Source organism: Pseudidiomarina gelatinasegens, assembly GCF_004025325.1.
In the GTDB taxonomy this organism is placed as follows: domain Bacteria; phylum Pseudomonadota; class Gammaproteobacteria; order Enterobacterales; family Alteromonadaceae; genus Pseudidiomarina; species Pseudidiomarina gelatinasegens.
This window is the reverse complement of record NZ_RSFE01000002.1, coordinates 1-115,343: the sequence shown is the minus strand read 5'-3', so window position 1 is coordinate 115,343 and position 115,343 is coordinate 1. Positions and strand designations below refer to the sequence as shown.

Genomic DNA, 115,343 nt, shown 5'->3' with positions numbered 1-115,343 from the left:
ACTTTTGTTAAACCGATGCACCTCATCAACAAACAACACTGTGCGCTGTTGATGGCTTGCCGCACGCTGTTTCGCTGCTTCTATCGCCGCACGAATGTCTTTAACGCCTGCCGTAACAGCACTAATTCGATCAAGTACTGCAGACCCGCTCATGGCCACTAATTCTGCTAGCGTGGTCTTGCCTGTTCCTGGCGGCCCCCAGAGAATCATTGAATGCAAAAGCCCCCGGCTAATCGCTTCATACAGCGGTTTGCCAGGGGCCAAAATATGTTGTTGCCCAATATATTTGCTTAATGCTGTCGGCCGCATGCGTGCAGCCAACGGCCTAAAATCAGGCTCCAGCTCAAATTCGCCGTTAGCGTTGGTCATCCAGATCAATCCCTTCCGGCATGTCGAATTTAAAGAGCTTACCGTCAAGTGCTTTATTAAGATGAACCTGCTCTAACTCGATGGTGCTGATCTGGCCTTGTCCATCATCAAGAATAATACGCTGTAGCTGAGCCGGTGCGCCCTGTTCGGCAAACACCAATTGCAAACTCTGTGCGCTGGCTGCGCCTGCTTTAGGCTGCAGCGAAAAGCTGTTAGCTTCGCTCTTTACGTCGTAATCGCGCCAAGCTTGGCTATCACCATCCAGTAGCAGCAGCAAGGGGCTCTGCGCCACTGCATCAGACTGGTTGTATACCGTAACTTGCTCCACAAATGGATTGTAATACCATAAGCTTTGGCCATCGGCGACCATCAAGGTTTCGTCGGGTGCGTCAGTTTGCCAATACAGTAAATTGGGGCGAGCAATCGCCATGCGCCCATGCAACTGCTGCACTAATTCGCCATTTATATCCGTCACCTGCTGACTAAAATCAGCTTCTAGGGTGGTTAAGCCTTCAAGACGTTGCAATAGCGTCTGGCGATCGGCTTCACCGGCTTCGGCCGGGAACCAAGTTGCCGTAACTAGCGTTGTTACAGTAACGCCAACAGCTGCTAACAATTTCAATGCGTTCATGTTGTGTATTCCATTAACTTCAAATTAATCGCGCGGTGGACGCGGCGCGAGTACTTCGCGTTGACCGTTATTACCGGCACTACTAACGACACCACTGGCTTCCATTTGTTCCACAATGCGTGCTGCACGGTTGTAACCAATTCTAAATTTGCGTTGTACACTGGAGACTGAAACGCGACGCGCTTCGGTAATAAAGGCAACGGCCTCGTCGTACAATGGATCGCTTTCTTCGTCGCCCAAATCAAGTTGCTCGCCCGGCAGTAAACTGTCTTCGTCCACCCCGCCTTTAAGAATTTCTTCTAAGTAATTTGGCTTACCACGTTTCTTCCAGTCTGCAACCACCGCATGCACTTCGTGATCATCGACAAAAGCGCCGTGCACACGCGTGGGCACACCGCTTCCCGGCGGTAAGTACAGCATATCACCCTGCCCTAATAACTGGTCAGCGCCCGGCTGATCTAAGATGGTGCGTGAATCAATTTTTGATTGCACCTGAAACGCGATACGCGTTGGAATGTTGGCTTTGATTAACCCTGTAATCACGTCAACTGAAGGCCGCTGCGTAGCCAAAATTAAATGAATACCAGCTGCCCGTGCCTTCTGAGCGATACGTGCTATCAGTTCTTCTACTTTTTTGCCGACAATCATCATCATGTCAGCAAACTCGTCGATAACAACGACAATGCTCGGTAGTTTCTCTAAGTACGGGGGTAACTCGTCCATGGAATCACCCGGCTTCCAGATTGGGTCGCGCAGCGGCTCACCCGCTTCTTTGGCGTCCATAACTTTCTGGTTGTAGCCTTTTAGATTACGAACCCCAAGCGCAGACATGAGTTTATAGCGACGTTCCATTTCGCCAACACACCAACGCAATGCATTGGCCGCGTCCTTCATATCGGTGACTACTTCGGTTAATAGGTGCGGAATACCCTCATAAACAGACAGCTCAAGCATCTTAGGGTCAATCATGATAAGGCGAACATCTTCAGGTGAGCTCTTATAGAGTAAGCTCAAAATCATCACGTTCACGCCCACTGATTTACCTGAACCTGTGGTACCCGCCACCAGTAAGTGCGGCATTTTAGCTAAGTCGACCACTACCGGCGCACCAGAAATGCCCTTCCCTAGTACCATCGTTAATGGTGATTGGCTTTGCTGGAACACGTCACAGGCAATGACCTCACTGAAAAACACGGTTTCACGGGATTTATTCGGCAGCTCAAGGCCCACGTACGACTTACCTGGAATAACTTCAACCACGCGTACCGAGATTGCACTCAGCGAGCGCGCGATGTCTTTGTCTAAGTTCGAAATCTTAGAAACCTTTACACCCGGCGCTAAATCAAGCTCAAAGCGGGTAATAACGGGGCCCGGCTGAACGTTGGCAACCTTCACTTCAACGCCAAAGTCTTGCAAGACGGCCTCAACGGTTTCACTGATTTGCGCAAGTTCTTCCGGTGTCAGCGGATTACCAGTTTTATTTGGACGATCTAACAGCTCAATTGACGGTAATGGGTCAACTGATAATTTGATCGGTCCATCAGTATCTTCGTCGTCATCATCTTTAACATCAGCACTAGGCTTTTTAGCCGCAGCTGGTTTTGGCGCGAAGCGCTCTTCATTTTTGCCCTTGGTCTTTGGCGCAGGCGCATTGTCGACAAAAAACTCTGGGTCATCATCGTCCAGTGCATTAATAGACAAATCTAAATCCAGCTCAGGCTCTTGCCGAATGGTAGTCGCTGGCAAAGTTTTCTGGCTAGGTGACAGTGCTGCTGGCTTTTGCGCTTTAATATCTGGCGAGTGTGTCCGTTCGCGCGAGCTGTTGTACGACTTAATGCGGCTTGCCAAACGTTTGGTTAGTTGAATCAGGCCTAGCGTGCCGGCAATGGTTACTTCGCCAAGTTTATCGGCTAGCCAAATCCAGGAAATGCCAGTAACTAAGGTTAACCCGGTGCACAAAAACGTCAGTAATAATAAGGTTGTTCCAATGACATTAAAGTAAGGCAGCAACGACGTACTAATTACATCGCCAACCACGCCACCAGCAGAGAATGAATAAATGTCATTGAAATTTAGCGAGGCCAGCGCCGAACTGCCAACCAGAGTTAGTACCAAGCCAATAAGGCGCAGCCCCACCGCTAAATAGTCAAGTTCCAGCAACCGATGCGGCTGGCGAAACATCATGTAACCCAAGGCGGCGAGACCAAAAGGAATTAAGTACGCAACAAAACCAAACGCAAACAGCAACGCGTCAGCAAACCACGCGCCAATTGAGCCCGCAGCGTTATGAATGGTGCCTTCGTAGGCCGTTTGCGACCAACTTGGATCAGCTGGATTAAAGCTAGCCAGCGCTAAAAATAGAAAAATTGCAAACGCGCCACATAGAATCAGGCCAACTTCGAGTACCCGTTGGACTCCGCTCATGCGCTTCTCCAGCTTGGTGATTGAATGACCATATGGTTGCGTATTCCCTAATGTTCTGATGTTGCGATAGTTGTTTTTGTTAGTACTAAGCATTGTAACGTGGTTAGCAGGGTTATTCAGCTATTTATACCACCTTTTCTTAACCTTTAATGAGAACCTTATTATCATCTTTTACCTCTTCCATCACCACATATGTGCGCGACTCGTTCACGCCCGGCATGGTTAGAATTGTTTCGCCCAGCAGTTTTCGATAGGCAGGCATATCCGGCACCCGCGCTTTAATGAGAAAGTCAAAATCACCTGCCACTAAGTGGCACTCAAGAATTGCCGGTGTCCGCCGCACTGCTTCACTAAACTCAGCAAATGCGTCCGATGAGGTTCGGGTCAGTGTGATTTCAACAAACACCATCAAATTCGCACCGAGTTTGGCAGGGTTAATTCGTGCATGGTAACTGTCAATCACCCCCTCACGTTCGAGCTTACGCACACGTTCATTGCAAGCCGTTGGACTTAAGCCTACGCGCTGCGCCAAATTGACGTTACTGATACGCCCATCATCCTGCAAAATCCGTAAGATCTTCCGGTCTAATCTGTCAATAGTTATTTCTACGGGTTCTTCGGCATTAAACATTGTTTTTCTCTATTGCGAGGCCTCATGACCTATTTATAGACTATAAATTGATATAAAAAAAGTACGAAACACACCTAGCTTATCATCTATAATTGCCGCCGTTAACTTATCGTGTCTTGCTGGCACGATATCATTTATGACCTTTGTAAAATTGGAGAAGCACAACCATGCTGATTGGTGTACCTAAAGAAATTAAAAACCACGAGTATCGCATCGGCCTAACCCCTGCCGCGGTTCGCGAATACGTTGCACACAGTCACCAAGTCATGATTGAACAAAATGGCGGCCTGGCTATCGGCTTCACCAATGAAGATTATGAGCAAGCTGGCGCAACCATCATTGCTGACGCTAAAGAGATTTTTGCTAAGGCAGAAATGATCATCAAGGTAAAAGAACCGCAACCGCATGAGTGTGAGCAATTGCGCGAAGGTCAAATTCTTTATACCTACCTGCATTTAGCACCAGATCCAGTGCAAACCGAGTTACTCGCTAAAGCTGGCGTAACTGCAATTGCCTATGAAACGGTAACTGACCGTAACGGCGGCTTGCCACTCTTAGCACCTATGAGTGAAGTTGCTGGGCGTATGTCCATTCAAGCCGGCGCGCATCATTTAGAAAAAGCCAATGGCGGCAGCGGTACTTTGCTTGGTGGTGTACCTGGCGTAGCGCCTGCTAAAGTTTTAGTTATTGGCGGCGGTGTTGTAGGTACGCAAGCGGCTAAAATGGCTGTGGGTATGGGTGCTGACGTAACAATTTTAGACCGTTCACTGCCGCGTTTGCGCCAATTGGATGACATCTTTGCAGGCCGCGTAAAAACCATTTACTCCACCGTTGATGCCATTGATGTGTTCTCGCGTGAAGCTGACCTGGTTATCGGTGCCGTACTTATCCCTGGCGCAGCAGCACCAAAATTACTGACCCGTGAACATTTGCAAAACATGAAGCCGGGTTCTGTTGTGGTTGACGTAGCTATCGACCAAGGCGGTTGTTTTGAAACCTCAAAAGCAACCACCCATCAAGATCCAACCTACGTTGTTGAAGATGTTATTCACTACTGTGTTGCGAACATGCCAGGTGGTGTTGCACGTACCTCCACCATTGCGCTTAATAACGCCACGTTGCCATTTGGTCTTGCGTTAGCAAACAAAGGATTAAAAGCGATGGCAGATGACCCGCACCTGTTAAACGGCTTGAACATGCATAAAGGTAAAATTACCTATAAAGCAATTCATGACGATTTAGGCGCGCAGCTTGGGCTTGACTATATTGACCCAATGCAAGCTATCAAAGCCTAATCAGCTTGCGCAATCGTAAGCCGGATTGATTTATTGACAAGACCCGTGGAGGATTTCCTCTGCGGGTCTCTTGTTTCAAGGGCTTGTAATCCATACAATCACCCCCATAGTCAATCTAAGCTAGCGTAAAAATAAAGAACAACGGAGTATTACACTTATGGCTGAAGCCAAACATTGCCGTCTGCTCATCTTGGGTTCAGGTCCGGCCGGATATACCGCAGCCGTTTATGCTGCGCGCGCTAACCTTAATCCTGTCATGGTGACCGGTATGCAACAGGGCGGTCAATTGACCACCACCACTGATGTTGAAAATTGGCCAGGTGACCCTGAAGGTTTAACCGGTCCTGATTTGATGGTTCGCATGCAGAAGCATGCTGAAAAATTTAACACCGAGATGATTTTCGATCACATTAATCGCGTTGATTTTTCCAGCAAACCGCTCAAGCTTTTTGGTGATTCTGGCGAATACACAGCTGATTCAGTGATTATTGCAACCGGAGCGTCAGCAAAATATTTAGGTTTGGATTCAGAAGAAGCATTTATGGGCCGCGGTGTTTCGGCCTGTGCAACCTGCGATGGCTTTTTCTATCGTAATCAGAAAGTGGCTGTTGTCGGTGGCGGTAATACCGCTGTTGAAGAAGCTCTTTATCTTGCTAATATTGCCAGCGAGGTTCACGTCATTCACCGTCGTGATACATTCCGTGCTGAAAAGATTTTGGTTGATCGTTTGCACGACAAAGCGAAAAACGGCAACGTAACATTGCATTTAAATAAGACACTCGACGAAGTGCTCGGCGATGACGCCGGAGTAACTGGCATTCGTATTAAAGATACCCAAAATGGCGCATTATCAGAACTCGATGTGATGGGTTGTTTTATCGCAATTGGGCATCAGCCAAATACTGGCATTTTCGCCGACCAACTTGAAATGCAAGATGGTTATATTGTAGTTAGCTCGGGTTTGCATGGTAATGCCACGGCAACCAGTGTACCCGGTGTATTTGCTGCAGGCGACGTAATGGACCACATTTACCGTCAGGCGATTACATCAGCAGGCACAGGCTGTATGGCCGCGCTTGATGCTGAACGCTATCTTGATGGTTTAACTAAGGCGTAAACCAACGCGCCCAAGGAGCTCTGGTGCTGTTCGAACTGAATCCGGATTCGGTAAAGTTTCCATCACCAGAGCTTGCTCTTGCTGAACCCAATGGGTTGCTCGCCTTTGGTGGTGATTTATCGGTAGCACGTTTGGTTGAAGCCTACCATCAAGGCATTTTCCCTTGGTATGGCGATCAAGATCCTATTCTGTGGTGGAGCCCTAACCCACGCACCGTTATCACCCCATCAAGTTTACATGTCAGCCGTTCAATGCAACGGTTTTTAAAACGCACCCCCTTCACCGTTACTCTTAATCACGCCTTTGAACGGGTGATTCATGCGTGCGCTAAAGTGCATGGTGAGGCTGGACGCGGCATCTGGATTCATCCTGAAATGATGCAAGCTTATCTTAACCTCCACCACCGCAAGCACGCGCACTCGGTAGAAGTTTGGTCTGGCAACGCGCTGGTCGGCGGACTTTATGGGGTGTCTGCAGGATCAATTTTCTGTGCTGAAAGTATGTTTCACACACAAACAAACGCCAGTAAAACCGCACTCATTTGTTTTGCCAGGCACTTTTTTACCGCCGGCGGAGCACTTATCGATGCGCAAATTAGCAATTCACATACGGTAAGCATGGGCGCACATGATTTACCGCGTACCGAGTATTTACGGCGTTTGCAGCAGCAAGAAGGCGCTTTGCGTAAGAATTTGTGGACACCGACAACGCTAAAAGCCTGACGAAAGGTGATAAGCAGTGGCAATTACCTGCAAAAACGGCTAAAATTCTGGCCACTTTTAGCACGGCGCATGTGTTTGATGTGTCGGGCACACTATAAATTTGCGAATTATTCGCACAATCAGAAAATTTATCGAGGACTTGAATGGCAAAAGAAGACAGCATTGAAATGCAAGGCACGGTTTTAGATACCCTGCCAAACACAATGTTTCGCGTTGAACTAGAAAACGGTCACGTGGTGACCGCTCATATTTCTGGCAAAATGCGCAAGCACTATATTCGCATTTTAACTGGTGACACTGTAACTGTGCAGCTCACCCCATACGACCTAACGAAAGGTCGAATCGTCTTCCGCGCGCGTTAATTCAGAACTAAGTTCGCGGTTCAACCTGTTGTTGAACCGCGCACTTCTCTCTCTTCCACTTCCAGCGCCAACTCATCATTTACAACGCTTACGTTCACGGAACCGCCTTGAGCTAACTTGCCAAATAATATCTCATTGGCGAGTGGTTTTTTCAGGTGTTCTTGAATAACCCGCGCCATTGGTCGTGCACCCATGGCTTTGTCATATCCCTTCGCAGCCAACCAACTAATTGCTGCCGGCTCAAGCTCCAGTGACACATGCTTTTTATCCAATTGCGCTTGCAGTTCACAGATGAATTTATCAACCACCTGTTCTATCACGTTTTGATTCAAGTGATTAAACCAAACAATGCTGTCTAAACGATTCCGAAACTCTGGTGAGAAAGTACGGTTAATTTCGACCATTGCATCGGGCGCGTGGTCTTGTTGCTGAAAGCCAATCGACTGCCGCACAGTTTCCTGTACGCCCGCGTTGGTTGTCATCACTAAAATTACATTACGAAAATCAGCTTTACGTCCATTGTTATCCGTTAATGTGCCGTGATCCATCACCTGCAACAGAATGTTATAGATATCGCTATGGGCTTTTTCTATCTCATCCAATAGCAACACACAATGTGGATGTTTGATAATCGCTTCAGTGAGTAAGCCACCTTGCTCAAATCCAACGTATCCTGGGGGCGCACCAATCAGGCGACTCACAGCGTGCCGTTCCATGTATTCAGACATATCGAAACGCTGAAACTCAATACCAAGAACTTTCGCTAACTGCTGTGTTATCTCGGTTTTGCCAACACCCGTTGGGCCTGCAAATAAAAATGAACCAATGGGCTTATGCTCTTGGCTTAATCCTGAACGCGACAAACGAATTGCAGCGGTCAGTTGATCGATTGCTTGATCTTGACCAAACACCACCAGCTTCAGATTACGGTCTAAGTTCTTGAGTATTTGCTGGTCACTGCGCGACACCGACTGCTCAGGGATGCGCGCAATTTTAGCGATGATTGTTTCAATGTCCTGAACACCAATGGTTTTCTTACGCTTTGATGGCGGCAGCAAACGCTGACTTGCGCCCGCCTCGTCCAGCACATCAATGGCTTTGTCCGGCAAATGGCGTTCGTTAATGTAACGCGCAGACAACTCAGCCGCAGCACGAATAGCCGGTTGCGTGTAGCGAATGCCGTGGTGTGCTTCGTAGCGGTCTTTTAGGCCTTGCAGAATACGTGTGGTGTCATCAACCGATGGCTCAGCCACATCAACCTTTTGAAAGCGTCGAACTAAAGCGCGATCTTTTTCAAAAATATTCTTAAATTCGGTGTACGTGGTAGAGCCAATGCATTTCAAGTCGCCATTGCTTAACAATGGTTTAAGGAGATTTGATGCGTCCAGCACCCCACCACTGGCCGCACCCGCGCCAATAATGGTATGAATTTCATCAATAAACAAAATACCGTCAGGTTGCTCTGACAATTCCTTCAGCAATTGCTTAAATCGTTTCTCAAAATCCCCCCGGTATTTGGTCCCCGCCAATAACCCACCCATGTCTAAAGAGTAAATAATGGCATTCTCCATAACTTCGGGTACTTCTTTATGAACGATACGATAGGCTAAACCTTCAGCGATGGCTGTTTTACCCACGCCTGCTTCACCAACTAATAAAGGATTATTCTTCCGCCGACGGCATAATATTTGAATGCAGCGTTCCAATTCACTGTCGCGGCCAATTAACGGGTCAATTCGACCTTCTCGTGCGCGGGCATTTAAATTGGTGCAAAAGCGCTTCAAGAAGCTTTGCTGTTCCTCAGTTTGCGACTCTATCGTTTCCGCGTCACTGCTGTCGGGTTGTGACGATTCATCATCAATTTTGGTCAGCCCATGTGAAAGATAATGCACTACGTCTAACCGAGTAATGTCGTGTTTGTTTAATAAATATACCGCATGTGATTCTTGTTCACCGAAAATGGCAACCAATACATTGGCACCGGTCACCTCACTGTTACCGGACGATTGCACATGGAAAACTGCACGCTGTAAAACCCGTTGAAAACCTAGGGTTGGCTGTGTATCGGTATCAGCGCTTTCATCATCAAAACTTGGGGTACTGCGATCAACGTAGCTCAACAGTTCCTGTTTTAATTGCGTAAATTCGAGCCCACATGCGCGCAGCGCTTTTGCAGCCTCAGGGTTATCCAGTAAAGCTAATAGGAGATGCTCAACAGTCATTAACTCGTGACGGTGATCACGAGCCAGACGGAACGCATCGTTCAATGTTATTTCTAGCGCTTTATTTAACATGAGCTACCTCTTAAATGGCCCAGTTTACAGCTGCAAAGCATTAGGCTTTTTCCATAGAACATAACAATGGATGGTCATGTTCCCTTGCATACTGGTTCACTTGCACAACTTTAGTTTCTGCAACTTCTGCAGAATAGACGCCACAAATCGCGCGCCCCTTGTAATGAATCATCAGCATCGTATCCGTTGCACGCTCTTGATCCATTCGAAAAAATTTAATCAACACTTCAATGACAAAGTCCATTGGCGTGTAGTCATCGTTGTTTAAAATCACCTTATACATTGGCGGCGGCTGTAGCTTTTGCTTTTCAGCTACACGTTCACTGCCTTGTTGGTGACGATCTGTCATGCCCATGATGACCCTTTACTTATATATAGTAGTAATTTAAATATTTGGCTTAAAAATTTGTGAGTTCTGTGAAAAAGCCCTCAAAAAAACTGCAATTTGGTCACAAAACAAACAAAAAACGCCTTGACTCTCACCAGAACTCACCTAGAGTAAAACATGGTGTTAACAAGGCGACATTTCAAGTGTTTAAGCACGCTCGTTTTCGTTAGCAACCATTCTAACAATAACTAAATTTTAAATGCAGAATAAAGGATGTAGAAGTATGGCAACCGGTAAAGTGAAATGGTTCAATAACTCGAAGGGTTTTGGCTTTATCGAGGCAGAAGATCGCGAAGGTGATATTTTTGCACATTACTCAACCATTGATATGGAAGGCTATCGCACATTGAAAGCTGGACAAGATGTTGAGTTTCAACTCGAAGAAGGCCCAAAAGGTCTTCATGCAACCAACATTATTCCGGTGCAAGGTAGTAAGTAAACCTCCCTCCGCACCAAATAAAAACGCCGATTATACCCCAGGGTACAGTCGGCGTTTTTTGTCTCTTAGCTATCAATACCAAAATAACGGCGCAGCTGTTCACGCAAGTTTGGTGGCGTGCCATGCACGGTTAGCTTGTCAGTATGCGGATCATACTCAACCCGACCGCCCAGTAATTCCTGATCAAAACCAACACTTAGCCCACCACCTTGACCTTGAAACTTGACTAACTTCCGTAGCGTGGTTCTATCGGTGCGAATTTCGTCAGGCAAAGGTTGTGCTTGCGCGGCACTGAAGTCAGCAAAGCTGCGCTCCGCTGGCACCGCCTCATGCAATTGTTCAGACAAGTCTTTAACGCGAACTGGCTCATTGTTTTGCCATGAGCTGTCACAGATGTCATACACTGATTTACGCAATGCTGTCGCTTGCTCTGTCGGCATCTCGGCTTCTTTTACGTATTGATGCAGACTATCCACCAGTTGCTGCGATTGTTTCTTGGCATTCAGGCCTTCAGCACAACCAAGAAAATCAAGGAAGAAGTCAGAAACTTTGCGCCCTACCCGGCCCTTGATAAATGAAATGTACGTGGCCGAATCGGGTTCTTCTTTCCACTCGGTCAAATTAATTGTTGCAGCCAGCTGCACTTTACTAATGTCGAGCTGAGAGGAGCGATCAACCGATAAGTCCGGTGCAATTGAAACACCGTCTTTGCTCGGTAAGAATGCAACCACCAAATAATCTTGTCCAAGCTCGGTATAGCTGGCAATAACCAAAAAACCATCTTCTAAAATGCCGTAGTGTTGCAATTGCTGATGCAATATTTTCGCGGCTTGTTGCGAGAATGCGACAAACTCTTCACTGCCAGAACGCCATGCCTGCAAGCAATTGGGAAACTCACTGATTTGATGGCTTTCTGCATCGTCGTTTAGCGGATCAATAAAACGCGCATACCCTTTACTTGGCTTCGCGTTATAAACGTCGGTTAGTTCGCTAAGCAGCAGCCCAACCTCATCGTTAATCGCCAGTGTTGCAGGCGCAACACGCAGTCCAATCTGCCCATCGTTGGTGTAAAATTGGTGAATAATGCTATGTTTCACATCAGCTTGCATGTTATCTCGGTGTCCTCTGTCAATCCCTGTGGTACTATGACGGCTAGTTTAACATGTTGAGAATTAAAACCATGCCGATTGTTTCTAAATACGATGCGAAAACCCAGCAGCAGCTACTTGACGAAGTTATGGACGTATTGAATCAACACAATGCACCAAAAGATTTAGCCTTAATGACCCTCGGTAACGCGGTGACCAATATCATTAGCGCGAACTATCAACCGGAAGACGCTTACAAGGTTGCTGAACAATTTGGTAAAGTGCTGCTACAATCGATGGAAAAACAAGCATAAAGGTTCATACAACGCATGAAACAACGTAAGCAACGCCGCGATAAAATTGCCCGTTTAATCAGTTGGGGACACTGGTTTACGTTTTTTAATATCTTGCTTGTACTGGCCATAGGCACTCTATACATTGAAGCAACTGAGGCTCCCGGTAGCGCATTAGGGGTTATTTACTTAATGCTGAACTGGATTGGCCACTTCGCGTTTCTACCCTTTATTGTTTTCATTATTCTGATTTTTCCATTCTGCCTGATGGTGCCCTTTTCGCGCATACTTCGCGGTATTGCAACACTGGTCGCTTCGTTTGGGCTAATCGCGCTGGTGGCAGATGCACTGTTTTATCGTCAATACGGCTACCATTTAAACACCTACTCCCTGTCGCAACTCGCCACTGACGCCGAAACAGCCTTCGCCGGTGCAAGTTTCCTGATTCTGATTGGCATGCTCCTAATATTTGTGGTGTTGCTGATCTTTGAATTAGGTTTAGCCAATATCGCTTGGAAGCGTCTTGATCGGTTACAAGAAAAGCATTGGGGCAATGCCTTTAGTGCGGTGTTTGTGTTGTGCTTTCTAGCGAGCCATAGCATTCACGTTTGGGCTGATGCGGTGTTCTATACTCCTATCACCAAACAAGACGATATGTTTCCATTGAGCTACCCAACGACAGCTAAAACCTTAATGAGTAAGCATGGTTTGCTGGTTGAGCAGCGGCTTGAAGCCACTGAAAGTCTAATTCGCACCGGCACCTCGATTGACCTGATGTATCCAACACGTGCGTTACAATGTGCGCGCGTGTCCGAAGCACCAAATACTCTTCTGGTAGCCTTACACAAGTTGGACACGAATACGCTGCAGGCGTTACAAACAGAATTCCCGGTTCTGCAAGAATATGCATCCACGGTAATTGGGCATCCAAATAGTCAAAGTGCCTTGTTTGAATTGATTTATGCGCTGCCCGATTTGTACCAACAGCCTATTGATGAAGCAAATAAGCAACCCGTTTACTTCTCTACATTACGTGATTATCGGGTTGAGTTTACCCTTCAAAATTATTCAGAAACTCAACTATTGCCCGCGCCTATCGCTGAGTTCACTGCATTTAACTTGCCTGAACCTGCTGCCTTTATCGGCTTAGCTGTTGACGACACGTTAAGCGAGGATGTTACGCGCGTTATTCGTCGCCAATTACAGCAAAATAGCCAAGTTATTATCGTTGGATTACAGCCTGACATGGCAGCAGAAAAAGAAAGCTTCTCCAGTAACGCTATGAAGGTAACCTTGCTTCACACAGATAATGTAGCGTTACAGGCGCAACCATTGGTATTGCTCACTGACCTCATGCCTACCGTGTTAAGCGGTTACATGAATTGCGTCGATAACGCTGATGCCTATTCAATCGGTATCAACCTGACCGATGAACAACGTCGTATGCCGGTTATGACCAGCTTTGGCCATGATTTGGTGGTTTATGACGAACAAATGACTTCAATTATTAAGGCCGACGCCAGTATCCGTACCTTTGACAACGCCGAGTTAAAATTACTTCCAGGGGTATCACCGGCCACGCCAGTTTTGGTTGACGGAATTCGCAAGCTCAAGCGCTTTAGTCGTGATAAAGACAACGAGTAAACTGCGCAATAAAGCAACAGTCAGTGCAGCGCGGGCTTGCCTATTTGGCATTAATCAGTAATATAGCGGGCTCGGTCGGCGTGTGGCGCAGCTTGGTAGCGCACTGTCATGGGGTGTCAGGGGTCGGAGGTTCAAATCCTCTCACGCCGACCAATTCATACAAAAAAGGGCTTGATACTTAGTATCGAGCCCTTTTTTATATCCGCAAGGTAATTCCCGCTAACTATTCCGCTAAGCAGTATCGATTACGGCCACCCTGCTTGGCTTTATACATAGCTTCGTCCGCAAGCTTTAATAAGCGTTGTGCATTTTTGCCATGCTGAGGAAATATCGCGATTCCAACCGATGCACCAACTGAGATATTCAACTCACTGATGCGAAATGGCTGTTGCATGGACTTGATAATATCACCAGCAATGCGCTCAATATCCGCTTGCTGCTGCACGTTCTCAATGAGAACCACAAACTCATCCCCCCCAAGTCGTCCTACAATATCTGCTGCGCGCAGCTGTTCACTGATGCGTGGCCCAATAGCCTGCAGCAGTGCGTCGCCAAAATCGTGACCGTGGGTATCGTTTACTGGTTTAAACTTATCAAGATCCAAAAATAGCACTGCAAATGGGTGTTTCGAGATGGTGCTGCGTGCAATGGCGTCATCGATATGTTGTAAAATGGCGAACCGGTTCGGTAAATGCGTTAGCAAATCGGTTAACGCCAATTTTCTTAGTCTTTCATGATCGTGCATTTCTGCCGATATATCGTTGAAAATATGGATAATCTGCAGTGCATTCCCGTCATTCTTTCGTACCGGTGAGATAGTTTGTAGGGCAGGAAAACTTTCGCCTGTAGGCTTCTTATACCAAACTTCCCCCTGCCAGCTGTCAAATTTCCTAACATGCTCGCGCACTACATCCTGAATTTCAGTGGTCATTCGCTCTTTGTCCGCGAACAACAATAAGTTCTTGTCGCGAACTAACCCAAGTTCAATTTCAAATAAATCCGCAAATGCTTGATTAGCCCGAAGAATGATTAAATCTTTGTCGGTAATAACAATTGCTTCTTTAGCTTTCTCAAATACCGTGTTGGCTAAACGCAACTTGTGATTTGTTTCATGCAATTGCTTATGTTGCGACAGTTGCGCCCGAATAATAGGTTGCAAGTGCCGGCGTAGTAATAACGTACCAAACATCACAGTCAATAAGATAACGGCCGCTATCCACATGAACTCGGATAAAAGCGCCTTAAACATACTTGGGTTTGTACTCACCGCAACCAGCCCCCAGTCTGAATTCACAAACGGGATAAAATAGTGCTGGCGCTTGGTGTCGTCATCTAAAGTTTCGCTATAGGTAAACGGTACTGAGCCATAGGCCGCGATGTTAAATAATTCGCCGCTGGTAAAAGCTTTTTGCGTAAGTCGACCGCTACGTTGATCAAACTCGATATAGACATTTTCGCGCGTATTAACTAAACGAAATTCCGTGGTTTGCCCCGAGTTGTTCAGTTCAGCTATTATATTTAGAATTTCAATGTTACTAAATAATAGAACATCAACACCAATAACCCGGCCATTGTTGTCATAAATGGGTGCGGCCGCTGTAATTAATACTGTGGTATCGGCTGCGTTATTGCCGTAGCTAAAATAGTACAGCCCCTGCCGCCTCAGTTGGTCGGTATCTATTGCATCTATTGACTCAATAATATCAGCAGCAGGTCCTTCATAAGCTGCAATAACAGTTCCGTTCGACTGAATACGGTACCCAGCAATCAATTCTGGAATAAAAACCGCCGCATCTTTAATACGGTTTGTGGTTTCATGACGTAGCAGTTCCGATGACACATCACCTTGTGTGTATGACTCAAACAAGTTTCGAATTTGTGTGCGGCTGGCAAACTGATTGGCAATAGCTTGATAATGTTGCAGTTGTTGTTGCACAGACAATGCTTGTGCCGATGCGTAAGCCAAGCCCATATTATTGGCCGATTGCTTGATGTAAAACGAAAGTGGGATAAGTGTTGCAACACTGGCAATCACGCCGGTAATCAAAGTTGCCAGCACGACTCGTCGCACCAGCGTTCTATACTTACCTGAAATATTCGTAGAAGAGTCCGTCACCGAGTTTCCTTTTGGTGGTTTAGAGGATTAGTACTCTTTACTCTTTAATATTCACGTTATTGTGCGTTTAGTCCAGTTAAGTATAGCTAAATACTCGCGGTTTCGGGGAGAATTAAAGTAAGGTAGTTTGAATACCCACCTTTGGGTATACCATTTAACTTTGGCTCCAGAAGCCTCGGCATAACTCGGTTACGTCGCTTACACAGGCCTGACGCTGCGCGTCGCGCACGAAGCTACGCTGATTTAAACTCGACCACTGTGGGTTGCGCCTTGCTAACTTTAATCGTGTTGATAAAGCACGTAAAAATTGTTCACGCAATTTTGAGGACTGGGTGACCATTAACAATGCTTGCGAACCATGGCCGCGGGTTGCCAGCTGTTGCAATAAATTCATCTGCCGTAAAGTCAGCAGTTTAAGAATCTCATCGTCAACAATCAGCTCACGTTCACCTTTTAAGTGCCCGACCAGTTTTTTGCCATAGTGCGTCCAACCTTGCCAAGCGCCACCAATAGCGGCACCTATCGCTGTTCCGGCACCTAAGCTTGCACCGCCAACCATTAAGTCAAAGCCAGCGCCTATTGCGGCGCCACTGCCTAACCCAACACCGGCTTTAATGCCGAACTCTTTCAATGTATCTATTTCAAATAAATCGTCTTTCCACTGACCGTCGTTCAGCCGCAGTTGTTGCAGGCGAACGTGTTCAAGTCGAAACGCATAGAGCGCCAGCATTTCGGTTACACAATTGCGCTCCCGTCGTTTCACAAGGTTTTGCATGGATTCAATAATCGGCTTCAGTTGCGCATCTTCAGTGTTCGGTTTTATGTGTTCATGGAAGGCAGCAACATCAACCAAAAGCTCAGCGATTTGTGTCAATCCGGTATCTAAACGTTGCTCACGCTGTTGTTGGCGATATTGCGCTAATTGCTCAAGTTGTTGGTGAAAGCCCGGTACAATGGCGCTTAAACGGTTGAATAAAATCGATTCACCACCATCTGGCGGGCTTACCGCATCAAATTCGATGTGTGCATGCAAGTTTACTTTGGTCAGTGCCAGCTTCCATTGGTTAACATGATTCGGTTTTTGCCCAGTAAAATTTAGAATGGGTAAAATAGGTTTACCGCAACGCGCGAGCACACTTAACTCATCTTGATACTTCGGTAAAACCGGATCGCGCACATCAATAACATAAAGTGCTGCATGACATTTTAATAACTGACGTAGCACTTTAGATTCTTGCTCAAACTCATGCCCAGCGGCCATTGTATTCAGAAAATGACGAACCTGAGCCGGGCCATCGTGGCGGAAGTTTGACTCACTTTGTACCAAGTGTTCGTACAAATCAGAGCCAGCTTCCAATCCTGGCGTGTCAAATAAACGAATCAGGGTTTGCCCATCAGCCTCAACATCAATACTGGTAACTTCACGGGTCGTGCTGGGGCGAGAGTCAACCTCACCGAACTGACTGTCATGCAACAAGGTACGCATTAACGATGTTTTACCCGTATTGGTGTGCCCAACAACGGCAAGCATGAGTGCGTTTATTGATTCCATACAACGCCCTCCTCAGTTAGGCCGTCTTGCCAATGCTTAAGACGCTGTTCATCCGCGCGTTCGGTGGTCACCAACTGCGCTTGCACATCGGTACAATATTGGCGTAGCAAGGTAATAAATCGCAGGGCGGCGCGGTCGGGCGTCAATTGGCCATTCACGCGAACTGTTAACTTTGCAACCGGATGTTCCGAAAGCCGATCAAGCAACCGTTGTTTTTCTTCGGTGCGCGCTATTACCCCACCAAACCAGGATTCAGCCTGATGTTCACGCAACCAGTGTTGATCCGCTTCGTGGTCAAGGCTGATAACAAGCTCACCATGCCCAGGTTCTGGTGTACGCTGCTGCACATTGTACATACCGGAAACATCACTATCGGCATCCACCAGTTCGGTTGCCGCCGAAATGGTGAGTTTTCTTATAATGGGCGCATAACCGGGCAGCGTCAGATCAATTTTCATACGTCGCACACGAGCTAATAGCACGACAATTGCCCCCAGTAAGAAAAGGCCTCGCCACACCACGCCATAAATAATCACACAGCTCAGTAGCCAACGTCCCGCCGAAAGCTGCGCCGAGGCCTCCGGACTATCCCATAAAGCCTCTACCGAGGGAGCATCTATGCCAAATAGAGACGGTAGAAAGCCGATAACACTCACCCAAGTTTGCAAAGTGTCCGCTGGCCAAATTGTAGTGGCCCACGTAAACACATACGCACTGGTGCTAAGGTGGAAAAACAACACGAACCAAACCATTAACATAAACAAAGTCCAGTACCCGTGCGTTAGCGCTGCACCTGCCGGTTTGGTTAATCGATATTGGTTTGCAATAGTCAGCAAGGTGTTGTTGAACTGCTGGTTGTAATCGCGCTGACCAATGTGTTCTAAACCCCACAATGAAATGCGCCCTACCCAGCCAAAGCTATCTTTGATAAACAAAGAAACACACCATAGGAAGAACAAAATCACGTGCAAACCCAATAACATCATTAGGGCGTAACTTAATGAAATGGGTTCGGCGACGGTTAGGGTGCCACGCACCAGTGCAACAGCACCAAGCACTGCCAGTAACGACAATACAATAGCGATAAGGCGGCGGAAATGATCCCAAAGTCGGAGTTGATGGACTAATCCAAGTCGTGCGGCCAATAGTTCAGCGCGTTTAAATACGCGCTGTTCCATGGTTGGAAGCTGCCGCGCTTGCTGTTCTATCGCGTCGGCGCGTTGAAAGCCATTTTGCAATTCATGACGACGGACAAGCTCCGCCATCCAAACTGAACGAAATCGAGAGAATAATTTAAGCATTGAACCGCTGTCTACTTAGCTAATGTATGGTTTTATTAATTATTATATTGTGTTTATTTAACCTGAGAAGCAGCAGTAATACAACGGCTGATTAAGTCTCTTTGTGAACCAAACGATCAAAGTTGCGTGCGCTGACGGCAACTTGCTTCAGACAAGTCATGGTTAACGCTGACATAGTGATCATCAGGACACACGAGTTTCTTGGTCCCCTTCTTCGATGGCGAAGTTTGCGTCAGCTTAACTGCCCAATCTGAGAGATTCACCTCTGGCGTGAGGTCAATATGCTGGTCGCGATTGTAATATTGAAACGCGACACCGGCAAAAATAAGAAGCAACAATAATCTGCGCATGGCTATTTCCACCTATTTACTGAGCTCGAATTCCCTATTTACAGTAACGGGCTTGAGCATCGGGGCTATACAACGGACTAAACGTAGCAATGAGTTTAATTAATTCTCGCAGTTTGCACCGTAAAGTTACCGTAAATTCCGTGTAAATAATCATCATCAAGCCCTTGGCCTGTCGGGTTTCTGGCTATTCAGCCAGGAACCCTCCGGATTGACGCGCCCAAAGTGACGCATACAAGCCACCGGCTGCCAGCAATTCTTCATGGGTACCCTGCTCTACAATGCGCCCCTCGTCCATTACGACCAGTCGGTCCATTGCTGCAATGGTTGATAGCCGATGGGCAATGGCGATAACGGTTTTACCTTCCATAAGCCGATAAAGATTTTCCTGAATCGCTGCTTCCACTTCCGAGTCGAGTGCAGAAGTTGCTTCATCCAAGATTAGAATGGGAGCGTCTTTGAGCATCACTCGGGCAATTGCAATACGTTGGCGCTGCCCGCCAGAAAGTTTAACGCCTCGTTCACCAACATGCGCATCAAAACCATGACGGCCTTGCGAGTCTTCTAAATCGGCAATAAATATATCGGCCTCGGCTTTATGTGCCGCGTGAGCAATCATTTCTTCTGTCGCGTCTGGGCGGCCATACGCTATATTACCGCGCACAGAACGGTGCAGTAGTGATGTGTCTTGTGTCACCATACCAATGTGCTGGCGCAGGCTTTCCTGCGTAACGCTGGCAATGTCTTGGCCATCAATGGTAATTCTGCCGTCATTAACTTCATAGAAACGTAACAGCAGATTAACCAAAGTTGATTTACCGGCGCCTGAGCGCCCTACCAGGCCTATTTTTTCACCGGCACGAATATGCAAATCAAGTTCACGCAATACGGGTTTGTCAGCGCTGTAATAAAAGTTAACGTGTTCAAAGGCAATATGGCCTTCACGCACAACCAGCGGCTTTGCATTCGGCTTGTCTTGAATGTCTTGCGGCACCGACACGGTTTTAATGCCGTCTTGCACCGTACCAATATTTTCAAACAAAGAAGAAATTTCCCACATGATCCATTGGCTCATGCCCCACAATCGCAGCACTAGGCTAAGCGCCACAGCAATTGCACCCACTGTAATCAAGCTTTCTACCCACAAATAAATGGCCAGAAAACCCACGCCAAACAACAGTGCGGAATTCAACAAATACAAGCAGGTATAAAGTTTCGTCACCAAGCGCATTTGGCGGTGCACGGTGCCAAGAAATTCACCCATGCCTTCTTTCGCGAAAGTTAACTCGCGCTGCGCGTGGGAGAATAATTTAACGGTTTGGATATTGGTGTAGCTATCAACAATTCGCCCAGTCATGATAGAGCGCGCATCGGCTTGATCGGCTGCCACCTTACCCAAACGCGGCACAAAATAACGCAGCAACACAACGTAAATTGCCAACCAAACCAACAACGGCAACGCTAAGCGCCAATCAGCTGCACCGACAATAACCACGGTGCCGATGAAGTACACAGTCACGTAGTTCAAAACGTCAAATAGCTTGATGACACATTCACGCACAGCAAGCGCGGTTTGCATAACCTTGGTTGCAATACGCCCGGCAAATTCGTCTTGATAGAACGTGACGGACTGATTCAGTAAATATTTGTGCACCAACCAACGAATGCGCATCGGGTAATTACCCAGCAGCGATTGGTACGTGATCAATGAGTGCAAAATAACCAGCACAGGCAAGCCCACTAGCACCACCACAGCCATGCCGGTTAAGCTCCAGAACTGTTCCTGTACAAAGGTTTCACGGTTTTGTTCAGCGAGCCAGTCAACGATGCTGCCAATAAAACTAAACAGCCACACTTCAGTTACTGCAATTAACATCATCAAAGCGCCGGCAGACAGAATATAGGGCCAAGCACCACGGCTGTAATGCAAGCAAAAGGCCACCAGTGTTTTAGGTGGCTGCTGCGGCGTGCCTTCTGGGAAAGACTCTAAACGTTGTTCAAACCAACGAAACATGAAACATCCTTAATTGCAGGTTAAACGTAAGAAGCTAGACTTTGGTCGTATGTCGGTCTTAACTGACATTGAAGTACCATTATGCAGTTATTGTTGTACCAATAATAAACTAAAAAGGGTAAAGCCATGAATGCAATTATGCTGATGTTACTCGGTTTAGGTGCGATGTTTTTAGGTTATGTATTCTATTCAAAATATGTTGCTGAAAAAATATACAAACTTGACCCGAACTTTCGAACGCCTGCACACGAGTTTGAAGACGGTGTAGATTTTGTTCCGACGAATAAATACGTACTCTGGGGTCATCACTTCACCTCTGTAGCCGGTGCTGCACCGATTATCGGCCCGGCAATTGCGGTCATTTGGGGTTGGGTTCCGGCCTTCTTATGGGTTATTTTCGGTACAATCTTCTTTGCCGGGGTGCACGATGCAGGCGCTATTTGGGCATCAAACCGCAATAAAGCGCGCTCTATCGGTGCATTAACCGGTGACGTGGTCGGCAAGCGCTCACAAAGCTTATTCATGATTGTTATTTTCCTTGTGTTGCTGATGGTAAACGCAGTATTTGCTACCGCAATTTCTGGCTTACTTATTAACTTCCCAAGTTCTGTGGTACCGGTGTGGGGCGCTATTTTTGTCGCCTTAATTATCGGCCAGTTTATTTTCCGCAAATGGATGAATCTAGGCACAGTTTCAATTATCGGCGTTATTGCGTTGTATGCCCTGATTTATGCAGGCCCTGCAATGCCAATTTCACTGCCAGAAACGGTTTTTGGTATTTCTGATAATGCGCAGTGGATTTTGGTTTTGTTCTTTTATGCTGCAATTGCATCGTTACTTCCGGTATGGATGCTACTACAGCCGCGTGACTACATTAATGGTCTGCAGTTATTTATCGGTTTGATTTTGGTTTACGGTGCCGTGTTGTTGAGCGGCCCTGAGCTGGTTGCTCCAGCTTTTAATACCAACACACCAGAAGGCACCCCGAGCTTAGTCCCCTTATTATTCGTGACGATAGCGTGTGGCGCAATTTCAGGTTTCCATGGATTGGTAGCTTCAGGCACCACCTCTAAACAACTTGATAAAGAAACTGACGCACGATTTGTTGGCTACTTTGGCGCTATCGGCGAAGGCTCTCTGTCACTAGCCACCATCATTGCCGCAACCGCTGGTTTTGCAACTCTTGCTGATTGGCAGGCGGTGTATCACAGCTTTGGACAAGGCGGTGTTGCCGCATTTGTGCAAGGTGGTGCAAACATTCTGCAAAACGGTATTGGTCTGGATGTCGATATAGCACAAACATTACTGACGGTAATGGCCGTGTTGTTTGCCGGAACGACCATGGACACCGGGCTGCGTTTACAGCGCTATATTTTCCAAGAATGGGGTAATATCTATAACATTCGCTGGATGGAAAAAGCGGCACCCGCCACTCTTCTTGCCGTTACGTCGTGCCTGCTATTGGCCTTCGGTGCTGGTGGCGCAGATGGTTCTGGAGGCCTGCTGATTTGGCCATTATTCGGCACCACCAATCAACTATTAGCTGGATTGACCTTACTGGTGATAACCACCATGCTGGTGAAGTTGGGTCGCCCAATGTACGTGACGTTATTACCATTGCTATTTTTATTGGTAATGACCATTTACGCGTTGCTAATTCAACTAATGGGCTTTTACCATAAATCTGATTGGTTCTTGTTTAGCCTTGATTTAATTGTGCTGATTGCCGCAATTTGGATTGCACTAGAGGCTGCAAGCACACTCACGCGCTTGCGCCGTGAAAACAAAGCTAACGCTGTTGAAGAGCAATAAGGTAAATTTTGATATGAAGATACGTGCAATTACTGAATGGTTAAAAAAGGCCAATGACTACGCGACCAACGTGTATAACGCGCCCTATCGTTCAGCCATTGCACGCGCCAAGCGGGATGAGGACGACCTATTCATGTTATTGGTTTTTTCCGAACTCATGGGCGTACCGAATCCCGCTTCTTATTACACGCTTGAGCTGCAACCTTTGCTGCTTGAACGCTTTCACGACTGGCATTTACGCATGGGTATGGAACATTCCCCGCTTGATGGCTTTCGCTGCTGCTAAAAGAAGTACGTTTCATGTTTAATTTACAGAGCAAGAATATTGTTTTCGTTGGCGGTAAAGGTGGTGTTGGTAAAACCACAATTTCGTCGGCTATTGCTTTGCAGCAAGCAGACCACGGTAGGCACGTACTGCTTGTGTCGACCGACCCAGCCCATAGCTTAGCTGATGCCTTCGACCAAAAAATTGGCGACACCGTAACCCGTGTCGCTGCGGGCGTCGACGCATTGGAAATTGATCCCGATCGTGAGGTTGAAGCCCACATCTCCCGTGTTATGCGTACCATGAAACGTTTTAGCAAGCCGGATATGTTTCCTGAAATTGAACGCCAAATGCGCCTTACCCAGCAGTCTCCAGGCGCACAAGAAGCTGCGTTATTAGAACGCATTGCACGCCTTATTGATGAAGCGCCTGCAACCTATGACATCGTCATTTTTGATACAGCACCAACTGGGCATACCCTGCGTTTATTAGCACTGCCCGAAGCTATGGCGGCATGGACGCAAGGGCTACTAAGGCAAAGCCAAAAGGCGAAGCAACTTGAAGGAGTACTCGACCATCTATCACCCAAAGCGGGAAAAGATATTACGAACCCAATGGCAGACCCTGCCAAACACGAAACTGCCAACATGGACGACCGCACGGCAGAAATTACTGAAACCTTATTGCAGCGTCAGCGCCTGTTTCATCGTACGCGGCATGTGCTTACCGACACCGAAAAAACTGCACTGGTGTTTGTACTGACCCCAGAAAAATTACCCATTCTTGAGACTGGCCGAGCTGTGACTGCATTAAAAGCAGAGAAATTGCCAATTGCTGGCTTGGTGATTAATCGGAATTTACCGGCTGAAGTCGACAGCGCTTTTTTTGCGCAACGGCGCCAACAAGAAGGTATTTACCGCACCGAAATCGAGCAACAATTTTCCGACTTGCCGCGAGTTTATCTGCCATTGTTCCCTACCGATTTGCATGGCCTTGAAGCCTTGCAAAAAATAGCCGCTGAATTACCTGATGAATAAAAAAAACGCGCTAACCAGAAGTTAGCGCGCTTGTTCATAAAACCGGTTTCTACAAACGATTACTCGCCGAAAGCTCCTGCAGCGCCTGGGTATACTACTGGGCTTTCAAAGCCATCTTGGCTGACGCTCGCCACCCCGAAGAAATAGTTGTCAATCACTACATTCTCTAAGGTGAACTCGGTTACGTCGCCGGCAAAACGGCTAAATTCCCAGTTCGGTGCATCGGTGTGGCGCCAATAGACACGATAGCCTTTAATTAAATCTTTTTCTTCCGCACTCGGTGCCGCCCAACTTAACGTTGTATTCGGGCTTACCGCACCAGCAATTTTAACTTGTGCAGGCGGGCTTGGTGCCCACGCCATACCCGCTAACGAAACAGCGTTTAGCGCGGTTAATTTTGCGGCGTAGTCAAAGTCTACCCCGTCGATGGTGTCGCCATACGCAATACCGTCTTCAACGCGAATATCCTGGTGCTGACGATTGTAGTTTTCATTGGTTTCCATGATCCGCACACCCGGATAGCCCAAGTCGTTGAACGGACGGTGGTGACCGCCACGGGCAAAACGATCAAGGCGGTAAATAACCATGGTATCCAAATTGGGAATATAACGATCTGCCATCCAGTCAATATAACGCGCGACATTGCGGCTAGGCGAATCCACTTCGCCACCCATAAACCGGCGGCGGCGAACATCTTCAGGAGTTTCGTCTTGACGGGTACCCTCGGCAAAAATGCGCGCAGTGGTGTTGTTAATAACACCATTTATTCCTTCAATATTACCAATCATGTCATTGTTTAAGACCGCTTTTATACGCCAGCCGTCTTTTTGTGCCTGTTCGGCCATGATCTTGCCGCCGAATAAACCTTGTTCTTCTCCAGCCAGCGCTGCGTATACGATGCTTCCTGCGAAATCATATTTACTTAATACGCGAGCTGCTTCCAACGTGCCAGCAACGCCTGATGCATTGTCGTTGGCGCCCGGAGCATCAGAGGTATAGTTCATAATGTCGGTAACGCGCGAGTCGATATCACCCGACATGATGACGTAGCGTCCGGGGTCCACTGTGCCCTTCTGCACCGCAATTACGCTAACCACTTCAACAGGGTCAGGAATACGTGGTTCGCCAGAAATTACACGCGACTGATAATACACCTCTAAACAGCCACCACACTCGGCCGAAATTCGCTCAAACTCAGCTTTAATCCAGCGGCGCGCAGCACCAATTCCACGGGTATCTGATTCAGTTTCGGATAATGTATGACGGGTACCGAAACTTACCAGTTTTTCAATATCTTGTTGGATGCGCTGGGCTGAAACAGCCGCTTGAATATCATGTAAAGCTTGTTGATCAACATAATCAACATCGGCCTGAACAGAGCCGATAAATAAGGCTGCTGCTGCCGAAGGCAATAACGCCCATGGAGTGAACTTCATGAATACTTCCTCTAGTTGGTCAAGCCTGAATAACGTACTATACCTTTATACGTCACTCATTCATGAGGAAGCAACCATGAAAGCTGTAGGTTACGAGCACTGTGGGACAATTGACGCAAAAAATGCGTTAGTTGACGCTGTAGTCCCAGACCCGGAAATCGGGCCCAACGATATTTTAGTCGCCGTATATGGTATTGGGGTGAACCCCGTTGATACCAAAATACGTTCGCGCCGCGAGCCAAGCTCGGGACAGCTTGCTATTTTAGGCTGGGATGCAAGCGGAACAGTATTAAGTGTTGGCGAAAATGTTTTCGACTTCAAAGAAGGCGATGATGTTTGGTATGCAGGCGCGTTGACGCGACAAGGCAGCAATGCACAGTATCAAGTTGTTGATGCGCGTATTGTCAGTAAGAAGCCGCAAACCCTTAACTTCGCAGAAGCTGCGGCCATGCCACTAACCTTCTTAACCGCATGGGAACTGCTTTTTGACCGCTTCCGTTTAGACCGCGATAGCTCAGCTACACTGCTGATAACCGGCGCGGCCGGTGGCGTTGGTTCTGCAATGCTGCAATTAACTAAGCTATGCAATAATATCACCGCAATTGCGACAGCTTCACGTGCAGAATCACAACAATGGGCGACCGACATGGGCGCTGACATTGTCATTGATCATACGCAGCCCCTCGCCGATCAACTGCGCAAGCACGGTATTGAACAGGTTACGCATGTAGCAAGTCTGACCCATACCGATCAGCATTTTGCCGCACTGGTTGAGTTACTTGCACCACAAGGTCACTTTGCGCTGATTGATGACCCTGAACAGCCGCTTGATATTAAGCTAATGAAACAAAAGAGTTTGGCGTTACATTGGGAATTCATGTTTACGCGGTCATTGTTTGAAACGCCAGACATGCACCGTCAAGGACAAATTCTGCATGAAGTGGCCGAGCTAACTGATGCCGGTAAGTTAGTTACAACCATGACCTCACATTTTGGCGAGCTCAACGCAGAAAACCTGCTACGCGCTCATCGTCAGCTCGAGTCCCATAGCACTATTGGTAAAATCGTATTAGACGGCTATAACTTGCCCTACGACTAACCAAGTTGGGTTACTTGCAGTCGTCAGCGGTGAAGCGAAGTTCAAATAACTTCGCTTCATTGCGATCTAAATAACGAATCTCTAAAAAATCTGCGTTTTCGCGGTAGTAGCGTAATGAATCGCTGCTACAAAACGCACTTCGCATGGCAGGCTCAAGCTGTTCGCGAACGCTCTCTACGTCATGTTGATAACGATCAACACCGACCAAGCTGTAAACAAAGCGCATTCCGTAATTACTCACCTCAGCCCGCTCGAATCGCGTTTGTCGGTCGAGCAATTTCGGTAAATCACGATTCAACTGACCCGAGCGTTCCAGCAGCTCCTGATACAAATGGTTACGATTCTTCGTTGAACCAACTGCGCCCCACTGCACCGCAATAATTATGGCGATGCTAACGACTATCACCGCTGAAAAACCTATGAGTAACTGGCGTTTAGTCGAGATTGTCATAAACTTATATCCATTATTTGCACCATTTTTATTGATTGCACGTATCGAAAATATCGTTGTTACTCACTTACAAACATACATGAATGTATGTATAATTATCGCCATCAAAAATCATTAACAAAGCACGAGGTATTTCCATGCAACAACGTTTTCGTAAGCCTTTGTTCGTATCTGTTTTAGCAAGTTCTATATTACTTGCTAGTTGTGGCGATGCTGAGCAAGCTGGTTCAGGCGCCGGCCAGCAACAACAAATGACTGTGGGTATAGTGACCATTGCCAGTCGTAGTGTTGATTTAACCACTACTCTTCCTGGGCGCGCAAGTGCGTTCCGTGTGGCGGAAGTACGCCCGCAAGTAAACGGCATCATGAAAGAACGCCTGTTTGAAGAAGGCTCAATGGTCACAGCAGGTCAACAACTGTACCAAATTGACGCCGCCATGTATCAAGCTGAGCTTGCTAGCGCCGAAGCTGAAATTGCCCGTGCCAAAGCCGCCGTTAAAGCCAGCAAGTCGCGTTTTGAGCGTAGCAAAGGCCTTTTGAATGATAAAGCCATTAGCCAACAAGATTTTGATGAGGCCGAAGCGGCCTACTTGCAAGCTGAGGCTCAGTTAAAAGTTGCGGAAGCAAACCTGTCACGCGCCCAACTTAACCTTGAGTATACCCGTGTTAAAGCGCCAATATCAGGGCGTATCGGGCGTTCACAACTTACCGAAGGGGCGTTGCTCAGCGTTGGTCAGGCGCAAGCTTTGACCACCATCACGCAGCTTGACCCTATTTATGTCGACATTGCTCAAAGCACCAGTGATTACCTTAAATTGCAGGCTGCAATAACTGATGGGCGCATTGTTACTGATGATGACAACCGCGCTGAAGTCACAGTTCGCGTTGGTGAAGACGGTAATTATAGTACTACCGGTGAATTACTGTTCAACGAAGTAACCGTTGATCCGCAAACCAGCGCGATTACGCTCCGTGCACGTTTAGAAAACGCCAACCACTCTATCCTACCGGGCATGTATGTGCGTGCAGAAGTTGGCACCGGTGCTCTACAGAATGCTATTTTGGCCCCGCAAACGGGTGTAACCCGTGACCCTCGCGGCCGTGCCATTGCCTTTATCGTTAACGAAAAGGGTGAAGTGGAGCAACGATACTTAACCGTTGAGCGCACAGTCGGCAGTGATTGGGTTGTTACTGACGGTTTAAACGTTGGCGACCAAGTCATTGTCGAGGGCCTGCAGAAAATTCAGCCCGGTATGCCTGTCAAAACTGAAGAAGTGAAGTAAATCATGGCAAAGTTTTTTATTGATCGCCCAATATTTGCTTGGGTAATCGCGATTGTGATCATGCTTGCAGGCGGGCTTGCGGTAACGCAGCTACCTATCGAGCAGTATCCGGAGATCGCGCCACCTTCTGTGCAAATTAACGCCAGTTATCCTGGTGCGACTGCGGCCACCTTGGAAGAAAGTGTTACGCAGGTTATTGAACAGAATATGAATGGTATTGATAACCTGAAATATTTTTCTTCAACCAGTGATTCGGCAGGTAATGCCAGCATCACCTTGACCTTTGAAGCCGGCACCGACGCAGATATCGCGCAAGTTCAGGTGCAGAATAAGCTGCAACTTGCCCTGCCCTTACTACCGCAAGCCGTGCAAGATCAAGGTTTAGTCGTCGCCAAGTCAAACAACTCGTTTTTGCTGGTTGCCGCATTAATATCTGACAACCCGGACATCGACCAGATTGACTTGGGTGATTACATTGCCAGCAATATGCAAGACCCGATTAGCCGTACCAAAGGTGTTGGTAATGTGCGCTTGTTTGGTGCGCCTTATGCAATGCGCATTTGGTTAGACCCGGACAAACTCGTGCGTTACAACATGAGTACCACCGATGTTGTTCTGGCATTACGTGAACAAAACAACCAAGTAGCAGCTGGCCAGATTGGTGGCACCCCGGCGGTTGAGAATCAACGTTTAACGGCGTCAATTATTGCACAAACACGCCTTGAAACCGTGCAGCAGTTCAACGATATTTTATTACGAGTCAACCCTGACGGCTCAAAGGTTACCGTTGCCGATGTAGCTGAAGTTGAACTCGGTGGCCAAAGCTACGGCATTGTCGCGCGCTACAACCGACAACCAGCCAGTGGTCTTGCAGTAAACTTAGCTACCGGCGCGAACGCGCTAGATACCGCTGAAGCGGTGAAAGCAAAGTTGGCTGAACTGCAGCAGTTCTTCCCAGAAGGCGTTGAGTTGGTGATTCCCTATGACACCACGCCCTTCGTAGAGATATCGATTCAGGAAGTGGTCAAGATTCTGTTTGAAGCGGTGATCTTGGTGTTCATCCTGATGTTTATTTTCTTGCAGAATTTACGGGCAACGATTATTCCTTCGTTGGCTATTCCAGTCGTATTGCTCGGTACCTTCGGCATCATGTCGGTGCTCGGGTTTTCCATCAACACTTTGACCATGTTTGGTCTGGTGCTCGCTATCGGCTTGTTGGTGGACGATGCCATTGTTGTGGTTGAAAACGTTGAGCGCTTAATGAGTGAGGAAAAACTCTCGCCGCGCCAAGCCACCATTAAATCAATGCAACAAATAACCGGTGCTTTGGTTGCTATCGGCCTGGTTATGGCAGCTGTATTCGTACCCATGGCGTTCTTCGGTGGCTCAACCGGTGCGGTGTACCGTCAGTTCTCAATCACCATTATCTCAGCCATGTCGCTGTCAGTATTGGTCGCGATAATCTTCACGCCATCACTGTGCGCAACCATTCTTAAGCCTTTAGATCATACCCATGAGCCTAAAGGAATATTAGGTTGGTTTAACCGCATGCTCGACCGCGCAACCAATAAATATACCAACTCGGTGCAGTCAATCATTAAGCGTAGTGTGCGCTTTGTGGTGATTTACCTGGCACTTGTGGTTGTTGTCGGATTCCTGTTTGCGCGTATGCCAAGTTCTTTCATCCCGAATGAAGACCGTGGTGTATTTTTGACGCAAATGCAATTGCCGTCAGGTGCAACGCAAGAACAATCACGCGAAACCATGACCAAAATAGAAGACTACTTCCTTGATCAAGCTGAAGGTATTCGCTCAGTCTTTTCGGTTGTTGGTTTCAGCTTTAGCGGCCAAGGTCAAAACTCAGGATTAGCGTTCGTACGTTTAACCGATTGGGATGAGCGGACCTCCCCTGAGCTACAAATTGACGCAATTATTGGCAGCGCGTTCGGTTACTTTAGTCAGATTCGTGAGGCCATGGTATTTGCCTTTAATTTGCCATCCATTCCGGAGCTCGGCACCGCCAGTGGCTTTAACCTGTATCTTCAGGACCGCGGCGGGCTTGGCCATGAAGGATTATTAGAAGCACGGAACCAATTGCTGGGCATGGCTGCTCAGGAGCCAATGCTAACCGGTGTGCGTCCGAATGGCTTAGAAGACACCGCGCAACTGCGTATTAATGTGGACTATGAAAAAGCCAAAGCGCTTGGCTTGAGCATTAGCGATATCAATGCAACCTTGTCGAACGCCTTTGGTACCACCTACGTGAACGATTTTGTTGACCGTGGCCGGGTTAAAAAGGTTTATATGCAAGGTGTTCCAGAAGCCCGCATGACCCCTGATGATATCGGGAAATGGTATGTCCGCAATGCCAGCGGTGACATGGTGTCGTTTTCATCATTCGCTGATACCGAGTGGGACTTTGGCCCACAGCGCCTTGAGCGCTATAACGGTGTTCCAGCAATGAATATTCAAGGCGAAGCAGCACCAGGCTATTCTTCGGGCGATGCAATGTTGAAAATGGAAGAGCTTATTGGTCAATTACCTACCGGTATCGGGTATGAATGGACTGGTATTTCTGTAGAAGAGCGTACCTCCGGCGATCAAGCGCCATTGTTATATGCGCTGTCATTGCTCATTGTGTTCTTATGCTTGGCAGCACTTTATGAAAGCTGGTCGATTCCATTCGCGGTTATGCTTGTGGTACCACTAGGTATTCTCGGTGCCGTTATCGCAGCCACCCTGCGCGGTTTGGAAAACGACGTGTATTTCCAAGTGGGTCTATTAACCACTGTCGGGGTTTCGGCACGTAACGCGATTCTAATTGTTGAATTTGCGAAAGATTTACAAGCCCAGGGCAAAGAGTTGCTGCAAGCAACCTTGGAGGCAGTACGCCTGCGCTTACGCCCTATTTTGATGACCTCATTAGCCTTCACCTTTGGCGTGTTGCCACTGGCGCTATCTACCGGCGCTGGTGCTGTGAGCCGTCAAGCCATCGGTACTGGTGTCATTGGGGGTATGCTGGGCGGTACAATACTGGCTATCTTCTTCGTACCTCTACTGTTTTATATTGTGCGGCGTAATTTCCCTCCGAAGCCGCCGTACGAAGACTAGCGGCTTTCAATAGGAACGTGCTAAGGTTGAGTGGTGTTTCATCACTCAACCTTTTTTATATGCTGCATCGTTATTTTGTGATTGTGTTGGCGCTAGCAGCTGTGCTGCTTGGTGTGCAACTGCCTAACTTCATTACCCAATATCAACAGCGTTTAGATGCGCAGTTGACTGAAGCTATGGTCTACTACAAAGAATACCAACGCATTGCGGATACCTACCTAGACGGCGATATGAATGCATTGATTAAAATGCATGAGCAGAGTGATAACCCCGTTTTTAAAGAAGAAGCCACCCCAATTCGCGAGCTCATTCGACGCGTTGATCTCTACCGTCACGAGCAGCAACAGCTTTCACAGGGGTATTTAAAGCAGATTTGGTTTATTGCTACGGCTGCGAACCCAAAAATGCGTGACAACACGTGGCGTATGTATAGTTTTAACGTACCGCTAACACGCCAGGCGGTATTGACGGGCATTATTGCTGCACTGCTAGCGGTGTTGTTATTTGATGGCTGCTGGGGCGGTTGTAAGATGGCCTATCGGCGCTGGGCACGGCGACGTGACAAACGCCACCCGCATCGGCACGTCCGTTAACGGCGTGGACGTGTATCGTCGTCTTTAACTTCGTATTCACCTTCGATAACACCGTCGTCTTGACGATTTCTTTGATGCTCACGTTGTTGTTGATACTGCTGCTGAGCTTGTTTTTGGGCTTCGCGGGTCGCTTTGGTGAACTGCCACATTTGCTTCATTTGGCGACGCTTGCGCCACATCAGCGGCAATAATAATATCCAGCCGAACAACAACAGCATTAACCCCATCGCTAAACCGATAAGCAATAACATACCGAACAGCAGCCAGCTGAGAATAACCATGAGCGGATTTGCGCCAGGTTGCGGCTTAACTTTTTGCTGCCATTGTTTAATGTAGATCAACATAGATAACCACTTTGTTCGTTAAAAGACCACGCCTATGAACACTATATTGGGATCATTTAGGCTCAGACAAGCGTTCACTGCGACGATCTTGTAACAATTTAAGAATGATGCTGGTTAGATTGACAATATTGAATACAGTTCCCGAAACACTCCCTACAACTATCGCATAGGCTAAGCCGAGTAGCTCTGCAAGCAAGAACCAGCGGCGAATGCGGGTGGGGTCATTTAATACAATGGAGCCAACCGTAAAGATAATCGAAGATATATAAGCTAACAGTAATGGTATAAGCGGTTCATGATTGCTTAACTCCCAGCCAAAAAAAATGAAATTTATCGCAACGAAACCCCACAACACAATAGGGCCACGCCAACGCAGTGCAATCACGTTACGCACTACCGCCATTGCCGTTACTACGCCGCCTGCTACCGCACCCAGCATAAAGAAATGCACAGACAAAGCGCCTAACGCGCAGGCACTGACGATGCGATATCGATTCGCGGTGGTCTGCCGGTAGGCGATAAAATTAGCGATTAACGCAAGTAATCCAAAAAATTCAGCAACAGATATCACAATTCACCCGAAAAAAAACGGTAATGAAAGCACGCTGCCTTCATTACCGTTTGTATGAAACCTACAATTACTTACGGTCCGCTGCACTTGCGTCACGAATACCGCGAAACTCGTTGCCCGAATACCAATTAGGCCAGTCGTCGCTATTCGCTAATTCTTGCCCTACCCAGTAATAAAGCCACAAATCTTGCTGAACACCGCGCAAGTCCCACTCGGGGTCGAACTCATCCGCTGGTTTGTGATAGGCCACTTGCACGTATTCAGCGCGCTTCTGCTTACCATATTCTTCACCAAACTCAATGTGGTCGTTGCCGCCTTTGGCATACAGCATAGGTACACCGCGCTTAGCTAGATTAAAGTGATCTGAGCGATAGAATGAACCAGCCTCTGGAGTTGGCTCAGGCGCAATATAACGATCCTGATGCTCAACATACTTGGCCAGGTACTCTTCCATTTCAGAATTGCCATGCCCGACTACAACCATGTCTTTCATTGGGCCGTATACGTTCAGCACATCAGTATTAATACCACCAACCGCTTTGCTTAGTGGCAACATTGGGTTGTCCGCGTACCAATCCGAACCTAATAAGCCACGTTCTTCGGCAGTTACCAACACAAACACCACTGAACGTTCAGGTTGCGGCTGGCTTGCAAAAAATTCAGCTAACGCCATAACCCCAGCAGTTCCGCTGGCGTTATCTTGTGCACCATTAAAAATGCCGTCATCAGGGTTCACCGGGTCAACGCCCATATGGTCCCAATGTGCCATATAAATAACGTGTTCTTCCGGTTTTGATTTACCTTCAATGTAACCAATTAAATTCGGTGAATCGAGGTAATCAAATTTAGTCGTAACACTTAACGACATACCCGTTTCTAACGGCACTGGCGTAAAGTCAGCTTGTTGAGCTGCGGTACGCATTTCAGCGTAGCTGCTGCCGATGCGCGCAAACAATGCGTCAGCGCTTTCCTCGGTGATCCAACCCTCAATCGCAACGCGGTCCATGTTTTTGTTGTCACGCGCTAAATCGAATCGCATTGGTGAACCACCGGCAATAACGCCCCAGCCGTAACCTGCCGGACCTGTTTCATGAATCACAATTGCGCCAGCGGCACCTTGACGGGCGGCCTCTTCAAACTTGTACGTCCAACGTCCGTAATAGGTCATGGCATTGCCGTTAAATACTTCAGGATCTTGCGTGTCATAGCCAGGATCGTTTACCAGCATCACTACAGTTTTGCCTTCAACATCAAGGCCTTCATAGTCATTCCAGCCAAACTCTGGTGCCACAATACCGTAACCAACAAAAACCATTTCGCTATCGGTGAGTTCAATCTCTTCTTGAACACGAGGGCTCCATGCCATCATTTCTGTGCGATAATCAAAGGCTTCTAAATCATCGGTATTAAAGTTCATTGCCGACACTTGCGTTGGCAACATGCGTACCAAAGGTACCGGTTGCTGGTACGAATCATTTTCAGCATCGTAGGGTTTTAGGCCCCACTCGCGGAATTTCCCTTCCACAAATGCAACGGTTTTCTTCTCGCCTTCTGAAGCGGGCGCCCGCCCCTCAAATTCGTCAGAACTTAGGGTTTGTAGATAGTCCGTATAGTTTTCATTAAAGCTATACGGATCGACATTTGCATGCGGCTGCTCGGTTGTCTGATTTGTTTGTTCTGCTGGGCTGCACGCAGCGAGCACAAGCCCTGCTGCAGCGAACACCGAAAGGTGTTTCATCATGTTATTCCCCTTATTCACAGCGTTTAAATTTACGCCCTAGATTTATGTTATAGCGTTCAAAATAGCCTTTGTTTAATTCAACCGCACTGTAATACGGCACGCCCGGGCGGTAGGCTGGGCACAAGTTTGGGTCAATACTCGGGCAAGGCTCCATAGTAATAATAGAGACAATTTCCATATCTTTGTTTAAATATGCGATATCTAACGGAATCCGAGTATTGTACATCCAGAAGCCAGCGCTGCCTGGGCGCTCATCTTGGTAACGAAACCACATACCGGCGTGGGCCGCTAACTCATCTCGCGCCATTAACCCACGTGCGCGACTTTCAAATGTGTCAGCAATTTCAACCTGAATACGATGATCATGCCCTTCAATACACAGCTCGGTCGCTGCCGCTGCGTGAGCAAACCAAGGTAACAGCAGTATTCCTATCCAAAATGGTTTCATAGGTCACCTATGTAATGACTATCTTATTGAGCAGACTTAGTATCGCCTGAATGGCGTCAGAAAAAAAGGCAAAAAAAAGCCTCCAACTAAGGAGGCTTAACGGGAGCGACGATCACTTACTCAATAGTTACAGTGGTTACCGTACCATCGGCGTTTACCGTCACATTTTGCGCACTGACAAAATTAATGGTGTCATCAACTTCAGGATCATCTGAAGTGTCGCAGGTCCAAGCTACCGTATAATCGCCAGTAGCAACGAAACCGATTTCAAAGTTATAAGCGGTTGCGCCATCAAAGGTCACCCCAGTTGCAGTATAAGGTTCTGCTGCTTCGCTACCGCCAAAGTCAGCCATGGTGTCCAGCGCAACATCGGCTCCTGAATAAAGGTACACAGCCGCAACTGACTCGCTGGTATCCGTTGGCGCAACTGTGCACTGATTATCAATCAACAGCGCTTCAGCCAAAGTACCTTCAATGTGGCCAACTTCCATGTTATCAACTAAACGCACGCCACGAGGCTTAAGGAAATAACCTTCTTGCCCTACTGGATTAACTAAAGCCTGACGTAAATCAAATTCAATGGTGTAAGCAACATTGCTACCCGCATCAAGCGTAAAGCTATCGAACTTCAGTTCGTTTGAAGGAACTGACAATGGAATGCGCGTATCACCTACCAGCACATATGAACCTTCAGCCATTTCTAGGCGTAATTGACCATAGTTACCGGCAGGAACTTCAACACCGGCAAGCAAGTCTTCTGACTCAGAACCTGTGAATTCAAACAAGTTAATGCCACGCGTATTTGGAATCACATCGCCGTTGGCATCCAGACACGCATCGTTCGCCTCAATGGTGTTGGTATCTTCACCAATGGTAAAGGTTTGCGGCCCTTGCGCGTTACCAACTAGCTCTACGCTATGAAAACATGCCCAAACCTCATCAGCGGCATCCACAGGCGCATCACTAATCGCCAAGCTGAACATTGCTGTATTCGAGTCATCCGAATCTGAGCCACATGCTGCAACCAATGTTGATGCTGCAATCACCGCAGCCAATGTCGTAAGTTTTCGATTTGTTAACATAAATCACCTCTTGGATTATGAAAGTTGCATAAGGTATAGCATAGCGCGACATACTACATGCGACTTTTACTTGCCCTTTACCTGCTTTGTCGGCAAGACGTCTATTCATGTCGAATTGCAGGCTCTAGGCACCAGAATCATTGATTGTGTCCGGAATCCAGCTTAAAGTAGCCCTATTGATAAAACCAACATGAAGACAACATGACCCAACAAAACGCAGAGCTTAAGTCGCTGCGCCCCGCTCCGCACGCCATATCGAAATTACGCTGCGTAACTGCTATTGGTGGCGGTCACGGCCTTGGCCGCGTCCTCTCCACACTGGCTTTTTTAGAACGCCGATTAATTGGCATTGTGGCCACAACCGACGACGGTGGTGCCAGTGGTATGTTGCGCCGTAGCCACGAATGTATCGCCTGGGGCGACATTCGCAATTGTCTGTCGCAACTGGCGCAGCACCCTCTGGCTGCTGACGTTCTCAATTATCGCTTTTCCTCAGAACATGAATTGCACGGCCACAACTTGGGAAATCTATTGCTATACACGCTTGATCAAGTGAGTGCACGGCCGCTAGACGGAATTCAATTGCTTAGTCGGTTGTTGAACATCAATACCCGTTTATTACCCATGTCAGAAATGCCGGTCGACCTCGTCGCAGCCACGCATGACGGGCTAGAGTGTTTTGGTGAACTGCACGTTGATGGGCTGCTGCATATGCCACAAAAGTTGTCTTTATCTCATGCGGTTACAGCAACACCGGAAGCGTTAGCGCACATTCGCCGCAGTGAACTTATCATTTTAGGCCCCGGTAGTTTTCTTACTTCGGTGATGCCGCCGCTGTTGGTAGATGAATTCGCGCAAACTATCGCAGATAGCAAAGCACCGGTCATATTTATTGATAATCTGGCAGCAGAAAATAGTCCGGCGGGCGAATTACCAGTCAGCCAGCGCTTACAGTGGATGACGGAACAGCTCGGTATGCCGTTAGTTGATGCAGTGATAACCAATCACCCCGACCAACAACTCAGCGTACCGGTTTTTAATCACGTAAACGCTGCAACTGAAGCACCGCAACGCCATGAACCCAATTCATTACTTGCAGCGCTGAATGCTGCAGTTACGCACTTTAGTTAAGGAACCTCTATGCGTTTTAAACAGTTACTTGCTGCCTCTTGTGTTTTAGCAGCCCTGCAACTTCCTGCCCAAGCGCAGTCACTGGGGCTTGATGTTGCTTACGACACGACAGTACCAACGTTAGAACAAGCCCTTGGATACCCTGCGGGCTCGCGTATCAGCAGCCCAGACGCTATTGAAGGGTATTTTAAACAATTGGCTGAAAGCTACCCTGACCGCGTAAAGCTTGAATACTATGGGAAGTCATGGGAAGGCCGTAACCTTTATTATGTAGTGATTTCAAATCCAACCCACATTGCCAATTTTGCAGAATATCAGCAAGGCATGAAACAACTGAGCGCTGCTGACTCAACCAAGGCGTCAACTGCACAAAACCTCATTAAAACACTGCCAGCAAGCGTTTGGCTGTCTTATGGCGTGCACGGCAATGAGATATCTTCGCCTGAAGCCGCTATGTTAACCGCGTACCACTTGGTTGCTGCCACCGATGATGCCACCAAGAGTTATCTCAATAACGCCATGGTGTTTATTGACCCGGTACAAAACCCTGATGGTCGCTCACGTTTTGTGTCGCGTTATTACATGACGACCGGGCTTGAGCACAGTGCTGATCGCAATTCAGCCGAGCACAACGAGCCATGGCCTAGCGGACGCTCAAACCACTATTTATTTGATCTTAACCGCGACTGGCTCGCGTTAACGCAACCAGAAATTAGCGGTCAAGTTGATGCGTTGCTGGAAAATATGCCGCTGGTTTTTGTCGATTTACACGAAATGGGTGGCGATACCAGTTACTATTTTACCCCCGAAGCCGACCCGTACAATCCGTTGATCACGCCAAAACAACGGGAAACTTTATGGGCCATTGGCGAAAACAATGGCCGTTGGTTTGATCAACGCGGCTATGACTATTTTACCCGTGAAATTTTTGATGCGTTTTATCCTGGATATGGCGCCAGTTGGCCGCTCTATCACGGCAGCATTTCCATGACTTACGAAATGGCTTCGGCCCGTGGTCATGTATTCCGTACCAAGGATGGCGAAATATTAACTTACGGTGATGGTGTTCAACGTCACTTCGTTGCATCTATGGCAACCATTGAAAGTGTTGCCCAGCAACGCCAACAACTGCTGCAAAACTTCTGGAACTACCGCGAACAAGGTATCGAGTTAGGCAAAGAGAGTAAAAAACGTGTTTATCTGTTCTCAGGTCAAAACGATGCTGCGGGTACCCAACGTCTTTCAGGCTTGCTAACGCGTCACGGCGTTGAAGTTCAACAAGCCACCGAAGCCTTTAATGTGTGTGGGGTAGACTACCCTGCTGGCAGTTTCTGGGTCGATTCAGCGCAGCCTGCGCACTATATGGTTCGTACCTTGCTCGACCAAGAAATCGCAATGGACGATGACTTTCTTGCTGAGCAAGAACGCCGCCGCGCCAATAACTTGCCCGATGAAATTTATGATGTAACAGCTTGGTCGTTACCGCTGATGTTTAACCTTGACTACCAAACCTGTAACCGAGTTCCTCGCGCCGACAGTATGGTGGCCTCGGGTGACTTGATTAAACCGGGTAAAGTTATCAATAAAGACGCGCAAGTGGCTTACATTGTGCCATGGGGCGATATGAACGCTGGCCGTTTCCTGACTGCTGCGCTGCGTGCTGGTAATACCGTAAAACGTGCTGACATGGCGTTCACACATAAAAGTGGACAACGCTACCCTGCCGGGAGCTTAGTTCTAACTCTAGCCGAAAACCCAGAGCTGGCGTCCAACATTGAACAAATGGCGGCCACCACCGGTGCAACCGTAATTGGTGTGGACAGCAGTTGGGTAACAGACGGTCCGAGTTTCGGTTCAAACAACACCAAGCGTGTTCATGCGCCGAATATTGCGATGCTTTGGGACGAGCCGGTATCAAGCCTCAACGCTGGACACACCCGTTTTGTACTTGAGCAACAATTCGGTTATCCAGTCACCGCAATGCGGGCGAAGCAGCTCTCTGCAGCCGACCTCTCACATTACCAAGTACTGATTGTACCGAGTGTTTACGGTAAATTGGATGCGGCATTTGGTGAGCAAGGTAACGAGAACATCACCAAATGGGTTGAACGCGGCGGTGTGTTAATCACGCTTGGTAATGCAACCCAGTGGGCCGTTGAAGGTGACTTGTTAAGCAGCGCACTTGAGCGTGTCATTAGTGAAGACCCTCAAGGGCACGGTACCGAAAAGCGTGTTGATGGTTTGGTTATTGAGTCCAAAGAACAACTCATGCACTACATTACGCCAGATGCTGCTGATCCGTACTGGACATCAGGTGTTCTGACCAATCTCGATGTGGACCAAGAACATTGGCTGAGCGCTGGTGTGAAACCAAACTTAGTAAGCATTACGGTTGGCAATCAAATCTATCGCCCGCTCAGCATTGAGCATGGACGTAACATTGTGAGCTATTCAGAAGACGTTTTAGCCAGTGGCTACTTGTGGGCCGAGAACAAGAAGCAGTTGCAATATAAGCCTTACTTAATGTGGCAACCGCGTCAGAAAGGTATGGTGATTAGCTTTACCCAAGAGCCAACTTATCGTGCGTACTTGGATGGTTTAAATGTATTGCTATTAAACGCTATATTCGGAGGTGCCGCTCACGCGACACCACTGCGTTAATGGCGTTTTAAGCTACTCTTCCTTGTCGGCGCCAATGCGGGATGCAACGGCGCCGCGCTGATCTTTATATTTTGCGTCTTTACGCTTGCTGTAAGGGCGCAAACAATCTTTATCAAGTAATTCAAAGCTCAATGCACCAATTTTCATCAGAGGCCGTAACGCCAACGGCAATTTCCCGCTATTGAAGAACTCTAAGACCACCTGCCCTGACCAACCTGGGTCAATCCGATGCGCAGTTACGTGCACCATCAAACCCAAACGAGCCAACGATGACCGACCATCGAGCCAACCCACCATATTCGCTGGTAGAGTTACCGACTCATGCGTTACCGCCAAAGCAAATTCACCCGGATGAATAAAGAACGCCTGGTCAGGTGTTAACACAATCGCGTCACTCATGACCGACTTAATTGCGCGATCAATTTCTTCACGCGGCCCGCTGATATCAATAAAGGCCGCGGCATGATCCTGCAACACCCTAAACTCATTACCTAAGTGAATATCAACTGTTACGCCGCTAATGTCTTCTGAAAGCGGTCGAGGCTCTAATCCGATGCGACCATCGTCGAGGTATTCTTCTATTTGACCATCCGTTAAACGCATGAGGGCAAATTCTCCTTGTTATTATTCTAAGCTTTGCGCTTTTTAGAGGCTTGGCGATAAAGTTCGACCGCCAATTTATAGGCACTGTCTTTCATCAGCTTGCTTAATGGCGCATCGGGCTGGGTAGCAACGAGTGGATTACCTTCATCAAGACCAGCACGTATACGTGCATCTAAAGGCCACTGCCCCAACAATGGTACTTGCTCTCGCTCAGCAACGCGAACGCCACCGTCAACACCGAAGATAGCATCTTGATGTCCGCATTGACTACACTGATAGTAACTCATATTTTCCAGCAAACCGGTGATTGGCACACCAACTTTGCGGAACATGGTGATGCCTTTTTCGGCATCAGCAAGCGCCACAGTTTGTGGTGTGGTGACAATAACTGCCCCGGTAATCGGTAGTTTCTGTGCAAAAGTAAGCTGAATATCACCGGTACCCGGTGGCATATCAACAATCAGATAGTCGAGTCGCGGCCACTTGGTGTCACGAAACAATTGCTGCAATGCCGCGCTAGCCATTGGACCACGCCAGATTGCAGCGTCTTTGGTATCAGTCAGGTAGCCTAACGAGCTGGCCCAAATACCGTGCCGCTGATGCGGGATCATTTTTTGTTGCGCGTTAATTTCCAATTTTTGTTCTTGCCCACCCAGCATGGTAGGCAGCGACGGACCGTACACATCCGCGTCTAGAATACCAACATTGGCACCAAGCTGCTGTAATGCGAGCGCCAATTGCACGCTGACTGAAGATTTACCCACACCGCCTTTACCGGAAGAGATAACAATCACATTACCAAAGGTCATTGGCAGGTCAGGTTGAGAATTGGGTAGTTTTTCGATTGCTAATTTTAGCTGCCACTTTAACTGGCCTAAATCGGCATCAGCACGCAAGGGCTCGAGCACGCGCTCATCCGCTGCGAAGGGTAAGGTTAACGTCGCATTACCTGCTTCGATGTGAACCCAGCTAGATGGAATCGGTGCACCCCACTCAGGCAACGCTACACGTTCAAGCGCCGCAGCGAGTGCTTGTTCCGTAATTAAGGGCGCGTTCGACTCGGGTGCAGCGGTGTCGGGGCTTTTGGATTTTTTAAAACGACCAAACATTAATTTCTCCCGCAACTGGCATGAACCCCGCATGATACGGCTAGTTCGGCTGGATTGCCAGCGCTGATTCAGGTACACTTCAAGGCTTTCAGCAACTCGGAATTAATGGATAAATTCATGCCGACAGCAACCCGCAAAATACTGGTGACTAACGCACTACCATACGCCAATGGCCCTATTCATATCGGCCATATGTTGGGCTACATACAAGCCGACATTTGGGTGCGTTTCCAAAAACTTCGTGGCCATGAATGCCACTATGTGTGTGCTGATGATGCGCACGGCACCCCTATTATGCTTAAAGCGCAGCAACTTGGTATTGCGCCGGAGCAAATGATTGCCGATATGAATGCTGCACACCAAGCAGACTTTGCTGATTTCCATGTTGCGTTTGATCACTATCATTCAACCCATAGTGATGAGAACCGCGAACTAGCTGAACTCATTTATACGCGTTTGCGTGATAACGGTTACATTAAAACCAAAATCATCGAACAGCTATTTGACCCAGAAAAAGAGATGTTTCTGCCTGACCGGTTCGTAAAAGGTAGCTGTCCAAAATGTGGTGCTGAAGACCAATACGGCGATAACTGTGACGTGTGCGGTGCAACCTATGCACCAACGGAATTAAAAAATCCTAAATCTGCTGTTTCCGGTGCGACCCCCGAGCTGCGCCAATCAGAACATTACTTTTTTGATTTGCCGGCATTCGAACAAATGCTCAAAGAATGGACCCGCTCTGGTTCATTGCAAGACGAAATGGCCAACAAGCTTAATGAGTGGTTTGAGTCAGGATTACAAATGTGGGACATCAGCCGTGATGCACCTTATTTCGGCTTTGAAATCCCTGATGCCCCAGGCAAGTATTTTTACGTATGGTTAGACGCACCGATTGGCTATATGGGCAGCTTCAAACACTATTGCAATACCACCGGTAAGGCCGATTTTGACAGCTATTGGCAGGTTGGTAGCGATGCCGAGCTTTATCATTTTATTGGTAAAGATATCATCTATTTCCATAGCCTGTTTTGGCCAGCCATGCTCAAGGGCGCTGACTTCCGTCAGCCAACCAATGTGTGGGCGCATGGGTTTATTACCGTGAACGGCACCAAAATGTCGAAATCGAAAGGCACGTTCGTTATGGCACGCACCTATCTGGATCATCTTGACCCCGATTATCTGCGTTACTATTTTGCCGCCAAGCTGACCAATCGCATCGACGACCTTGATCTCAACCTCACCGACTTTGCCCAGCGTGTGAATGCTGACCTCGTGGGTAAAGTGGTCAATATTGCTAGCCGTTGCGCTGGATTTATTAGTAAGAAATTCGATGGCAAACTGGCAGATACAATTACCGACACGACCCTGATTGATGAATTCAAAGCGGCTGGCGAAGGCTTTGCCCAAGCTTACGAGAAACGTGAATTTTCTAAAGCGATGCGCGACATCATGGCGCTTGCCGATAAAGCAAACTTCTATATTGCCGAAAAAGAGCCATGGCAGTTAATTAAAGATCCTGCTAAAGCTGCAGAGGTGCATGAAATTTGCTCAATTGGCATCAATTTATTCCGCCTGTTGATGATTTACCTTACCCCAGTGGTGCCAGCGCTCGCAGAGCGCGTGCAAGCCTTCTTGAATGACTCATTCACTTGGGAAAGCCATCAGGAAACTTTAGTGGGCCACAGTATTAGCTCGTTTAAAGCGCTCTTACAACGCATTGAAATGGATAAAGTAAACGCTATGATTGATGACTCAAAAGCACAAGACGAAACAGCTCCGGCAGTTACCAGCAACGGTGAACTTGAGCGTGACCCTATCAGCGCCGAAATCAGCTTTGACGATTTTGCTAAAATTGACTTGCGCATTGCACGTATTGCCAATGCCGAACACGTTGAAGGCGCTGATAAACTGCTAAAACTCACACTCGATATAGGCAGCGAAACACGCCAAGTGTTTGCCGGCATTAAGTCTGCCTACGATCCAGAAAAACTGATTGGACAACACACGGTCATGGTTGCCAACCTCGCCCCACGTAAAATGCGTTTTGGCATGTCAGAAGGCATGGTACTTGCAGCTGGCCCTGGTGGCGAAGAGCTCTATATTCTCAATCCGCACGATGGTGCTAAACCAGGGATGCGGGTTAAATAATGGTCGCTACCGTTCACCTGCATGCAGGAAAAGAAAAATCACTGCGCCGCTTGCACCCTTGGGTATTTAGCGGCGCAATCGCTCGTGTGAAAGGCCAACCGAATGCCGGTGAAACAGTATCCATCCATAGCGCCGAAGGTGACTGGTTGGGCTATGCCGCTTGGTCGCCACAATCACAGATTCGTGCACGAGTATGGAGTTTCAATCAAGGCGAAACCATCAACGCTGAGTTTTTCAATAAGCGCATCGCGGGTGCAAAAGCGTTGCGTGATGGCCTGCAAATAAATAGCAACGCCTACCGTGTAGTCGCCGCAGAGGCAGACGAACTGCCCGGTGTCACAATTGATAAATACGATAACTGGTTGGTGTGTCAGTTATTGAGCACTGGCGCTGAGTATTGGCGCGATGCCATCGTTGCTGCGTTGCGTGCTAACTTTCCGCAATGCAATATTTATGAGCGCTCAGATGTCGATGTGCGCCGCAAAGAAGGCTTAGAGCCGCTGGTTCAAGTTCTGTATAGCGCCGATGGTGAACTTCCCCCTACTACGTTGTGGATTGAAGAAAACGGGCTGCAACTCGGTGTCGACATTCAATCCGGTCACAAAACGGGCTACTACCTTGATCAACGCGACAGTCGTGCTGCCATTCAAAAGTATGTGCAGGGTAAACGCGTGCTCAATGCCTTTAGTTATACCGGCGGTTTTGGTTTGTATGCTGCTGCAGCGGGGGCAGAAGAAGTGGTTAACCTTGACGTTTCAGCACCTGCACTTGCGCAAGCAACAATTAATCATGAACGCAATGATTTGCCAGTGGCCAACTTGGTTAACCGCCAAGAAGATGTGTTTGAAGCGCTACGTAGCTTTCATCAGTCTGGACAGAAATTTGATGTTATCGTGCTTGACCCGCCTAAGTTTGTGGACAGCAAAGCCAACTTAACCCGCGCATGTCGTGGCTACAAAGACATTAATCGGCTTGCTTGTATGATCCTGAAGCCTGGTGGCACCCTCTTCACGTTTTCATGCTCAGGCCTGTTATCCGGTGATTTATTTCAAAAAGTAGTAGCTGACGCAGCGCTGGATGCCAAGCGTCCATTGCATATTATTGAGCATTTATTTCAGGGGGCTGACCACCCTGTGCGTACTAACTTTCCTGAATCGCTATATTTAAAGGGTTTGGTACTTCGCGGCTGAGTCCGTTAGTATTGTTTGTACATAATGACTCACGAAATATCTCGCACTAAGGTGGTTTAGCATGAGCACAGCAACAATTTTCGATAAAATCATCGCGAAAGAAATTCCAGCTGAGATTGTCTATGAAGACGAACTCAGCTTGGCATTCAAAGACATTAACCCGCAAGCACCCGTGCATTTGCTGATTATTCCCAAGCAACGCATTGCAACCATCAATGATCTTGAAGAACATGATCGTGAGTTGGTTGGCCACCTGTATATCGTTGCCGCGCGTTTAGCGCAGCAATTTGGTTTTGCCGAAGACGGTTATCGGGTGGTTATGAACTGCAATGAAGACGGTGGGCAATCGGTGTACCATATTCACCTTCATTTGCTAGCGGGTTTAACCATGGGCTGGCCCCCGTTCGCCAATAACCGCCCTAAGCAATTAGGTTAGCCGTTATGGCGCGTCCACCATTCAAAAAGCCTAGTGCGGCGGAGTTAAAGCAACGTCTTTCTGACATGCAGTACTATGTTACGCAACAAGATGGCACCGAACCGCCTTTCCAAAACGCTTACTGGAACGAACAGCGGCGCGGAATTTATGTCGATATCGTTAGCGGTGAGCCGCTCTACTCATCCAACGACAAGTTCGATTCAAGTTGCGGCTGGCCGAGTTTCACCAGAACCATTAGCGACGACGTAGTCGCCACAAAGAATGACTTGAAGTTCGGCATGGTTCGCACGGAAATTCGCAGCGCTCAGGCTGATTCTCATTTAGGGCATGTGTTTGATGATGGCCCCCTACCATTAGGCACGCGGCATTGTGTGAATTCAGCTGCAGTGGAATTCATTCCACTTGAAGAGATGGAAGCGCGTGGTTATGGCGACTGGATCGCTCACATTAAGTGAACGACCCAGCCTTAGCCCTTATTTATTTCCAGCAGCAATACCTTCCCGACGTGGGTCGGCGCCACCATACAAACGCCCATCAGATAGCAAGCTAATACCATGTAAGCCGCTATTTAAGTCTTGTACGCGCACCTGATGCCCACGCTGACGCAACGCTTCTGCTAGACCTTCTACCTCGGTATTGCGTTCTAAGCTGGTCACCCCGTTTAAATTCGTTGCGTGCGGTAAATCAATAGCAGCTTGCATATCGAGATTCCAGTCCAATAGCGCCACCAGTGTTTGCGCAACATAATCAATGATGCGCGCACCGCCGGGTGAACCTAAGGCGTGTACTGGCTGCCCTTCATCATTGAACACAATCATCGGTGACATTGAGCTGCGTGGCCGCTTGCCCGGTTCAACACGATTGGCAACAGGTTGTCCGTCAACTTCAGGAACAATTGAAAAATCAGTGAGTTGGTTATTCAGCAAAAAACCCGCCGCCATCACACCTGAACCAAAGCCCATTTCAATGCTAGCGGTCATGGAAAAAACGTTACCCTCAGCGTCCACAATACTCACGTGTGTGGTATTCGGTAGTTCGGGTGATTGGTCATCGGCGTAACTGTATTGAGTGAACACGCCCGCTTCAGCCGCGCCCATGTCACGCGCGCTAATCAGTTGCGCACGTTCGCTCAAGTAGCTCTTGTCGAGCATTGCGGCAACCGGTACATCAACGAAATCGTTATCAGCAATGTACCGATTACGATCAGCGAATGCCAAACGTGAAGCTTGGGTAAAATGATGCACAGCATTCTCAGAGTTAACCGCCCATTGCCCTACAGGAAAACTCTCCAAAATGCCAAGAATCTGCAGTACGGTAACACCGCCCGAGCTTGGTGGCCCCATACCACAAACCTCATACACACGATATTCGGCACAGACTGGCTCGCGCATCTTCGCGCGATACTGCATGAGGTCATCGTGGGTTAATTTACCGGGGTTTAGTGGCGCGTTCTGTACCGCATCAATAATTGCATCCGCAACGGGGCCCTGATAAAAACCATCCGCGCCATTGGTCGCGATCAAGCGAAGCGTTTGCGCGTAGTCTGGATTCTTTTTAACAGTGCCCGCCTTTAAGGGTTCACCATTTGGATAAAAATAACTATTGCCTGGCGCCATAGCCAACAAGCCAGGGCTAAGTTCTAATTCAAGCAAACGTTGCAGCCGTTGCGATACCACAAATCCATTCTCGGCAGCATCGATGGAGCTTGCAAACAAGTTCTGCCAAGGCAATTTACCCCATTGCGTATGCGCCAACTCAAGTCCACGAACAATCCCTGGCGTACCGACAGAGCGTCCACCTGTTACGGCATCCATGAAGCTTTCTGGTGGTTGGCCTTGAGCATCTAAGAACAACGCAGGAGTTGCGCTTAAAGGTGCCGTTTCACGCGCGTCAATGGTATAGAGTTTCTGGTCAGCAGCGTGCCAATACAAAATAAACCCTCCACCACCTAAGCCGGACGACTGCGGTTCAGTTAGCCCCAGCATGGCTTGCACAGCAACACCTGCATCTATGGCGCTACCACCAGCCGCAAGTATCTGTTCACCTGCTTTAGCTGCGGCAGGCGTCGCGGCGGCGGCCATATGCTGAGTTGCATACACGCCAGATTTTTCAGTAAAACCCGTGGCAGCTTCTGGGTCAGCTGCAGTTTTTACTGTTTCTGATTTAGGTACTGGTTTTGATTCTGGTTTTGGCTCGGGTTGCGCTGCTTGTTCAGTGCACCCAAACAGTGCAGTTGAAAGCACGAACAGAACGAAAAACAACATGTAGCGCATTGTTATTATCCTTATACACGGCAAAATATAACGCGAACGTTTACAGCGAAAGTCATAACCATCTATCATACGTAGACTCACGCTATTGAACAACGATAAATCCCAGAGGAACCGCATGTCAGAACGCCTCCAAGTTATTATTTGCGCGCTGGTTATTGCCATGACTGCATTGTGGCTGCCCTACTACCAACTTGAAGCTGGTTCCCTATTGAACCAGTATGACTATGCGCGCTCCGAAGTCTGGCAGCAGCCATGGCGAATTCTCACCGCACATGTGTTTCATCTCGACGCAACGCATGCCATTTACAATGCAGTAGGACTGCTTATAGTCACCGCTTTATTTGCCCAACATTTTACCGTGCGTACATGGTTCAACGCGCTCGCCATCATTGCCCTTGTATGTGTTATCACTATTTGGCTTATTGGCCTTCCTGAACGTTTTGTGGGCCTCTCAGGGCTTATTCACGGGTTGTTGTTAACGAGCTTGCTGCTGGAGTGGTCAAAACAAGGTTACGCCAAAACTGACTGGCTATCGCCTTTGGCAATCGGCTTATTGTGTTTCAAGGTTCTGTTGGAAATGCTTAATCTCATGCACAGCAGCGTATTGCTGAGCGCAGGCGACGAGTTTGGGTATATTCATTTAGGGGGCTTACTCGGAGGTATTGTTGCATGGCGCTTGCATAGAAAACGCCTGGCTTCGATTGCAGCACAACCGAAGCCAGACGCGTCAACAACGCACAATGACTAACGCCTAGTCGGTTACAGCACAATGCGTTCTTTGTTTAAATCAAGCATACGCGGGCCAATTCCTTTCACTTGCATCAATTGATTGATATCAGTGAATTGGCCCAACTGATTACGCAGCTCAATAATATCCTTGGCACGCTTGATGCCCACGCCTGTTAACCCATAAGCAAGCTGTTCAGCATCAGCCGTATTAATGTTTATTGGGTTAACTTGGCTTACCGACTGCACTGGCGCGGCAATTAAGGGGGCTGCTTGTAATGGCGAAATCAGTACCAGCGGCGATAGCATTGAAGCAAAAATTAATGTTTTCCGTAACATAACACTCTCCTAATTAACTAAAATGTTGCGGCGCTTAAAGCGCCACATACCATGCAAGATCAATAAGTTCGTGCATGGTTAGGAGTGTATCTGCTGGTACAAAATGTGGCTAAAAAATATAACGGATTAAGCCGTCAGCGATTGATTAATCGCATGTAGTGCGGCTACTGGGTCTTTCGCTTGCGTTATTGGCCGACCAATAACCAATACTTCAATACCTAGCGCAGCTGCCTCAGGCGGCGTCATAATGCGACGTTGATCGCCCTGCTCAGCCCCCACCGGACGAATACCCGGTGTAACACGAATAAAATCATGACCGCACGCATCAGCAATAGCTTGCGCTTCCCACGCTGAACAAACAACGCCGTCAAGCCCAGCCGACTTCGCCAATTGAGCTAAATGCAATACATGCTGTTCGGCAGAACTACGGATACCTATTTCACGCAGGTCGTCTTCGGTCATGCTGGTTAATACCGTCACGGCAATCACCAACGGTGGATTCTGCATATCGGCAACTGCTTCACGCGCGGCTTCAAGCATGCGTTTGCCGCCACTGGCATGCACGTTAACCATCCACACACCGAGTTCAGCAGCGGCACGCACTGCCTTTTTCACCGTGGTTGGAATATCGTGAAATTTTAAATCTAAAAATACTTTAAAGTCGCGTTTAACCAGCTCGCGAACAAAATCAGGGCCGGCACTGGTAAACAATTCTTTGCCTACCTTTAAGCCACATTCTTGCGGTGACAGTTTGTCGATCAAAGGCCACGCTGATTGTGCATCGGCATAATCAAGTGCCACAAAAACGGTTGTTTGCGCTGTCATTTATTCTCCATCTAAACCAATAATAGGCTTAATCTCGCCCCATGTACGGCACGACGGGCAGTGCCAATACAAGGTACTTCCTGAAAACCCACAATGCCTACAGCGATACTTCGGCCGCTGTTTCATTTGCTGTTGCACCATGCGTTGTAGCATTTTTAAACTATCACGGGCTTTACCTATGTCCGCCGCGCGAATATGAAAGTCCATCAGTTTATGGAAACCCTTCATAGTTGGGTTTTCCATCAAGGTGTTCTGCACAAACTGCTCGGCGGCTTCAATGCCGTTTTCACGTGCGATCATTTCCGACAACATCACTGCCGCTGAGGTTGAATGCGCACTTTTTATGCACTTATGAAGAAACTGAATCAAACCACCGACATCGTCCAATTCATCGTAACAAGCTTTGATAAGCGGTAAGGCTTCACTAATAAATTCAGGGTCTTCATCCAAAATGCCAACCAGTAATTTCTGTGCCTTACGATACGCACCTTGGTTGTACCACATGCGCCCTAAGGCCAATGCTGCGCGAACACAATCCGGATCATGTTGGCGGGCTTTAAGATAATATTTTTCGGCGTGCTCCGTGTCATTTTGGCGTTCGGCAAGCTCACAATACAATTGCGCAACCAACACTTCGGCACTGCGATCGTAGCGCATCAATTTCAGTGCAACCTTTATCGCTTTATCCCACTCATGGGTCGACTCATACAATTCCAGCAAGTGACGTTGGCATGCCTCACGAAATTGTTTATCGCTCTGCAAAGCCAGCAGCATTTCTTCAGCACGGTCATAAATGCCCGCAGCTAAATAATCCAAACCAAGTTCGAACATCGCCTGGCGTCGCTCTTGCTCACTAATCGCCGGACGCGAGGTTAAGTTTTGATGAATTTTTATGGCGCGATCAAGCTCACCGCGGCGCCGGAATAACTTGCCGAGGGCCCAATGTGTTTCTAGTGTATCGGAGTCGACATCAAGTAACTCGATGAATAAATCGACTGCTTTATCGGGTTGATCAGAGAGGAGTAAGTGAAGACCAGTAACATACTGACGCGAGAACTGTTCTTGCTCTTGACGGTTTTCGTTGCGAACGCTGTTACGCCCCATGAACCAACCATAGGCAGCTGCAACCGGAAGCAGAAGAAACAGTAGCTCTAACATTACGGTGCGCTCTTAGAACTCACCAATTGTTTTTTCACCTTGCGCAGATCACGTCGTAACATGAGTTGCGCACCGAGCATGCTTAATAAACCAATAATAAAACCTAACGCTAAAAATATCGCAGCCAAGGTGGCAACGCTTACTTGTTGCTGAACCACGATAAAATCAACGGCGATTACGTGCTTATTGAGCGCGCCAAATGCTACTGCAATCAGAAATAGTATAATCAAAGGAAGGCTAACAAAAACGAATCGAATCATATTCTTTCCTGTCTCGCGCATATAAAAAAACGGCATGCTTACTATAGCATGCCGTTCTCGTTAACTCGACGTTAAAATTATCCGATATTATCGACCCGCTCTCGCAGTTCTTTGCCCGGTTTAAAGTGTGGTACGTATTTACCATCAAGCTGCACTTTTTCACCAGTTTTCGGATTACGCCCTTCACGCGGAGCCCGATAATGCAGCGAGAAACTTCCGAATCCGCGTATCTCGATACGCCCACCAGAGGCCATATACTGAGCCATCTGTTCGATAAGTTCCTTCACCGCATCTTCAACCTGACGCGGAGAAAGCTCGGGGTACAACTTCGTTAACTGGGAAATCAGTTCCGATTTTGTCATCACATGCTCCTCTACTAATGCGTCAATGCATTCAGGTCCGTGTAAAGCGTGTATTAATCGTCGCTTTTAGCCGCTTTGAAGGCTTCAGCCATTGCGTTAGTGAAATCAGCATCGTCTGATTGCTTGCTGTTCACTGTATCAAGAGCTTCTTTCTCTTCAACTTCGTCTTTAGCACGAATTGACAGGCTTAAGGTACGGTTCTTACGGTCAACGCCCATGAAACGAGCTTCAACTTCGTCACCAACTTTCAATTCAGTGGTTGCATCTTCGATGCGCTCACGTGAAATATCAGCAACTCGAACATAACCTTCAACGCTATCACCTAGCTCAACTTTGGCACCTTTGGCATCAACTTCGATGACCTTGCCTTTAACAATAGCACCTTTTTTGTTGGCCGCTAGGTAATTGTTGAACGGATCTTCTTCTAATTGCTTAATACCTAAAGAGATACGCTCACGCTCAGCGTCAACTTGTAGAACTACAGCTGTAACTTCTTCGCTCTTCTTGAAGTCGCGAACCGCTTCTTCACCAGTAGCGTTCCAGCTGATGTCTGACAAGTGAACCAAACCATCAATACCGCCATCAAGACCGATGAAGATACCGAAGTCAGTGATTGACTTGATCTTGCCTGAAACTTTATCGCCCTTGTTGAAGTTCTTCGCGAACTCTTCCCACGGGTTAGCTTTACACTGTTTCAAACCAAGTGAAATACGACGACGTTCTTCGTCGATTTCAAGAACCATAACTTCAACAACGTCATCCAAGTTAACAACTTTAGAAGGATGTACGTTTTTGTTGGTCCAATCCATTTCAGATACGTGAACCAAACCTTCAACGCCTTCTTCGATTTCAACGAAGCAACCGTAGTCAGTTAAGTTGGTCACGCGACCAGTCAAACGATGCCCTTCAGGGTAACGTGCTGCGATATCAGCCCATGGATCAGCGCCCAATTGCTTCAGGCCGAGTGATACACGAGTGCGTTCACGATCGAATTTCAATACTTTCACATTGATTTCGTCGCCAACATTTACCACTTCGCTTGGGTGCTTAACGCGCTTCCAAGCCATATCAGTGATGTGCAACAAGCCGTCAACGCCGCCTAAATCTACGAATGCGCCGTAATCAGTAAGGTTCTTAACGATACCCTTAACTTCTTGGCCTTCTTGTAGGTTTTCAAGCAGTTCGTCACGCTCTGCACTGTTCTCAGTTTCAATAACTGCACGACGTGAAACAACAACGTTGTTGCGCTTCTGGTCAAGCTTGATAACTTTGAACTCTAATTCTTTGTTTTCCAGGTGTGTCGTTTCACGAACTGGACGAACGTCTACCAATGAACCTGGTAAGAACGCACGAACGCCACCTAAATCAACAGTGAAGCCACCTTTAACTTTACCGCTAATTAAACCGGTAACAGTTTCTTGGTCTTCATAAGCTTTTTCCAGCTGTAACCAAGCTTCGTAACGCTTCGCTTTCTCGCGTGACAAGATTGTTTCGCCGAAACCATCTTCAACCGCGTCAAGAGCTACATCAATCTGGTCGCCAACTTGAACTTCTACAACGCCTTCAGCGTTACGGAATTGTTCAACAGGGATAGCGCTTTCAGATTTCAGGCCTGCGTCTACAAGTACTACGTCGCGGTTAATCGCAACGATGGTGCCTTTAACAATTGAACCCGGGCGAGTTTCGACCGTCTTTAGGCTTTCTTCAAACAGCTGTGCAAAATTTTCTGTCATATGTGTTAACTACTTTCAGTTAAGTACGTCCACCAAGCACTCCCGAATGGCGGGGTTGTTCAAATTAATCTGTTCGCATTCCTTGCTACAGACCCCTAAGCTGGCAGCTACTATTAGCTACCGGTCTCAGATTTTGAGAGTTTGCCGTGAGCAAACTCAAGAATTTGATCCACCACATCATCGATGCTCAAATTCGTTGAATCTATAAATAGCGAACCCTCAGCAGCACGCATTGGCGCAACCGAGCGGTTGGTGTCACGATCATCGCGTTCGCGAATTTCGGTGATTAATTGGTCGATTTTAGCATCTATTCCCTTTTCCTGCAATTGCTCAAAGCGACGTCTTGCACGCTCTTCGGCGCTGGCAGTTAAGAAAATCTTTGCCGCAGCATCTTTAAACACCACAGTGCCCATATCGCGGCCATCAGCAACCAAGCCAGGTAACTCTTTAAACGCACGCTGACGGCGCAGTAGCGCTTCACGAACGCGAGGTAAAGCTGCAACTTTGGACGCCATATTCGCAACATCCTGTGTACGAATAGTCATGGTGACATCTTCGCCTTCCAGAATAATATGCGTTAGCTCCGGATCTTCTTCGACATCAAATTTCACATCCAATGAACCGGCTAATGCCACAAGGCTTTCTTCATCATCCGGTGCAAAGCCATGATGCAAAGCAGCCAACGCTAAAACGCGATAAATCGCGCCGCTGTCGAGCAGGTGCCAACCGAGTTTGTCCGCAAGAATGCGACTGACAGTTCCTTTGCCAGAGCCACTCGGGCCATCAATCGTGATAACGGGTGTGTTTTTGGTCATGCGATCCTCTACCAAATAAAAGCGCGGCAATTATACGGAACTGGCAGAAAATTGCATCCTAAATTGGTGATACTTCGGTGAAATGTTCATGAACTTTGCGTGATCTGGCAAAATTCCGTGAAGAAATTTGGGTAGGTTTTCCGGCAACAATTGGGGTCTAAAATGGTCACTCCAACCTCGCTAAAACCTAACAATGCAAAACTCATAGCCATTCTATGATCGTTGTAGGTATCGATAATTCCATGTTGCAAATGTGCTGGTGGCGTAATTGAAATTGCCTCTTCGGTTTCGACAACATGCGCGCCTACCTTACGCAGTTCTGCTGCCATCGCTTGCAAGCGGTCGGTTTCTTTTATGCGCCAATTGGCAATATTACGAATGTGAGTAGTCCCCTGCGCAAACAATGCAAGCGTGGCAAAGGTCATCGCGGCATCTGGAATTGCATTGAGGTCGGCATCAAGCGCACGTAAAACACCCTTTTTAACCGTAATTGAATGTTCTTCAATGGTCACTTGCGCGCCCATTTGTGCCAGATAATCAGCAAATTTCACATCGCCTTGAATGCTATGACGCCCCACGCCATGAACCGTCAGTGGTCCGCCGCCAAGAGCACCCGCCGCGAGCCAGTAGGATGCTGCGCTGGCATCGCCTTCCACCCAGTAAACACCAGGGCTTTGGTAAACCTGCTGGCCTGGAATCATAAATTCTTGGCGGCAGATTTGGTGCACAACAATGCCAAAGCGTTCGAGCATTGACAGCGTTAGCTCAATATATGGCCATGAAACCACGGTTCCCGTTAGCTTGAGTACGCTGTCTGTTTCGAGTAACGGCAACGCCATTAATAGGGCTGAAATATACTGGCTGGACTCGGTGCCATCAATTTCAATCATGCCACTGGTTAAGCCACCGGAAATCTCAAGCGGCGGGTAACCTTCCTGCTGCAGACAATCAATGTGAGCACCGCCAGCGCGCAAGGATTCAATCAACGCTGCAATGGGGCGTTCTTGCATGCGCGCATCACCGGTTAGTATGCAACGATTGCCTTGTAAGGTTGCACTCAGTACGGCCAGCAGCGGCCGCATAGCGGTACCCGCATTACCCAAATCTAACGCTGCAGGATGCTGTGGCCATTTCCCCTCGCAGCCAGAAACGGTGATATGGGTTGGATCATGCTCGGCAATGGTAACAGTCACCCCCAAGTCTCCCAATGCTTCCAACATGCGCTGGGTATCATCGCTTCGTAATACGTTGGTAAGCACCGTACTTTGCCCTGCGCCGCATAACGCAGCCATGAGCAATGCGCGGTTCGCAATACTTTTGGAACCCGGCAAGGTCACGTTACCATGACATTGCCGCAGCTTTTTGAGGGTAATTGAACCGGTATCAGCCATGCAATAGGGTCGTCATGGCATCAATAAATGCCTGATTTTCTGCAGGCAGACCAATGCTTACGCGCAAATGGCGCGGCAACTGATAACCGGCAACTGGGCGCACAATAACGCCAGCATGCAACAGCTTTTGATAAATGTCTGCCGCTGCATCACCCACTTCAATGGTCAAGAAGTTGCCATGAGAAGGAATATAATTTAAACCCTTCTGCTCGCAAAACGCCACCAACTGCTTCATGCCTTCTTGGTTAACGCGAATTGATTCATCAAGATAATCTTGGTCATCGAGCACCACTTCAGCAGCGCGCAGACTTAAGCTATTCATATTGAACGGCTGACGAATACGGTTCATTAAATCAGCCACTTCAGGATGCGAGATTGCGTACCCTGCCCGCAGCCCCGCTAACCCATATGCTTTGGAAAAAGTGCGGCTGACGATTAAATTCGGATACTTTGCTACCCATTCAACGGATGGGGCGCGTTCGGCTGCTTCAACGTATTCATAATACGCTTCGTCCAGCACTACCAATACATTGGAAGGTACTTTTGCGATAAACTCGGCCAGTTCTTCTTTCGTTAGAAAAGTACCGGTTGGGTTGTTTGGGTTGGCAATAAAAATCATCCGCGTGTTCGGCGTAATCGCCTTCAACATCGCAGGCAAGTCATGGCCATAGTCTTTCGCCGGCACTGCAACGCCTTTGGCGCCAATGGCTTGGGTAACTAGGGGATAAACGACAAAGGCGTGTTGCGCGAAGATCACTTCGTGACTGGCATCAACAAACGTACGCGCCAATAACTCCAGCACGTCATTCGAACCATTACCTAAAGTGATTTGATTGGTATTCACGCCAAACTTTTCGGCCAGTTTAGTTTTTAAATAAAAACCATTGGCATCGGGGTAACGGGCTAACCCCTGCAAAGCATCTTGTAATGCCTGCTTCACCTTCTCGCTCAAACCCAGCGGATTCTCATTAGAGGCCAACTTAATAATATTTTTAATCCCAAGTTCGCGCTCAACCTCTTCGATAGGCTTTCCCGCTTGATAGGGGCTTAACGTACGAACCCCAAGGTTCGCCAATTCTTTTGCATTAAAATCAGTCATAAAGCTCTCGTTGTTCGTTTACTTCGTTGTTCGTCCACTTCGTTCTTCGTCCGCTGCGCTATTCGAACAGTGCGAAGCACGGACGAACAGTGAACAAAGTGAACGGACGAAAACCGAATAACGCTTTTATGTTTTTAGGCCTTACGCTCAAATTCGCGCATGAATTCAACCAGCGCATCAACGCCAGCCATCGGCATCGCATTATAAATACTTGCGCGCATACCGCCGACAAACCGATGGCCTTTTAATCCTAACAACCCAGCGTGTTGGGCTTGCTGCAAGAATTCACCGTCAAGGCGTTCGTCCGCTAGCAAGAATGGTACGTTCATTATGGAACGATAGTTAGGGTTAACTGGATTACTATAGAAGTCAGAACTGTCAATAAAGTCATACAGTTTCGCTGCTTTTGCATGATTCATCTGCCCCATGGCAGCAATGCCACCTTGGCGCTTGAGCCATTGAAATACAAGTGCCGACAAGTACCACGCGAAGGTGTTCGGCGTGTTGTACATCGAACGTTCCTTGGCTTGCACTGTATAATCCATGATGGTTGAGGTATTGCCCTGCGGATGGCCGAGCAAGTCATCACGCACAATCGCAATAGCAAAGCCCGACGGCCCGATATTTTTTTGTGCGCCCGCATAAATCACACCAAAGCGGCTGACATCAAGCGGTTCAGAGAGAATATTAGAAGACATATCGGCAACCAGCGGTGCTGCCACATCAGGTATTTCATGCACCGCAATGCCATCAACTGTCTCGTTCGGACAATAATGAAAATAGGCGGCGTTTTCTGAAAGTTGCCATGCATCGGCCGACGCAATCGCTTTGCCCTGATCCGTTTGAACTGCAGCACCCACTACGTTGACATGCTGCACATACTTTTTGGCTTCACGAATGGCAAACTCAGACCAAATGCCACAATTCAAATAATCTACCGTGGAGTTCGGCCCGGCAATATTCTGTGGCACAGCACTGAATTGTCCGCGACCGCCACCATGCATAAATAACACGCGGTAATTATCGGGAATATCCATTAAGTCACGCAAATCCTGCTCGGCTTGCTCGGCAAGCCGAATAAATGCTGGATCACGATGACTAATTTCGAGTACTGAAATGCCCAAGTCGTTCCAGTTAAGGAATTCCTCTTGGGCTTGTTTCATAACTTCTGCCGGCAGCATTGCCGGCCCCGCAGAAAAGTTAAACGGGGCACCCATGCAATTATTCCTCAGTTACTGCGTCATCGTCCGCATCATCGTCTAATGGCTCGCTGCTCTCTTCACCTTCTACAGGCTCGTTCAGCAACGCATCGGTTTCATCATCTTCATCAACTTCATCAATACGCTGCATGCCGACAACTTGTTCATCTGCACCGGTACGAATTAAGCGAACACCCTGGGTGTTACGCCCTACTACCGACACTTCAAGAACGCGCGTCCGTACCAGCGTGCCTTTGTTGCTGATAAGCATAATCTGGTTGGCTTCAACCACTTCCATGGCACCAACAACCTGACCATTTCGTTCACTTACTTTGATTGAAACGACACCTTTAGTGGCGCGGCTCTTCGCCGGATAATCGGTAATCGGCGTACGTTTACCAAACCCGTTTTCAGTTACTGTAAGAATGCTTGGTACTTCGTCTTCAATGGTTCGCGGCACGATGAGTGATACCACGCTTTGCCCTTCAGCAAGGCGAATACCGCGTACACCGGTTGCGGTACGACCCATTGAGCGCACTTGATCTTCACTAAAGCGCACCACTTTGCCGCCGTCTGAGAACAACATGATCTCATCACCGGCAGTCGTCACGTCAACACCAATCAGTTCATCCCCATCATTCAAGTTCAGGGCAATAATACCGCCACTGCGCGGGCGCGAATAGGCTTCCATTGGTGTCTTCTTAACCGTACCCTTGCGGGTGGCCATAACAATGTATTTGTCGTCTGGATAATCACGCGTTGGCAGAATTGCGGTAATACGCTCATCAGCTTCTAGCGGCAACAAGTTTACAATTGGACGGCCGCGCGCAGTGCGCGTTGCCAGCGGTAATTGATAAACCTTCATCCAGTAAATGCGACCCCGCGTTGAGAAACACAGAATCGTGTCATGTGTATTGGCAACCCATAAGCGTTCAATGAAGTCTTCGTCTTTCATCTTCGTGGCGGACTTGCCTTTACCACCGCGACGTTGCGCTTCATACTCAGTTAATGGTTGATACTTCACATAACCGTGATGTGACAAGGTCACCACCACGTCTTCTTCATTAATCAGGTCTTCCATGCTGATATCATGGGCAGCAGCCGTGATTTCTGTGCGGCGCGCATCACCATATTCAGCTTTAATCTTCTCTAACTCTTCACGGATAACTTCCATCAAACGTTCTGAGTTATTCAAGATGTACAGCAACTCTTCAATCTGTTGCAGCAACGACTTGTATTCTTCAAGAATTTTCTCGTGCTCAAGGCCTGTTAACTTGTGTAAGCGCAAGTCCAAAATCGCTTGGGCTTGTTCTTCAGTTAAGTAATATTGGCCATCGCGAATACCGAATTCCACACTGAGGTGGTCAGGGCGCGCCGCGTCAACACCTGCGCGTTCAAGCATTGCTGCTACATCGCCAAGATTCCACGCACGGCTGCTTAATCCAGCTTTTGCATCAGCAGCAGTTTGTGAACGACGAATCAATTCAATAATTTCATCAATGTTAGCCAGCGCAATCGCTAACCCTTCAAGGATGTGGGCACGCTCACGTGCTTTACGCAACTCATAAACCGAGCGACGGGTAACCACTTCACGACGGTGCAGAATGAAGCATTCAAGCATGTCGCGCAGGTTAAACAGGCGTGGCTGGTTTTTATCCAAAGCAACCATGTTAATACCGAATACCACTTGCATTTGGGTATTGGCATACAGGTGATTCAGGACAACTTCAGCAACTTCACCACGTTTTAGTTCGATAACAATACGCATGCCGTCTTTATCAGACTCATCACGCAAACCGCTGATACCTTCTAAGCGTTTTTCTTTAACCAGCTCAGCAATTTTCTCTATCAATCGGGCTTTGTTCACCTGATACGGAATTTCCGTAACGATGATTGCTTCACGATTATTGCTATCGGTTTCAACTTCGGCGGTTGCACGCAAATGAATGCGGCCACGCCCAGTTTTGTAGGCTTCAATAATACCTGCACGACCTGAAATACTTGCCGCAGTTGGGAAGTCAGGGCCAGGTATATAATCCATCAATTCTTCAATTTGAATATCCGGATTGTCGATCATTGCCAAACAGCCATTTACAACTTCAGTTAAGTTGTGCGGCGGAATGTTGGTCGCCATACCTACCGCAATACCGGACGAGCCGTTTACTAATAGATTGGGAACACGGGTTGGCAATACATCTGGAATTTGTTCTGTGCCGTCATAGTTTGGCACAAAGTCGACTGTTTCTTTGTCGAGATCGGAGAGTAATTCGCTGGCAATTTTAGCCATACGAATTTCGGTATAACGCATTGCTGCTGCCGAGTCACCGTCTACAGAACCAAAGTTACCTTGGCCATCGACCAACATGTAACGTAGCGAAAACGGTTGTGCCATCCGTACAATCGTGTCGTAAACAGCACTATCACCGTGGGGGTGATACTTACCAATTACGTCACCGACAATACGCGCTGACTTTTTATACGGCTTGTTAAAGTCATTGCGCAATTCGTTCATCGCGAATAAAACGCGACGGTGAACTGGCTTGAGACCATCACGAACGTCCGGCAATGCACGGCCTACAATTACACTCATGGCATAATCGAGGTAAGAACTTTTTAACTCATCTTCAATATTGACCGGAACGACTTCTCTGGCGAGATCACTCATAGTAGTTATATCCCTAAACGATCTGTCTTCTTTCTTATAATTCGTAAGATTACGCATTGTACCCGTAGAGGGCTGCTATCGCATCTTTTTTTATCCCTGTAGGTTGAGTACACTGTACCGACTTTTAAGCCTTAGCAGAAGCCCTATGAAAGCAAATTCGAACGTTGATCCTGCAGAAATTGAAAAATTTAGTGCCATCGCTTCACGTTGGTGGGACCCCGAAGGCGAGTTTAAGCCGCTTCACTTAATCAATCCGCTGCGCCTTGATTACATCATGCAACATTGCGATGGTGTTTTTTCAAAGCAGGTGCTTGATATTGGCTGCGGTGGCGGCCTGCTTGCTGAGGGGTTAGCGCGCGCCGGCGGTAAAGTTACCGGTATCGACTTAGCCGAGCAATCCTTGCAGGTTGCCCGTTTACACGCGTTGGAAAGCAAATTAGCAATTGATTACCAATGTATCGCCGCCGAACAGTTTGCCAGCGAGCATCCACAACGGTTCGACGTGGTCACGTGCCTGGAGATGCTTGAGCATGTTCCCGACCCGAGCGCTATCGTGCAAGCGGCAGCCGATGCAGTAAAACCCGGTGGTTACGTGTTTTTTTCGACCTTAAATCGCAACGTGAAATCCTGGTTACTTGGTATCGTCGCTGCCGAATACGTACTCGGCTGGGTTCCGAAAGGCACCCATCAGCACCAAAAATTTATTCAACCTTCCGAACTGCTGCGCATGTCCGATGCAGCTGGTTTAGACCCGCTTTCCATGACAGGTATGCACTATTTGCCTTGGCGTGGCTTTTATCTTGATCAAAGCAATGTGGATGTGAACTATATCGTATGCCTGCGCAAACCCAACTAAATATGAAACGCGCAACTGCGCCCACAGCTGTCTTATTTGACCTTGATGGCACCCTGCTCGACACGGCACCCGACTTAGGCGCTGCTTTAAATACTGTGCTTCAAGCAGAACAGCGGCCGCTGGTATCAGCTGCAGAATATACACCGTTAGCATCGCACGGTTCCGCCGGTTTGTTGCGTTATGCTTACGGTGATGAGTTTGAGCGCCGCCGCGATGAATTACGGGATGCGTTTCTAACCGCATATGCCCGCAACATTGCTGCAAACACTCAACTATTCGATGGCGTCACACAGTTATTGCTGCAACTTCACGCCCAAGATATCGCCGTGGCTATTGTCACCAACAAGCCCCACGCCTTAACGACCCAATTGATTCCCCACTATCCAGAACTGGCTGCAATCAAGGTTATCATTAGCGGCGATACGCTGACTGTTGCGAAGCCGGACCCCGCACCATTACTGCATGCGGCTCAGTTACTTGGCGTGCCAAAACATCAATGTTGGTACGTGGGTGATGCACAACGCGACATTGAAGCGGGTCGTCGCGCGGATATGTTCACCGTATTGGCACGATATGGTTATATTAGTGCGCAGGATGAGCCGCAAAACTGGGGCGCAGATGCCCATATTGATCACCCTGCAGAACTAACCAGCTTGTGGTTGAAATAACGCTCAACCACAACATCTTGTGCATCAGTGGTTAAAACCGTAAAAATCTTGTAAAAGCCTTGTTATACGTGGCTTATAAATTTGTTATCTGAACATAGCTGTTAACAGACAAAAAAATAATAAGAAATAAATTTTTATATCTTGATTTTCCTAAGTCGCTTTATTGACAAGCGTTTTAGCGAAAGCCTCTACTAATCCCGATCCAAATCAGTCATTTCACCACAGTAAATTCACTTGATCAGTGTGCGATAAGTGCTAGGATACAGGTCATTCGATCAACCCAAGATATTGTGTAAAAAACGCACGAGCGACCCCCTAAGACACCATATCTTGTGGCTAGACTAACAAATCATAACAACAACGAATATGGATGCGCCTCATGAATCAACAGCTCTTCGTAACTAAACGTAGCGGCGAACGTGAACCCCTGAATTTGGACAAAATCCACCGCGTTATCAGTTGGGCTGCCGAAGGGCTCAACAACGTGTCAGTTTCACAAGTTGAAATCAAATCTCACATTCAGTTTTACGACGGCATTAAAACTGAAGACATTCATGAAACCATTATCAAGGCAGCTGCAGATTTAATTTCTGAAGAAGCGCCTGATTATCAATATATGGCAGCTCGCCTCGCAATATTCCATTTGCGCAAATTAGCTTATGGCAAATTTGAGCCGCCGCATTTGTATGATCAAGTTACAAAAATGGTTGCTGGCGGTCGCTATGACAAGCATTTGCTTGATGACTACAGCAAAGAAGAATTCGAACAGATGAATGATTTCATCGATCACGCCCGTGATTTAAATTTCTCTTACGCCGCAGTCAAGCAGCTTGAGGGCAAGTATTTGGTGCAAAACCGTGTCAGCGGCGAAATCTACGAAAGCGCTCAGTTCTTATATTTGTTGGTTGCTGCCTGCTTGTTTGCAAACTACCCGAAAGAAACGCGCCTGAGCTACGTAAAACGTTTTTATGACGCCACCTCGCTGTTCAAGATTTCATTGCCAACGCCAATTATGTCGGGCGTACGTACACCAACGCGTCAATTCAGTTCGTGTGTATTGATTGAAGCTGGCGACAGCCTCGATTCAATTAACGCAACTGCTAGCGCTATCGTGAAATACGTGTCACAACGCGCTGGTATTGGCATCAATGCCGGTCGTATTCGTGCATTGGGTAGCCCAATTCGCAGTGGCGAAGCCTTCCACACCGGCTGTATCCCATTTTATAAATACTTCCAAACAGCTGTTAAAAGCTGTTCGCAAGGTGGGGTTCGTGGCGGCGCAGCCACCCTATTCTACCCACTTTGGCATCTTGAAGTAGAAAGCCTGTTGGTGCTGAAAAATAACCGTGGCGTTGAAGAAAACCGCGTGCGCCACTTAGATTACGGCGTGCAATTTAACCGGGTTATGTACCAGCGCTTGATCAAAGACGATTACATCACACTGTTCAGCCCTTCTGACGTACCAGGTCTGTACGATGCCTTCTTTGCTGATCAAGACGAGTTTGAACGCTTATACAAACAGTACGAAGCCGACGAGTCGATTCGCAAAAAGCGTATTAAAGCGATTGAATTATTTAGCTTATTTATGCAAGAACGCGCCAGCACTGGCCGTATCTATTTGCAAAACGTAGACCATTGCAACACCCATAGCCCATTTGATCCGAAAGTGGCGCCGATTCGCCAGAGCAACTTATGTCTGGAAATCGCCCTGCCAACCAAACCGTTGGCGCACGTGAACGATGAAGAAGGTGAAATTGCCCTTTGCACGCTGTCCGCCTTTAACCTAGGCGCGATCAACTCACTGGATGACTTAGAAGAGATGGCTGAATTAGCCGTGCGCGCGCTCGACAGCCTACTCGACTATCAAGAATATCCAGTGCCGGCAGCGCGTAACGCCACCATGGGGCGTCGTACCTTAGGTATCGGTGTCATTAACTACGCGTACTACCTGGCGAAACACGGTGTTCGTTACTCAGACGGTTCAGCCAACGCCCTCACGCATCGTACATTTGAAGCCATTCAGTTCTATCTCATGAAGGCTTCAATGAACTTAGCGAAAGAACTTGGCGCGTGTCCTAAATTTAACGAAACCACGTATTCGAAAGGCATTATGCCAACCGATACCTATAAAAAAGACCTCGACGCGGTTTGCAGCGAAGCATTGCATTTAGATTGGGATGGCTTGCGCGCTGGCATTAAGAAATACGGTATGCGTAATTCAACGTTGTCGGCATTGATGCCGTCAGAAACCTCATCACAAATTTCGAATGCAACCAACGGCATTGAACCGCCACGTGGTCACATCAGTATTAAAGCATCGAAAGATGGCATCACCAAACAGGTGGTTCCAGAGTACGAAACACTGAAAGAGGCTTACGAATTGCTGTGGCAAATTCCGAGCAATAAAGGGTACATCGAGCTTGTTGGTATTATGCAAAAATTCGTCGACCAGACCATTTCAGCAAATACCAACTACGACCCAAGCAAATTTGAAGGCGGCAAGGTTCCTATGCGCCAGTTGCTGCAAGATTTGTTGTATGCCTACAAACTGGGTGTGAAGACTTTGTACTACCACAATACTCGAGACGGTGCTTCTGACAATCAAGTTGATTTGCGTGACAAAGTAGATGCCAAAACGCGCGAACAAGAAAATCAACAAGCTACCGTGGCAATAATAGAAGAAGACGATGATTGCGCCGGCGGAGCCTGCAAAATTTAACGCTCGAGAAGAACAGTAAAAGGTGCGCTAAGATATGAGTTATTCGACGTTTAATAAGAATCAAATTAACCCGCTACTGGAACCGATGTTTTTTGGTAACTCGGTGAACGTAGCGCGTTATGACCAACAAAAGCATAGTATTTTTGAAAAGCTTATCGAAAAGCAAATCAGTTTCTTTTGGCGTCCAGAAGAAATTGATGTTAGCCGTGATAGGGTTGACTTCAACGCGTTAACTGACAGTGAAAAGCACATTTTCATTTCAAACTTAAAATACCAAACGTTGCTTGATTCTGTGCAAGGTCGTAGCCCTAACATTGCGCTGCTTCCGATTGTTTCTATTCCAGAACTTGAAACTTGGATAGAAACCTGGTCGTTCTTCGAAACCATTCACTCGCGTTCATATACACATATATTGCGTAACTTGTTTACTGACCCTAGTGAAGTGTTTGAAGACATCGTCATCAACGAAGAAATTCAAAAACGCGCCAACGATATTTCTCAGTACTACGATGACCTGATCTTCTATACACAAATGTGGCAAACGCACGGCGAAGGTCAATGGGAAGTTGACGGCGAAGTTCATAATGTCACCATTCGTGAACTCAAGAAGAAGTTGTTCTTGTGCATCAACTCCGTGAATGCATTGGAAGCGGTACGCTTTTATGTAAGTTTTGCCTGCACCTTTGCGTTTGCTGAACGCGATTTAATGGAAGGCAACTCAAAAATCATTCGCCTTATTGCCCGTGATGAAAACCTTCACTTGGTTTCAACTCAGCAAATCATAAACTTGTGGCAATACGGTAAAGACGACCCTGAAATGAAAGAAATATCTGAAGAGCTACGCGAAGAAGCCCTGCAGATTTTCATGAAAGCCGTCGAACAAGAAAAGCAATGGGCACATTACTTATTCCGTAATGGCTCAATGATTGGTTTGAATGAAGAAATGTTGTGCCAGTACGTTGAGTACATTGCCAACATGCGCATGGAGGCCATTGGTTTCGATGCACCATACAAGCAACGCAGCAACCCGCTACCATGGATGAACAAGTACTTGGTATCAGACAACGTTCAAGTTGCGCCACAAGAATCTGAAATTACTTCATATCTAGTCGGTCAAATTGACAGTGAAGTCAGTGCTGCAGACTTGGGAGACTTCGAACTCTAAACGTCCTATGAGCCAGCTCTATAAGGTTAAAGTCAACGGTCAGCATGAGCTGACCGTTGACGCTTCAAAAGGTACAACCCTGCTCGAAGCTATGGAACAAGCTGGGTTAGACCCCCACTATCATTGCCGCAATGGTTTTTGTGGTGCCTGCCGCGTGCAACTTGTCTCCGGCGATGTGAATTACGTCAATGACCCACTCGCTTTTATTCGTCCTGGCGACTGTTTAGCTTGCTGTTGCGTACCCGCCACTGATATTGAAATCAATCAATAGTCGACTATCGAACTTTTCGATAACCCAAATCAACTAAAGTCATTGGAATCCCACCCTAATTTATAGGACAATCAGCAGCAATTATTGCTTTCGAAACGAGGAGTAGCGAATGTTTACTGTAATCTTTGGCCGTCCCGGCTGTCCGTTTTGTGTACGCGCAAAGCAAATCGCTGAAAAGCTGGAAGAAAATCGTGATGATTTCGAGTTTAATTACATCGACATGCAGGCCGAAGGGATCAGCAAAGCCGACTTAGAAAAAACCGTTGGTAAACCGGTACTCACCGTGCCACAGATATTTATCGATGAAAAACACATCGGTGGCTGCGATGAATTTGAAGCTTATGCCCGCGAACATTTAGGCTTGTACGCTCGTTAATGCCTGGCGCACCCGTTTTTCTGAAATAGGAAAACGGGTGCCTAACGTCTGCGCGAAAAAGCTCACACGCAGCTCTTCTATCATCCAACGAATATCTCGCACACCTTCTGGCAACTTCTGACCTTTTGGAAATTTACTTAGCAATGCCTGATAATCTTGCTGTAAATCCGTAATGGTTAGGGTGTGTAGCCGATCTTTATTTGGGTCAACCGGTAACTTCTCTAAGCGCCGTTCTATAGCCTTCAAATAGCGCGGAATATCTGCCAATCGCTCTACCCCAACATCACTCACGAATCCTTTATAAACAAGATGATCAAGTTGATCTTTAATGTCACCGTGGGCTTGAATTTGATCCAGACTCACTTTGCCCTTTAACCGCTTACGAATGGCCTGACTTTGCATCAAGCAAGGCTCCACTGCCTGCGCAATGGCACTCACACGTTCATTCAGTTCAGCCCTAGCCAGCTCATACAACGCTTTAAACGCATCGGTATTTCGCGCTGGGTGGGCATCAATCATTGCGTCCAGCGCAGCGACAATACAGTCCTGAATCAAATCATCGACTTTTCCCCAAGGATTGTAGTACATCGCCAGCTTCGCCTTATTCGACAGCGATTGCTGTAAATAGCGCACCGGAGAAGGTAATTGGGCTAACAGCAGCTGACGCAAGCCTTGTTTATGGGCTTGTTCAGCCTGTGCCAGCGTGTCAAACAACTCCTGACGCACTCCATCACCGTCTGGAACTAACGCCGGGTATGCCTTAATCGCATAGCCACGCTGTTGTTGCTCCAGAATTTCTGGTAATGCCCCGAACACCCATTCGGTGGCGGCACGCTGCTGCTTGTCGTTTGGCTGCGCAACCGCTTGCTTTAATGCGTCTTTTACCTGGCCCTGCATGTTCTGCTGCAACTGCATAAGGTCTCGGCTTTGACGTAACGTTTTACCTTGTTCATCAACCACCGCAAAGTTCACCTTCAAATGACGCGGTATCTGCGCAGCATCCCATGCATCAGTGGGTATGGTCACCCCTGTCATGCGCCGCAATTTGGCAGCGAGTGCATCCAAAAGCGCTTGGTTGGCGATAAGTTCCGCGCTGCAATCCGCAATAAAGGCTTGCGCATAATTTGGTGCCGGCACAAAGTTGCGTCGCAATGTTTTTGGCAGCGACTTTATCCAGGCCACAACAAGATCAGTACGTAATGCTGGAATAAGCCAGTCAAAACCCTCAGGCTTCACTTGATTCAGCAACGCCACCGGCACTTCAACGGTTACCCCATCGTCTTCAGCGTTGGGGTCAAATACATAACGTACATGCAGCTTTAAGTTACCCTGCTGCCATGTATCCGGATAGTCCAGCGATGTTACATGGCTGGCATCCTGCGCCATCAGGTCATCACGCTCAAACTGCAGTAACTTCGGCTGCTGTTTTACAGCCTTATGCCACCAGCCTGCCAGCAGTTGTTCATTATAAATACCGGCCGGAATATCGTGGTCGTAGGCTGTAAATAACGCTTCATCGTCAACCAAAATATCTCTTCTACGCGACTTATCTTCAAGCTCACGTACTTGCGAAATCAACGCTAAATTATGCGCAACAAATGGCAGTGGCCGCTTTAACTCACCTTGAACCAGCCCTTCACGAATGAAAATCTCACGTGCGGCAACGGCGTCTATCGGTCCGTACTGCACCTTGCGGCGTGGTACGATAATTAAACCAAACAAAGTCACTTGCTCATCGGCAACGACAGAGCCCTGCTTCTTGGAAAAATGCGGTTCAAAATAATTACGCTTTACCAGATGCTCGGCAGCTGGCTCAATCCACTCAGGCTCAATACGCGCATTCATCCGCGCAAACAGACGGGAGGTTTCAACCAACTCAGCAGCCATGACCCATTTAGGTGACTTTTTGAATAGCCCAGAGCCAGGGAAAATATAGAATTTACGGTTACGGGCACCAAGGTATTCATGGCCCTCTTGCTTCTGCCCTAATTGCGAAAGCATACCGGTTAACAAAGCACGATGAATGGCTTCATAACTGGCCGGTTCTTGATTGATACGAAACCCTAGCCCACGCACGGTTTGCCGCACCTGGGTATAGACATCCTGCCATTCACGCACGCGCAGAACATGCAGAAACTCTTGCTTTAAGCGCTTTCTGAATTGCGTTTTCGATAATTCATGTTGCAAGTTTGATAAATACTGCCAGAGCTTCAAAAAGCCCATAAAGTCAGAATCTTTATCGTGAAAGCGCTGGTGAAATTCATCGGCTTTTTGCGCTCCCTGCTGTGGGCGCTCGCGCGGGTCTTGAATACTCAACGCAGAAACCATCACCATCACTTCTTGCATGCAACCGAACTCGTTCGCCGCAAGCACCATACGCGCCAAACGGGGATCCAATGGTAATTGCGCAAGTTGTCGCCCAACAGCCGTTAAGCGCGGCCCTTGATAACCGCGCTTATTCTTCTTAGGGCGCGCTGCCGAAGCTAACGCATGCAACTCTTGTAAGAGGTTCAAGCCGTCATTGATATACCGTTCATCTGGGCGCTCAATAAACGGAAACTTGCGAATATCGCCTAGCTTGGCTGACGTCATTTGCAAAATAACGGCCGCTAGATTTGTTCTCAGAATTTCAGGGTCGGTATAAGCCGGGCGGGCCAACAGATCTTCTTCGCTGTATAGGCGAATACATACGCCAGGTGCCACCCGGCCACAACGGCCCGCGCGCTGATTTGCACTCGCTTGTGATATTTTCTCTATGGGGAGTCGTTGTACTTTGGTGCGGTAACTGTAACGGCTTATCCGTGCAGTACCTGGGTCAATCACATAGCGAATTCCCGGTACCGTCAGCGATGTTTCGGCAACGTTGGTTGCAATCACGACTCGGCGGCCGCTATGCGATTGAAATATTCGATTTTGCTCCGCCGCGGATAACCGTGCGAATAACGGCAATATCTCGGTATTCGCCAGTTTTAACTCACTAATCGCTTCAGCAAAATCACGGATTTCGCGCTCGCCACTGGCGAATAGCAATACGTCCCCTGCCGCTTCGCGCTGCAGCTCCAGTAGCGCATCACACACGCCTTGCACTACGTCTGCGTCATCATCACTGGCGTCGGCGTCTTGCAGCGGCCGATAGCGCACTTCTACTGGGTAGGTGCGCCCGCTGACAGTAATAATTGGTGCTTGATTAAAATGTTTGGAAAACCGCTCTGTTTCTATGGTCGCTGACGTAACAATCAGTTTTAATTCAGGGCGTTTGGGTAATATGGTGGCTAATACACCAAGCAGAAAATCAATGTTCAAACTGCGTTCGTGCGCTTCATCAATAATGATTGCATCGTACTTAGACAGCAGCCGATCATTTTGGAGCTCGGCCAACAACATACCGTCAGTAACAAGTTTAATGCGTGTGCCTGGCGCCGTTTGGTCGTGAAAACGCACCTTATAGCCCACCACCGCACCCAGCTCAGTTTCGAGTTCTTGCGCAATACGTGCTGCTACGCTTCGAGCCGCTAACCGCCGCGGCTGCGTATGACCAATCATGCGCCCTTCATCAGCGTTACCATACCCCAACTCAAGCAGCATCTTCGGTAACTGAGTGGTTTTCCCTGATCCCGTTTCACCCGCTATGATCACCACTTGATGCTTCTCAATGGCGGCTTGAATCGTTTGTTTTTCTTGTACAACGGGTAAGTCAGCTGGAAATTGAATGGCGCGCACGTGTGTCCTAAATCATAAAAAAGGCTGACGCTAGTTTACCAGCGTCAGCCTTTGATGTTAACGGAGAATATTAACGGCATATATTATCGATGCGTGAAGCCATCACGTAAATGAAGGTCTATTGCACGCAGTATATCGGTACGGGTGATGACCCCAACCAACTGTCTGTCCGTGTTGATTACCGGGTACATCTTCGGCTTGTTGGCGGTCATCTGCTGCGCTAAATCGGTTACCGACGTGTTTGCATCGACCGTTACAACTTCACCTTGATACATGCAATCACTAACCGTAGCACTTTGTTCATTGTGGTAGGTGTCACGCAGCATCGTAGCTAAGCAGTCTTGCTCCGACAAAAAGCCAACCAGTTTATTTTGCTTATCAACTACAGGCCCGCCACGCTGACTGCTTTGCAGCAATATCGACACGGCGGCCTCAATTGACATATCAGGCGCAAAACGAACCGGATGCCGATTCATGTAATCCACAACTTTTAATGAATGCATGGTATACCTCTCACTATTCACCAACCATGCATTCAGTATAGTCAATCGTTGTAAATGGCAACCTCAACCGGTTGATTTGCAACGCGCTTAGCGCGGTACATACCTTCAGTATTAAATGGCATATGCACATTACCGTCTTTATCGACAATAATAACACCGCCGGTGCCACCTGCTGGCAACAACACGTCATGAATCACTGTATCACCAGCTGTCACCACATCGAGTTGTTGGTATTTCATGCGTGAACAAATATCTGCGGCAACTTGATAGCGAATAAAGTATTCACCGTGCCCTGTTGCAGAAACCGCACAGCTGGCATTGTCAGCCCATGTGCCCGCACCAATAATCGGCGAATCACCAACGCGACCATAACGCTTACCGGTCATACCACCCGTTGACGTCGCAGCTGCCAAGTTGCCATGTTTATCTCGGGCAACAGCACCCACAGTGCCGTATTTAAAGTTATCATCCATCGTTGCCCAAGCTTGCTTATCTTGGGGGTTGCCAACTTGTTTCTTCATGCGTTGTAACGACTCGTAACGCCATTCGGTATTAAAGTAACTGTTGTCAACCAGCTCTAAGCCCTGCTCTTGCGCAAAGGTTTCAGCGCCTTCGCCGCTAAGCATCACGTGTACTGACTCTTCCATTATTTTACGTGCCAAAGCAATCGGGCTTTTCACCGTTTTCACGCTGGCCACAGCACCAGCTTCGCGAGTGGCGCCGTTCATGATTGATGCATCTAACTCATGAATCCCATCCCAGTTATACACAGCACCGCGACCGGAGTTAAAAAGTGGTGAGTCTTCCATAATTTGTACGGCAACCACCACCGCATCCATGCTGGTACCACCCTTGGCAAGAACCGCGTGCCCTGCGTTAATTGCTTCGGTAAGCTTTGCCGTATAGGCGCGTTCGCGCTCTGGCGTCATACTCTCACGCGTGATGGTTCCTGCACCACCGTGAATAGCAATTGAAAACTTAGCGGTATCGTTCGCGTCTTGAGCGTGTGCATTCGGTGCAAGTAACGCCGCGCCAGATACCAAAACCGCAGATACTAAAAGCGAGCGTGCTGTTGTAGGGAGTTTCAGGTGTTTCATAGTTGCCTCAACGTTGAAAAGCTATAGCCTTCAACTCTAACTTGCTGCTGGCAACTGAGCAAGGGACACCGATCCCGAAATAGCGGCCATTTAACGCGGGCTGCTGGTTTACGTGCCACGTTGTCGAATAGTTATTGTGTAAGTTGTTAATCTTTGTCATTAAAAGGTGCATAAGGTAATCTTGCTAGTATGACTACATGCTGCAAAGTAACGGGAAAACGATGACTCAGCCGACTTTCTATTGGCACGATTACGAAACTTGGGGTGCGAATCCACAAACCGATCGGCCGGCACAGTTTGCCGGCTTGCGAACCACCTTAGATTTCGAACCCGTTGGCCGCCCCTTAACCATTTATTGCCAACCAACGCCCGACTTTCTGCCGCACCCTCAGGCTGTTTTAATTACTGGTATAACGCCACAGCACGCTCTAGCTCAAGGCATGTGCGAATCAGCTTTTGCTGAGAAAATTGCTGCACAAATGAGTGAACCTAACACCACCATTATCGGCTACAACAATATCGCCTTCGATGATGAAGTTACGCGCAACTTGTTTTACCGAAACTTCATTGACCCTTATGCGCACACGTGGCAGGACAATAATTCGCGGTGGGACTTAATTGATCTAATGCGGGCCTGTTATGCGCTGCGCCCTGAGGGTATCGAATGGCCTTACCATGATGATGGCCGTGTAAGCATGAGGCTAGAAGAGCTTACCCGTGCCAATGACATTGAACATGGCCAAGCTCATGACGCCATGGCAGATGTGTATGCCACCATCGCCATTGCTAAAAAAGTGAAAACAGCGCAACCACGCTTGTTTGATTATGCCTATGGCTTACGCCGCAAGCAGGCCGTAAAAGAATTGGTGCAGTTGACAACCTTTACTCCGTTAGCGCATATCAGTGGCTTTTATGGCGCAAACAACGGCTATTTAAGCGTCATTATGCCGTTGGCTTTTCACCCAGAACAACCTAACACGGTTATTTATTGGGATTTGCGCTGCAATCCAGAGCACATTGCAACCCTGTCCGACAGCGAATTGGTTGAGCGTCGATTCAGCCGCCGTGCCGAACTTTCCGAGCAAGGGCTTGAACACTTCGGGGGCGGCAGCTTTGCGTTAAACAAATGCCCTTTTGTCGCGCCGCTGAAAGTCATTGATGAGCAGGCTCAAGCTCGTTGGAATATTAACTTCGACGTGATTGAGCAGCACCGTCAGCAGCTTCTGGCCAACCCCGAGTTGCGCGAGCGCTTAATTGCAGCAACCATTCACAGCCGTGAATTTGAGCCAACCAATGACCCCGACCTGATGCTGTATGGCGGCGACTTTTTTAGTGATCAAGATCGTTCAAACATGGCCATAATTCGTGCTACCGAACCGAATCAACTGGCTGGCCTTGAACTTAATTTTGTTGATCAACGTTTACCTGAAATGCTGTTCCGTTTTCGCGCACGAAACTACCCAGCAACGCTCACTGACAATGAGTTGCAGCGCTGGCGCACGTTCTGCCAGAATCGATTGATGGAGCCACCGGGGCGTGCGTTAAACGCCGAACAATTTATGCACACACTTGAACAACTGTCACAACAGCACGCAAGTTCCAGCAAAAACATGAGGTTGTTGCAGGACTTGTACCACTACGTACAAAGTTTGTAGTTTCTAACAAGACACTAAAGGGATACGCCATGAGCCCAGCGTCACTGCATTTTGATTACATTGTTGTTGGCGGCGGTACCGCCGGGTGTGTGTTAGCAAATCGACTTACCGAAGATGGACGTTTTAAAGTCGCGCTATTTGAGGCGGGTGGAGACGGCAAGTCATCGTTCAGCGACATGCCCGGTGGCGTGATCCGCTTTATGCACAGTCGCGCGTTTAATTGGCTTTATCGCAGTCAGGACACCCCACCCTTACGAAACGGTAAAGGCCTCTACACACCACGCGGCAAAGGCCTTGGCGGCAGCAGTATGATTAACGCCATGATTTATACGCGCGGTGTGCCCAGTGACTATGAACACTGGGCAGCAAATAGCTCGTCGGATTGGGGCTGGTCGAATGTATTGCAGCGCTTTCGTAAGCTGGAATGCAATCAACGCGGCGCCAACGCGTTTCATGGCGATAAAGGCCCCCTGCATGTCAGCGATGTGCCAACCTATTTCACCGCAGCCCAAAAGTTTATTGATGCCGGTGTGGCAGCGGGCGTTCCACATAACCCCGACTTCAATGGCGCCACGCTTTATGGTGTTGGCGCATTTCAGTTCACGATATACAACAACGCCCGTTGGAGTGCACGCAAGGCATTTCTTGACCCAGCGCGGGCGCGGCCAAACCTGACGGTGTTTACCAATAGCTTGGTTGAACGGGTCACCTTTGAAGGCAACACGGCAACCGGTATCCAATTCCGTCAAAACGGCAAGGCTTACGTGGCGCGAGCTGAACGTGAAGTAATTATTAGCGGTGGCGCAATCAACTCACCGCAACTGTTGATGCTATCAGGTATCGGCCCAGCCGAGCATTTGCAGCAGCATAATATTCAAGTGATAGCGGACAGCAGCGATGTCGGCAAAAATCTGCAAGACCACGTCGATGTGATGGTGCATTATCGCAATCGGTGCAAAGACGGCATTAGCCTAACACCGCTTGGACTTCTCAAAATGGCCGCTGCATGGTGGCAGTATCGTACTAAGCGAACCGGCCCGCTGGCTGTATCGCCCGCTGAAGTAGGTGGGTTTCTAAAAAGCAGCCCTGAACTGGACGACCCAGACCTACAACTTCATTTTGTTTCCACCCGGTTCAATGACAGCGGGTGGGACTTGCGCCCGGCATTTCGTCACGGTTTTGCCTGTCATGTCTGCGTATTACGGCCAAAGGCCCGAGGTGAGCTGCTTTTGGCTAGCGACAATCCCGCGGAGCCACCGACATTTCGTTATAACTTTTTAAATAATGAACAGGACCGTGCCGCCCTGCTTTCAGGGGTTCATCAAGTTCGAGAAATTATGCAGCAAGCCCCACTTAAACAACACAATGGCGGTGAGGTATGGCCTGGCCCAACGCAATCAGATAAAGAGCTTTTGGAGCGAATCGAGAGCAATATTGGTTTGATTTATCATCCCACCAGCACGTGCCGTATGGGTAATGATGCGCAAGCTGTGGTTGATGCCAAGCTTCGCGTCAATGGGGTCAATAGATTGCGGGTTATTGATGCGTCAATCATGCCGACGGTTTTGAGTGGAAATACGAACGCGCCAACAATGGTTATTGCCGATATTGGCGCCGACTATATTTTAGCCGACGCCGATACATCGAACGAACAACACTAGTGGATAGGCTTACCGAAGCGCGCGAAGAAGCGCGCTAAGGCTGGAATGAGAATCAACGCACCCAGCATGTTCCATAAGAACATGAAGGTAAGCAGAATACCCATATCCGCTTGGAATTTAATTGGTGAGAAAATCCAAGTCGCAACACCAATAGCTAGCGTTAACCCAGTGAAGCCAACCGCTTTACCGGTGCTATCAAGCGCATATTTGTAACTGTCATTCAAATGCATGCCCTGCGCCAAGCCTTCGCGGATTTTGGTGTAAATATAGATACCATAGTCGACACCAATCCCCACACCGAGCGCAATAACCGGCAACGTCGCTACTTTCACACCAATACCGAGTACCGCCATTAAGCCTTGGCTCATGATGGTTGTCAGCATCAACGGTAAAATAATGCAGGTTACGGTACGAATGCTGCGGAAGGTAATCAAACACAACACAATAACTACACCATAAACCCACAACAGCATTTTGGTTTGAGCGGCTTCAATCACCGAGTTTGTGGCGGCTTCAATGCCTGAGTTACCCGCAGCCATCAACAGCTCTAAACCTTCTTGCTGATATTGCTGGTTAAATGCATTCACCGACGCAACCACTGTTTGCAATGTTTCTGCTTTATGGTCATTTAAGTAAATGATAATCGGCACCATTGAACAGTCGGGGTTAATTAACCCTGGCGGCGTACGCCCCGTGTTGGCGTTCAGTACATACTGGTTACGATTAAGGCTAAACCATTTGAGGTTACCCTCATTCAAACCAAACGAGCCCATTTTAGCCACGTAAACCACTGATTTTACGTCTTGCACACCCGGTGTATTTTCCATGTGCCAGGTAAAACGGTCCATAACTTCAAGGTTGTCGTACGCAATACATTGGCTCGGCGCCGTTTCAGCCATCACGACGAAAATGTCGGTACTGGAACTGTAGTTATCAACGATAAACTTATTATCCAAATTATAACGGCTGTCTGGGCGTAACTCCGGTGCCCCGGCGTCTAAGTCACCAATTTTTAATTGCTGGCTATACACAAGCCCCCAAGTAACCCCAACCAATGCCAATACCAGCGCGCTGTAAGCCCATTTGGGCTGCGAAAAGCGGCTAAAGGTGGTGAGCACAGGATGATCTTGTTCGCGGGCTTTACGGGTGTATTCAGTGCCTTTTGGCGAAATGCCAACATACGACATGATAATGGGCAACAAACCTAAGTTGGTCAGTACCACCACCGCAACACCAATACTTGCGGCAATTGCGAGCTCTTGTATCACCTCAATATCAATAACCATCAAGGTGGTGAAACCAATGGCATCAGAGATTAACGCAGTTAAACCTGCGATATAGAGCGAACGGAATGCCAACCGAGTGGCTGCAAATTTGTCATGGCCATCAACACGGTTGTTACTGATCGCATTAATGATCTGTACCCCGTGACTCACCCCGATAGCGAACACGAGAAATGGCACCAGCATTGAGTACGGGTTAATGCCCGAACCTATCAGCTTAATAATACCTAACTGCCATACCACCGCGATTATTGAACACGACAACACCGCAAACGCACTGCGCCAGCAACGGCTGTACCAATAAAGCATCAGCAAGGTGATAACTATCGCGATAAAGAAGAACAAACCAACTTGATACGCACCTTCAATTAAATCACCAATAACTTTGGCAAAACCGGTGATATGAATTTTGACGTTTTCAGTTTGGTATTTATCTCGAATGTTCTCTTCTAATTTTTGCGAGAACTCCTGATAATTCAGCGCTTCGCCGGTATCTGGGTTTATTTCATTCAGGGGTACAAAAATTAGCGCCGACTTAAAGTTGTTGGCAACTAAATTTCCCACTTCACCTGAGCGCAGCACGTTGGTGCGTAGCTTATCCAGCGACTCTTCTGAGGCATCCCAGTTGTCTGGAATAACCGGCCCGCCAACGAAACCCTCTTCGGTTACTTCACTCCAGCGCACATTCGGCGTCCACACACTTTTTAAGCCACTGCGGTTAACGCCGGGAATAAAAAATACTTCGTCAGTAATTTCTTGCAGTGTTTTTTGAAATTCAGCGGTAAATATATCGCCTTCAGTGGTTTCAACTGCAATTCGAACCACGTTCCCTAAGCTGGCTAAGTCTTCTTGGTGGGTAAAATAGTTCTGAATAAATTCATGCTGGGTTGGAATCATTTTGGTAAAGCTCGCCTCTGGGCGAACCATACTTGCATGCCAAGCTAAAAAAGCGGTTGCAACAGCAAACATCACAAACCACAACGGGCGGAAGTTGAAGAGCGCGCGCTCTAACCATACGCTTTTAGTTTCAATAGACTGTTCAGACATCGGCTATTGTTCCTTTGTTGTTGTCGTTTGTTGAATTGAGCTAAATTGCGGAATCTCTATCACACCACGCTGCCCCACCACCGTCAAACTGCCATCTTTATTGGTGATCAGGTCAGTGAGTGCGGCGCCAGACGCGTGTGTCATATTTTCGATATCGCCTTGCTGATTTACCCAGCCAATCACACCGGCGTTACCAACTAAATAAACGCCACCAGCTGCAGCATCAACAACTGCATTAATATTCACAGTGTCTTCCAGTTTAATTTGACTAAAGCTTTCGCCTTGGTCAGCGCTCATGAAAATATTGCCGCGCAAACCAACAATCCAGAGGTTTCCTTGAGCATCCACATGAAGGCCGAAAAACGATCCATAATACGGCGAATCCAAAGTTTCCCAGGTAGAGCCTTGGTCAGCACTGCGAAACACCTGACCGCTTTCGCCAGCTAAATACACATAGTCATTATCCGCAGCCAACGCATTAAAATGAAAGCCATCCGGGTTCTCAACGTAATTATCCTGAATGTGCCAGCTGGCACCACCGTCCGTTGAACGAATAAGCGAACCATAGGCGCCTACCGCTAAAATCACTTGCGAGGATAATACACGCACATCTAAAAATGGTTTAGTTGGGCCTTCTTCTTCCGCAACCAACGCCATATCGAGGGCAAATGCTGCGTTATCCAAAGCGACGTATAACGCCTCTTCCGCATCAGGATCAGAGCCATCAAATTCATCTTGCTGCGCAGTTAGTTCCGCCACCAAGTTTTCAAAATGCGTTTTTTGTAATTGAATGTACTCAAAGCCATCGAGTTGTCGTTGCCAGGTTTTGCCGCCGTCAGTGGTGGCTGCAATCACACCATGGTGGCCCACGGCCCAACCTTGATTTGCGTCAGCGAAATCGACTGAGGTGAACAGTACACTGGTAGGAACTTCGGCTTGTTGCCAAGGTTGATCATTGCTATCGCGGAAAATAATTACGCCGTAATCGCCAACTGCGATGGTTCTATCGCCAGCGTACGTAATTTCTGTAAGCACTGTCTTAGGCGCTTTAGTGGCCTGCATTGCTGGTGCATAAATGACTTCATAGTCAGTGACAGTATCGGCTTGTGCGGCCGGCAATAGTGCATGCATTGCCGCCCCAACAAATGCCCCAGCATACGCTGTAGCTTTTATCATGGAACCCTCTTGATAATTCTGAGTCTTATAATTGTTTGGTAAATAGTTGCAAATTTCCAATTCGCGATACATGCTATGGAAAAATAACTAGAGGTCAAACCAGCTGCTACCTTACAACGAACCTCGTTCTAACGCTAGTATCAGTTGGGCATTTAAATTTGTTAAGATTTGATGTAGCTTTATTGCGTATAAAGAATGCGTATCTAGAACAACAAGGAAAAGCACAATGAATAAAATGATGCTGAAAGCCGGTATTTTCGCGCTATCTGTGGTGTCAGTGAGTGTCATGGCTAAAGTTAGCCCTGAAGAAGCTGCCCGCCTCGGTAATGACTTGACTCCGGTCGGTGCAGTAAAAGCAGCTAACCAAGACGGTAGTATTCCAGCTTGGGACGGCGGCTATAGCTTGCAAGCAGAAGGTGAAGCGCCAGAACGCCTTGCTGACCCATTTGCTGACGAACAACCGCTGTACACCATTACTGCGGAAAACGTCTCACAATATCAAGATCTGCTCTCAGCAGGTCAAATGGCCATGTTTGAAAAGTACCCTGAGTACAAAATGCATGTCTATCCAACCCACCGCACCGCGGCTTACCCACAAGAAGTTTATGACGTGATTGCGAAAAACGCAGCCAACGCTGAACTTGTTGCTGGCGGTAATGGTTTATCGAATTTTGATAAACACATTCCATTCCCTTTGCCAAAAAATGGTTTAGAAGTGATTTGGAACCACGTTACCCGTTATCGCGGTGGCGCGGTACAGCGCTTGGTTAACCAATTCCCAGTGCTTGAAAACGGTGATTTCGTTCCAGTACTTCTGCGCGAGTCGTTGGCATTTCCTGAATACCTGAAAACTGGCCGTGAAGCAGCTGACGACAACGTGTTGTTCTACTTCTTGCAAGAAGTATTGGCACCGTCGCGTCTTACCGGTACCGTACTGTTGGTTCATGAAACAATCGACCAAGTAAAAGAATCACGTCGCGCTTGGCTGTACAACGCGGGTCAACGCCGTGTTCGTAAAGCTCCATCAGTAGCCTATGACGGTCCAGGTACAGCTTCAGATGGCTTACGTACTTCTGATGGCCTTGATATGTTTAACGGCGCCCCAGATAAATACAACTGGGAACTGGTTGGTAAAAAAGAAATGCTGATTCCATACAACAACTACAAGTTGATGGATACCGACCTAAGCTATGACGACATCATTGGCCCGGGCCACATGAACCAAGACTACGTGCGTTACGAGAAGCACCGCGTTTGGGAAGTGAAAGGTACCTTGAAAGACGGTGAGCGTCATATCTATGCAACGCGCCACATGTTCATTGATGAAGACACGTGGACAGCATCTGTGATTGACCATTACGACGGTCGTGGTGAGTTGTGGCGTGTAGCTGAAGCTTACAACACCCAGTTCTACTATCACGACACCCCGTGGATGGCTGCTGAAGCATTGTATGACCTGAACTCTGGTCGTTACATTCTGCTTGGCCTGGCGAACGAAGAAAGTGAATACATGAACTTCGATATCGAGCCAGAGCGTGGCGACTTCTCTACCGGCGCACTTCGCCGTATGGGTATTCGTTAAGCTTTAATGAAAATCGAACACATAAAAAACCCAGCTTCGGCTGGGTTTTTCTTTTTTAGGCAAAATTTATTTACGTTCTAAACGTGCCAGCAAACTGGAAGTGTCCCAACGCGACCCACCCATTTTCTGTACCTCTGCATAAAACTGATCCACGAGTGCAGTCATTGGCATACTCAAGCCTTGACGTTCAGCTTCGCTCAAAGCGATCTTCAAGTCTTTACGCATCCAATCAACGGCAAAACCATGCTCATAGTGTTGCGCCCACATGGTGCTATAACGATTTTTCATTTGCCATGAGCCTGCCGCACCCTGACTGATCGCATTAATCAAGGTATCCGGATCGAGCCCGACTTTACGCGCCAGTTGCAGCCCTTCTGACAGGCCCTGTACCACCCCGGCAATGCAGATTTGATTAACCATTTTAGCCAACTGACCATGCCCTGCTGGGCCCATATATTCGCGGGTTTTAGCATAGCAAGCTAAGGCAGCATCAGCGCGCTCTAGGGCGTCACGATCACCGCCGATCATAGCTGTTAACACACCGTTTTCTGCGCCTTGTTGACCACCTGATACAGGCGCATCCAGAAAACCGATGCCGCGTTCTTTGGCTGCTTCTGCGATTTCCTTCGCAAGTTCCGCCGATGCCGTGGTGTGATCAACCAAAATACTGCCGGCCTTCATGGTCGCCAAAACGCCATCGTCGCCATAAACAACACTACGTACATCATCATCATTGCCAACGCATAGCATGACCAGGGTTGCGCCCTCGGCTGCTTGCGCTGGTGTACCGGCAGACGTACCAGCATATTCACTGGCCCAGTTTTGGGCTTTGCTTTGGGTACGGTTATACACCGTGGTGGTAAAACCGCCGCGCTGCAAATGACCTGCCATGGGATAACCCATAACGCCTAAGCCGATAAATGCGCATGTCATACTCATGTTACTACTCCCCAGTTCGTTCAAAATCGAATCACAAACGTTGCCCCGCAGGCACCGTCACATAAATTGCCTCAGTAAGCACCGAAACACTTACTGGATCCTGAAAGTGAATATCGCCGTCTAGCTCTACCGGATGTTCACTGTCTCCAATAGAAAACTTGTTTGCCGTACTAAATTCGAGTGCTGGTGTTTGCTCAACTTTATTTTGCACAACCCGCAATAATGCTTTGAGTTGCTGCCAGCGCCCCATTTGAGGAATACCAATGCGTGCCAATATACCTGTGCTTCTATTCGCATTTGGATGCACCGGTATACCACCGCCGATATACCGCCCGAGCGCCACGATTTGACCGTCATCCCAATGCTGCTCATGGTGCACCCGCGAACGATGGTTGAACGAGCCGAATAGATAGCGCAACAAGGCAATTGAATAGCTCAAGCGCCCTGCGCTTTGTTTCAGCCATGCTGGCTGTAAATGCATTAAATCAACACTCAAGCCGGTGCCAACGTGGTTGACAAAATAGCATGTGTTGGCAACGCCCAAACACTCTATAGATGTTGTGATAGGCGTTCGCATTCGCCAGCGCCAATTGCGCAACCCGTGGTCACGGGCAAAGTCATTACCGGTACCAACGGGGATAACCGTTAATTTCACCGGTGTTTTAACCACCACGTTTGCGACAATATTGACACTTCCATCACCACCAATCACCACACACTCATTGGCTGTTTGGCACGCTTCTCGCAGCAGCTCGATATCGTGATGACGACTTGCCGAGCTTGGTAAAACCACCACCGAACCTGCGTTTTGCTGGCGCACAAAATAGGCTTCGAAATAGGCTTCATAGTGCCGTGCAAATCGTCGCGCACGGCTACTTAGCGCATTAAAGTAGATAACAACAGTATCAGGCATGGTTAATTTGCCAGTGCAGGTAGCGGCCAATATCAACAAATGGCGACTGTTGGTTGTAGCGTAGCTCCAGCGCTAATAACTCATCAAAGCGCTGCTGGTCATCGCGGTTGCGCAAATAGTCGTGAAAACAGCGCACGCCAGTCTTTTGCGTAACCTGCAAACCAAGGTGTTCCAACCACTGCGCCACGTCGGCTGGCGAAAGAGGTTGTTGCGGGCTCATTCGAACCGTCTTTTTAACCTTTAAGTCAGCTTGCACGTAGTCAAAATTACCGAAAATGATATTTGCTAGTATTTTGGCATCGCGATTGTAAAACATCAGCGACAACTGCCCTGCTGGCGCCAGAAATGTTTTTAATGTAGCCAGCGCTTGTTGCGGGTCAGCAAGCCATTCCAGTACCGCATGACACAACACCACATCGAAACGTTGCTTCAGTAAGTCCGGCAGTTGCTGCAAGGGGGCAACATGATATTCATAATGCGCTGAGAGCCCCTCACGTTCATGCAAACTTTTTGCTTCAGCGACAATTTCTGGAGAAATATCGGTATGAGTTACATGATAGCCCGCGCGTGCAAACATCTGTGACAATTGCCCCATGCCCCCGCCTACATCCAGCACGCGCAAGGATTTATTGCCCGCAGCATCCAACCATGGCTGCAAATCACGCTGCAACACAGCTAAGCGCAGTTTGCCTTTATTGGTGGCATAAATATTACGAGAAAACTTTCCAGTTATTCCCTCAAAACTATGGTCGTTCGACATGATGTATTAGGCCGGATTATCGATATCAATAAAATGATGCTGCAGATCAAACCGGTTCGCTAAATGCTCACCCAAGGCTTTTATGCCGTAGCGTTCAGTCGCATGATGGCCAGCCGCAAAATAGGCCACACCTTGCTCCTGCGCACTGTGCGTTGTTTGCTCTGAAATTTCACCGCTAATAAAGGCGTCAAAACCAGCCGCTGCGGCTTGGTCTATATAACCTTGCCCACCGCCCGTGCACCACGCAACGTTATGAATTGGTGTGTCATTATCAATTCGCACCGTTAGCGTGCGTTGTAAGCAGCTTTCAAGATGTTCGCCCAGCTCAACTGAGTTCATCGGCGCGGGCAGTCTGCAGCCCATCACAACGCCCTCAGGTTCAGCCGACAATAGTGCTTGCGGCTGCGGCCAGCCAAATAGCTTCGCCAACTGTGCGTTATTCCCAAATTCCGGGTGTACATCTAACGGCAAGTGGTAGCCAAACAGATTAATGTCGGCTTTGAGCAAAGCTTGAATCCGGCGTTTTTTCATGCCGGTAATAACGGCAGGTTCGTTTTTCCAAAAGTAACCATGGTGAACCAAAATCGCATCTGCTTTAAGCGCAATGGCTTGGTCAACCAATGCCTGACTGGCTGTTACGCCAGTGACAATGGTTTTGACCTGCTCGCGGCCTTCAATTTGCAGACCATTCGGGCAAAAATCACGAATACGGTCTATTTGTAATAAATCACTGAGATAATTTTGTAGCTCTGAACGTTGCACAATGTCCTCGTTTCAGCCTTTGAATTTCGATGAATATCGGATGTTTTTAGCATATTTTGCTGACGAATGTTTCACACATTAGACAATATGCTCAAAAAACGGTATAAAAATGGAACACACTAACGTAATAGCGATAGGATAATATCCATGAGCAAACTTGATAAAGACCAAGTGCTTGCTGATTTTACTGCAGCATACCAGCAAGCTCACGGCAAAAAACCGAAAGTTGAAGCGAAAGGCGGCTGGTATAGCGTTGATGGCGGCAAAAATGTACGCCTAGCTCAACTTGCTGAAGAAGCCGAGACATTAGCCGGTGGCAAAGCAGCTAAACCAGCTGCCAAGGCAACCAAAGCAGCAGCTAAGCCCGCAGCAAAAACTGCAGCCAAAAAAGAAGCCAAGAAAGCTGCAGAACCGGCCAAGAAAGCACCTGCTAAAAAAGCACCAGCTAAAAAAGCGGCCGCTAAAAAGCCTGCTGCAAAAGCTGCAAAAGCAAAAGTTAGCAAGAGTGCAAATGGTGGGCTTACAGCAAAAGAATTGTGGCGCCAGCGCTTAGAGCAAGATAGCACCTTATCGCGTTTACCACGCGGCTATGATTAAGCTTTAAAACCAGTCATAACACCTACAAAAAAGGGAAATAAGCACGCTTATTTCCCTTTTTTTATTACTTTTTGTTCGTTATTTCTTACCCGTTATTTCTTACCAATATAAAGGGTTATCTCCCCCACTGGCAGGCCGTATTTGTACATCTGAGTACGATTAATCATGTTGTCAGAATCAACCAGATACAGCCAATCATCTAAATTAACCGCAAAGGGTTCACCATCACGTTCAATGATCAGTGTGTAGCTCCAGTTCAATACGTTTCCTGCCGTAGTGCCTTCAGCGACACCTTCAACATCGCTAGCTCGCCCTTCATAGCTGTTTTCACCGGTTTTTGTGATATACCAGATACGCTCTTGCTGGCTGCCATCGGCATAATAAAACTGCTCGTCTAAAACACCCTCATTGCCGTTCCAAGTGCCTTTTAAATCCGCATGAAACCGTTGAATAACCTTACCGCTATAGTCTTGCACCATGCCGTAAGCAACTAGGTCGCCATTGAAAAACTCTTCAAGTTTTAACTGGGGCTGTTCACCTTGGTAATCTTCAATTTGCGCTGAACACCCAACTAATAAAGCTACTATGGCAGCAATAAAAGCTGTTTTTATTACCATTACGCGGTTCATTATTGTGCTCCTATGAGCGCATTCCGCTCATCTTTAAATCGTGAGTTTTCAGAGAGCCAAATGGCTAAGAAATCGTCGGTAAACTGGGCTGACTCAATGATTCCCAACCGACCTTCAGGGCCATAAAACTCGGCATGACCTGCATCATTCTCAACTACAGTTATGCAGTCGCCTTCACGCACATCAGGCCACATACCGCGCAGTGCATCTAGCCATTGTTCATGTGCTTCGGTATTTTCAATTTTCAAGCGTTGCCATTCTTCAGCCGTGGTATCAACAAGATCATCGGCATCAATGTTGCGCAAGTAGCTCAACTGCAACGCCCGCTGTGCTGAGTCTTGGTAAGCACCGGTGTCAGTGCGAAGTTCGGCATCATACACATCCCAAAACCAGACCTTTAAGCGTGTTTCACCCACCGTTTTGAGTTCATCGAACGCGGCAACGCTGCATTGGCTTGCATAAACTGGCTGTACGCTCAGTACGGCACAAGTTAGCGCCAACCAAAAGGCTTTAATTTTCATCGTGCCCTCCTTCAGTTTTCGGCTGTGCGACAACGAAGCGTTGCATTAGCAAAGCGAAAATAACCATATAAACGGCCCACAACATGGCGTAAACGACCCAAAGCAGCCATTCAGCGCGCAATAATTCTGCCGCGCCCAAACGTATTCCAATTGCGTAAGTTAGCGGGCCAGAAGCTATACCAAGCAAGGCTGCCCATACTGGGCGACCCGCTAAATCACTTAAGGTGTTCATCAACATGCCGGCGAAACCGAGCCAAAGCAAAATTAACCACCATGGCAAAAAGCCGCCGTCAAAGGTCAATATGCCAACGCCAACCACCGTAGCCTCAAGTGCTAACCCTAACGCCACAAACAACGCGTACAAACGCCAGCTAAAGGCGCTACTGCGAATTGCCAGGGCAACCTGAAGGCAAACCAATAATAGCGTCGCTAGCAGCCATTCAGAGCGTCCTGCGACAGCGCTTATCCAAACGAGATCGAATAAAAACAGGCCGACCAGTTTGGGTAGCCAACGTTTAACGCTGCCTTTATTTAACGGCATTGCGGCTTCGTCGCAACTAACTGAACAGCCGACACCGCGCGTTCAAGAAATCCACCTTCGCAATAGCACAGGTAATAATTCCACATGCGCCCGAAGCGTTCGTCGTAGCCGTGTTGCATCAATTGCGGATGCGCCTTGTTAAACTTTACCCGCCAATCGGCCAACGTCTTGGCGTAATCAAACCCAATATCATCAACGTGACGAATCACCATACTGGTGTGTTTCGTAAACATTTCGCTCATCATGGTTATTGACGGTAAAAAGCCACCTGGAAAGATGTACTTTTGAATAAAGTCTACCGAGTTGGCGTAACTTTTCATGCGCTGATCAGCAATGGTAATGGCTTGCAGAGCCATTTTACCGTTGGGCTTTAACAACCGGTTGCAGGTATTAAAAAATGTGGCCATGTATTTACGGCCAACCGCTTCAATCATTTCAACCGAAACCAGTTTGTCGTAGGTACCTGTTAAATCGCGATAATCATTTTTCAATAAGGTAATTTTGTCGCCCAAGTTTTCTTTGGCAATCAGTGCTTCCGTATAACGAAACTGCTCTTCCGAAATGGTTGTGGTGGTCACATGGCAGCCATAATGTTTGGCCGCAAACACCGCTAAGCCGCCCCAACCTGTGCCAATTTCCAATAAATGGTCTTCCGGTTTCAGTTCCAAACTGTCACAAAGGCGTTTAAGTTTATGTTGTTGTGCCTCGGCTAAATCGGCATCAACGCGCGGGTACACCGCACTCGAATACTGTAACGACGGGTCTAGAAACGCCCGATACAAGTCGTTACCCAAGTCATAATGGGCAGATATATTTTCTTTCGCTTGGCGTTTGCTGTTATTGCGACGCCAATGCTGAAATTTTTGAATTGGTAATAGCAACCAGCTCAATTTGGCCTCGGCCGCATCAAGAGCAGGCAAATTGCGTGCAAATATTTGAATCACGTGAGTCAGGTTCGGTGTGGTCCAGCTTTCATCCATAAACAGTTCAGCCGCGCCAATACTGCCACCGAATAAAAAACGACGGTAGAAATCGCGTTTCTGAATATCAATTTCAGCCTTCAAACTGCTGGTTTCAGAACCGAATTTACCAACAACTTCGCCGCGCTCTTTGACCACTAAATAGCCTTCGGTAAGTTTACCCAAAAGGCCCAACACGGTCTTTCGTAGTACTTTGTCTACACTTGTTAAATCGTTCTGCATAACCGCTAATGCATCTTCTTTGTACATGAAACTAACCCTTATTTTCACTTATCGGTATTGGGGTGCGCATACACGGGGGTGCGCTTTAACCACAATCGCAAAGCCTGCCAATAAATTGCACTGACTGTACTGAGCGTATTTATCGGATACCTCAATAATACGTTGCGAATCGATTTCGAGTTCAATTCAACCCGCGTTAATTTCACAGTCGCGCTGAAATGGCGCTTTTCTTTATGCACATCTAAGTGAATCATTGACCGGTGGTGAGGGGTTTGTTGCGGTGGGATAAGCTGCCAATGATAGCGCATATCTACAGGGTTAAACGGCGATACATGAAATGCCTTGTCATGCACCAAAGCTTCATTCAAATCGAGCGCATAATAGTGGCGCTCATTCCATGGCGTGTTACTGACTTCGGCCAGCATGTAGCTGAAGGTATCACTGCCTTCCGGTTGCACGAAATAGCAATTCAGCGGGCTAAAATATAACCCGAAAGTGCGCAGCGCACCTAAAAAGAAGACGCGACCTTGAACAGGCTTGCCTATCCGTTTAGCTATCTCAAGGCGAACCGTTTCGGCGAGGTCCCCGTCACTGCCGCGTATGTAGTCACTGCGACGAAACCACAGTGGCGCAAACTTATTCACTGACAACCAGCGACTTTGGCTCGCTACTTGGTCCAGTTCGTCCAACGCAAGCCACCACTGGGTGATGCTGTAGTCAAAGGCATGTTTGGTGGGCCGATAGCGCGCATGATGCACTCGGCCACTCAAAATGGCACTAGCCAACATGCCAAGTTACTCCGAAGCGCTTCGCTACATCGACAGCACTACGCACACCATCTTCATGGAAACCGTTATACCAATAAGCGCCGGTAAAGTGCGTGTGGTTGTTACCGCAGATGCGTTCACGCTGAGCCCGTGCCTGCATTGACGCGACACTGTATACGGGATGCGCGTAATGATAAGTACCAAGCACCTTTTCGGGGTGAATAGCGGCGGTATTATTAAGCGTTACACAGAACACTTCGGGTGCCTCGATACGTTGGAGGATATTCATATTATAGCTTACAGAACTTGGACGCGTGCGCGCATCGGTATCAGTGTGCAATAAATAGTTCCAACTCGCCCAAGCCAGTTTGGCGCGCGGCAACAAACGCACGTCAGTATGCAGTACCACTTCATTCATTTGATAAGGTATAGCGCCTAACACCGACCGCTCTTCAGCTGTCGGGTTAGCTAATAGAGCAAGTGCTTCGTCACTGTGACATGCAAACACAACTTCATCGAAGTCCTGCAGTGTACCGTCGGCAAACTCAAGCGTTACAGCGCCCTCTCGGTCTGTTACCTGGCGGTGTACCGCTATAATATTGGCACTGCAGTGAATATTTTCAGCGAAGCTCTGCGTTAGCGGCTCAATGTATGCGCTTGAACCACCAATAATGGTGTGCCATTGCGGCCGGTCTGCCACGTTTAATAAACCATGATTGGAGAAGAAGCGCAGGAAAAACCCAAGTGGGAATGCTTCCGCTTCTTGTAGGCTAGCGCTCCAAATAGCTGCCACCATTGGCAAGATATAAAGCTCGCTTACTTCTTGCGGGATGTTTTGCTCGCGCAGGAATTCGCCTAAGGTTAACTCATCCAGGTTTGCGCCTGTTTCATACGCCTGCTTGGCTGCCTTATTGAAGCGCAGAATACCGTTTATAAGCCGATAGAATTTCGGCGAAAACAGATTTTTTCGTTGCGCAAACAAAGTGTTGAGATTATGCCCGTTGTATTCCAAACCGCTTTTAGGGTCGTGCACACTGAAACTCATTTCAGTATCTTGCCAGGCCACCCCTAACTCGCGCATCAGCGCGCGAAAATTGGGATAAGTACGGTCGTTAAATACAATAAATCCGGTATCAATGGCGTAATCTTTGCCATGTACGTTAACCGTTACGGTGCGTGTGTGCCCGCCAACATAGTCATTCTTCTCGAAAACAGTAACCTGATGCTCTTTGTTCAACAGGTACGCGGATGTTAACCCCGCAATACCTGAGCCGATTATGGCAATCTTCATGTAAAAACTACTCCGTTAGGAATTACGTCATGCGCTTCGAAAGCGCCACTTGCCATGCCTGAGGCAGGCGCGACATTAACTTTAAAAACAAACCGAATGTTGTCGGAAAAGTAATATCCGTCGCTTTTTTACGAATTCCCTTACGGATTCGATCAGAGGCAAATTCAACGCTGACCCGCATTGGCATTTCAAAGTCATTAGCATCGGTCATTGGGGTTTCGACAAAACCAGGTGACACGGTTTGCACGCATATACCACGGGGTTGCAGATCAACCTGTAAGGTACGCGCGATATACTGCATAGCAGCCTTCGAACCACCGTAGGCTTCGGCCCGGGTAAACGGTAACAATCGAGCGGTACTGCCAACCAGAACCAGCTGGCTGCCACGCTTTAAATTCGGCAATAATGCTTCTACGCAGCGCATCATGCCAAAGACATTGACGTTAAAAACCCGTTCAAACATTGCAGCTTCAAAACGATCAATATCAACATACTCACAAACGCCCGCAGACATAATTACGACATCGATGTCGGTATAACTTGATAGCGCTTGCATGGTTTGATCAGCATCGGTGACATCCAGACGCTGTGCAGCGATATTTTCTGGAAAACGCTGCTCAAGTTCAGCAAGTACATCGGTGTTACGCCCACATGCGATAACGGTATGCCCTTCAGCGGCATAGTCCAATGCAACCTGTTTGCCAATGCCTGATGTTGCGCCAGTAATTAAAATATTCATGATGATTTTACTCGCGTTTTCACTTTGTTAATCACGAAGCCAATAAAGGGCAAGTGTTCATAGAGCATGGCGCCGGCATCGTAATAATCGGTTTGGGATAAAATCTTATCGTTTTGCAGCTTTAAATGGCTGGTGCCCGGCACAACAATTTCGCGCCCCTCGGCGAGCTTTGGATGTTTCAAACGCATTTGCCAAGTCACAAAAACATCATCGCCCTGACGAGCGCGATCAGCAAAGGCGAAATGGCAGTACTCAACACCCTTAATCGTGTTGCGGAAGTATGTTTTGAGGTTATCCAAACCTTCCACGTGGTGAATTGGGTCAACAAAACTCACGTCGTCACAATACAATGAATCTAACGCGTCAATACTCTCGGCGTTTAAGTCGTCATAGAGGTGTTCAAGCTGCTCAACAATATCTGCCACACTTGTCATGCTGTTCTCCTGTGCTGCTATTGGTTGTTCACTTAACCGCTATAGCGCTTTGAATGCTGCTAAAAACCGCTCCCTCGCCTGCTTGTGATCAACTATTGGAGTCGGGTAATCATCGCGTCCTTGCTGTTTCAACCACGCCGCTGGTGCATGAATCTGCTTGGCCGGACAATCTTTTAATTGCTTGACCCATTTACGAATGTAGCTACCGTCAGGATCAACTTTCTCACTTTGCAGGGTTGGGTTAAACACACGAAAATATGGCGCTGCGTCAGTGCCTGTAGATGCACTCCACTGCCACCCGCCGTTGTTCGCAGCAAAGTTGCCATCAATCAAGTTCTGCATAAAAAATTTCTCGCCCCAACGCCAATCAATCAGTAAGTCTTTCACCAAAAAGTGCGCAACAATCATGCGTACCCGATTATGCATCCAGCCCTCACTAGCTAACTGACGCATACCTGCATCCACAATTGGATAGCCCGTTTCACCTTTGCACCATGCCTCAAAAAGAGTTTGGTCTCGGTGCCAGCGCATCGCGTCGGTATGTTGTAAGAATGCTTTGCCATGACTTAAGCGTGGCACATGCTGCATCAAGTGCAAATAGAACTCACGCCAAATCAGCTCGTTTAACCAGGTATCTGCACCTTTATTGAGGCCCGCAGGAAATTGCGGACTCATCTCAGCCAATAAGCTCACGGCTTGCCACGGTGACAGAAGGCCTAATTCCCAGTACGGAGATAACCTCGATGTGCTATCTAAACTCGGAATATCCCGCTCCGCAGCATAGCCCTCGACCGGTGCCGCCAAATAGTCACGCAGCGCTTGCTGAACCGCTTTTTCACCCACCACCCAGGCGCTGGAATCGCGGCGCGGGTAATCGACAGCGGGCATCGTAGCTGGCGCAACCGCTGTGCGCTCCGGTAAGGTGTCAGTTTGTGGTATGCCATTTTGACTGACGTACTCGCGCCACGCGCGTGAAAACGGGGTAAACTTTTGATAGATGTTGCCGGCTTGCGTGGTTAATACGGGCGGAACGACAAGGCTGCCATGATGCCGCTCCACCGAAATGCCATGTTCTTCGAGCACGGCCGTTACGGCACGATCTCGGCTCTGTTCATGCAGCGGATACTCGGCGTTGTAATGCAGTGCGGTTAACTCATGTTTTTGTGCGAAACGCTTCACACTTTTTGCTGCGTTTGACCACGAATCAATCACTTCAATGGTTAACGAAATCCCTTTGGCAGCGGCATCATCCACAAAACTTTCAAGGTGCCGACACAGTAAATCCCATTTTATCGGTGCCCAGTCATGCGCTTCCATTTGTTGTGGACAAAGTAGCAGCAAGGCTGGAATATCACGCTGCTGCCCATTTACTTGGCTAGCCGCAGACAGGGCTGGATTGGCGGTTAGCCTTACGTCGTTACGAAACCATACCCCTGCATAATCACTCATAATGCGTACCTCAGCTTTAAGTCAGCCGGATATGGATTCAAATAACGCTGGCCTGACAGATAGCTGTTTGGATACTCGCGCAAATAATGCCGCAACAAAGTTAAAGGCGCTAATAACGGTTGCACGCCGTCGCGATAATCGAGAATCAATTCACTCAGCTCTGCTTTTTGTTGCTTGGTGAGTTGATCGCCAAAGTAGCCCTGAATGTGTTGCAAAACATTGGTGTGATTGGCACGCGTTGCCGGTTGACCTAATGCAGCCATGATGGCTTCAATGTATTGCTTGGCAAAAGCTTCATTAATCTCGCTTTGCTCAGCTACCACCCTGCCCAAACGCCGATATTCTTGCTGGTTATGCGCGAGTAGCAATAACTTCAGTTCAGTGTGAAAGCTTAGCAAGTCAGACTTACGCAGTGGCTGTGGCAATTGCTGCCACGCATTGAATACAAATACACGCATAATAAAGTTTTCGCGCAACGGCGCATCATTCAATCTGCCGTCTTCTTCCAATGGTAAGGCTGGGTGCAACTCGCGCAAACGCTGCACAAATATACCTTGCGCTTCTTTGCGAGCGTATCCGGTTTCTGGGTCGTACAGCTTCACCCTTTCCATACCACAGCTGGGTGATTTTGCGCATAACACATACCCGCTAATTTGTTTTAGGTGCCCATCAGCTTTGTCGGCAAACTGCGCCAAACGCTCGGTAACATCGTCGCCAGTTTTTGGAATGACTGCGCGCACACCATTAGAATGCTGCTCTAACCGAATGGTTGGCCGTGGTACTGGCAAACCAATACCAACTTCAGGACACAACTTAACGAACTCAACATGCCGTTGCAGTTCATTAGCGCAAAAGTCTGAACGCTTATGCCCACCATCAAAGCGTACTTGATCACCCAACAAACAAGCACTGATACCAACTTTTATTGCCACCGGCACACTCCTTTTCGGTTGCTGTTATTACCTTTAAAACGCCTATAAACCATTATTATTGATTCTACCCTTACGAAAAATACGAGAAATTGCTACAAAAGTTCACCCTAAATGAATCCATTTAACCGCATGCCGCGTAAGTTCAACAGTGCAAATAACGAGGTAAAATTCAGTATGTCTGATGCGCAGCAAACTATTCCACTGTTTCCTTTGTCCGGCCATGTATTACCCGGCGGAACCATGCGCTTGCGCATTTTTGAGCCGCGCTACGTGCGTATGGTAAAAGAATCATGCAATGGCACCAACTGCCGGCCTATCGGTATGTGCATGTTAAATGATCAAGGTAACACCGGTAATAATACACACATACATCCAATCGGTACTGCAGTAACCATTGTTGATTTTGAGCAACTACCTGATGGCTTACTGGGCATTACAGTATCTGGTCAAGGACTATTCCGTATTACTGATACGACGGTGGAAGCGGACGGCTTGCGCGTTGGTCATTTTGAAGACCATCCGGTATGGCCGTCACAACCGCTTAGCTACGATGACGCATTCTTAGCGGACCAGTTGGTAGAGATTTACAAAACCTACCCAGAGTTGGCTGTAGATTATACCGATGCGCAGTTGCAGCAAGCCGATTGGGTTTGTTTACGTTGGTTGGAGCTGATACCGGTCGGCGCACAAACCAAGCAAGAATTATTGCAAAACCCGAACGTCGATGGCGCGTTAACGTTTTTACGCGATTTAGTGAAAGCGAGCCAAGAATAAACAACATTTGGTGATCCGCTTAAGTTTATTGCACGTAAAAGAGAGTAATTGTTGAATATCCCAGTGGGTATAACTTACTATGCAGACAGCAACTGACCTAATAACAAAACGGAAAACTATGCCTTCTGCGCAGCCGGACAACCCGGAACATGCTGCCGATTTACTCGCGAAGATAGCTTCAGAGCAATCACGCGCCGCGTTTAGCGAATTATTTCGTTATTTCGCACCGCGTTTGCAAGCTTACGCAACGCGTCAATTCGGTAACGAGCAAACTGCAATGGACTTGGTTCAAGAAACCATGACGAACGTGTGGCACAAAGCGCACTTGTTTAAGCCTGACCGCGGTTCTGCAGCTACTTGGATATTCACCATCGCCCGTAATATTCGCTTTGATTTATTGCGTAAAAACAAACACCGTCAAAACGACTTAAGTGCCGATGATTTATGGCCTGTGTTAGCTGAGCAAAATGACTCACTTGACGACGACTACGCATTGGACAACGACTTACTGATGCAGCAACTTGCTGTGTACTGTGAGCAGTTACCCAAAGCGCAACGGACTGTGATAGAGCTGATTTACGTTGAAGGCAAATCGCAGCAAGAAGTTGCCGATGCCCTTGAAATTCCGTTGGGTACGGTAAAGTCTCGCACCCGTTTAGCATTGCAGAAGTTGAAAGAGTTGATAAAGCACGATGATTAAATTCCATCCTTCAGAACAGCACTTAGTGCTCTATGCCGCTGGCGAATTAAGCCCTGCCATGTTGATGATGGTTGGAACGCATGTTGATATGTGCGCTCACTGCCAGTCACATGTTCAGGACATCGAAGAACAGATGGCTAGCAAACTGTTTGGCGACAACGAGCAGTTGGCTCGCCGCGCTAGCTTCGACGAGCAGCAAATGTTGCAGGCGATATTTAATTCGCAAGTACCTGCTGACTCTGTACCAATAGCGGCGAACGACAGTTTATATCTTGAAGGGCAGCGCTTTGCGTTACCGCCAACCTTAGCACGTAACCATCACCACATTGGTGAGTGGAGCAGACTGCCGGGTAAACTATGGCGTGCCCCAGTTCGTGTGGGCGGCGAGGAAATGCTTAACTTTATTTATATGGCTGAGCATGCATCACTCCCTGAGCATACGCACAAAGGTAATGAAGCGACGCTGGTGGTTAATGGTGTGTTTAATGATGAACACAATGAATACCGCGATGGTGATTTCATGTTATTGGACGGCAACCATAAGCACTCGCCTGCCACACAAAATGAAGACTGCTTAACCATTGCCGCGCTTGAAGGGCCCTTGCATTTCACAACAGGCTTAAGTCGGCTACTCAACCCATTCAGTAGCTTATTCTTTAAGTAAGTACTGTTGCTAGAAACAAAAAAGCCGCTCATCTGAGCGGCTTTTTTTATATTGCATTCGCTTATTCAGCTCTCTTCGCATGGCTAACACGCTGCTTAAGCTTCTGACCAGGACGGAAGGTAACCACCCGGCGCGCAGAAATTGGAATGTCTTCACCCGTTTTTGGGTTACGTCCCGGTCGTTGGTTTTTGGTGCGTAACTCAAAGTTACCAAAACCCGAAAGTTTCACCTCTTCCCCACTTTCCAGAGAACGTCTAATTTCCTCAAAGAAGTTTTCGACCAGATCTTTTGCATCACGTTTATTCAAACCAAATTTCTCGAACAAATGTTCTGCCATTTCTGCTTTGGTCAGCGCCATAGCTTACTCCCTTAGGGTTGCCCCGAATTCAGATGTGAGCATTTCAACCACAGCGGCTACCGCTGCATTGATTTCGTTGTCTTCAAGAGTGCGCTCTGGATGCTGCAGTGTCAACGATAAGGCTAAACTGCGATGCCCATCCGCTACGCCAGCCCCTTGATATACATCGAATAAGTTTAGGCCAACTAAATGATTTACGCCAATATTTTCAATTGCAGCGATAATTTCGCCTGCTGCAATGGTATCTTTAGCCACAATCGCCAAATCACGGCGAATTGACGGGTACTTGGAAATCGGCTGTGCTTGCGGCACGTAGCGCTGTTGTATCGCTGCGAGCTCCATTTCAAACACAAAGGTACGGCCATTCAAACCAAGCTTTTTCTCAAACTGTGGGTGCACCGCGCCAATGTAACCCACCCGTTTATCGCCACGGAAAATAGCCGCCGATTGACCTGGGTGAAGTGACGGGTGCAAATCCGCAACAAAGCGAAACTCATGCGCAGCACCCGTGAGTGCTAATAAGGCTTCAACGTCGCCTTTAATGTCGTAAAAATCTACCGCACGCTCGCCATCACTCCAGTGCTCAGCATGCGCTTTACCGGCACGAATACCGGCAACCATTGGCTGTTGTACCACACCATTTTCGGCTTTTTCATCGGGCAAGAAACGTAACCCAGTTTCACAAAATGCCAAGCTTTGCTGCTGACGTTTCTGGTTGTGCGCGACAGCACCGATAAGGCCCGGCCACAAACTAACGCGCATAGACGACATGTCCAATGAAATTGGAAACGGCAAAGTTAACGCAGCCGTTTCATCAAACAACATAGCTTGATGCTTCGGGTCCACAAAGCTATACGTAATTGCTTCTTGGTAACCGCGATCAATCAACGTGCTCTTGAAGGTGCTCGCGCTAAGTTGTGCTTCTTGACGCGGAATCATCCGCAGCTGTGCCGCAGGCGCCGCCGCTTCAATACGGTGATAACCGTAAATACGCGCAACTTCTTCAATCAAATCTTCTTCAATGCTGATATCAAAACGGAACGTTGGTACCGTCACATCCCAACCAGCGTCGGTAATCGCGACGGTAAACCCTAGGCGTTGTAAAATTTCAGTGACTTCAGTGGCAGCAATATTGATACCCAACACACGTGCTAAACGCTCTGCACGCAGGGTCACCTGTGCAGCTTGCGGCAAATGCTTATCTGATTTTGCTTCAACAATTGGCCCAGCTTCGCCACCACAAATTTCGAGTAATAGTGCGGTGGCTCGTTCCATCGCCGTGCGCTGTAATTCTGGATCTACACCGCGCTCATAGCGGTGCGATGCGTCGGTATGCAACCCAAACCGACGCGCACGGCCAGCAATGGTGTCTGGATCAAAAAATGCGCTTTCTAAAAAGACGTTGCTGGTGCTTTCAGTCACACCAGTGCCTTCGCCACCAAAAATACCAGCCATTGCTAGAGCTTTTGCTTCGTCAGCAATGACTAGAACGTCGTTTTGCAAGGTTACTTCCGTGCCGTCTAACAACGTCAGTTTTTCATTGGCTTCAGCCATGCGTACATGCACCGCGCCTTGCAGTTTATCGTTATCGAACGCATGCATGGGGTGGCCCAGCTCAATCAACACGTAATTGGTGATATCAACAACTGGGTCAATGCTACGAATGCCACTGCGGCGTAAACGCTCTTGCAACCACAACGGGGTGTCTGCGTTTAGGTTAATATTACGAACAATACGGCCTAAATAACGTGGGCATGCAGCGGGTGCATCAAGTACCACCGCGCGTTGCTCATCGTGGCTAGCAGCAACTGCGTTGATTTCCGGTTCGCTCACTTCTAAACGGTTTAACACGCCAACTTCACGGGCAATACCACGCACACCTAAACAATCCGCGCGGTTTGGTGTTAAATCAACATCTAAAATAACGTCGTTCAGGTCTAGGTAGTCACGGTAGTCTGTGCCCACCGGCGCATCCGCTGGCAGCTCAATGATACCGTCGTGATCATCACTTAAACCCAACTCTGAGTTTGAGCACAACATGCCGTGTGAAGGTTGACCGCGCAACTTCGCTTTTTTAATCTTAAAATCACCAGGTAATACCGCACCCACAGTTGCTACAGCAACTTTGAGACCTTGGCGGCAGTTTGGTGCGCCACAGACAATTGTTACCGGCTCATCAGTACCTAAGTTCACTTCGGTAACTTGCAGTTTATCGGCATCAGGGTGCTGCCAACATTTGACAACTTCGCCAACCACCACGCCAGAAAATACTTCAGCCACCGGCTCAATGCCGTCAACTTCAAGACCTGCCATACTCAACTGCTCTGACAACGCCACGCTATCAAGTGCAGGATTGACCCAGGTACGTAACCACTGTTCACTAAATTTCATCTGCTTACCCGGCTTTTAGTTGAATTGTTTCAAGAAACGCACGTCATTTTCAAAAAATGCGCGCAGGTCATTGACGCCATAGCGGAGCATGGTTAAACGCTCAACGCCCATACCGAAAGCAAAGCCGGTATATTTTTCGCTATCAATACCAACGGCTTGTAATACACTCGGGTGCACCATGCCGCAGCCTAAAACTTCTAGCCATTTGCCGTCTTTACGGCGCACATCCACTTCCGCTGAAGGTTCTGTGAATGGGAAATAGGATGGACGGAATCGAACTTCGAGCTCTTCTTCAAAAAAGTTAACCAAAAAGTCTTCTAAAATACCCTTCAATTGGGTGAAGCTCACGTCGGTATCAACCATCAAACCCTCCACCTGATGGAACATTGGCGTGTGGGTTTGATCGTAGTCATTACGGTACACGCGGCCCGGCGAGATAATACGCAGCGGCGGCTGTTCCTTTTGCATGGTACGAATTTGAACGCCTGAGGTTTGCGTTCGTAGCATGGTTGTTGGGGTAAAATAAAATGTGTCGTGATCTGCCCGGGCCGGATGATTGGCTGGAATATTCAATGCATCAAAGTTATGGAAGTCGTCTTCCACTTCAGGGCCTTCAACCGTACGGAAACCTAAGTCACCAAAGAAAGCCTCGATGCGCTGAATGGTTTTGGTAACCGGGTGAAAGCCACCTACTTGCGCCCGACGGCCCGGCAGGCTCACATCGATGCGTTCTGCGGCGAGCTTTTGTGCCAACTCTGCCTGCTTTAATTCATTATTACGCGCGTTGATAAGTTCTTGTACACGCTGCTTCGCATCATTAATTGCTTGGCCAGCGGCAGGACGCTCTTCGGGGCTTAATTTACCTAGGCTTTTCAACTGTTCTGTAAGTTGACCTTTTTTACCCATGTAATCAACCCGAACTGCATCAAGTTCTTGCGGGGTGGTTGCCGTAGCAACGGCTGCTTCAGCGGCAGCTACAATGTCAGATAACGCCATGATCGTCCTCAGTTATGACCAACGCGGTTTCGCTTTGCTTTCGTCAAGATATCAAAGTGCTCAATGATACCGAAAAAGCATAAAAAAAGGGAGCGATTACGCTCCCTTTTTCAACTTTTCAACTTACTTACAGAGAGCCTTTCGCTTTCTCTACCAACGCAGCAAAACCGTTTTGGTCATGAACTGCGATGTCAGCAAGGATTTTACGATCGATTTCTACAGATGCTTTTTTCAAGCCATTGATAAAGCGGCTGTATGACAAACCGTTTTGACGCGCTGCAGCGTTGATACGAACAATCCATAATTGACGGAATTGACGTTTCTTCGCACGGCGGTCGCGGTATGCGTACTGACCTGCTTTGATAACTGCTTGCTTCGCTACGCGATAAACACGTGAACGAGCACCATAATAACCTTTCGCCTGCTTCAGGACTTTCTTGTGACGCGCGCGCGCTGTCACACCACGTTTAACTCGTGCCATTTGCTATCTCTCCTTCCCTTACGCGAATGGTAACATACGCTGAACTAAGCCTACGTCAGACACGTGCACCATGCTTTTCGCACGTAGGTGACGTTTCCGCTTCGAGCTCTTTTTGGTCAGGATGTGACGCAAATGAGACTGTTTACATTTAAACCCGCCTGAAGCGGTTTTTTTGAAGCGCTTCGCTGCGCCTCGTTTCGATTTCATTTTCGGCATGAAAATAACTCCGCATTGTTAACAACAAGTGTAACAGGGTGAGTTTGGTTGTTGCTGGCATATTGCCATCAATAACCGCCCTACTTGCAAACCACAGTTACTTCTTAGCAGGGGCCAGAACCATAATCATCTGGCGACCCTCAGCACGTCTTGGGAACGATTCGCAAGTTGAGATTTCGGCTAGGTCATTCTTAATGCGCTCTAGCAGTTCGATACCCAACTCTTGGTGTGCCATTTCCCGGCCACGGAAACGGATAGTGACTTTAGTTTTGTCACCTCCCTCCAGAAAGCGAGTCAGGTTGCGCAGTTTTACCTGATAATCGCCCTCGTCAGTTCCAGGACGGAATTTAACTTCCTTAACCTGGATCTGTTTCTGGTTTTTCTTTTGCTCTTTCGCGTTCTTAGCTTTCTCGTAGAGGAACTTACCATAATCCATCAGACGACAAACTGGTGGCTCCGCATTCGGGCTAATTTCCACCAGATCAACACCAGCAGCTTCCGCTGCCTCAAGAGCTTCTTGAATACTCACGACACCAATCTGTTCAGCTTCAACGCCAATTAATCTTACCTCTTTGACGCGAATATCTTCATTGATACGATTTTTGTCCGCAGCTTTCTGAGTTCTTTTTCCGCCTTTAATGGTCATTCCTCCAGTCAATTAACTAATCTTGCGGCTGTTTACTTCATCGCTAAGTTCTGCAATAAATTGCTGTAACCCTTTAACACCGTGGTCTTCACCGCGACGAGTACGCACCGCAACCGCTTTGTTCTCGACTTCTTTATCGCCGACAACCAACAAATATGGAACACGTTTTAAAGTGTGCTCGCGGATTTTAAAGCCTATCTTCTCATTTCTCAAGTCAGCAATGGCTCTAAATCCAAGTTTATTCAATTCTTTTACCGTTTCGATAGCATAATCACGCTGATTATCGGTAATATTCATCACCACAACCTGCGTTGGCGCAAGCCAAGTTGGGAAATAACCCGCATATTCTTCAATAATAATGCCCATGAAGCGTTCAAGCGAGCCCAAAATGGCGCGGTGTATCATCACCGGTGTGTGGCGCTCGTTGTCTTCGCCCACATAAGTTGCACCTAATCGGCCTGGCAGCGCAAAATCGAGCTGCACAGTACCACACTGCCATGCACGACCGAGACAATCGTGCAAAGTAAATTCAATCTTCGGACCATAAAAAGCGCCCTCACCCGGCAAATATTCAAATTCAATGCCGTTGTTTTTCAATGCATCAGCTAATGCTTGTTCAGCATGGTCCCATGTCGCGTCGTCACCCAAACGTTTCTCTGGGCGGGTTGACAGCTTCACCACGATGTCTTGGAAACCAAAGGTTTTATAGGTTTCATAGACCATCTTAATACAGCCACTGACTTCTTCTTGCACTTGTGCGTCGGTACAGAACACGTGCGCATCGTCTTGCGTGAAGCCACGCACACGCATCAAACCATGCAAAGCACCCGAAGGTTCATTACGATGGCACGAACCGAACTCGGCCATACGCAACGGCAAGTCACGGTATGATTTTAAGCCTTGGTTAAATATTTGCACGTGCCCTGGGCAGTTCATCGGCTTAATCGCATACTCGCGATTTTCTGAAGCCGTTGTAAACATCAGGTCTGAGAATTTTTCCCAGTGGCCAGAACGCTCCCACAACACGCGGTCCATCATTAATGGACCTTTTACTTCTTGGTAGTTGTACTCACGCAGTTTTTCGCGAATAAAACGCTCAAGTTCCAGGAATACAGCCCAACCATTGTTGTGCCAGAACACCATGCCCGGCGCTTCTTCTTGCCAATGGAACAAGTCTTGCGTTTTACCAATTTTACGGTGGTCACGCTTTTCAGCTTCTTCTAAACGCTGCAAATACGCTTTTAATTGCTTTTTATCGGCCCATGCAGTGCCGTAAACGCGCTGCAACATTTTGTTGTCAGATTTACCGCGCCAATAGGCCCCAGCAACCTTCATAATTTTGAAATGTTGGCAAAAGCGCATGTTTGGTACGTGCGGCCCACGGCACATATCCACGTATTCTTCATGATGGTACAAACCTGGGCGATCATCTTTGCTGATATCGTCATCCAGAATTTCAACTTTGTACGGTTCATGGCGGCTCACGAAGGTTTCGCGCGCTTCGGCCCAGCTCACCTTATTCTTAACCACTTCATATTCAGTTTTTGCCAGCTCGAGCATACGCTTCTCGAGAGCTTGCAAATCATCTGCAGTTAACGTGTGTTCCATATCAACATCGTAATAAAAGCCGTTGTCGATAACCGGACCAATCGCCATTTTCACATCTGGGAACATTTGCTTAAGCGCATGGCCAAGCAAGTGCGCACAGGAGTGACGAATAATGTGAACACCATCGTCATCTTTCGGCGTAATGATCTGAACGGTTGCGTCGTCGGTAATTAAGTCACATGCATCTGCCAGTTCGCCATTAATGCGACCAGCAACTGTTGCTTTGGCCAAACCGGGGCCAATATCCAGAGCAACATCGAGAATAGATACAGGTTTATCAAATGTACGTTTACTACCGTCGGGAAGCGTTACTACAGGCATGAATTTGTCCTTTTCACAGTGGTGGCACCTACCAAGTGTCACTTGTTATTTTAGAAAGGCCACACTATAGCGTATGATGCCCGCCATGGAAAGCCTAGTCACCTCTTTGATTGGTCCAATTGCGGCCCTTACAGCGGCATTATTTTGGGCGCTTGCGACGCTACTTTATAGTCAGGCGGGTAGTTTTTTGTCCGCCAGTCAATTGAATTTGGTCAAAGGCGTTATCGCATGCCCACTATTGCTGCTTGCGGGCTGGTTCACTGGTCAACTGGTTGCGCTGGAAGGCAATGCCGCTACTTACTTATTATTAGCCAGTGGCGTAATCGGTATTACCTTGGGTGATACGCTGTATTTCTCCGCATTACGTCGGCTGGGTCCCTGGCACACCATGCTGCTGGAATATCTGGCCCCGCCCTTTGCAGCCTTGTTAGCGTGGATATTGTTGTCACAGGGTATGCGTGGCTATGAGATTTTGGCTGCGCTGGTGATTATTTTCGGGATTTTCGTGGTTATCAGTGAAAAGCCACGCCATGCTGAGCGCGTTGCACTGAGCGCCAGCGGTATAGCCGCCGGTGTGGGCGCCGCACTCTGTCAGGCGCTTGGCCTCGTTATGTCCTTTCATGCGTTGCAAGAGTTTGACATGAACCCGCTCAACGCCGCGTTGTTGCGCCTATTGGCTGGCACCGTTGCGCTAACTATTGCACTGCTTGTGTTACGCCCCTCATTAATTGGCACCACCCGCGCAGCACTTCGTCATACGTCCATCCCTTGGCTACTCACCGCCATTGTTATGGGCACTTTCTTGGCTATTTGGTTACAACAAACTGCCATTGCCTATATCAACCCAGGCCTTGCACAAACCCTTTTAGCTACCGCTCCGCTATGGCTCATTCCGATTCAATGGTTGCGCGGCCAAGCACTTTCGGCGCGCAGCATTACCGGCGCACTCATTGCAGTTGCAGGAATTTCACTGTTGTTTGGAATTCAATAAGTTAGGCAAGTCAGCGTTAAATCACCGTCAAATCACAAGCAATTTCTGCAATCTGGGCCATACTCATAGTAACAGTTAACACGCATTGGGAGGCTTATTATGAATGCGGACAAACTCTACGACGCTAGCCTAAGCTGTCCCTATTGTGGGCATCATATCCATGTGAGCATCGACGCTTCGGCAGGCGATCAAGATTACCAAGATGAGTGCCGCGCTTGCGGTGCTGATATTCACTTACTCGTTAAACTCGACGAAGTGAACGACAAAATATTAGTTCGTGTGGCCAGCGACGACGAAAATTTTTATTAATATTAGCGGTTAGCCAGCACACGTTCGACTGTTTCGACAATCGTCATCGTTTGTTGATCGAACTCAAGGTTGACCATTTTAGCCTGTTCTAAGTTGGTTAAACGCAACGTTTCTGGAATTAAATGTAAGCTAAAACGGTTACTTTCTACCTGCCCAACGGTCAAACTGGCGCCATTTACGCTAATGAACCCTTTCGGTAACACATAAGCTTGGAACTGCGCAGGAAACTCAATCCATAACGCTAAGTTATCTGCACTTTGTTCACGCTTCACAATTGAGCCTAGTCCGTGAATATGGCCTGACACATAATGCCCACCCATTTCATCGCCGACTTTCAATGAGCGCTCAAAGTTAACCGTATCACCCACGGCTAACCGGCTGAGGTTGGTTAATCGTAATGTTTCATCAATAATATCAAAGCTTACCGTGTCTTCAGTAAAAGCAACTACGGTTAAACAACACCCGTTAATTGCTATGCTGGCACCCAGCGTTACCTGCGCAAGATACTCGGGCGCAACCTTCACGGTTAACTGACGGAAGTTAACACGGTCGTTAAGCTGGGCAACGGTGGCTTGAGTTTGTACAATTCCTGTGAACATCGATTCTTCTTTAAAGGCTATTGGAATGCGACGAATTGTAACGTTAAACGCCTTTCTTGGCTATATAGTCCTGTTTATGGTGAGTGCCTGTAACCCAGCGCCAACAGGCTTGCATCAGCTGCATGACTATCAGCAGCGCGTTGCCAATACACTGGCTGTTGCGCCGATAATTTATGAGCCTTTGACTGCACTGCGCGCACCAACCGCGCGCGACGTGCAGTTAACTATACCAAGGCTGCAGCTATCACTGCTTGATTCCATGCGCTTGGACACCTGCAAGGCGGGCCAACTGATCGCCGAACGCAATAGTGCCCTTGGCCGACTTGAAGCGGGTATTATGCGCTACTATAACGACCGTAAACTGTTAGCTGCACTCTATGAATGCAGCGCTGAGCTGGATCAAGATAATCCGGATTTAGCGGCGCGTGTACTGGAACAGGCTCAAGCCAAAGCCGAACTTATGCCCATGTTGCTACTGCAGGCTCTAAGCAACGATAAGAGTGTTCGTAACGTTGTCTCGATGGCCGACAGGCCGCTAGCAATTGCCGACAGCAGTATTTTTGCCACGCGAATCGATTCACTCAATACGGTACTGCGGGTCATCGACACTGATGCGGAGCTCCCCACCGAAGCTGAGCTTTCGACGGCGCTTGAGCAACTGGAAAAAGACCGCTACATAGCGCAACTTTGGCGCGCATTGCAGGAAAACCGTAAGTACCTGAAGCAACTCCAACCGTTAGTCGCCAACATGAGTGACCCTGCGGGTTGTTTAAGCGCTGGGGTTCCCAACAGGGCGCGTGTTTTGAGGCAAGTGTTTATCAGCACTTTTTCGGGGCCCGTACAACAGCATATAGGCGAACTAACACGACAAAGTCGGCAACTCACACCTTACGTAGAAGCCTTAGCTGTTGCTACCAACGCCGCTGACATATGGCAAGACCATCTGCGACAAATTGGCGCACTCGATGATCAACTGATTGACGCTACCCGTAATCACGTTGAGTATTGGCAACAATTCTTTGCAGACTGTAATTTTGAGCCCGGAGCTTAGCCTAAGCGAGTGCACCTGAGCAGTTGGCGAACAGTTAAAATTATGATAGCTTATTGATAACGATTCTCATTTGTATGTGAGTTTTCAAATCAATCGTATTGGCTGTAGGAGGCCCTATGAAACTTATTCCATTACTAACTGCTTTGACCTTTTCTTTAACTTTAACGGCAGCGCCTGCACTTGCGAGCGACGATGATAAGCGCCCTGACCATTTCAAAGGCAAGCCTTCTGAAAACCTTGAGCAAGCATTGGATAACCTGCGTGAATACAATGCAAAATTAACGGAAGTAATAAATGGCGAATTAACACCGCAAAAAATGGCTGAAATTCATCAGCTCACCTACACCCTTGAAGTGGCATTGCAGCGCCTAGATGAAGAAGTCGACGATCTGCAAGACGTTTTAGAAAACGTGCACAAAGGCTCCGAGCACATGGACTTTGACAAAGTAACGAAGAACGCGAAACAATACCTAGACACATCCAATAAAATCGTGAACTAGTTGTTCTTCGTACTGAGGAAATCATGAGCTTTAAAAGCACAGACAATTACATCGTGGCCGATGACCTCGGCCTTGCGGTTAATGCCGCTGTTACGCTCGAAAAGCCTTTGCTTATTAAAGGTGAACCGGGCACCGGTAAAACACGGCTCGCTGAAGAGTTGGCAGAAAGCTTAGGGGTACCCCTGCTGCGCTGGCAAATAAAGTCCACCACCAAAGCCCAACAAGGGCTGTACGAGTACGACGCGGTGTCGCGTTTGCGCGATAGCCAGCTTGGTAGCGACAAGGTGCACGACATTGCCAACTACATTAAGCCCGGTAAACTTTGGCAGGCCTTCACCGCACCAGAGCGTCCGGTACTGTTGATTGACGAAATCGACAAAGCGGATATTGAGTTCCCAAATGATCTCTTGCACGAACTCGATCAAATGGAATTTCATGTGTACGAAACCGGCGAGCAAGTGCGCGCCGACCATCGCCCCATTGTCATCATCACGTCAAATAACGAAAAAGAGCTTCCCGACGCCTTTTTGCGCCGCTGCTTTTTTCATTACATTAAATTCCCCGACGCCGAAACCTTGGCACAGATTGTTCAAGTGCATTATCCCGATATTCGCAAGAACTTGCTCAGTACTGCACTCGAAGTTTTCTTTGACTTGCGCGGCGTGCCAAATTTAAAGAAGAAACCTTCTACGTCAGAGCTTATTGATTGGCTAAAACTGCTATTAGCAGAAGACATTAACCCCGCTGAACTGAACAAGCGTGATGGCTTAATGCCCATGTTTGGTGCCTTGTTGAAGAACGAGCAAGACGTGCAGTTAGTTGAAAAACTTGCGTTTATGTCACGCCGCAACGCTTAGGTTTTATTATGCTCATTGAGTTTTTTCTGTGTTTACGTAAGCACGGACTTAAAACCAGCCTCACCGAGTTGCTCGACCTACTGGGTGCGCTTGAACGTGGCCTCGTATTCGCGAGCGTTGATGACTTTTATACTCTAGCCCGCATGGTGTTAGTGAAAGATGAAAGTCAATATGACCGGTTCGACCGAGCCTTTGCTGAATACTTTGAAGGTGTTGAGCAGGTCGACCTGGCGCAAGCGATTCCAGCCGAATGGCTCGAGCGCAGCTTGCAGCGTCAGCTTAGCGATGAAGACAAAGCCAAACTCAAAGCCCTTGGCGGCCTTGATGACCTGCTCAAAACCTTTCGCGAGCGCTTAGCTGAACAGCAGAAACGTCACGCTGGCGGCAATAAATGGATAGGTACCGGCGGTACTTCGCCGTTCGGCGCCTACGGCTATCACCCTGAAGGAATTCGCATTGGCCAAGACGGCAGCAACCAGCGCCGTGCTGTAAAAGTGTGGGACAAGCGCGAGTTTCGTGATCTCGATGGTGATGCAGAATTAGCCAACCGGAACATACAGCTAGCTTTGCGCAAATTACGTAAGTTTGCCCGCACTGGAGCCGCCGAAGAACTTGACCTTAATGCCACCATTCGTGCTACCTCACAAAAGGCTGGCTTGCTTGATTTACAATGGCAGCCTGAACGCCACAATGCAGTAAAAGTGCTGCTGCTGTTTGACGTGGGCGGCTCTATGGATGATTACATTTACGAGTGCGAACAGCTGTTTGGCGCAGCACGAAATGAATTTAAACACCTCGAGTTTTTCTATTTCCATAACTGTGTGTATGAACACGTCTGGAAAGACAATAGCCGCCGTTACGAAGATAAATTACCGGTGCTTGAGCTGATCAATCGTTATGGCCGCGACTACAAGTTAATATTCGTTGGCGATGCAACTATGGGGCCGTACGAAATTGCTTACGCAGGTGGCAGTGTGGAACACTGGAATGAAGAACCTGGCGCCGTGTGGATGCAACGCTTACTGCACCACTTTTCCGATTCTGTATGGTTAAACCCTCAGCCCACCAGTCATTGGCGCTACTATCAATCTATTGATCTCATGCAGCAGCTAATGAGCCAGCGCATGTATCCGCTAACTCTAGACGGAATTAGTGCCGCGATTACGACGCTGTTGAAAAAATCTGTCGCAGTTGGGGCGCCTGCGCCATCAAACTCTTAAGTGTGTAGTCATTAAGATAGTTGTAGAACACCTCTTTACCGCGGGCCACAATACCTTTTAATTCACAGGCGGGCAGCGCGACGCAATAAGGATTTTCGCACTCTATCCACTTCTCGTCGCCTTCAAGCTGGCGAATCACAAACGCCAACGAGATATCTTCGGGGCGTTTTGCTAATAAGAAACCGCCGTTTTTCCCGCGGCGTGTTTCAATCAGCTCCAACCGGCCTAAGTGGTGCACCACTTTATTCACGTGGTTGGCTGATAAACTGAAGGTATCGCATATTTCCCGAATGGTGGCTAATTTTCGCTTTTCATCGCTCTGCTCGGCATCAAAACTTGCCAGATACATGAGTATCCGTAATCCATAATCCGTGTATTTTTTTAATTGCATAACAGGTTCCAAGATAAGCCGCACAGGCAGTAAGCAGAATCATAAGGTGCATTTCGAACGCATTATAGTACACAAGAATAATCCAATCACTCAATCCTTGATCTTCATCAAACATACATTCATAATGCACGTATAAACATGCATTAAGGATGTAGGTTATGAATCAGCAAAGTTCCGGTCATAAATTACTTAAAGGCGCTAATTCGGCAATGGTGATTTTCCTTGTCTTATTTGCGCTGGTAGCTTATTTAGCTTGGGGTTTAGAAGCACAATTTCCCCTGATGGTGGTTGCTGTACTTCATTTTTTACAAATTTTATTAGCTGGCTTATTCAAACTTTCCTACGTGGTGCGGTTAATAGCGCAGAACCAACTTGGTCAGCCTCTGCGCTAGAATAGCGTTAATAACCTTCCATAGCTGCAAGGCCAATTCCGCCGAGTATTGCCATCAACATGAACAAGACTATCGCGATAACCACCCAGAGCAACATTGCTCGGGCCCAGTTTCGTTTACTTAAAGGTGTTGAATGACTCGATGCCCACACAATTAATAAAATAAGTCCGACTAACGGTATGCCTACTAAAAAAATAGATAGAAACCAGTTTCCGGTACTTGTGTGCTCTCGGTTTACATAAGGAGCTGAGACGTTATTTGATGCTGGGGTATTTGATTGTTCCATGGATTTATTCCTGTTTTTATTATGATTTTTAAAGACTTTTCACAATTTTTATTGTGAATTTAAGCATAAGTTACCGGTTCAAATTTGCAAATAAATTAACTTTGGGTAATTGGCTTGACCAAACTCAAAGAATTTATGACTTATCAGCATATACTGATACCTACATACACTTCAGTTGTGGAGGTGATCATGGACGTAGTGCTAACCCGTCACCATGATGTACTCGCTGCGCTGCACGCGCCTGAGCAATTTAGTAACAATGTTTCCTCGCATTTAAATGTTCCCAATGGCATGGACGGCACCGAGCACCGCACCTACCGCGCACTCATTGAACCGTTTTTTAGCGCCGCTGTGCTCACACAGTTTCAGCCCAAATTACAGGTGGTCATCGACGGACTGTTCGATAGTGTAGCGACTCATAATTTGGTTGAGATAGCGGGTACTATTGGCCACCAGTTTGCGCTTCGGGCTCAATGTGCATTTATGGGCTGGCCGGTAACAGTTCAGCAACGCCTAACCGAGTGGATAGCTGCGCAGAAAGCCGCATCTGTAGCTCAGGACCGCCCTGCACTGCGCGCTTTGGCGGCAGAATTTAGTGAGCTTGTCATTGAGCAGTTGGAAAACGCACGACGTGGGAATAGCGCACCTCAATCAATAACCACAAAACTCACACAGTTGCGACTAAATGGCGAACCCTTGTCAGATGACTATCTGGTTAGCATGATTCGTAACTGGACCGTCGGCGAGCTGGGTACTATTGCGGCAGCGGCCAGTTCTATTATTGAGTTTTTAGCGGCCACCCCGGTGGTACAAAAACAGTTACGCATGGCGCCTGAGCACATTGACCATGCCATTGATGAAGTATTGCGTATTGCCGCGCCACTGCCAGGCAACCGCCGCCGCACCAAGTGCCCCGTGACGCTTGGTGAGCAACATATTGATAGCGACACTATGGTGCGAATTGATTGGCGTGCAGCCAACCGTGACCCACAGGTATTTGAACAGCCCGAACAGTTTCAATGGCATCGTGACCCATCACTGAATCTACTTTATGGCGCGGGCATTCATGTATGCCCCGGTAAGCCATTGGCACAACTGGAATTACGTTTATTTACTGAGGCACTATTGGCGCGTTTTGCGCATATTGAATAGATACTAACGATAGGCGTTGACGGAAAAACTCAATAGTGTTTCACTTCTTTAAATTGTTAGGAGTTAAACCATGAGTGAACGCGACAAGTACCTTGCCCAAACCCACATCGTGGAAAACCAACCGCCGGCGCTTGAAAATTACAACCTGTATGCCGAAGATCACGCACTGCAAGCCGCTGTAAAACGCGAAGGCGCAGCTTGGGCGGAACAAGATATTGCGCGCTTCGGCGCTGAATGTGGTCTACCCGAACGCATTGCGCTTGGTTTTGCAGCCAACACCAATAAACCAACGTTACAAACCCATGATCGCTTTGGTGAGCGCATTGATCAGGTCGATTTTCATCCCAGCTATCACCAACTGATGGACATTGCCATCACCGAAGGCCTGCACGCCAGCCCTTGGTCGAAACCTGGCCCTGGCGCCCATGTGGCGCGCGCAGCTAAATATTACCTGCACACCCAAGTGGAAGCAGCACACGGTTGCCCTATTACCATGACTTTTGCGGCAATTCCGGCGTTGCACCACCAACCTGATTTATTAAAGCAATTTGGCGCAAAAATCATGGCGCCACAATACGATGGCCGCAATGTGCCGGATACGATGAAACATGGCTTAACCATCGGCATGGCCATGACCGAAAAGCAAGGCGGCTCAGACGTACGTACTAACACCACCAAAGCCTACGCCATTGATGCGAGCGGCCCGGGTCAAGCGTATGAACTGGTAGGCCACAAATGGTTTGTTTCAGCGCCCATGTGTGATGCCTTTTTAGTTCTCGCGCAGGCCCCCGGCGGTTTGTCGTGTTTTTTATTGCCCCGTTGGCGCCCTGACGGCAGCAAAAATGCCCTGCAAATACAGCAGTTGAAAAATAAGATGGGTAACGTGGCCAATGCCTCCAGCGAATGTGAACTGCGCGGCGCCTTAGCCTGGATGGTTGGCGAAGAAGGCCGTGGCGTGCGCACCATCATTGAAATGGTTGCCATGACGCGCTACGACTGCATGATCGGTTCATCAGCAGGCATGCGCCAAGCCACGGTGCAAGCGCTGCACCATGCGCACCACCGCTCAGCATTTGGCGCCCGTTTAAGCGAGCAGCCATTAATGCAAAACGTATTAGCTGATTTAGCCTTAGAAAGCGAAGCCGCAATGACCCTTACCATGCGCATGGCACGGGCTATAGACCAGCAAGACAATGAACACGAACGGCTGTTGGCCCGCATTGCGACGCCGATTGGGAAATACTGGATATGCAAACGTGCACCAAACCACGCCTACGAGGCGATGGAAGCCATTGGTGGTATGGGCGTGATGGAAAATACCATTATGCCGCGCCTATTCCGCGAATCGCCGGTAAATTCGATTTGGGAAGGCAGTGGCAACGTGCAGTGTTTAGACATTCTGCGCGCCATTCAAAAAGAACCTGAAGTACTCGACGCTTACTTTGTTGAGCTTGCCAAAGCAAACAATACGAATGTTTTGTTTGATCACTTTGTTGAAGCGCTGCAGCATGATTTTCGCAGCATTGCACCAGAACAATGGCAATATCACGCGCGCCAATTTGCTGATCGCATGGCCGTAGCCTTGCAAGGAGCACTATTGCTGCAACACGCGCCAGATTATGTCGCAGAAGCGTTTTGTGCCAGCCGCCTCGCACCGCAGGCACACTTTAATTACGGCAGCTTGCCCAGTGGCCTTGATGTGCGTGCCATTATTAGCCGCGCCACCCCGACTTTATAAAGGACAACCCATGATTATCCCAGCATACGTAGCCCGCAACGCACGTAAGTTTCCAGACTACGAAGCCGTTATTGATACCGGGGTGCGCAGCACTTGGCTTGAGCTTGATCAACACGTTAACGGCTTCGCTGAAGTTCTCGCCAATGACTACAACATTAAGCACGGTGATCGGGTTTGTTTGGTGCTACCTAATAACTACGCCTTTGTGGTTGCTCATTTTGCCATTCAGCGCCTCGGAGCCATTGTTGCGCCCGTAAACGTAAAATTAACCGCGAACGAACTGGGCTATATTTTTGACAATGCCGAGGCCAGCTTAATCGTTACCTGCGACCTTACCAGCGCAGGCGCGTTGGCGGCGGCCAAACAAGCCAACATGAATCATTTGGTGATTAACGACATGCCGGCCTTTGTCACAACCAACAGCAGCGGCCGTGCCTTTAACAAGCTGGACGAATACGCCATTACCGAATCCGCTACCCTACTCTATACTTCCGGCACCACCGGGCGCCCGAAAGGCGTATTGTTTGACCATCGCGCACTCTTGTTTGTGGGCATGATGTTCGCCACCGAAATGAATTACGCACCGGAAAGTCGATTGCTGTCGCTGATGCCATTTACCCATTCGGCACCTTTGAATCTCTCGTTGGTAGGCGGCACGCTGATGGGCTGTACCCACATCATAGCGCCAACCTTTACCCCTGATTTATTGCTTAATTTGGTGGAACAAGAAAGCTGCACCCACTTTTTTGGCGCGCCAGTGGCCTATTTACTTACCGCCCAGCACCCACAAGTGAGCAACACCAACTTAAGCAGCATGACGCATTGGATATACGGCGGAGGTCCATTAGCCGGTGACCATGCCCACCGTGTGCAAAAAGCATTTGGCAGTGATCAGTTTTATTGTGTGTACGGCTTAACCGAAGCAGGCCCAACCGGCAGCCTGTTACTGCCCCATGAGCACGGCGACAAAGCTGGCTCAGTTGGCCGCCGCGCCGCAGCCTTTACCGAAATACGCGTGGTTAACGCCAACGGTGACATTGCTGACGTTGATGAAGCCGGAGAAATACATATCGGCGGCGAAGGCATCATGCGCGAATACTGGCGCAACCCAGAAGCCACCGCAGAAATATTCACCGCAGACGGGTGGATACGTACCGGCGATATCGGTGTGCGCGACGCGGATGGTTTTTATTGGGTAAAAGACCGCATCAAAGACTTAATCATCACCGGCGGCGTGAACGTGTATCCGCGCGAAGTGGAAGACGCACTGGCAAGCCACCCTGCGGTGCTTGAAGCGGCAGTTATTGGCGTGCCGCATGACCAATGGGGCGAAAGCGTGAAGGCGTACGTGGTACTCAACGAACCGCTAGACGAAGACGCCCTGCGCACCCATGTGGCCGAGCGCTTGGCCGATTATAAACGTCCGCGGGTGTATCAGTTTGTTAATGAACTGCCACACAACGCCAACGGCAAGGTACTCAAACACCAGCTGCGGTAATTGCTGGGGTTGCACACAAACTAGACACTCGGCACGCGGGCGGCAAAAAACGCTTGCGCCTGCGCGTCGAAATTACTAATATAGCGCCCGTTCCACGCCTGTGGAGCCACTTCCAAAAATGTGCGTCCGTAGCTCAGTTGGTTAGAGCACTACCTTGACATGGTAGGGGTCGGTAGTTCGAGTCTACTCGGACGCACCATCTTTCTAAAGTTCCAAACCCTTTGAATTTATTGACTTGCAGCCGTGATGGTTGACTTGATGCTTTGTGCGTGTTTGTGACCATAATGGGGCTTGTGACCAAATGGTGACCAACCGGTGACCATGTTTAATTTTTCATTCTTAATTCGCCCAATGTCCAGTTGCATTACAAAGTCGCTACTCAACAAATGAGCGTTTGAATATTTATTCAAAACGGCTAAGTGCTACTAGCTCTCCATTCCATTTGCTACTTTGATAAATGAGGTTAACTGACTAATCCTAGCTTTTAGATCTAAAACATCAAAATTAGCGCTGTTATTGCTCACAAAGTGCCGAGCAACTTTTACCTTGTCAGCCATCTTGATCTCCGCGCTCCTTTTCTATTCATACTTTAGCAAATTCTGCCATCGCCCTTTATCATGTATTTTTGCCGCTGAAGGATGGACTTCTTGAATACTCATTTCGAGAGCTTCTGCGTCCAAATAGTTCTCAATCTCCCGCCCTGCAGTTACCCAAGTATAGCCAGGGCCGTTATCGAACTCTTGTTTTAATCTTTGCTTGGTTGATGAAAGGCGAGATTGTGATGATGCTTTATCACTATCAAATACTATTACTGAGTAACGATTCAAAGCTCTAATCGAAATAAAGTCTTCTACTCGATCGGATACGTCATTATCCACCCCTGACAGATGGCTAAACGACTTTCCGCCGTAAAACATTATCGAATAATGAATCCCTTCAACCAAATCTGGAGCTTTGCTAGAAAGCCAAAAATTCAGGTATATGCGATCGGATGGTCCTTCAACCCAGATAATGCAATTTGCTTGAAGGATATCTGATGCTTTGTACCCCAAGTCATTACAAATATTAGATTTTGCTTGTGTACTCGCAATTGATTGAACCGATGACACTGAATCGCCACTGATTTGCTAGACACCTCGTAGCCATAGATAATGGCATACAAGAGGTGCTTATGACCAACAAACGATACCCCGACGAATTTAAAATCGAAGCAGTCCGCCAGATCACCGACCGAGGTCACTCGGTAGCTGATGTTTCCAAGCGGCTCGATGTTTCAACTCACAGCCTTTATGCCTGGGTTAAGAAATTTGGCCCGGATGCTGAGGCAAACAAGAGCCGTAATGAGGAACAGGCCGAGTTGAAGCGACTACGCAAAGAGCTCCAACGCGTCACAGAAGAGCGTGACATTTTAAAAAAAGCCGCTGTAGATTCAAGTGGTCAATGCAACAGTTTTACTATACTACTAATTTGCATGAGTACTTCTGATGAAACGAGCAAAACGTATATTCACACAAGATGAGAGGGATCTTGTCTTTACTTTATGGAAGCAAGGTACTGGTTTCAGTGATATTGGTCGAGTATTAGATGCTGCACCTGGTACTGTTTTCACCGCCCTACGCGAAAGTGGCGGTATAAAACCAAAACCTCGAATACGAAATAAACAGCACCTGACCTTAGCCGAAAGAGAAGAAATTCGAGTGGCCCTATCTGCTAAAATGTCTCTACGTGAAATTGCTGTAATGCTAAAACGTTCGCCTTCAACAATTTCACGTGAAGTCTCCCGTAATCGAGGACGACGTTATTACAAAGCAGTTGATGCCGATAACCGCGCCAAACGTATGGCAAAAAGACCAAAACTAGGGCAACTCGAAATCAATAAAGTGCTCCGAAAGCTTGTTATGTCGAAGCTCGAGCTTAAATGGTCTCCAGAACAAATCGCTGGCTGGTTACGAGTTGAGTACCCTTGCACCCCATTTATGCATGTATCATATGAAACGATTTATAAGTCGATATATGTACGTTCAAAGGCCGTTATTCACTTTTCATTTGCGCAACATCTGCGTCGCTCGCATCCTATGCGACATAGCCGCTATCACCGCCGTAGTGGAGACCGAACCTTTACAACTATTGTCAATGGACTCTCAATCCGTGAGCGCGATGAAGACATAGAGAATCGCGCCTCCCTTGGTCATTGGGAGGGGGATCTCGTTTCGGGCTCTAAAAACACACATATCGCCACGCTTGTCGATAGAAAAGCTCGCTTTACTATCCTATTGAAATTAGCTGGCAAAGACGCGGAGTCGGTTTACCGGGCGCTGTTAAAAATATTTAAACAGATGCCGGCAGAATACCGGAAATCGCTCACCTGGGATCGCGGTATGGAACTAGCTAAGCATGCCGATCTAACAAAAGAAATTGGTATACCCGTTTACTTTTGCGACCCCCAATCACCATGGCAACGAGGCACAAACGAAAATACTAATAGTTTGGTTCGGCAATACTTCCCAAGAAAAACTGATTTATCTG

General features: G+C 48.0%; 108 protein-coding genes, 2 tRNA genes and 1 pseudogene (1 of these 111 running past the window's edge). 48 read left to right on the top strand and 63 right to left on the bottom strand.

What is annotated here, in order from left to right:
- The 4 genes from EGC76_RS02765 to lrp all read right to left on the bottom strand — a co-directional run.
- Positions 1 to 369, bottom strand: the start of a protein-coding gene (locus EGC76_RS02765; RefSeq protein WP_128351496.1) for a replication-associated recombination protein A. 972 nt of this gene lie to the left of the window's left edge; the window shows 369 of its 1,341 coding nt (coding positions 1-369); its start codon is at positions 367 to 369; the stop codon falls past the left edge of the window.
- Positions 356 to 1,000: an outer membrane lipoprotein periplasmic chaperone LolA gene (gene lolA / locus EGC76_RS02760; RefSeq protein ID WP_128351495.1), complete on the bottom strand. Its 645-nt coding sequence runs from the start codon at positions 998 to 1,000 to the stop codon at positions 356 to 358. Before lolA ends, EGC76_RS02765 begins: the two co-directional genes overlap by 14 nt.
- A gap of 24 nt (positions 1,001 to 1,024) precedes the next feature.
- The gene (locus EGC76_RS02755) at positions 1,025 to 3,424 is read right to left on the bottom strand and encodes a DNA translocase FtsK (RefSeq protein ID WP_128351494.1); all 2,400 of its coding nucleotides are present in this window, start codon (positions 3,422 to 3,424) and stop codon (positions 1,025 to 1,027) included.
- A 139-nt stretch (positions 3,425 to 3,563) separates the two neighbouring features.
- Positions 3,564 to 4,055, bottom strand: a complete 492-nt coding sequence (gene lrp / locus EGC76_RS02750) for a leucine-responsive transcriptional regulator Lrp (protein ID WP_128351493.1) — start codon at positions 4,053 to 4,055, stop codon at positions 3,564 to 3,566.
- A gap of 167 nt (positions 4,056 to 4,222) precedes the next feature.
- Here lrp and ald point away from each other — a divergent pair, with 167 nt between their 5' ends.
- From ald to infA, 4 genes are all read left to right on the top strand, one after another.
- On the top strand, positions 4,223 to 5,350 hold the full coding sequence (gene ald / locus EGC76_RS02745; RefSeq protein WP_128351492.1) for an alanine dehydrogenase: 1,128 nt from the start codon (positions 4,223 to 4,225) through the stop codon (positions 5,348 to 5,350).
- Positions 5,351 to 5,507: 157 nt separating this feature from the next.
- Positions 5,508 to 6,467 carry a thioredoxin-disulfide reductase gene (gene trxB, locus EGC76_RS02740; protein ID WP_128351491.1) on the top strand — a complete coding sequence of 320 codons (960 nt, stop codon included), beginning with the start codon at positions 5,508 to 5,510 and terminating at the stop codon, positions 6,465 to 6,467.
- A 23-nt stretch (positions 6,468 to 6,490) separates the two neighbouring features.
- Positions 6,491 to 7,189: a leucyl/phenylalanyl-tRNA--protein transferase gene (gene aat, locus EGC76_RS02735; protein ID WP_246013880.1), complete on the top strand. Its 699-nt coding sequence runs from the start codon at positions 6,491 to 6,493 to the stop codon at positions 7,187 to 7,189.
- 143 nt (positions 7,190 to 7,332) lie between these two features.
- A complete protein-coding gene (gene infA, locus EGC76_RS02730) occupies positions 7,333 to 7,551 on the top strand; it encodes a translation initiation factor IF-1 (protein WP_008489926.1) in 219 nt (72 codons plus the stop codon).
- A gap of 20 nt (positions 7,552 to 7,571) precedes the next feature.
- On the opposite strand, the gene clpA is transcribed toward infA, so the two are convergent.
- Complete coding sequence (clpA, locus tag EGC76_RS02725) at positions 7,572 to 9,845, bottom strand: ATP-dependent Clp protease ATP-binding subunit ClpA (protein WP_128351489.1); 2,274 nt, start codon at positions 9,843 to 9,845, stop codon at positions 7,572 to 7,574.
- Between the two features lie 40 nt (positions 9,846 to 9,885).
- Positions 9,886 to 10,194 (bottom strand): ATP-dependent Clp protease adapter ClpS, encoded by a 309-nt coding sequence (gene clpS / locus EGC76_RS02720; RefSeq protein WP_128351488.1) that lies wholly within the window; start codon positions 10,192 to 10,194, stop codon positions 9,886 to 9,888.
- Between the two features lie 262 nt (positions 10,195 to 10,456).
- Here clpS and cspD point away from each other — a divergent pair, with 262 nt between their 5' ends.
- Positions 10,457 to 10,672, top strand: coding sequence for a cold shock domain-containing protein CspD (gene cspD, locus EGC76_RS02715; RefSeq protein ID WP_092854897.1), 216 nt, complete (start codon positions 10,457 to 10,459; stop codon positions 10,670 to 10,672).
- Positions 10,673 to 10,737: 65 nt separating this feature from the next.
- On the opposite strand, the gene yejK is transcribed toward cspD, so the two are convergent.
- The gene (yejK, locus tag EGC76_RS02710) at positions 10,738 to 11,781 is read right to left on the bottom strand and encodes a nucleoid-associated protein YejK (protein WP_128351487.1); all 1,044 of its coding nucleotides are present in this window, start codon (positions 11,779 to 11,781) and stop codon (positions 10,738 to 10,740) included.
- A gap of 53 nt (positions 11,782 to 11,834) precedes the next feature.
- Between yejK and EGC76_RS02705 the strand changes: the two genes are divergently transcribed.
- The 3 genes from EGC76_RS02705 (at position 11,835) to EGC76_RS02695 (ending at position 13,850) form a co-directional block, all read left to right on the top strand.
- Positions 11,835 to 12,074: a YejL family protein gene (locus EGC76_RS02705; protein WP_246013879.1), complete on the top strand. Its 240-nt coding sequence runs from the start codon at positions 11,835 to 11,837 to the stop codon at positions 12,072 to 12,074.
- A gap of 15 nt (positions 12,075 to 12,089) precedes the next feature.
- Complete coding sequence (locus EGC76_RS02700; RefSeq protein WP_128351486.1) at positions 12,090 to 13,697, top strand: DUF3413 domain-containing protein; 1,608 nt, start codon at positions 12,090 to 12,092, stop codon at positions 13,695 to 13,697.
- Positions 13,698 to 13,773: 76 nt separating this feature from the next.
- A tRNA-Pro gene (locus EGC76_RS02695) sits at positions 13,774 to 13,850 on the top strand.
- Between the two features lie 70 nt (positions 13,851 to 13,920).
- Here EGC76_RS02695 and EGC76_RS02690 read toward each other — a convergent pair.
- The 5 genes from EGC76_RS02690 to EGC76_RS02670 all read right to left on the bottom strand — a co-directional run bounded on the left by EGC76_RS02690 (position 13,921) and on the right by EGC76_RS02670 (position 21,027).
- On the bottom strand, positions 13,921 to 15,813 hold the full coding sequence (locus EGC76_RS02690; RefSeq protein ID WP_128351485.1) for a diguanylate cyclase domain-containing protein: 1,893 nt from the start codon (positions 15,811 to 15,813) through the stop codon (positions 13,921 to 13,923).
- 154 nt (positions 15,814 to 15,967) lie between these two features.
- Positions 15,968 to 17,365 carry a GTPase/DUF3482 domain-containing protein gene (locus tag EGC76_RS02685; RefSeq protein ID WP_128351484.1) on the bottom strand — a complete coding sequence of 466 codons (1,398 nt, stop codon included), beginning with the start codon at positions 17,363 to 17,365 and terminating at the stop codon, positions 15,968 to 15,970.
- Complete coding sequence (locus EGC76_RS02680; RefSeq protein WP_128351483.1) at positions 17,353 to 18,666, bottom strand: DUF2868 domain-containing protein; 1,314 nt, start codon at positions 18,664 to 18,666, stop codon at positions 17,353 to 17,355. Before EGC76_RS02680 ends, EGC76_RS02685 begins: the two co-directional genes overlap by 13 nt.
- Before the next feature lie 116 nt (positions 18,667 to 18,782).
- Complete coding sequence (locus tag EGC76_RS02675; protein WP_128351482.1) at positions 18,783 to 19,016, bottom strand: hypothetical protein; 234 nt, start codon at positions 19,014 to 19,016, stop codon at positions 18,783 to 18,785.
- 184 nt (positions 19,017 to 19,200) lie between these two features.
- Entirely contained in the window at positions 19,201 to 21,027 is a 1,827-nt protein-coding gene (locus EGC76_RS02670) for an ABC transporter ATP-binding protein (protein ID WP_128351481.1), read from the bottom strand.
- A gap of 126 nt (positions 21,028 to 21,153) precedes the next feature.
- Here EGC76_RS02670 and EGC76_RS02665 point away from each other — a divergent pair, with 126 nt between their 5' ends.
- From EGC76_RS02665 to EGC76_RS02655, 3 genes are read left to right on the top strand one after another with little or no spacing between them, the layout of a single operon-like run.
- Complete coding sequence (locus EGC76_RS02665) at positions 21,154 to 22,839, top strand: carbon starvation CstA family protein (RefSeq protein ID WP_128351480.1); 1,686 nt, start codon at positions 21,154 to 21,156, stop codon at positions 22,837 to 22,839.
- 13 nt (positions 22,840 to 22,852) lie between these two features.
- The gene (locus tag EGC76_RS02660; RefSeq protein WP_128351479.1) at positions 22,853 to 23,125 is read left to right on the top strand and encodes a cory-CC-star protein; all 273 of its coding nucleotides are present in this window, start codon (positions 22,853 to 22,855) and stop codon (positions 23,123 to 23,125) included.
- Between the two features lie 14 nt (positions 23,126 to 23,139).
- On the top strand, positions 23,140 to 24,141 hold the full coding sequence (locus tag EGC76_RS02655; protein ID WP_128351478.1) for an ArsA family ATPase: 1,002 nt from the start codon (positions 23,140 to 23,142) through the stop codon (positions 24,139 to 24,141).
- 59 nt (positions 24,142 to 24,200) lie between these two features.
- Here EGC76_RS02655 and EGC76_RS02650 read toward each other — a convergent pair whose 3' ends face one another.
- Positions 24,201 to 25,577, bottom strand: coding sequence for a M28 family metallopeptidase (locus EGC76_RS02650; RefSeq protein ID WP_128351477.1), 1,377 nt, complete (start codon positions 25,575 to 25,577; stop codon positions 24,201 to 24,203).
- A 76-nt stretch (positions 25,578 to 25,653) separates the two neighbouring features.
- Between EGC76_RS02650 and EGC76_RS02645 the strand changes: the two genes are divergently transcribed.
- A complete protein-coding gene (locus EGC76_RS02645) occupies positions 25,654 to 26,676 on the top strand; it encodes a zinc-binding alcohol dehydrogenase family protein (protein WP_128351767.1) in 1,023 nt (340 codons plus the stop codon).
- A gap of 10 nt (positions 26,677 to 26,686) precedes the next feature.
- Here the strand turns inward: EGC76_RS02645 and EGC76_RS02640 are convergent, their stop codons facing one another.
- On the bottom strand, positions 26,687 to 27,127 hold the full coding sequence (locus EGC76_RS02640) for a hypothetical protein (protein WP_128351476.1): 441 nt from the start codon (positions 27,125 to 27,127) through the stop codon (positions 26,687 to 26,689).
- 137 nt (positions 27,128 to 27,264) lie between these two features.
- On the opposite strand from EGC76_RS02640, the gene EGC76_RS02635 reads away from it, so the two are divergent.
- From EGC76_RS02635 to EGC76_RS02625, 3 genes are read left to right on the top strand one after another with little or no spacing between them, the layout of a single operon-like run.
- Positions 27,265 to 28,410, top strand: coding sequence for an efflux RND transporter periplasmic adaptor subunit (locus EGC76_RS02635; RefSeq protein WP_128351475.1), 1,146 nt, complete (start codon positions 27,265 to 27,267; stop codon positions 28,408 to 28,410).
- Between the two features lie 3 nt (positions 28,411 to 28,413).
- On the top strand, positions 28,414 to 31,521 hold the full coding sequence (locus EGC76_RS02630; protein WP_128351474.1) for an efflux RND transporter permease subunit: 3,108 nt from the start codon (positions 28,414 to 28,416) through the stop codon (positions 31,519 to 31,521).
- 26 nt (positions 31,522 to 31,547) lie between these two features.
- A complete protein-coding gene (locus tag EGC76_RS02625) occupies positions 31,548 to 32,114 on the top strand; it encodes a DUF2937 family protein (protein ID WP_164876781.1) in 567 nt (188 codons plus the stop codon).
- On the opposite strand, the gene EGC76_RS02620 is transcribed toward EGC76_RS02625, so the two are convergent.
- The 5 genes from EGC76_RS02620 to EGC76_RS02600 form a co-directional block, all read right to left on the bottom strand.
- A complete protein-coding gene (locus tag EGC76_RS02620; protein WP_128351472.1) occupies positions 32,111 to 32,458 on the bottom strand; it encodes a hypothetical protein in 348 nt (115 codons plus the stop codon). The genes EGC76_RS02625 and EGC76_RS02620 overlap by 4 nt on opposite strands.
- Positions 32,459 to 32,510: 52 nt before the next feature.
- Positions 32,511 to 33,029 (bottom strand): YgjV family protein, encoded by a 519-nt coding sequence (locus EGC76_RS02615; RefSeq protein ID WP_128351471.1) that lies wholly within the window; start codon positions 33,027 to 33,029, stop codon positions 32,511 to 32,513.
- Positions 33,030 to 33,096: 67 nt separating this feature from the next.
- A complete protein-coding gene (locus EGC76_RS02610) occupies positions 33,097 to 34,770 on the bottom strand; it encodes a M28 family metallopeptidase (RefSeq protein WP_342772167.1) in 1,674 nt (557 codons plus the stop codon).
- A gap of 10 nt (positions 34,771 to 34,780) precedes the next feature.
- Positions 34,781 to 35,218 (bottom strand): DUF192 domain-containing protein, encoded by a 438-nt coding sequence (locus tag EGC76_RS02605; RefSeq protein ID WP_128351470.1) that lies wholly within the window; start codon positions 35,216 to 35,218, stop codon positions 34,781 to 34,783.
- 116 nt (positions 35,219 to 35,334) lie between these two features.
- Complete coding sequence (locus EGC76_RS02600; RefSeq protein WP_128351469.1) at positions 35,335 to 36,300, bottom strand: DUF4382 domain-containing protein; 966 nt, start codon at positions 36,298 to 36,300, stop codon at positions 35,335 to 35,337.
- Between the two features lie 201 nt (positions 36,301 to 36,501).
- On the opposite strand from EGC76_RS02600, the gene EGC76_RS02595 reads away from it, so the two are divergent.
- Together EGC76_RS02595 and EGC76_RS02590 are read left to right on the top strand one after the other, a co-directional pair.
- Entirely contained in the window at positions 36,502 to 37,431 is a 930-nt protein-coding gene (locus EGC76_RS02595) for a gluconeogenesis factor YvcK family protein (protein WP_128351468.1), read from the top strand.
- A gap of 9 nt (positions 37,432 to 37,440) precedes the next feature.
- On the top strand, positions 37,441 to 40,092 hold the full coding sequence (locus EGC76_RS02590) for a M14 family metallopeptidase (RefSeq protein ID WP_128351467.1): 2,652 nt from the start codon (positions 37,441 to 37,443) through the stop codon (positions 40,090 to 40,092).
- Between the two features lie 12 nt (positions 40,093 to 40,104).
- Here the strand turns inward: EGC76_RS02590 and dcd are convergent, their stop codons facing one another.
- A complete protein-coding gene (dcd, locus tag EGC76_RS02585; protein WP_128351466.1) occupies positions 40,105 to 40,695 on the bottom strand; it encodes a dCTP deaminase in 591 nt (196 codons plus the stop codon).
- A 26-nt stretch (positions 40,696 to 40,721) separates the two neighbouring features.
- Positions 40,722 to 41,804: an iron-sulfur cluster carrier protein ApbC gene (gene apbC / locus EGC76_RS02580; RefSeq protein ID WP_128351465.1), complete on the bottom strand. Its 1,083-nt coding sequence runs from the start codon at positions 41,802 to 41,804 to the stop codon at positions 40,722 to 40,724.
- Positions 41,805 to 41,921: 117 nt separating this feature from the next.
- Here apbC and metG point away from each other — a divergent pair, with 117 nt between their 5' ends.
- The 4 genes from metG to msrB all read left to right on the top strand — a co-directional run bounded on the left by metG (position 41,922) and on the right by msrB (position 46,033).
- Positions 41,922 to 43,952 carry a methionine--tRNA ligase gene (gene metG, locus EGC76_RS02575; protein WP_128351464.1) on the top strand — a complete coding sequence of 677 codons (2,031 nt, stop codon included), beginning with the start codon at positions 41,922 to 41,924 and terminating at the stop codon, positions 43,950 to 43,952.
- Positions 43,952 to 45,142, top strand: a complete 1,191-nt coding sequence (locus EGC76_RS02570) for a class I SAM-dependent rRNA methyltransferase (protein WP_128351463.1) — start codon at positions 43,952 to 43,954, stop codon at positions 45,140 to 45,142. The genes metG and EGC76_RS02570 overlap by 1 nt, the downstream gene beginning before the upstream one ends.
- 61 nt (positions 45,143 to 45,203) lie before the next feature.
- Entirely contained in the window at positions 45,204 to 45,578 is a 375-nt protein-coding gene (locus EGC76_RS02565; protein ID WP_128351462.1) for a histidine triad nucleotide-binding protein, read from the top strand.
- A gap of 5 nt (positions 45,579 to 45,583) precedes the next feature.
- Positions 45,584 to 46,033, top strand: coding sequence for a peptide-methionine (R)-S-oxide reductase MsrB (gene msrB / locus EGC76_RS02560; RefSeq protein ID WP_128351461.1), 450 nt, complete (start codon positions 45,584 to 45,586; stop codon positions 46,031 to 46,033).
- A gap of 18 nt (positions 46,034 to 46,051) precedes the next feature.
- Here msrB and ggt read toward each other — a convergent pair whose 3' ends face one another.
- The gene (ggt, locus tag EGC76_RS02555) at positions 46,052 to 47,851 is read right to left on the bottom strand and encodes a gamma-glutamyltransferase (RefSeq protein WP_128351460.1); all 1,800 of its coding nucleotides are present in this window, start codon (positions 47,849 to 47,851) and stop codon (positions 46,052 to 46,054) included.
- A 115-nt stretch (positions 47,852 to 47,966) separates the two neighbouring features.
- Here ggt and EGC76_RS02550 point away from each other — a divergent pair, with 115 nt between their 5' ends.
- Complete coding sequence (locus EGC76_RS02550) at positions 47,967 to 48,599, top strand: rhomboid family intramembrane serine protease (protein WP_128351459.1); 633 nt, start codon at positions 47,967 to 47,969, stop codon at positions 48,597 to 48,599.
- Positions 48,600 to 48,610: 11 nt separating this feature from the next.
- Here the strand turns inward: EGC76_RS02550 and EGC76_RS02545 are convergent, their stop codons facing one another.
- The 11 genes from EGC76_RS02545 to gyrA form a co-directional block, all read right to left on the bottom strand.
- Positions 48,611 to 48,916, bottom strand: a complete 306-nt coding sequence (locus EGC76_RS02545) for a ComEA family DNA-binding protein (protein WP_128351458.1) — start codon at positions 48,914 to 48,916, stop codon at positions 48,611 to 48,613.
- A 126-nt stretch (positions 48,917 to 49,042) separates the two neighbouring features.
- Positions 49,043 to 49,741, bottom strand: a complete 699-nt coding sequence (pyrF, locus tag EGC76_RS02540) for an orotidine-5'-phosphate decarboxylase (protein WP_128351457.1) — start codon at positions 49,739 to 49,741, stop codon at positions 49,043 to 49,045.
- Positions 49,742 to 50,899, bottom strand: a complete 1,158-nt coding sequence (lapB, locus tag EGC76_RS02535; RefSeq protein WP_128351456.1) for a lipopolysaccharide assembly protein LapB — start codon at positions 50,897 to 50,899, stop codon at positions 49,742 to 49,744.
- A complete protein-coding gene (locus EGC76_RS02530) occupies positions 50,899 to 51,159 on the bottom strand; it encodes a lipopolysaccharide assembly protein LapA domain-containing protein (RefSeq protein WP_164876780.1) in 261 nt (86 codons plus the stop codon). The genes lapB and EGC76_RS02530 overlap by 1 nt, the downstream gene beginning before the upstream one ends.
- A 77-nt stretch (positions 51,160 to 51,236) precedes the next feature.
- Entirely contained in the window at positions 51,237 to 51,524 is a 288-nt protein-coding gene (gene ihfB / locus EGC76_RS02525; protein ID WP_281277714.1) for an integration host factor subunit beta, read from the bottom strand.
- A 50-nt stretch (positions 51,525 to 51,574) separates the two neighbouring features.
- Positions 51,575 to 53,254: a 30S ribosomal protein S1 gene (gene rpsA, locus EGC76_RS02520; protein ID WP_128351453.1), complete on the bottom strand. Its 1,680-nt coding sequence runs from the start codon at positions 53,252 to 53,254 to the stop codon at positions 51,575 to 51,577.
- A 113-nt stretch (positions 53,255 to 53,367) separates the two neighbouring features.
- Positions 53,368 to 54,069 carry a (d)CMP kinase gene (cmk, locus tag EGC76_RS02515; RefSeq protein ID WP_128351452.1) on the bottom strand — a complete coding sequence of 234 codons (702 nt, stop codon included), beginning with the start codon at positions 54,067 to 54,069 and terminating at the stop codon, positions 53,368 to 53,370.
- An 86-nt stretch (positions 54,070 to 54,155) separates the two neighbouring features.
- Entirely contained in the window at positions 54,156 to 55,460 is a 1,305-nt protein-coding gene (gene aroA, locus EGC76_RS02510) for a 3-phosphoshikimate 1-carboxyvinyltransferase (RefSeq protein WP_128351451.1), read from the bottom strand.
- Positions 55,453 to 56,559, bottom strand: a complete 1,107-nt coding sequence (hisC, locus tag EGC76_RS02505) for a histidinol-phosphate transaminase (protein ID WP_128351450.1) — start codon at positions 56,557 to 56,559, stop codon at positions 55,453 to 55,455. The genes aroA and hisC overlap by 8 nt, the downstream gene beginning before the upstream one ends.
- A gap of 134 nt (positions 56,560 to 56,693) precedes the next feature.
- Positions 56,694 to 57,776, bottom strand: coding sequence for a 3-phosphoserine/phosphohydroxythreonine transaminase (gene serC, locus EGC76_RS02500; protein WP_128351449.1), 1,083 nt, complete (start codon positions 57,774 to 57,776; stop codon positions 56,694 to 56,696).
- A gap of 4 nt (positions 57,777 to 57,780) precedes the next feature.
- Positions 57,781 to 60,423, bottom strand: a complete 2,643-nt coding sequence (gene gyrA, locus EGC76_RS02495; RefSeq protein WP_128351448.1) for a DNA topoisomerase (ATP-hydrolyzing) subunit A — start codon at positions 60,421 to 60,423, stop codon at positions 57,781 to 57,783.
- 145 nt (positions 60,424 to 60,568) lie between these two features.
- Between gyrA and ubiG the strand changes: the two genes are divergently transcribed.
- From ubiG to EGC76_RS02465, 6 genes are all read left to right on the top strand, one after another.
- Positions 60,569 to 61,279 (top strand): bifunctional 2-polyprenyl-6-hydroxyphenol methylase/3-demethylubiquinol 3-O-methyltransferase UbiG, encoded by a 711-nt coding sequence (gene ubiG, locus EGC76_RS02490; protein ID WP_128351447.1) that lies wholly within the window; start codon positions 60,569 to 60,571, stop codon positions 61,277 to 61,279.
- Positions 61,258 to 61,947: an HAD family hydrolase gene (locus EGC76_RS02485; RefSeq protein ID WP_246013878.1), complete on the top strand. Its 690-nt coding sequence runs from the start codon at positions 61,258 to 61,260 to the stop codon at positions 61,945 to 61,947. Before ubiG ends, EGC76_RS02485 begins: the two co-directional genes overlap by 22 nt.
- Before the next feature lie 379 nt (positions 61,948 to 62,326).
- Positions 62,327 to 64,666: a class 1a ribonucleoside-diphosphate reductase subunit alpha gene (gene nrdA, locus EGC76_RS02480; protein WP_128351445.1), complete on the top strand. Its 2,340-nt coding sequence runs from the start codon at positions 62,327 to 62,329 to the stop codon at positions 64,664 to 64,666.
- Positions 64,667 to 64,700: 34 nt separating this feature from the next.
- Entirely contained in the window at positions 64,701 to 65,831 is a 1,131-nt protein-coding gene (gene nrdB / locus EGC76_RS02475; protein ID WP_128351444.1) for a class Ia ribonucleoside-diphosphate reductase subunit beta, read from the top strand.
- A gap of 7 nt (positions 65,832 to 65,838) precedes the next feature.
- Positions 65,839 to 66,102, top strand: coding sequence for a class I ribonucleotide reductase maintenance protein YfaE (yfaE, locus tag EGC76_RS02470; RefSeq protein ID WP_128351443.1), 264 nt, complete (start codon positions 65,839 to 65,841; stop codon positions 66,100 to 66,102).
- A gap of 109 nt (positions 66,103 to 66,211) precedes the next feature.
- A complete protein-coding gene (locus EGC76_RS02465) occupies positions 66,212 to 66,478 on the top strand; it encodes a GrxA family glutaredoxin (RefSeq protein ID WP_128351442.1) in 267 nt (88 codons plus the stop codon).
- On the opposite strand, the gene hrpA is transcribed toward EGC76_RS02465, so the two are convergent.
- The 3 genes from hrpA to EGC76_RS02450 all read right to left on the bottom strand — a co-directional run bounded on the left by hrpA (position 66,458) and on the right by EGC76_RS02450 (position 71,798).
- A complete protein-coding gene (gene hrpA, locus EGC76_RS02460) occupies positions 66,458 to 70,198 on the bottom strand; it encodes an ATP-dependent RNA helicase HrpA (RefSeq protein ID WP_128351441.1) in 3,741 nt (1,246 codons plus the stop codon). The genes EGC76_RS02465 and hrpA overlap by 21 nt on opposite strands.
- Before the next feature lie 83 nt (positions 70,199 to 70,281).
- Complete coding sequence (locus tag EGC76_RS02455; protein WP_128351440.1) at positions 70,282 to 70,701, bottom strand: CBS domain-containing protein; 420 nt, start codon at positions 70,699 to 70,701, stop codon at positions 70,282 to 70,284.
- A gap of 41 nt (positions 70,702 to 70,742) precedes the next feature.
- Positions 70,743 to 71,798 carry an isoaspartyl peptidase/L-asparaginase family protein gene (locus EGC76_RS02450; RefSeq protein ID WP_128351439.1) on the bottom strand — a complete coding sequence of 352 codons (1,056 nt, stop codon included), beginning with the start codon at positions 71,796 to 71,798 and terminating at the stop codon, positions 70,743 to 70,745.
- 221 nt (positions 71,799 to 72,019) lie between these two features.
- Here EGC76_RS02450 and sbcB point away from each other — a divergent pair, with 221 nt between their 5' ends.
- Both sbcB and EGC76_RS02440 read left to right on the top strand, forming a co-directional pair.
- Positions 72,020 to 73,453 (top strand): exodeoxyribonuclease I, encoded by a 1,434-nt coding sequence (gene sbcB / locus EGC76_RS02445; RefSeq protein WP_128351438.1) that lies wholly within the window; start codon positions 72,020 to 72,022, stop codon positions 73,451 to 73,453.
- 29 nt (positions 73,454 to 73,482) lie between these two features.
- Positions 73,483 to 75,114, top strand: a complete 1,632-nt coding sequence (locus EGC76_RS02440; protein ID WP_128351437.1) for a GMC family oxidoreductase — start codon at positions 73,483 to 73,485, stop codon at positions 75,112 to 75,114.
- Here the strand turns inward: EGC76_RS02440 and EGC76_RS02435 are convergent.
- Entirely contained in the window at positions 75,111 to 77,444 is a 2,334-nt protein-coding gene (locus EGC76_RS02435; protein ID WP_128351436.1) for an efflux RND transporter permease subunit, read from the bottom strand. The genes EGC76_RS02440 and EGC76_RS02435 overlap by 4 nt on opposite strands.
- 3 nt (positions 77,445 to 77,447) lie before the next feature.
- Positions 77,448 to 78,620 (bottom strand): sialidase family protein, encoded by a 1,173-nt coding sequence (locus EGC76_RS02430; protein WP_164876779.1) that lies wholly within the window; start codon positions 78,618 to 78,620, stop codon positions 77,448 to 77,450.
- Positions 78,621 to 78,846: 226 nt separating this feature from the next.
- On the opposite strand from EGC76_RS02430, the gene EGC76_RS02425 reads away from it, so the two are divergent.
- Positions 78,847 to 80,202, top strand: a complete 1,356-nt coding sequence (locus EGC76_RS02425; RefSeq protein WP_128351434.1) for a DUF1329 domain-containing protein — start codon at positions 78,847 to 78,849, stop codon at positions 80,200 to 80,202.
- A 66-nt stretch (positions 80,203 to 80,268) separates the two neighbouring features.
- Here EGC76_RS02425 and EGC76_RS02420 read toward each other — a convergent pair whose 3' ends face one another.
- From EGC76_RS02420 to EGC76_RS02405, 4 genes are read right to left on the bottom strand one after another with little or no spacing between them, the layout of a single operon-like run.
- Positions 80,269 to 81,141: an NAD(P)-dependent oxidoreductase gene (locus tag EGC76_RS02420; protein ID WP_128351433.1), complete on the bottom strand. Its 873-nt coding sequence runs from the start codon at positions 81,139 to 81,141 to the stop codon at positions 80,269 to 80,271.
- Between the two features lie 31 nt (positions 81,142 to 81,172).
- Complete coding sequence (locus EGC76_RS02415; protein WP_128351432.1) at positions 81,173 to 82,054, bottom strand: diacylglycerol/lipid kinase family protein; 882 nt, start codon at positions 82,052 to 82,054, stop codon at positions 81,173 to 81,175.
- Positions 82,047 to 82,814: a methyltransferase domain-containing protein gene (locus EGC76_RS02410; protein WP_128351431.1), complete on the bottom strand. Its 768-nt coding sequence runs from the start codon at positions 82,812 to 82,814 to the stop codon at positions 82,047 to 82,049. Before EGC76_RS02410 ends, EGC76_RS02415 begins: the two co-directional genes overlap by 8 nt.
- 6 nt (positions 82,815 to 82,820) lie before the next feature.
- Entirely contained in the window at positions 82,821 to 83,579 is a 759-nt protein-coding gene (locus EGC76_RS02405) for a Nif3-like dinuclear metal center hexameric protein (RefSeq protein WP_425466318.1), read from the bottom strand.
- Between the two features lie 144 nt (positions 83,580 to 83,723).
- On the opposite strand from EGC76_RS02405, the gene EGC76_RS02400 reads away from it, so the two are divergent.
- Positions 83,724 to 84,173 (top strand): hypothetical protein, encoded by a 450-nt coding sequence (locus tag EGC76_RS02400; protein WP_128351429.1) that lies wholly within the window; start codon positions 83,724 to 83,726, stop codon positions 84,171 to 84,173.
- Between the two features lie 92 nt (positions 84,174 to 84,265).
- Here the strand turns inward: EGC76_RS02400 and EGC76_RS02395 are convergent, their stop codons facing one another.
- Genes EGC76_RS02395 through EGC76_RS02350 form a run of 10 tightly spaced genes read right to left on the bottom strand, consistent with a single transcriptional unit; the run spans position 84,266 to position 92,678 of the window.
- A complete protein-coding gene (locus EGC76_RS02395; RefSeq protein ID WP_246013877.1) occupies positions 84,266 to 84,802 on the bottom strand; it encodes a DUF3833 domain-containing protein in 537 nt (178 codons plus the stop codon).
- Complete coding sequence (locus EGC76_RS02390) at positions 84,802 to 85,323, bottom strand: chalcone isomerase family protein (RefSeq protein ID WP_128351428.1); 522 nt, start codon at positions 85,321 to 85,323, stop codon at positions 84,802 to 84,804. Before EGC76_RS02390 ends, EGC76_RS02395 begins: the two co-directional genes overlap by 1 nt.
- Positions 85,313 to 85,864, bottom strand: coding sequence for a DUF2878 domain-containing protein (locus EGC76_RS02385; RefSeq protein ID WP_128351427.1), 552 nt, complete (start codon positions 85,862 to 85,864; stop codon positions 85,313 to 85,315). Before EGC76_RS02385 ends, EGC76_RS02390 begins: the two co-directional genes overlap by 11 nt.
- Positions 85,855 to 87,093, bottom strand: coding sequence for an SAM-dependent methyltransferase (locus tag EGC76_RS02380; RefSeq protein ID WP_128351426.1), 1,239 nt, complete (start codon positions 87,091 to 87,093; stop codon positions 85,855 to 85,857). Before EGC76_RS02380 ends, EGC76_RS02385 begins: the two co-directional genes overlap by 10 nt.
- Before the next feature lie 17 nt (positions 87,094 to 87,110).
- Entirely contained in the window at positions 87,111 to 87,854 is a 744-nt protein-coding gene (locus EGC76_RS02375; RefSeq protein ID WP_246013876.1) for a DUF1365 domain-containing protein, read from the bottom strand.
- Positions 87,844 to 89,124 carry an NAD(P)/FAD-dependent oxidoreductase gene (locus tag EGC76_RS02370; RefSeq protein WP_128351425.1) on the bottom strand — a complete coding sequence of 427 codons (1,281 nt, stop codon included), beginning with the start codon at positions 89,122 to 89,124 and terminating at the stop codon, positions 87,844 to 87,846. Before EGC76_RS02370 ends, EGC76_RS02375 begins: the two co-directional genes overlap by 11 nt.
- A gap of 22 nt (positions 89,125 to 89,146) precedes the next feature.
- A complete protein-coding gene (locus EGC76_RS02365; protein WP_128351424.1) occupies positions 89,147 to 89,863 on the bottom strand; it encodes an SDR family NAD(P)-dependent oxidoreductase in 717 nt (238 codons plus the stop codon).
- Positions 89,860 to 90,297 carry a nuclear transport factor 2 family protein gene (locus EGC76_RS02360; RefSeq protein WP_128351423.1) on the bottom strand — a complete coding sequence of 146 codons (438 nt, stop codon included), beginning with the start codon at positions 90,295 to 90,297 and terminating at the stop codon, positions 89,860 to 89,862. The genes EGC76_RS02365 and EGC76_RS02360 overlap by 4 nt, the downstream gene beginning before the upstream one ends.
- A 39-nt stretch (positions 90,298 to 90,336) precedes the next feature.
- On the bottom strand, positions 90,337 to 91,746 hold the full coding sequence (phrB, locus tag EGC76_RS02355) for a deoxyribodipyrimidine photo-lyase (protein WP_128351422.1): 1,410 nt from the start codon (positions 91,744 to 91,746) through the stop codon (positions 90,337 to 90,339).
- Complete coding sequence (locus tag EGC76_RS02350) at positions 91,743 to 92,678, bottom strand: YbgA family protein (RefSeq protein ID WP_220445652.1); 936 nt, start codon at positions 92,676 to 92,678, stop codon at positions 91,743 to 91,745. Before EGC76_RS02350 ends, phrB begins: the two co-directional genes overlap by 4 nt.
- Before the next feature lie 111 nt (positions 92,679 to 92,789).
- Between EGC76_RS02350 and EGC76_RS02345 the strand changes: the two genes are divergently transcribed.
- The 3 genes from EGC76_RS02345 (at position 92,790) to EGC76_RS02335 (ending at position 94,816) form a co-directional block, all read left to right on the top strand.
- Positions 92,790 to 93,452, top strand: a complete 663-nt coding sequence (locus EGC76_RS02345; protein WP_246013875.1) for an LON peptidase substrate-binding domain-containing protein — start codon at positions 92,790 to 92,792, stop codon at positions 93,450 to 93,452.
- A gap of 118 nt (positions 93,453 to 93,570) precedes the next feature.
- Positions 93,571 to 94,152, top strand: coding sequence for a sigma-70 family RNA polymerase sigma factor (locus tag EGC76_RS02340; protein WP_246013874.1), 582 nt, complete (start codon positions 93,571 to 93,573; stop codon positions 94,150 to 94,152).
- On the top strand, positions 94,145 to 94,816 hold the full coding sequence (locus EGC76_RS02335; RefSeq protein ID WP_128351419.1) for a ChrR family anti-sigma-E factor: 672 nt from the start codon (positions 94,145 to 94,147) through the stop codon (positions 94,814 to 94,816). The genes EGC76_RS02340 and EGC76_RS02335 overlap by 8 nt, the downstream gene beginning before the upstream one ends.
- A gap of 61 nt (positions 94,817 to 94,877) precedes the next feature.
- Here EGC76_RS02335 and EGC76_RS02330 read toward each other — a convergent pair whose 3' ends face one another.
- From EGC76_RS02330 to thrS, 7 genes are all read right to left on the bottom strand, one after another.
- Positions 94,878 to 95,174: an integration host factor subunit alpha gene (locus EGC76_RS02330; RefSeq protein WP_128351418.1), complete on the bottom strand. Its 297-nt coding sequence runs from the start codon at positions 95,172 to 95,174 to the stop codon at positions 94,878 to 94,880.
- Positions 95,175 to 95,177: 3 nt separating this feature from the next.
- Positions 95,178 to 97,565 (bottom strand): phenylalanine--tRNA ligase subunit beta, encoded by a 2,388-nt coding sequence (gene pheT / locus EGC76_RS02325; RefSeq protein WP_128351417.1) that lies wholly within the window; start codon positions 97,563 to 97,565, stop codon positions 95,178 to 95,180.
- A 15-nt stretch (positions 97,566 to 97,580) separates the two neighbouring features.
- Positions 97,581 to 98,561 carry a phenylalanine--tRNA ligase subunit alpha gene (gene pheS / locus EGC76_RS02320; protein ID WP_128351416.1) on the bottom strand — a complete coding sequence of 327 codons (981 nt, stop codon included), beginning with the start codon at positions 98,559 to 98,561 and terminating at the stop codon, positions 97,581 to 97,583.
- A 127-nt stretch (positions 98,562 to 98,688) separates the two neighbouring features.
- Complete coding sequence (gene rplT / locus EGC76_RS02315; RefSeq protein WP_128351415.1) at positions 98,689 to 99,042, bottom strand: 50S ribosomal protein L20; 354 nt, start codon at positions 99,040 to 99,042, stop codon at positions 98,689 to 98,691.
- Positions 99,043 to 99,060: 18 nt separating this feature from the next.
- Positions 99,061 to 99,258, bottom strand: coding sequence for a 50S ribosomal protein L35 (rpmI, locus tag EGC76_RS02310; RefSeq protein WP_128351414.1), 198 nt, complete (start codon positions 99,256 to 99,258; stop codon positions 99,061 to 99,063).
- A 97-nt stretch (positions 99,259 to 99,355) separates the two neighbouring features.
- Positions 99,356 to 99,904, bottom strand: coding sequence for a translation initiation factor IF-3 (gene infC, locus EGC76_RS02305; RefSeq protein ID WP_281277713.1), 549 nt, complete (start codon positions 99,902 to 99,904; stop codon positions 99,356 to 99,358).
- Positions 99,905 to 99,916: 12 nt separating this feature from the next.
- Complete coding sequence (gene thrS, locus EGC76_RS02300; RefSeq protein ID WP_128351413.1) at positions 99,917 to 101,833, bottom strand: threonine--tRNA ligase; 1,917 nt, start codon at positions 101,831 to 101,833, stop codon at positions 99,917 to 99,919.
- Between the two features lie 85 nt (positions 101,834 to 101,918).
- Between thrS and EGC76_RS02295 the strand changes: the two genes are divergently transcribed.
- Both EGC76_RS02295 and EGC76_RS02290 read left to right on the top strand, forming a co-directional pair.
- Entirely contained in the window at positions 101,919 to 102,824 is a 906-nt protein-coding gene (locus EGC76_RS02295) for a DMT family transporter (protein ID WP_128351412.1), read from the top strand.
- Positions 102,825 to 102,923: 99 nt separating this feature from the next.
- Positions 102,924 to 103,133, top strand: coding sequence for a CPXCG motif-containing cysteine-rich protein (locus EGC76_RS02290; protein WP_128351411.1), 210 nt, complete (start codon positions 102,924 to 102,926; stop codon positions 103,131 to 103,133).
- Between the two features lie 2 nt (positions 103,134 to 103,135).
- On the opposite strand, the gene EGC76_RS02285 is transcribed toward EGC76_RS02290, so the two are convergent.
- Positions 103,136 to 103,732 (bottom strand): riboflavin synthase subunit alpha, encoded by a 597-nt coding sequence (locus tag EGC76_RS02285; RefSeq protein ID WP_128351410.1) that lies wholly within the window; start codon positions 103,730 to 103,732, stop codon positions 103,136 to 103,138.
- Between the two features lie 25 nt (positions 103,733 to 103,757).
- Between EGC76_RS02285 and EGC76_RS02280 the strand changes: the two genes are divergently transcribed.
- The 4 genes from EGC76_RS02280 to EGC76_RS02265 all read left to right on the top strand — a co-directional run bounded on the left by EGC76_RS02280 (position 103,758) and on the right by EGC76_RS02265 (position 107,360).
- Entirely contained in the window at positions 103,758 to 104,783 is a 1,026-nt protein-coding gene (locus EGC76_RS02280; protein ID WP_128351409.1) for a DUF3080 family protein, read from the top strand.
- A 116-nt stretch (positions 104,784 to 104,899) separates the two neighbouring features.
- A complete protein-coding gene (locus EGC76_RS02275) occupies positions 104,900 to 105,283 on the top strand; it encodes a DUF6746 family protein (RefSeq protein WP_128351408.1) in 384 nt (127 codons plus the stop codon).
- 23 nt (positions 105,284 to 105,306) lie between these two features.
- On the top strand, positions 105,307 to 106,140 hold the full coding sequence (locus tag EGC76_RS02270; protein ID WP_128351407.1) for an AAA family ATPase: 834 nt from the start codon (positions 105,307 to 105,309) through the stop codon (positions 106,138 to 106,140).
- An 8-nt stretch (positions 106,141 to 106,148) separates the two neighbouring features.
- Positions 106,149 to 107,360, top strand: coding sequence for a vWA domain-containing protein (locus EGC76_RS02265; RefSeq protein ID WP_128351406.1), 1,212 nt, complete (start codon positions 106,149 to 106,151; stop codon positions 107,358 to 107,360).
- Here the strand turns inward: EGC76_RS02265 and EGC76_RS02260 are convergent.
- Positions 107,302 to 107,751: an RrF2 family transcriptional regulator gene (locus EGC76_RS02260; protein WP_128351405.1), complete on the bottom strand. Its 450-nt coding sequence runs from the start codon at positions 107,749 to 107,751 to the stop codon at positions 107,302 to 107,304. The two genes, EGC76_RS02265 and EGC76_RS02260, sit on opposite strands and share 59 nt — an antisense overlap.
- A 158-nt stretch (positions 107,752 to 107,909) precedes the next feature.
- Between EGC76_RS02260 and EGC76_RS02255 the strand changes: the two genes are divergently transcribed.
- Positions 107,910 to 108,143, top strand: coding sequence for a hypothetical protein (locus tag EGC76_RS02255; protein WP_128351404.1), 234 nt, complete (start codon positions 107,910 to 107,912; stop codon positions 108,141 to 108,143).
- A gap of 7 nt (positions 108,144 to 108,150) precedes the next feature.
- On the opposite strand, the gene EGC76_RS02250 is transcribed toward EGC76_RS02255, so the two are convergent.
- Positions 108,151 to 108,429 carry a hypothetical protein gene (locus tag EGC76_RS02250; protein WP_220445651.1) on the bottom strand — a complete coding sequence of 93 codons (279 nt, stop codon included), beginning with the start codon at positions 108,427 to 108,429 and terminating at the stop codon, positions 108,151 to 108,153.
- 189 nt (positions 108,430 to 108,618) lie between these two features.
- On the opposite strand from EGC76_RS02250, the gene EGC76_RS02245 reads away from it, so the two are divergent.
- The 4 genes from EGC76_RS02245 to EGC76_RS02230 all read left to right on the top strand — a co-directional run bounded on the left by EGC76_RS02245 (position 108,619) and on the right by EGC76_RS02230 (position 113,016).
- Complete coding sequence (locus tag EGC76_RS02245) at positions 108,619 to 109,581, top strand: cytochrome P450 (RefSeq protein WP_164876778.1); 963 nt, start codon at positions 108,619 to 108,621, stop codon at positions 109,579 to 109,581.
- Positions 109,582 to 109,651: 70 nt separating this feature from the next.
- On the top strand, positions 109,652 to 111,319 hold the full coding sequence (locus EGC76_RS02240; protein ID WP_128351402.1) for an isovaleryl-CoA dehydrogenase: 1,668 nt from the start codon (positions 109,652 to 109,654) through the stop codon (positions 111,317 to 111,319).
- A 10-nt stretch (positions 111,320 to 111,329) separates the two neighbouring features.
- Positions 111,330 to 112,817: a class I adenylate-forming enzyme family protein gene (locus EGC76_RS02235; protein ID WP_128351401.1), complete on the top strand. Its 1,488-nt coding sequence runs from the start codon at positions 111,330 to 111,332 to the stop codon at positions 112,815 to 112,817.
- A gap of 122 nt (positions 112,818 to 112,939) precedes the next feature.
- Positions 112,940 to 113,016, top strand: a tRNA-Val gene (locus tag EGC76_RS02230).
- Positions 113,017 to 113,395: 379 nt separating this feature from the next.
- Here the strand turns inward: EGC76_RS02230 and EGC76_RS02225 are convergent.
- The gene (locus EGC76_RS02225; RefSeq protein ID WP_128351400.1) at positions 113,396 to 113,926 is read right to left on the bottom strand and encodes an OLD family protein; all 531 of its coding nucleotides are present in this window, start codon (positions 113,924 to 113,926) and stop codon (positions 113,396 to 113,398) included.
- A 62-nt stretch (positions 113,927 to 113,988) separates the two neighbouring features.
- Between EGC76_RS02225 and EGC76_RS02220 the strand changes: the two are divergent.
- Together EGC76_RS02220 and EGC76_RS02215 are read left to right on the top strand one after the other, a co-directional pair.
- A pseudogene (locus EGC76_RS02220) lies at positions 113,989 to 114,237 on the top strand (transposase); the annotation flags it as partial.
- Positions 114,238 to 114,301: 64 nt separating this feature from the next.
- On the top strand, positions 114,302 to 115,343 hold a 1,042-nt coding region (locus EGC76_RS02215), incomplete at its 3' end, for an IS30 family transposase (protein WP_128351399.1).

Excerpts from the sequence above, each read along its gene's own strand:
- lolA (WP_128351495.1), bottom strand. The coding sequence starts at position 1,000 with ATGAACGCATTGAAATTGTTAGCAGCTGTTGGCGTTACTGTAACAACG.
- EGC76_RS02755 (WP_128351494.1), bottom strand. The coding sequence starts at position 3,424 with ATGAGCGGAGTCCAACGGGTACTCGAAGTTGGCCTGATTCTATGTGGC.
- lrp (WP_128351493.1), bottom strand. The coding sequence starts at position 4,055 with ATGTTTAATGCCGAAGAACCCGTAGAAATAACTATTGACAGATTAGAC.
- ald (WP_128351492.1), top strand. The coding sequence starts at position 4,223 with ATGCTGATTGGTGTACCTAAAGAAATTAAAAACCACGAGTATCGCATC.
- trxB (WP_128351491.1), top strand. The coding sequence starts at position 5,508 with ATGGCTGAAGCCAAACATTGCCGTCTGCTCATCTTGGGTTCAGGTCCG.
- infA (WP_008489926.1), top strand. The coding sequence starts at position 7,333 with ATGGCAAAAGAAGACAGCATTGAAATGCAAGGCACGGTTTTAGATACC.
- clpA (WP_128351489.1), bottom strand. The coding sequence starts at position 9,845 with ATGTTAAATAAAGCGCTAGAAATAACATTGAACGATGCGTTCCGTCTG.
- clpS (WP_128351488.1), bottom strand. The coding sequence starts at position 10,194 with ATGACAGATCGTCACCAACAAGGCAGTGAACGTGTAGCTGAAAAGCAA.
- cspD (WP_092854897.1), top strand. The coding sequence starts at position 10,457 with ATGGCAACCGGTAAAGTGAAATGGTTCAATAACTCGAAGGGTTTTGGC.
- yejK (WP_128351487.1), bottom strand. The coding sequence starts at position 11,781 with ATGCAAGCTGATGTGAAACATAGCATTATTCACCAATTTTACACCAAC.
- EGC76_RS02705 (WP_246013879.1), top strand. The coding sequence starts at position 11,835 with ATGTTGAGAATTAAAACCATGCCGATTGTTTCTAAATACGATGCGAAA.
- EGC76_RS02700 (WP_128351486.1), top strand. The coding sequence starts at position 12,090 with ATGAAACAACGTAAGCAACGCCGCGATAAAATTGCCCGTTTAATCAGT.
- EGC76_RS02685 (WP_128351484.1), bottom strand. The coding sequence starts at position 17,365 with ATGGAATCAATAAACGCACTCATGCTTGCCGTTGTTGGGCACACCAAT.
- EGC76_RS02680 (WP_128351483.1), bottom strand. The coding sequence starts at position 18,666 with ATGCTTAAATTATTCTCTCGATTTCGTTCAGTTTGGATGGCGGAGCTT.
- EGC76_RS02675 (WP_128351482.1), bottom strand. The coding sequence starts at position 19,016 with ATGCGCAGATTATTGTTGCTTCTTATTTTTGCCGGTGTCGCGTTTCAA.
- EGC76_RS02670 (WP_128351481.1), bottom strand. The coding sequence starts at position 21,027 with ATGTTTCGTTGGTTTGAACAACGTTTAGAGTCTTTCCCAGAAGGCACG.
- EGC76_RS02665 (WP_128351480.1), top strand. The coding sequence starts at position 21,154 with ATGAATGCAATTATGCTGATGTTACTCGGTTTAGGTGCGATGTTTTTA.
- EGC76_RS02660 (WP_128351479.1), top strand. The coding sequence starts at position 22,853 with ATGAAGATACGTGCAATTACTGAATGGTTAAAAAAGGCCAATGACTAC.
- EGC76_RS02655 (WP_128351478.1), top strand. The coding sequence starts at position 23,140 with ATGTTTAATTTACAGAGCAAGAATATTGTTTTCGTTGGCGGTAAAGGT.
- EGC76_RS02650 (WP_128351477.1), bottom strand. The coding sequence starts at position 25,577 with ATGAAGTTCACTCCATGGGCGTTATTGCCTTCGGCAGCAGCAGCCTTA.
- EGC76_RS02645 (WP_128351767.1), top strand. The coding sequence starts at position 25,654 with ATGAAAGCTGTAGGTTACGAGCACTGTGGGACAATTGACGCAAAAAAT.
- EGC76_RS02640 (WP_128351476.1), bottom strand. The coding sequence starts at position 27,127 with ATGACAATCTCGACTAAACGCCAGTTACTCATAGGTTTTTCAGCGGTG.
- EGC76_RS02635 (WP_128351475.1), top strand. The coding sequence starts at position 27,265 with ATGCAACAACGTTTTCGTAAGCCTTTGTTCGTATCTGTTTTAGCAAGT.
- EGC76_RS02630 (WP_128351474.1), top strand. The coding sequence starts at position 28,414 with ATGGCAAAGTTTTTTATTGATCGCCCAATATTTGCTTGGGTAATCGCG.
- EGC76_RS02620 (WP_128351472.1), bottom strand. The coding sequence starts at position 32,458 with ATGTTGATCTACATTAAACAATGGCAGCAAAAAGTTAAGCCGCAACCT.
- EGC76_RS02610 (WP_342772167.1), bottom strand. The coding sequence starts at position 34,770 with ATGATGAAACACCTTTCGGTGTTCGCTGCAGCAGGGCTTGTGCTCGCT.
- EGC76_RS02605 (WP_128351470.1), bottom strand. The coding sequence starts at position 35,218 with ATGAAACCATTTTGGATAGGAATACTGCTGTTACCTTGGTTTGCTCAC.
- EGC76_RS02600 (WP_128351469.1), bottom strand. The coding sequence starts at position 36,300 with ATGTTAACAAATCGAAAACTTACGACATTGGCTGCGGTGATTGCAGCA.
- EGC76_RS02595 (WP_128351468.1), top strand. The coding sequence starts at position 36,502 with ATGACCCAACAAAACGCAGAGCTTAAGTCGCTGCGCCCCGCTCCGCAC.
- EGC76_RS02590 (WP_128351467.1), top strand. The coding sequence starts at position 37,441 with ATGCGTTTTAAACAGTTACTTGCTGCCTCTTGTGTTTTAGCAGCCCTG.
- dcd (WP_128351466.1), bottom strand. The coding sequence starts at position 40,695 with ATGCGTTTAACGGATGGTCAAATAGAAGAATACCTCGACGATGGTCGC.
- apbC (WP_128351465.1), bottom strand. The coding sequence starts at position 41,804 with ATGTTTGGTCGTTTTAAAAAATCCAAAAGCCCCGACACCGCTGCACCC.
- metG (WP_128351464.1), top strand. The coding sequence starts at position 41,922 with ATGCCGACAGCAACCCGCAAAATACTGGTGACTAACGCACTACCATAC.
- EGC76_RS02570 (WP_128351463.1), top strand. The coding sequence starts at position 43,952 with ATGGTCGCTACCGTTCACCTGCATGCAGGAAAAGAAAAATCACTGCGC.
- EGC76_RS02565 (WP_128351462.1), top strand. The coding sequence starts at position 45,204 with ATGAGCACAGCAACAATTTTCGATAAAATCATCGCGAAAGAAATTCCA.
- msrB (WP_128351461.1), top strand. The coding sequence starts at position 45,584 with ATGGCGCGTCCACCATTCAAAAAGCCTAGTGCGGCGGAGTTAAAGCAA.
- ggt (WP_128351460.1), bottom strand. The coding sequence starts at position 47,851 with ATGCGCTACATGTTGTTTTTCGTTCTGTTCGTGCTTTCAACTGCACTG.
- EGC76_RS02550 (WP_128351459.1), top strand. The coding sequence starts at position 47,967 with ATGTCAGAACGCCTCCAAGTTATTATTTGCGCGCTGGTTATTGCCATG.
- EGC76_RS02545 (WP_128351458.1), bottom strand. The coding sequence starts at position 48,916 with ATGTTACGGAAAACATTAATTTTTGCTTCAATGCTATCGCCGCTGGTA.
- pyrF (WP_128351457.1), bottom strand. The coding sequence starts at position 49,741 with ATGACAGCGCAAACAACCGTTTTTGTGGCACTTGATTATGCCGATGCA.
- lapB (WP_128351456.1), bottom strand. The coding sequence starts at position 50,899 with ATGTTAGAGCTACTGTTTCTTCTGCTTCCGGTTGCAGCTGCCTATGGT.
- EGC76_RS02530 (WP_164876780.1), bottom strand. The coding sequence starts at position 51,159 with ATGATTCGATTCGTTTTTGTTAGCCTTCCTTTGATTATACTATTTCTG.
- rpsA (WP_128351453.1), bottom strand. The coding sequence starts at position 53,254 with ATGACAGAAAATTTTGCACAGCTGTTTGAAGAAAGCCTAAAGACGGTC.
- cmk (WP_128351452.1), bottom strand. The coding sequence starts at position 54,069 with ATGACCAAAAACACACCCGTTATCACGATTGATGGCCCGAGTGGCTCT.
- aroA (WP_128351451.1), bottom strand. The coding sequence starts at position 55,460 with ATGGCTGATACCGGTTCAATTACCCTCAAAAAGCTGCGGCAATGTCAT.
- hisC (WP_128351450.1), bottom strand. The coding sequence starts at position 56,559 with ATGACTGATTTTAATGCAAAAGAATTGGCGAACCTTGGGGTTCGTACG.
- serC (WP_128351449.1), bottom strand. The coding sequence starts at position 57,776 with ATGGGTGCCCCGTTTAACTTTTCTGCGGGGCCGGCAATGCTGCCGGCA.
- gyrA (WP_128351448.1), bottom strand. The coding sequence starts at position 60,423 with ATGAGTGATCTCGCCAGAGAAGTCGTTCCGGTCAATATTGAAGATGAG.
- ubiG (WP_128351447.1), top strand. The coding sequence starts at position 60,569 with ATGAAAGCAAATTCGAACGTTGATCCTGCAGAAATTGAAAAATTTAGT.
- EGC76_RS02485 (WP_246013878.1), top strand. The coding sequence starts at position 61,258 with ATGCCTGCGCAAACCCAACTAAATATGAAACGCGCAACTGCGCCCACA.
- nrdA (WP_128351445.1), top strand. The coding sequence starts at position 62,327 with ATGAATCAACAGCTCTTCGTAACTAAACGTAGCGGCGAACGTGAACCC.
- nrdB (WP_128351444.1), top strand. The coding sequence starts at position 64,701 with ATGAGTTATTCGACGTTTAATAAGAATCAAATTAACCCGCTACTGGAA.
- yfaE (WP_128351443.1), top strand. The coding sequence starts at position 65,839 with ATGAGCCAGCTCTATAAGGTTAAAGTCAACGGTCAGCATGAGCTGACC.
- EGC76_RS02465 (WP_128351442.1), top strand. The coding sequence starts at position 66,212 with ATGTTTACTGTAATCTTTGGCCGTCCCGGCTGTCCGTTTTGTGTACGC.
- EGC76_RS02455 (WP_128351440.1), bottom strand. The coding sequence starts at position 70,701 with ATGCATTCATTAAAAGTTGTGGATTACATGAATCGGCATCCGGTTCGT.
- EGC76_RS02450 (WP_128351439.1), bottom strand. The coding sequence starts at position 71,798 with ATGAAACACCTGAAACTCCCTACAACAGCACGCTCGCTTTTAGTATCT.
- sbcB (WP_128351438.1), top strand. The coding sequence starts at position 72,020 with ATGACTCAGCCGACTTTCTATTGGCACGATTACGAAACTTGGGGTGCG.
- EGC76_RS02440 (WP_128351437.1), top strand. The coding sequence starts at position 73,483 with ATGAGCCCAGCGTCACTGCATTTTGATTACATTGTTGTTGGCGGCGGT.
- EGC76_RS02435 (WP_128351436.1), bottom strand. The coding sequence starts at position 77,444 with ATGTCTGAACAGTCTATTGAAACTAAAAGCGTATGGTTAGAGCGCGCG.
- EGC76_RS02430 (WP_164876779.1), bottom strand. The coding sequence starts at position 78,620 with ATGATAAAAGCTACAGCGTATGCTGGGGCATTTGTTGGGGCGGCAATG.
- EGC76_RS02425 (WP_128351434.1), top strand. The coding sequence starts at position 78,847 with ATGAATAAAATGATGCTGAAAGCCGGTATTTTCGCGCTATCTGTGGTG.
- EGC76_RS02420 (WP_128351433.1), bottom strand. The coding sequence starts at position 81,141 with ATGAGTATGACATGCGCATTTATCGGCTTAGGCGTTATGGGTTATCCC.
- EGC76_RS02415 (WP_128351432.1), bottom strand. The coding sequence starts at position 82,054 with ATGCCTGATACTGTTGTTATCTACTTTAATGCGCTAAGTAGCCGTGCG.
- EGC76_RS02410 (WP_128351431.1), bottom strand. The coding sequence starts at position 82,814 with ATGTCGAACGACCATAGTTTTGAGGGAATAACTGGAAAGTTTTCTCGT.
- EGC76_RS02400 (WP_128351429.1), top strand. The coding sequence starts at position 83,724 with ATGAGCAAACTTGATAAAGACCAAGTGCTTGCTGATTTTACTGCAGCA.
- EGC76_RS02395 (WP_246013877.1), bottom strand. The coding sequence starts at position 84,802 with ATGAACCGCGTAATGGTAATAAAAACAGCTTTTATTGCTGCCATAGTA.
- EGC76_RS02390 (WP_128351428.1), bottom strand. The coding sequence starts at position 85,323 with ATGAAAATTAAAGCCTTTTGGTTGGCGCTAACTTGTGCCGTACTGAGC.
- EGC76_RS02385 (WP_128351427.1), bottom strand. The coding sequence starts at position 85,864 with ATGCCGTTAAATAAAGGCAGCGTTAAACGTTGGCTACCCAAACTGGTC.
- EGC76_RS02380 (WP_128351426.1), bottom strand. The coding sequence starts at position 87,093 with ATGTACAAAGAAGATGCATTAGCGGTTATGCAGAACGATTTAACAAGT.
- EGC76_RS02375 (WP_246013876.1), bottom strand. The coding sequence starts at position 87,854 with ATGTTGGCTAGTGCCATTTTGAGTGGCCGAGTGCATCATGCGCGCTAT.
- EGC76_RS02370 (WP_128351425.1), bottom strand. The coding sequence starts at position 89,124 with ATGAAGATTGCCATAATCGGCTCAGGTATTGCGGGGTTAACATCCGCG.
- EGC76_RS02365 (WP_128351424.1), bottom strand. The coding sequence starts at position 89,863 with ATGAATATTTTAATTACTGGCGCAACATCAGGCATTGGCAAACAGGTT.
- EGC76_RS02360 (WP_128351423.1), bottom strand. The coding sequence starts at position 90,297 with ATGACAAGTGTGGCAGATATTGTTGAGCAGCTTGAACACCTCTATGAC.
- phrB (WP_128351422.1), bottom strand. The coding sequence starts at position 91,746 with ATGAGTGATTATGCAGGGGTATGGTTTCGTAACGACGTAAGGCTAACC.
- EGC76_RS02345 (WP_246013875.1), top strand. The coding sequence starts at position 92,790 with ATGAATCCATTTAACCGCATGCCGCGTAAGTTCAACAGTGCAAATAAC.
- EGC76_RS02340 (WP_246013874.1), top strand. The coding sequence starts at position 93,571 with ATGCCTTCTGCGCAGCCGGACAACCCGGAACATGCTGCCGATTTACTC.
- EGC76_RS02335 (WP_128351419.1), top strand. The coding sequence starts at position 94,145 with ATGATTAAATTCCATCCTTCAGAACAGCACTTAGTGCTCTATGCCGCT.
- EGC76_RS02330 (WP_128351418.1), bottom strand. The coding sequence starts at position 95,174 with ATGGCGCTGACCAAAGCAGAAATGGCAGAACATTTGTTCGAGAAATTT.
- pheT (WP_128351417.1), bottom strand. The coding sequence starts at position 97,565 with ATGAAATTTAGTGAACAGTGGTTACGTACCTGGGTCAATCCTGCACTT.
- pheS (WP_128351416.1), bottom strand. The coding sequence starts at position 98,561 with ATGGCGTTATCTGACATTGTAGCTGCCGCTGAAGCAGCCGTTGCTACG.
- rplT (WP_128351415.1), bottom strand. The coding sequence starts at position 99,042 with ATGGCACGAGTTAAACGTGGTGTGACAGCGCGCGCGCGTCACAAGAAA.
- rpmI (WP_128351414.1), bottom strand. The coding sequence starts at position 99,258 with ATGCCGAAAATGAAATCGAAACGAGGCGCAGCGAAGCGCTTCAAAAAA.
- infC (WP_281277713.1), bottom strand. The coding sequence starts at position 99,904 with ATGACCATTAAAGGCGGAAAAAGAACTCAGAAAGCTGCGGACAAAAAT.
- thrS (WP_128351413.1), bottom strand. The coding sequence starts at position 101,833 with ATGCCTGTAGTAACGCTTCCCGACGGTAGTAAACGTACATTTGATAAA.
- EGC76_RS02295 (WP_128351412.1), top strand. The coding sequence starts at position 101,919 with ATGGAAAGCCTAGTCACCTCTTTGATTGGTCCAATTGCGGCCCTTACA.
- EGC76_RS02290 (WP_128351411.1), top strand. The coding sequence starts at position 102,924 with ATGAATGCGGACAAACTCTACGACGCTAGCCTAAGCTGTCCCTATTGT.
- EGC76_RS02285 (WP_128351410.1), bottom strand. The coding sequence starts at position 103,732 with ATGTTCACAGGAATTGTACAAACTCAAGCCACCGTTGCCCAGCTTAAC.
- EGC76_RS02280 (WP_128351409.1), top strand. The coding sequence starts at position 103,758 with ATGCGACGAATTGTAACGTTAAACGCCTTTCTTGGCTATATAGTCCTG.
- EGC76_RS02275 (WP_128351408.1), top strand. The coding sequence starts at position 104,900 with ATGAAACTTATTCCATTACTAACTGCTTTGACCTTTTCTTTAACTTTA.
- EGC76_RS02270 (WP_128351407.1), top strand. The coding sequence starts at position 105,307 with ATGAGCTTTAAAAGCACAGACAATTACATCGTGGCCGATGACCTCGGC.
- EGC76_RS02265 (WP_128351406.1), top strand. The coding sequence starts at position 106,149 with ATGCTCATTGAGTTTTTTCTGTGTTTACGTAAGCACGGACTTAAAACC.
- EGC76_RS02260 (WP_128351405.1), bottom strand. The coding sequence starts at position 107,751 with ATGCAATTAAAAAAATACACGGATTATGGATTACGGATACTCATGTAT.
- EGC76_RS02255 (WP_128351404.1), top strand. The coding sequence starts at position 107,910 with ATGAATCAGCAAAGTTCCGGTCATAAATTACTTAAAGGCGCTAATTCG.
- EGC76_RS02250 (WP_220445651.1), bottom strand. The coding sequence starts at position 108,429 with ATGGAACAATCAAATACCCCAGCATCAAATAACGTCTCAGCTCCTTAT.
- EGC76_RS02245 (WP_164876778.1), top strand. The coding sequence starts at position 108,619 with ATGGACGTAGTGCTAACCCGTCACCATGATGTACTCGCTGCGCTGCAC.
- EGC76_RS02240 (WP_128351402.1), top strand. The coding sequence starts at position 109,652 with ATGAGTGAACGCGACAAGTACCTTGCCCAAACCCACATCGTGGAAAAC.
- EGC76_RS02235 (WP_128351401.1), top strand. The coding sequence starts at position 111,330 with ATGATTATCCCAGCATACGTAGCCCGCAACGCACGTAAGTTTCCAGAC.